General features: G+C 36.5%; 83 protein-coding genes, 1 tRNA gene and 1 pseudogene (1 of these 85 running past the window's edge). 42 read left to right on the top strand and 43 right to left on the bottom strand.

All coding sequences use genetic code 11. The annotated features are described in order from the left end of the window. Positions 1–579, top strand: partial view of a hypothetical protein gene (locus JF259_RS07440; protein ID WP_199114682.1) — the 3' end only. 888 nt of this gene lie to the left of the window's left edge; 579 of the gene's 1,467 nt are visible here — the last part of the coding sequence; its start codon lies beyond the left edge, outside the window; it ends in the stop codon at positions 577–579. Positions 580–764: 185 nt separating this feature from the next. Here the strand turns inward: JF259_RS07440 and JF259_RS07445 are convergent, their stop codons facing one another. Together JF259_RS07445 and JF259_RS07450 are read right to left on the bottom strand one after the other, a co-directional pair. Beyond that, on the bottom strand, positions 765–1,055 hold the full coding sequence (locus JF259_RS07445) for a hypothetical protein (RefSeq protein ID WP_199114683.1): 291 nt from the start codon (positions 1,053–1,055) through the stop codon (positions 765–767). A 118-nt stretch (positions 1,056–1,173) separates the two neighbouring features. Further along, positions 1,174–2,436: a 3-deoxy-D-manno-octulosonic acid transferase gene (locus tag JF259_RS07450; protein WP_233164152.1), complete on the bottom strand. Its 1,263-nt coding sequence runs from the start codon at positions 2,434–2,436 to the stop codon at positions 1,174–1,176. A 223-nt stretch (positions 2,437–2,659) separates the two neighbouring features. On the opposite strand from JF259_RS07450, the gene JF259_RS07455 reads away from it, so the two are divergent. Together JF259_RS07455 and galE are read left to right on the top strand one after the other, a co-directional pair. Then, complete coding sequence (locus JF259_RS07455; RefSeq protein WP_199114684.1) at positions 2,660–3,814, top strand: DegT/DnrJ/EryC1/StrS family aminotransferase; 1,155 nt, start codon at positions 2,660–2,662, stop codon at positions 3,812–3,814. Next, positions 3,807–4,826, top strand: coding sequence for a UDP-glucose 4-epimerase GalE (galE, locus tag JF259_RS07460; RefSeq protein WP_199114685.1), 1,020 nt, complete (start codon positions 3,807–3,809; stop codon positions 4,824–4,826). The genes JF259_RS07455 and galE overlap by 8 nt, the downstream gene beginning before the upstream one ends. Positions 4,827–4,922: 96 nt before the next feature. On the opposite strand, the gene lspA is transcribed toward galE, so the two are convergent. The 13 genes from lspA to JF259_RS07525 form a co-directional block, all read right to left on the bottom strand. Further along, positions 4,923–5,420 (bottom strand): signal peptidase II, encoded by a 498-nt coding sequence (gene lspA, locus JF259_RS07465; protein ID WP_199114686.1) that lies wholly within the window; start codon positions 5,418–5,420, stop codon positions 4,923–4,925. Next, positions 5,421–6,314 carry an ACP S-malonyltransferase gene (gene fabD, locus JF259_RS07470; RefSeq protein WP_199114687.1) on the bottom strand — a complete coding sequence of 298 codons (894 nt, stop codon included), beginning with the start codon at positions 6,312–6,314 and terminating at the stop codon, positions 5,421–5,423. 379 nt (positions 6,315–6,693) lie between these two features. Further along, complete coding sequence (locus tag JF259_RS07475) at positions 6,694–8,250, bottom strand: NAD(P)/FAD-dependent oxidoreductase (RefSeq protein ID WP_199114688.1); 1,557 nt, start codon at positions 8,248–8,250, stop codon at positions 6,694–6,696. A 90-nt stretch (positions 8,251–8,340) separates the two neighbouring features. After that, a complete protein-coding gene (locus tag JF259_RS07480; protein WP_199114689.1) occupies positions 8,341–8,820 on the bottom strand; it encodes a YdeI/OmpD-associated family protein in 480 nt (159 codons plus the stop codon). A 1-nt stretch (position 8,821) separates the two neighbouring features. Continuing rightward, positions 8,822–9,454 carry a hypothetical protein gene (locus JF259_RS07485; RefSeq protein ID WP_199114690.1) on the bottom strand — a complete coding sequence of 211 codons (633 nt, stop codon included), beginning with the start codon at positions 9,452–9,454 and terminating at the stop codon, positions 8,822–8,824. 659 nt (positions 9,455–10,113) lie between these two features. Next, positions 10,114–10,632: an SRPBCC family protein gene (locus tag JF259_RS07490; protein WP_199114691.1), complete on the bottom strand. Its 519-nt coding sequence runs from the start codon at positions 10,630–10,632 to the stop codon at positions 10,114–10,116. Continuing rightward, complete coding sequence (locus JF259_RS07495) at positions 10,622–10,954, bottom strand: metalloregulator ArsR/SmtB family transcription factor (protein WP_199114692.1); 333 nt, start codon at positions 10,952–10,954, stop codon at positions 10,622–10,624. Before JF259_RS07495 ends, JF259_RS07490 begins: the two co-directional genes overlap by 11 nt. A gap of 341 nt (positions 10,955–11,295) precedes the next feature. Next, positions 11,296–11,580, bottom strand: coding sequence for an addiction module antidote protein (locus tag JF259_RS07500; RefSeq protein ID WP_199114693.1), 285 nt, complete (start codon positions 11,578–11,580; stop codon positions 11,296–11,298). A gap of 3 nt (positions 11,581–11,583) precedes the next feature. Beyond that, positions 11,584–11,883, bottom strand: a complete 300-nt coding sequence (locus JF259_RS07505; protein WP_199114694.1) for a type II toxin-antitoxin system RelE/ParE family toxin — start codon at positions 11,881–11,883, stop codon at positions 11,584–11,586. A 617-nt stretch (positions 11,884–12,500) separates the two neighbouring features. Then, a complete protein-coding gene (locus tag JF259_RS07510; protein ID WP_199114695.1) occupies positions 12,501–12,812 on the bottom strand; it encodes an HpaII family restriction endonuclease in 312 nt (103 codons plus the stop codon). Positions 12,813–12,847: 35 nt separating this feature from the next. Beyond that, entirely contained in the window at positions 12,848–13,195 is a 348-nt protein-coding gene (locus JF259_RS07515) for a hypothetical protein (RefSeq protein ID WP_199114696.1), read from the bottom strand. Between the two features lie 588 nt (positions 13,196–13,783). Continuing rightward, entirely contained in the window at positions 13,784–14,203 is a 420-nt protein-coding gene (locus JF259_RS07520; RefSeq protein WP_199114697.1) for a DUF3995 domain-containing protein, read from the bottom strand. Between the two features lie 173 nt (positions 14,204–14,376). Further along, on the bottom strand, positions 14,377–15,276 hold the full coding sequence (locus JF259_RS07525) for a dihydrofolate reductase (protein WP_199114698.1): 900 nt from the start codon (positions 15,274–15,276) through the stop codon (positions 14,377–14,379). 282 nt (positions 15,277–15,558) lie between these two features. On the opposite strand from JF259_RS07525, the gene JF259_RS07530 reads away from it, so the two are divergent. Next, entirely contained in the window at positions 15,559–15,855 is a 297-nt protein-coding gene (locus tag JF259_RS07530; protein WP_199114699.1) for an isoamylase early set domain-containing protein, read from the top strand. Positions 15,856–15,910: 55 nt separating this feature from the next. Here the strand turns inward: JF259_RS07530 and JF259_RS07535 are convergent, their stop codons facing one another. The 5 genes from JF259_RS07535 to JF259_RS07555 all read right to left on the bottom strand — a co-directional run bounded on the left by JF259_RS07535 (position 15,911) and on the right by JF259_RS07555 (position 21,163). After that, positions 15,911–16,735 carry a thymidylate synthase gene (locus tag JF259_RS07535; protein ID WP_199114700.1) on the bottom strand — a complete coding sequence of 275 codons (825 nt, stop codon included), beginning with the start codon at positions 16,733–16,735 and terminating at the stop codon, positions 15,911–15,913. A 130-nt stretch (positions 16,736–16,865) separates the two neighbouring features. Beyond that, on the bottom strand, positions 16,866–18,608 hold the full coding sequence (locus JF259_RS07540) for a NupC/NupG family nucleoside CNT transporter (RefSeq protein ID WP_199114701.1): 1,743 nt from the start codon (positions 18,606–18,608) through the stop codon (positions 16,866–16,868). A gap of 6 nt (positions 18,609–18,614) precedes the next feature. After that, positions 18,615–19,235 carry a bifunctional nuclease family protein gene (locus tag JF259_RS07545; RefSeq protein WP_199114702.1) on the bottom strand — a complete coding sequence of 207 codons (621 nt, stop codon included), beginning with the start codon at positions 19,233–19,235 and terminating at the stop codon, positions 18,615–18,617. Between the two features lie 121 nt (positions 19,236–19,356). Beyond that, on the bottom strand, positions 19,357–20,316 hold the full coding sequence (locus JF259_RS07550; RefSeq protein WP_199114703.1) for an electron transfer flavoprotein subunit alpha/FixB family protein: 960 nt from the start codon (positions 20,314–20,316) through the stop codon (positions 19,357–19,359). Positions 20,317–20,416: 100 nt separating this feature from the next. Further along, positions 20,417–21,163 (bottom strand): electron transfer flavoprotein subunit beta/FixA family protein, encoded by a 747-nt coding sequence (locus JF259_RS07555; protein WP_199114704.1) that lies wholly within the window; start codon positions 21,161–21,163, stop codon positions 20,417–20,419. A 205-nt stretch (positions 21,164–21,368) separates the two neighbouring features. Here JF259_RS07555 and JF259_RS07560 point away from each other — a divergent pair, with 205 nt between their 5' ends. Both JF259_RS07560 and JF259_RS07565 read left to right on the top strand, forming a co-directional pair. After that, positions 21,369–22,346, top strand: coding sequence for a pyruvate dehydrogenase complex E1 component subunit beta (locus JF259_RS07560; RefSeq protein ID WP_199114705.1), 978 nt, complete (start codon positions 21,369–21,371; stop codon positions 22,344–22,346). A gap of 62 nt (positions 22,347–22,408) precedes the next feature. Beyond that, on the top strand, positions 22,409–24,913 hold the full coding sequence (locus tag JF259_RS07565; RefSeq protein ID WP_199114706.1) for a DUF5686 and carboxypeptidase-like regulatory domain-containing protein: 2,505 nt from the start codon (positions 22,409–22,411) through the stop codon (positions 24,911–24,913). A gap of 123 nt (positions 24,914–25,036) precedes the next feature. Here the strand turns inward: JF259_RS07565 and JF259_RS07570 are convergent, their stop codons facing one another. From JF259_RS07570 to JF259_RS07580, 3 genes are read right to left on the bottom strand one after another with little or no spacing between them, the layout of a single operon-like run. Continuing rightward, positions 25,037–25,528 (bottom strand): YdcF family protein, encoded by a 492-nt coding sequence (locus tag JF259_RS07570; RefSeq protein ID WP_199114707.1) that lies wholly within the window; start codon positions 25,526–25,528, stop codon positions 25,037–25,039. A 5-nt stretch (positions 25,529–25,533) separates the two neighbouring features. After that, on the bottom strand, positions 25,534–26,733 hold the full coding sequence (locus tag JF259_RS07575; RefSeq protein WP_233164153.1) for a cytochrome-c peroxidase: 1,200 nt from the start codon (positions 26,731–26,733) through the stop codon (positions 25,534–25,536). A gap of 19 nt (positions 26,734–26,752) precedes the next feature. Beyond that, on the bottom strand, positions 26,753–27,544 hold the full coding sequence (locus JF259_RS07580; RefSeq protein ID WP_199114708.1) for a 3-keto-disaccharide hydrolase: 792 nt from the start codon (positions 27,542–27,544) through the stop codon (positions 26,753–26,755). Positions 27,545–28,021: 477 nt separating this feature from the next. Between JF259_RS07580 and JF259_RS07585 the strand changes: the two genes are divergently transcribed. Together JF259_RS07585 and JF259_RS07590 are read left to right on the top strand one after the other, a co-directional pair. Beyond that, entirely contained in the window at positions 28,022–28,549 is a 528-nt protein-coding gene (locus tag JF259_RS07585) for an inorganic diphosphatase (protein ID WP_199114709.1), read from the top strand. A gap of 130 nt (positions 28,550–28,679) precedes the next feature. Then, positions 28,680–31,019: a sodium-translocating pyrophosphatase gene (locus JF259_RS07590; RefSeq protein ID WP_199114710.1), complete on the top strand. Its 2,340-nt coding sequence runs from the start codon at positions 28,680–28,682 to the stop codon at positions 31,017–31,019. Positions 31,020–31,103: 84 nt separating this feature from the next. Here the strand turns inward: JF259_RS07590 and JF259_RS07595 are convergent, their stop codons facing one another. The 3 genes from JF259_RS07595 to JF259_RS07605 form a co-directional block, all read right to left on the bottom strand. After that, positions 31,104–33,617, bottom strand: a complete 2,514-nt coding sequence (locus JF259_RS07595; protein ID WP_199114711.1) for a S9 family peptidase — start codon at positions 33,615–33,617, stop codon at positions 31,104–31,106. Between the two features lie 253 nt (positions 33,618–33,870). Next, the gene (locus JF259_RS07600; protein WP_199114712.1) at positions 33,871–34,485 is read right to left on the bottom strand and encodes a deoxynucleoside kinase; all 615 of its coding nucleotides are present in this window, start codon (positions 34,483–34,485) and stop codon (positions 33,871–33,873) included. A gap of 4 nt (positions 34,486–34,489) precedes the next feature. Next, positions 34,490–35,242 (bottom strand): hypothetical protein, encoded by a 753-nt coding sequence (locus tag JF259_RS07605; protein ID WP_233164154.1) that lies wholly within the window; start codon positions 35,240–35,242, stop codon positions 34,490–34,492. 246 nt (positions 35,243–35,488) lie between these two features. On the opposite strand from JF259_RS07605, the gene JF259_RS07610 reads away from it, so the two are divergent. The 3 genes from JF259_RS07610 to JF259_RS07620 all read left to right on the top strand — a co-directional run bounded on the left by JF259_RS07610 (position 35,489) and on the right by JF259_RS07620 (position 37,498). Beyond that, on the top strand, positions 35,489–36,325 hold the full coding sequence (locus tag JF259_RS07610; protein WP_199114714.1) for a GLPGLI family protein: 837 nt from the start codon (positions 35,489–35,491) through the stop codon (positions 36,323–36,325). A 102-nt stretch (positions 36,326–36,427) separates the two neighbouring features. Next, positions 36,428–36,509: transfer RNA gene (locus JF259_RS07615), tRNA-Tyr, on the top strand. 218 nt (positions 36,510–36,727) lie between these two features. Continuing rightward, entirely contained in the window at positions 36,728–37,498 is a 771-nt protein-coding gene (locus tag JF259_RS07620) for a LuxR C-terminal-related transcriptional regulator (RefSeq protein WP_199114715.1), read from the top strand. 371 nt (positions 37,499–37,869) lie between these two features. Here the strand turns inward: JF259_RS07620 and JF259_RS07625 are convergent, their stop codons facing one another. Together JF259_RS07625 and JF259_RS07630 are read right to left on the bottom strand one after the other, a co-directional pair. After that, positions 37,870–38,112, bottom strand: a complete 243-nt coding sequence (locus JF259_RS07625; RefSeq protein WP_199114716.1) for a hypothetical protein — start codon at positions 38,110–38,112, stop codon at positions 37,870–37,872. Between the two features lie 77 nt (positions 38,113–38,189). Next, positions 38,190–38,468, bottom strand: coding sequence for a hypothetical protein (locus tag JF259_RS07630; RefSeq protein ID WP_199114717.1), 279 nt, complete (start codon positions 38,466–38,468; stop codon positions 38,190–38,192). A 113-nt stretch (positions 38,469–38,581) separates the two neighbouring features. Here JF259_RS07630 and JF259_RS07635 point away from each other — a divergent pair, with 113 nt between their 5' ends. Continuing rightward, positions 38,582–38,884, top strand: coding sequence for a helix-turn-helix domain-containing protein (locus JF259_RS07635; RefSeq protein ID WP_199114718.1), 303 nt, complete (start codon positions 38,582–38,584; stop codon positions 38,882–38,884). Positions 38,885–38,906: 22 nt separating this feature from the next. Here JF259_RS07635 and JF259_RS07640 read toward each other — a convergent pair whose 3' ends face one another. After that, the gene (locus tag JF259_RS07640; protein WP_199114719.1) at positions 38,907–40,196 is read right to left on the bottom strand and encodes a UDP-N-acetylmuramoyl-tripeptide--D-alanyl-D-alanine ligase; all 1,290 of its coding nucleotides are present in this window, start codon (positions 40,194–40,196) and stop codon (positions 38,907–38,909) included. Between the two features lie 92 nt (positions 40,197–40,288). After that, entirely contained in the window at positions 40,289–41,977 is a 1,689-nt protein-coding gene (gene gldJ, locus JF259_RS07645) for a gliding motility lipoprotein GldJ (protein ID WP_199114720.1), read from the bottom strand. Between the two features lie 263 nt (positions 41,978–42,240). Here gldJ and porU point away from each other — a divergent pair, with 263 nt between their 5' ends. From porU to JF259_RS07665, 4 genes are all read left to right on the top strand, one after another. Then, positions 42,241–46,122: a type IX secretion system sortase PorU gene (gene porU, locus JF259_RS07650; protein ID WP_199114721.1), complete on the top strand. Its 3,882-nt coding sequence runs from the start codon at positions 42,241–42,243 to the stop codon at positions 46,120–46,122. Positions 46,123–46,225: 103 nt separating this feature from the next. Continuing rightward, a complete protein-coding gene (gene porV / locus JF259_RS07655) occupies positions 46,226–47,434 on the top strand; it encodes a type IX secretion system outer membrane channel protein PorV (protein ID WP_199114722.1) in 1,209 nt (402 codons plus the stop codon). A 293-nt stretch (positions 47,435–47,727) separates the two neighbouring features. Then, positions 47,728–48,726 (top strand): pyruvate dehydrogenase (acetyl-transferring) E1 component subunit alpha, encoded by a 999-nt coding sequence (gene pdhA, locus JF259_RS07660; RefSeq protein ID WP_199114723.1) that lies wholly within the window; start codon positions 47,728–47,730, stop codon positions 48,724–48,726. A gap of 3 nt (positions 48,727–48,729) precedes the next feature. After that, on the top strand, positions 48,730–50,352 hold the full coding sequence (locus JF259_RS07665; protein WP_199114724.1) for a pyruvate dehydrogenase complex dihydrolipoamide acetyltransferase: 1,623 nt from the start codon (positions 48,730–48,732) through the stop codon (positions 50,350–50,352). Positions 50,353–50,423: 71 nt separating this feature from the next. Here the strand turns inward: JF259_RS07665 and JF259_RS07670 are convergent, their stop codons facing one another. Beyond that, positions 50,424–50,699, bottom strand: a complete 276-nt coding sequence (locus JF259_RS07670; RefSeq protein WP_199114725.1) for a DUF4242 domain-containing protein — start codon at positions 50,697–50,699, stop codon at positions 50,424–50,426. Between the two features lie 28 nt (positions 50,700–50,727). After that, on the bottom strand, positions 50,728–51,102 hold the full coding sequence (locus JF259_RS07675; protein ID WP_199114726.1) for a group I truncated hemoglobin: 375 nt from the start codon (positions 51,100–51,102) through the stop codon (positions 50,728–50,730). A 465-nt stretch (positions 51,103–51,567) separates the two neighbouring features. Between JF259_RS07675 and JF259_RS07680 the strand changes: the two genes are divergently transcribed. Together JF259_RS07680 and JF259_RS07685 are read left to right on the top strand one after the other, a co-directional pair. Further along, positions 51,568–52,518, top strand: a complete 951-nt coding sequence (locus JF259_RS07680; protein WP_199114727.1) for a M28 family metallopeptidase — start codon at positions 51,568–51,570, stop codon at positions 52,516–52,518. Further along, complete coding sequence (locus tag JF259_RS07685; RefSeq protein WP_199114728.1) at positions 52,518–53,201, top strand: SDR family NAD(P)-dependent oxidoreductase; 684 nt, start codon at positions 52,518–52,520, stop codon at positions 53,199–53,201. Before JF259_RS07680 ends, JF259_RS07685 begins: the two co-directional genes overlap by 1 nt. Before the next feature lie 76 nt (positions 53,202–53,277). Here JF259_RS07685 and JF259_RS07690 read toward each other — a convergent pair whose 3' ends face one another. Continuing rightward, positions 53,278–53,562 carry a hypothetical protein gene (locus JF259_RS07690; RefSeq protein WP_199114729.1) on the bottom strand — a complete coding sequence of 95 codons (285 nt, stop codon included), beginning with the start codon at positions 53,560–53,562 and terminating at the stop codon, positions 53,278–53,280. Positions 53,563–53,669: 107 nt separating this feature from the next. Beyond that, entirely contained in the window at positions 53,670–53,951 is a 282-nt protein-coding gene (locus JF259_RS07695; protein ID WP_199114730.1) for a hypothetical protein, read from the bottom strand. A 91-nt stretch (positions 53,952–54,042) separates the two neighbouring features. On the opposite strand from JF259_RS07695, the gene JF259_RS07700 reads away from it, so the two are divergent. The 8 genes from JF259_RS07700 to JF259_RS07735 all read left to right on the top strand — a co-directional run bounded on the left by JF259_RS07700 (position 54,043) and on the right by JF259_RS07735 (position 66,166). Continuing rightward, the gene (locus JF259_RS07700) at positions 54,043–57,309 is read left to right on the top strand and encodes a T9SS type B sorting domain-containing protein (RefSeq protein ID WP_233164155.1); all 3,267 of its coding nucleotides are present in this window, start codon (positions 54,043–54,045) and stop codon (positions 57,307–57,309) included. Between the two features lie 201 nt (positions 57,310–57,510). Further along, positions 57,511–60,294 (top strand): gliding motility-associated C-terminal domain-containing protein, encoded by a 2,784-nt coding sequence (locus JF259_RS07705; RefSeq protein WP_199114731.1) that lies wholly within the window; start codon positions 57,511–57,513, stop codon positions 60,292–60,294. 10 nt (positions 60,295–60,304) lie between these two features. Further along, a complete protein-coding gene (locus tag JF259_RS07710) occupies positions 60,305–61,222 on the top strand; it encodes a PorP/SprF family type IX secretion system membrane protein (protein ID WP_233164157.1) in 918 nt (305 codons plus the stop codon). A 1-nt stretch (position 61,223) separates the two neighbouring features. Beyond that, positions 61,224–63,257, top strand: coding sequence for an OmpA family protein (locus JF259_RS07715; RefSeq protein WP_199114732.1), 2,034 nt, complete (start codon positions 61,224–61,226; stop codon positions 63,255–63,257). A 241-nt stretch (positions 63,258–63,498) separates the two neighbouring features. Beyond that, positions 63,499–63,816, top strand: a complete 318-nt coding sequence (locus tag JF259_RS07720; RefSeq protein ID WP_199114733.1) for a hypothetical protein — start codon at positions 63,499–63,501, stop codon at positions 63,814–63,816. A 920-nt stretch (positions 63,817–64,736) separates the two neighbouring features. Beyond that, positions 64,737–64,973 (top strand): hypothetical protein, encoded by a 237-nt coding sequence (locus tag JF259_RS07725; protein ID WP_096193801.1) that lies wholly within the window; start codon positions 64,737–64,739, stop codon positions 64,971–64,973. Between the two features lie 38 nt (positions 64,974–65,011). Further along, positions 65,012–65,302, top strand: a complete 291-nt coding sequence (locus tag JF259_RS07730) for a helix-turn-helix domain-containing protein (RefSeq protein WP_096193802.1) — start codon at positions 65,012–65,014, stop codon at positions 65,300–65,302. Positions 65,303–65,311: 9 nt separating this feature from the next. Then, complete coding sequence (locus JF259_RS07735) at positions 65,312–66,166, top strand: reverse transcriptase family protein (RefSeq protein ID WP_199114734.1); 855 nt, start codon at positions 65,312–65,314, stop codon at positions 66,164–66,166. 261 nt (positions 66,167–66,427) lie between these two features. Here the strand turns inward: JF259_RS07735 and JF259_RS07740 are convergent, their stop codons facing one another. Both JF259_RS07740 and JF259_RS07745 read right to left on the bottom strand, forming a co-directional pair. After that, positions 66,428–67,564 carry an IS91 family transposase gene (locus JF259_RS07740; protein ID WP_199114735.1) on the bottom strand — a complete coding sequence of 379 codons (1,137 nt, stop codon included), beginning with the start codon at positions 67,562–67,564 and terminating at the stop codon, positions 66,428–66,430. A gap of 2 nt (positions 67,565–67,566) precedes the next feature. Beyond that, the gene (locus JF259_RS07745; protein ID WP_317192071.1) at positions 67,567–68,160 is read right to left on the bottom strand and encodes a tyrosine-type recombinase/integrase; all 594 of its coding nucleotides are present in this window, start codon (positions 68,158–68,160) and stop codon (positions 67,567–67,569) included. Positions 68,161–68,748: 588 nt separating this feature from the next. On the opposite strand from JF259_RS07745, the gene JF259_RS07750 reads away from it, so the two are divergent. Then, the gene (locus JF259_RS07750; protein ID WP_199114736.1) at positions 68,749–69,264 is read left to right on the top strand and encodes a hypothetical protein; all 516 of its coding nucleotides are present in this window, start codon (positions 68,749–68,751) and stop codon (positions 69,262–69,264) included. A gap of 497 nt (positions 69,265–69,761) precedes the next feature. Here the strand turns inward: JF259_RS07750 and ltrA are convergent, their stop codons facing one another. Next, positions 69,762–71,036 (bottom strand): group II intron reverse transcriptase/maturase, encoded by a 1,275-nt coding sequence (gene ltrA / locus JF259_RS07755; protein WP_199114737.1) that lies wholly within the window; start codon positions 71,034–71,036, stop codon positions 69,762–69,764. Between the two features lie 29 nt (positions 71,037–71,065). Here ltrA and JF259_RS07760 point away from each other — a divergent pair, with 29 nt between their 5' ends. From JF259_RS07760 to JF259_RS07775, 4 genes are all read left to right on the top strand, one after another. Continuing rightward, the gene (locus tag JF259_RS07760; RefSeq protein ID WP_199114738.1) at positions 71,066–71,233 is read left to right on the top strand and encodes a hypothetical protein; all 168 of its coding nucleotides are present in this window, start codon (positions 71,066–71,068) and stop codon (positions 71,231–71,233) included. A gap of 572 nt (positions 71,234–71,805) precedes the next feature. After that, positions 71,806–72,135 carry a helix-turn-helix domain-containing protein gene (locus JF259_RS07765; RefSeq protein WP_199114739.1) on the top strand — a complete coding sequence of 110 codons (330 nt, stop codon included), beginning with the start codon at positions 71,806–71,808 and terminating at the stop codon, positions 72,133–72,135. Then, on the top strand, positions 72,132–73,178 hold the full coding sequence (locus JF259_RS07770; protein ID WP_199114740.1) for a DNA cytosine methyltransferase: 1,047 nt from the start codon (positions 72,132–72,134) through the stop codon (positions 73,176–73,178). Before JF259_RS07765 ends, JF259_RS07770 begins: the two co-directional genes overlap by 4 nt. Before the next feature lie 6 nt (positions 73,179–73,184). Beyond that, positions 73,185–74,144 (top strand): HaeIII family restriction endonuclease, encoded by a 960-nt coding sequence (locus tag JF259_RS07775; protein WP_199114741.1) that lies wholly within the window; start codon positions 73,185–73,187, stop codon positions 74,142–74,144. A gap of 68 nt (positions 74,145–74,212) precedes the next feature. On the opposite strand, the pseudogene JF259_RS17820 reads toward JF259_RS07775, so the two are convergent. Then, positions 74,213–74,446 (bottom strand): annotated as a pseudogene (locus JF259_RS17820) (transposase); the annotation flags it as partial. Positions 74,447–74,590: 144 nt separating this feature from the next. Between JF259_RS17820 and JF259_RS07780 the strand changes: the two are divergent. From JF259_RS07780 to JF259_RS07805, 6 genes are all read left to right on the top strand, one after another. Next, positions 74,591–75,292: a hypothetical protein gene (locus JF259_RS07780; RefSeq protein ID WP_199114742.1), complete on the top strand. Its 702-nt coding sequence runs from the start codon at positions 74,591–74,593 to the stop codon at positions 75,290–75,292. An 812-nt stretch (positions 75,293–76,104) separates the two neighbouring features. Then, positions 76,105–76,260 (top strand): putative signal transducing protein, encoded by a 156-nt coding sequence (locus tag JF259_RS17800; RefSeq protein ID WP_199114743.1) that lies wholly within the window; start codon positions 76,105–76,107, stop codon positions 76,258–76,260. A 376-nt stretch (positions 76,261–76,636) separates the two neighbouring features. Then, a complete protein-coding gene (locus JF259_RS07790) occupies positions 76,637–77,128 on the top strand; it encodes an RNA polymerase sigma factor (RefSeq protein ID WP_199114744.1) in 492 nt (163 codons plus the stop codon). Next, entirely contained in the window at positions 77,112–77,768 is a 657-nt protein-coding gene (locus JF259_RS07795; RefSeq protein ID WP_199114745.1) for a hypothetical protein, read from the top strand. Before JF259_RS07790 ends, JF259_RS07795 begins: the two co-directional genes overlap by 17 nt. Positions 77,769–77,879: 111 nt before the next feature. After that, positions 77,880–78,332, top strand: coding sequence for a hypothetical protein (locus JF259_RS07800; protein WP_199114746.1), 453 nt, complete (start codon positions 77,880–77,882; stop codon positions 78,330–78,332). Between the two features lie 505 nt (positions 78,333–78,837). After that, on the top strand, positions 78,838–79,050 hold the full coding sequence (locus JF259_RS07805) for a putative signal transducing protein (protein ID WP_199114747.1): 213 nt from the start codon (positions 78,838–78,840) through the stop codon (positions 79,048–79,050). A gap of 285 nt (positions 79,051–79,335) precedes the next feature. On the opposite strand, the gene JF259_RS07810 is transcribed toward JF259_RS07805, so the two are convergent. Genes JF259_RS07810 through JF259_RS07830 form a run of 5 tightly spaced genes read right to left on the bottom strand, consistent with a single transcriptional unit; the run spans position 79,336 to position 84,939 of the window. Then, entirely contained in the window at positions 79,336–80,826 is a 1,491-nt protein-coding gene (locus tag JF259_RS07810; RefSeq protein WP_199114748.1) for a cellulose synthase family protein, read from the bottom strand. Then, positions 80,823–81,515: a glycosyltransferase family 2 protein gene (locus tag JF259_RS07815; protein ID WP_199114749.1), complete on the bottom strand. Its 693-nt coding sequence runs from the start codon at positions 81,513–81,515 to the stop codon at positions 80,823–80,825. Before JF259_RS07815 ends, JF259_RS07810 begins: the two co-directional genes overlap by 4 nt. Further along, positions 81,512–81,967, bottom strand: a complete 456-nt coding sequence (locus JF259_RS07820; protein ID WP_199114750.1) for a toxin-antitoxin system YwqK family antitoxin — start codon at positions 81,965–81,967, stop codon at positions 81,512–81,514. The genes JF259_RS07815 and JF259_RS07820 overlap by 4 nt, the downstream gene beginning before the upstream one ends. A 30-nt stretch (positions 81,968–81,997) precedes the next feature. Next, positions 81,998–83,578, bottom strand: coding sequence for a 4Fe-4S binding protein (locus JF259_RS07825; protein WP_199114751.1), 1,581 nt, complete (start codon positions 83,576–83,578; stop codon positions 81,998–82,000). Positions 83,579–83,598: 20 nt separating this feature from the next. Beyond that, the gene (locus JF259_RS07830) at positions 83,599–84,939 is read right to left on the bottom strand and encodes an NAD(P)/FAD-dependent oxidoreductase (protein WP_199114752.1); all 1,341 of its coding nucleotides are present in this window, start codon (positions 84,937–84,939) and stop codon (positions 83,599–83,601) included. A 205-nt stretch (positions 84,940–85,144) separates the two neighbouring features. Between JF259_RS07830 and JF259_RS07835 the strand changes: the two genes are divergently transcribed. The 5 genes from JF259_RS07835 to JF259_RS07855 all read left to right on the top strand — a co-directional run bounded on the left by JF259_RS07835 (position 85,145) and on the right by JF259_RS07855 (position 93,234). Beyond that, positions 85,145–85,855, top strand: a complete 711-nt coding sequence (locus JF259_RS07835) for a DUF547 domain-containing protein (RefSeq protein WP_233164160.1) — start codon at positions 85,145–85,147, stop codon at positions 85,853–85,855. Between the two features lie 54 nt (positions 85,856–85,909). Beyond that, complete coding sequence (locus JF259_RS07840) at positions 85,910–86,776, top strand: transporter family protein (protein WP_199114753.1); 867 nt, start codon at positions 85,910–85,912, stop codon at positions 86,774–86,776. Between the two features lie 232 nt (positions 86,777–87,008). Next, positions 87,009–88,013 carry a glycoside hydrolase family 113 gene (locus tag JF259_RS07845; RefSeq protein WP_199114754.1) on the top strand — a complete coding sequence of 335 codons (1,005 nt, stop codon included), beginning with the start codon at positions 87,009–87,011 and terminating at the stop codon, positions 88,011–88,013. Continuing rightward, positions 88,010–89,272: a BamA/TamA family outer membrane protein gene (locus JF259_RS07850; RefSeq protein ID WP_233164161.1), complete on the top strand. Its 1,263-nt coding sequence runs from the start codon at positions 88,010–88,012 to the stop codon at positions 89,270–89,272. Before JF259_RS07845 ends, JF259_RS07850 begins: the two co-directional genes overlap by 4 nt. A 3,110-nt stretch (positions 89,273–92,382) precedes the next feature. After that, positions 92,383–93,234 (top strand): alpha/beta hydrolase family protein, encoded by an 852-nt coding sequence (locus JF259_RS07855; RefSeq protein ID WP_199114755.1) that lies wholly within the window; start codon positions 92,383–92,385, stop codon positions 93,232–93,234. The last annotated feature ends 132 nt before the right edge of the window (positions 93,235–93,366 follow it).

Genomic DNA, 93,366 nt, shown 5'->3' on the forward strand with positions numbered 1-93,366 from the left:
GTGAAGAAAACCATTGTTATTAAAATGCCTAAAAATACAAAGCTAAAGGTAAATGTAAGACATGGTGAGCTTCAATTTGCAGCAAGTATTGATAACCTAAAAGCTAATTTATCCCATACTAAATTTACAGCACATAGCATTAATGGAAGTGGAACTTCCATTAATGCTTCGTATTCTCCTGTTCATGTATCACAATGGAACTTAGGTAATTTGAATTTAAACTATGTAGATAAAGCCCAAATAGATAATGTAAAGCACTTAGTGCTAACATCCAATGTGTCTAATGTTACGATTGGTAATATTACAGGCAGTACAACAATTAATGAGAATATTGGGGATTTAAAGATTTTGAATGTAGATGGAGCCTTTACCAGTTTAAATGTCATGCTTCAAAATACAGATGCATTTATTGTGCTTCCTAAATCAGAACACGGTTTGCAATATAGTGGTGAGCGTTCTAGATTTAGCCACCCCCAAAGGAATGAAAAAGAAAATACGACTACATTTTCGACAGGTAATATAGCGTCTGGTAAAAGTATTGTTGTAAATGCTAAATTTAGTAACGTAATCATGGAGTAATACTACCAAAAAAGTCAAACACTTGATAAATTTCATTTAACACTTTACGGGACAGTGTTGTTAAAAACGAAAAAAGCGACCAAGGAAATTTCTTTACTTAATCGCTTTTAAAGTTAATTTAGAAAAAGAGCTACTTTTTCAGTGGCCTCCCATTTAGGTAGCTTCTTTTAATGGATATTACTTAATTAATGTTCCTCTTTTACTTCTTCTAGTTTGTCTTTTACAGCATCAGCAGCTGCATCAACAGCTTCGCCTGCTTCTTCAACGACTTCTTCTACAGCTTCACTAGCAGCATCGGCAGCCTCCTCAACGGCTTCTTCAGCAGCATTTGTAGCTTCTTCAACAGCTTCGCCAGCAGCTTCAGCGGCATTTTCAACAGCAGCTTCTACAGAATCTGTTTTTTTTGTCTCTCTACAAGAAGTGAAAGAAAGTCCTAAGGCAACTAAAAGTGCGGTACTCAATACTAATTTTTTCATTTGTTTAAGTTTTAGTGTTAATTGTTTAGTTTTATAATATTGCTATCGAATATAATAGTTATTATCTAAAAAAATCTCAGATTGTGTTTGTTTTTTTACACCAACTATTATGTTCAGCCTATATACGTAGATAGTCTAGTATTTGGATGACAGCACCTTTATTTTTTTTTATATAATTAAGATTGTTGTCTCCAGCCTGCGTACGTTTGTTTGAGTTTTTAATTAAATCGTGAAGGATAGTATCAAAAGATAATTGATCGGAAATAGAAAACATACCACCATTATCGATCATCTCTTGCGCTTCGGGGAATTTTTTGTGGTTGCTACCAATAATTATGGGAACGCCGAATACAGCAGGTTCTAACGTATTATGTAAGCCAGTGTGTCCTATTGCCCCACCCACATAGGCAATGTCGGCATAACTATAAATTTTAGAAAGGATGCCAATGGTATCGATAATGAATACTTGTGCTTGAGAAAGTGTACAAATGTCTTTTTCAGAAAACAAGCATGTTTTTACCCGTAAGGTTTCTTGAATATGTTTTATTTGGTTAGGTTTAATATTATGGGGAGCAATAATAAATTTAATGTCCTTCGGAGCTTTTTTGTTAATATAGTTGATAAGCAACGCTTCGCCTTCTGGCCAGGTGCTACCAGCAACAACACATAATTTATCTTGCTTAAAGGTTTCTATAAAGTCTAGGTTGTTATTTTGTGTCAACTGACTAGAAACACGGTCAAACCGGGTGTCTCCAGAAACGGTTGCCTTTTTGTAACCTATGCTTTCTAGCAATATTTTAGAACGTTCGTTTTGTGTAAAAATATGTTCAAAAGTAAATAAGGCTTGTTTAAGTGATTTTCCATACCATTTAAAATAGGACTGCGATTTTCTGAAAGCTGCCGAAATGAGTATGGCACGTCCTTGTCTCTTTTTTAGCGCCTTTAAAAAGTTGGGCCAGATATCGTATTTAACAAAAACAGTAAGTTCTGGGTTCACAAGATCTAAAAACCGTTTTGCATTGCTTACCGTGTCAAGTGGCATATATACAACAATATCTGCAATGGGGCTGTTCTTTCGAATTTCATAGCCCGATGGAGAAAAAAAGCTCAGTACTATTTTATGCTGTTTATAGTGTGCGCGTAATGCTTTAAAAACAGGAAGCCCTTGTTCGTATTCGCCCAACGATGCGCAATGAAACCAAAGCACCTTGTCTCCTGTTTTTAAATGCTGTTTTAGCAAGTCAAAAGTACAGGCACGCCCATTTACGCCACGTTTTATTTTAGTGTTAAACGGGCTTAGAATATTAAGTCCTAAGTTAGCCAGATAGATACTGGTATTATATATAAAACCCAATGTTTTTTCTTTACGGCTAAAATACATTTCTTTAGAATAATTCCCTTGAAAATATATAATTGTTTTAAAAAAACAGTTTGATATAACAATCCATTAAAACTTAATTTAATTATAATATTATTCGTAAATCTTCCATTGGTAACGTGTCTTAATTTTGTAATTTCGTAACCTGATAGCCTTAGGGCTATGCATTAAGAATAAGTCCGCATTATTTTCTCAAAATATAAGCTAGGACTGCAATTTTTTTTAGATGAAGAAAATTCAAATGGTCGACCTTAAAGGTCAATATGAAGCGATTAAGCACGATGTTAATCCTTCTATCCAGGAAGTTATTGAAAACACAACGTTTATTAATGGCCCTAAAGTTCACGAATTTCAACATAATTTAGAACGTTATCTTGGTGTTAAACATGTTATTCCATGTGCTAATGGAACAGATGCTTTACAAATAGCTATGATGGGCTTGGGTTTAAAGCCGGGCGACGAGGTTATTACGGCCGACTTTACCTTTGCTGCAACAGTTGAGGTAATAGCTTTGCTTAACCTAGCACCGGTTTTGGTAGATGTTAATGAAGATGATTTTAATATTAACATCGAAGCAATTAAAAGGGCTATTACACCAAAGACCAAAGCGATTGTTCCCGTACATTTGTTTGGACAGTGTGCCAATATGGAAGCCATTATGGAGCTTGCTAATGAACATAATTTATATGTTATTGAAGATAATGCCCAAGCAATTGGAGCGCATTACACTTATAAGGATGGCACTAAGGCAAAAGCAGGTACTATAGGACATGTTGCATCTACGTCGTTCTTTCCTTCAAAGAATTTAGGTTGTTATGGCGATGGCGGTGCTATTTTCACCAACGATGATGCTTTGGCTCATACCATTCGTGGTATCGTAAATCATGGGATGTATGAGCGTTACCATCACGATGTAGTAGGCGTAAATTCAAGATTAGATAGTATACAGGCCGCAGTATTAGATGCTAAGTTACCTCACTTAGATAACTATAATAGGGCAAGGCAAGAAGCCGCAAGAAAATACAATAAGGCTTTCGAAGCCTATGAAAATATAATAACCCCTAAAGTGTCTAATGGTTGTATGGAAATTTGCGATACTTGCGATTGCCATGTATTCCATCAATACACATTACGTGTTATTGGAATCGATAGGGATGCATTGGCTAAGCATTTAAATGAACAGGGCATTCCTTGTGGGGTGTATTACCCAATTCCGTTACACAGGCAGAAAGCCTATGCTGATGTACGTTATAATGAAAACGATTTTAAAGTTACCAATCAGTTAGTGCAGGATGTTATTTCATTACCAATGCACACCGAATTGGATGATGAACAAATAGAATATATTACCGAAACAGTTATAAAATTTACAAATGGATAAAATATTAGTTACCGGAGGTTTGGGCTTTATAGGATCCCATACCGTTGTTGAGTTACAGAATGAAGGTTATGAAGTTGTTATTATTGACGATTTATCGAATTCGACCGAAAAGGTTTTAGATGGCATTACTGCGATAACAGGTAAGAAACCAATTTTTGAAAAATTGGACTTAAAAGATAAGGCAGGTGTAGAGGCGTTTTTTAAGACCCATAACGATGTTAAAGGAGTCATCCATTTTGCAGCGAGTAAAGCGGTTGGTGAGAGTGTAGAAAAGCCTTTACTGTATTATGAAAACAATATTAATACACTGGTATATATCTTAAAAGAGTTGCAAAAGTTGCCTTCGGCTTCGTTTATCTTTAGTTCTTCTTGTACCGTTTACGGACAGGCCGATGAATTGCCAATTACAGAGAATGCACCAGTTAAGCAAGCCGAATCGCCTTATGGGAATACAAAACAAATAGGCGAGGAGATTATTAAAGATACTTGTAAAGTATCGTCGTCCATCAAAGCCATTGCCCTACGCTATTTTAATCCGGTAGGAGCACACGAATCTGTTGAAATAGGGGAATTGCCAATAGGGGTGCCACAAAATTTAGTGCCGTTTATCACCCAAACTGGTATTGGAATTCGTAAAGAACTTTCGGTATTTGGAGATGATTACCCAACGCCAGATGGTACTTGTATTAGAGATTATATCCATGTAGTCGATTTGGCAAAAGCCCATGTAGTGGCTCTTAAGCGTCTTTTGGGAGATAAGAATAAGGAGAACTACGAAACTTTTAATTTAGGGACAGGAAAAGGGAGCTCTGTATTGGAAGTAGTACAAGCTTTTGAACGTGTTTCAGGGAAAAAACTGAACTATAAAATAGTAGGTAGAAGAGAAGGTGATATCATTTCGGCTTATGCTGATACCACAAAAGCGAATGAAGAGTTAGGTTGGAAAACTAAGTTAACTTTAGATGATGCTTTGCGTTCTGCCTGGAAATGGGAACAAAAAGTTAGAGGGTAGGTGTAATTTCCTAAGTTTAATATAATACGTAAAAAGCTGCTAATTATTAGCAGCTTTTTACGTATTATATTATATCGTTGCGGTATAAGTATATGACTATGTTGTTGCCTCTTCTTTCTTCTTAAAACTAGCAAATACCAAAATAATCATACCTGTTGTAACCGAAAGATCGGCCATGTTAAAAATACCGGTTCTAAAAACACCTCCTAGATCAATATGAAAAAAATCGGTTACCGAACCATAAACAATACGGTCGTATACATTGGCAATACCGCCACCAATAATACTGGCAAAAGCAAAAAGTGATAGTTTGTCCAGAGACTTGTCCTTAAGGATATGGCGTAGTACAAGGGCAAGCACAATTATAGGTAATATAAGTAATAATATAAGTCTAAGTGTTGGGTTAAAATCACTACCCATACCTAAAAAAGCACCTGTGTTTTCTACGTTATGTAGTGTAAAATAATCACCAATAATTTGAGACCTTTGCGATGAAGGTACATATACCCTAACAATAACTTTAGAAATTTGATCTACAGCTATGGTAATTAAAATAACTAGGGCAATGTATGCTGTACGTTTAGACAACTTCATCTATAATGAGCTTTCAAAGGTTGCAGAAGTAACTTCTGATGCTCTGTCTATCTTTTTTACCAAACCTTGAAGCACTTTGCCTGGGCCCACTTCGGTAAATAAAGAAGCGCCATCGGCTAGCATTTGCTGAACAGATTGTGTCCAACGTACTGGTGCTGTTAACTGTGAAATTAAATTGGATTTAATCGCAGTTTCATTAGTTACTGCGTTAGCTGTTACATTTTGATAGATCGGACAATTGGGTTTATTAAATGCAGTACCCTCTATTGCAGCCGCTAATTCTTCACGGGCAGGCTCCATTAGTGGTGAATGAAATGCACCACCAACAGGTAGCACCAATGCGCGACGGGCGCCAGCTTCTTTTAATGCCTCACAAGCCGCATTAACAGCATTGATTTCTCCAGATATAACGAGCTGTCCAGGGCAGTTGTAATTGGCTGCAACTACAACCCCTTCAGTAGCTTTACAGATAGCTTCAACCGCAGCATCTTCTAAACCTAGAACGGCAGCCATGGTACTTGGCTGTAATTCACAAGCCTTTTGCATGGCTAAAGCACGTTGCGATACCAGTTTCAAACCATCTTCAAAGTTTAAGGAACCATTAGCTACCAATGCAGAAAATTCACCTAGTGAATGTCCGGCAACCATATCTGGTTTAAAGGAATCACCCAGTGTTTTCGCTAAAATAACCGAATGCAAAAAGATGGCAGGTTGGGTTACTTTGGTTTCTTTAAGTGCCTCGGCTGAGCCTTCAAACATAATATCTGTGATATTGAATCCAAGAATATCATTTGCTTGTTCAAATAATTCTTGTGCTAAAGGTGATTGCTCGTAAAGGTCTAAGCCCATTCCAGTGAATTGAGCTCCTTGACCGGGAAATATATATGCGTTCATAGTTGTTTATTTTATGCGGTGCAAAAATAGGAATATTTTTAAAGATGTTGGGCTACTTTGTTACTAGATATTAGAATTAACCTGAGCTCGACGTGATCCAACCAATATTCAAAAACTTATTTTCGATACTATTTTTCTTCGAAAAATCACTCAAATTGACAGTTTTTGAATGAAAGTCATATCAGATTACATGGAATTATGAAGGGACTTTATGTTGAAATTAAATGATTTTTTTATATCGACTCACGTTAGATTATGTAATGTAACGTGAATAATGGATAAGGGATTTATGTCAGTACTAAATTCTTCCAGAATTTCGAAGAGACATTTGGGACTCTTAAACATTATTCACGTTAATGTAAACTGTTTGCGTCGAGGTTTACAGGCCCACAATAGCAGCTTCTGCACAACGTTCGCCATCCATAGCGGCCGATACTATGCCGCCAGCATAACCACCGCCTTCGCCACAGGGAAACAACCCCTTTACTTCTGGGTGCTCTAATTGTTCATTTCTTGGGATACAAACAGGTGATGAGGTTCTGGATTCTACACCAACAATATTGGCTTCTTCAGTATAATATCCTTTCATTTTTTGACCGAAAGCTTGAAATCCTTTACGTAATCGGCTTCCTATTAGTTTGGGAAGTAAAGAATGTAGGGGCGCCGATTTTAAACCAGGCTGATAGGAGCATGGATTTAATTGGGGGGATAAACGGCCTTCAACAAAATCGGTGAGGCGTTGTGCAGGTGCTACCTGACTGCGTCCTCCGGCGGTAAAGGCTAGTTTTTCTAAGTTCTTCTGATATTCTAACCCCTTTAGGGCTCCAAATCGTTCGTATTTATGTAAGTCGGTATCAGCATTAATTTCAACAACAATACCCGAATTTGCAAATAGGTTGTTGCGTTTGGAAGGTGACATGCCGTTAACAACAACTTCACCGTTGTTAGTAGCAGCTGGAACAATAAAACCGCCCGGACACATACAAAACGAGTAAACCCCTCTGTTGTTTACTTGTTGAACCAAACTGTACGAAGCAGCTGGGAGCAATGGATCACGTTCGCCATTACAATGGTATTGAATACCGTCTATGATATGTTGGGGGTGTTCCACCCGAACGCCCATGGCAAAGGATTTAGCTTCTAGGGCTATTTGTTTTTTTGCCAGTAAATAAAAAATATCACGAGCCGAATGACCGGTAGCTAGGATCACACGGCTAACAGCCATCTCATCTCCATTTTGTAGATGTACGGATTGAATACTGTTATTTTTTATGGTAAAATCAACGACACGGGTTTCAAAATGGATTTCACCGCCATACTTTAAAATGGTCTCTCTTATGTTCTGTACCACTTTGGGTAGCTTGTTAGTGCCTATGTGTGGGTGGGCATCAATTAATATTTGTTCGGTCGCGCCATGAAACACGAGATTTTCAAAAATACGTCTTACATCACCACGTTTTAAACTTCTGGTATATAGCTTGCCGTCACTATAAGTACCGGCACCACCTTCGCCAAAGCAGTAATTGGAATCTTCGTTTACAAAATGCTCTTGATTGATGGCTCTTAAATCGCGTCGTCGGTCCCGAACATTCTTACCGCGTTCTAAAACAATAGGTTTAAAACCGAGTTCTATACAGCGCAGGGCTGCATACATGCCAGCTGGGCCAAAGCCAATGATGTGAATGGGTTTGCTTTTGGAAACGTCTTTGTAATTAAATTGGTATTGTGATGATTGTGGAAGGGGTTCTTTAATATAAACCGCTACTTTATAATTGATTATAATTTTAGGTTTTCTCGCATCAATAGATTTACGAAGTACTTTTACCCCGCTAATGTCGTTTTTGTCGATACCTAAAAAGCTTGCCGATTTTATTAGCAATATATCGCTAAGCGCTTCTTCTTTAAGCGTTACACGAAGCTGAAGTTCTTTTACCATGATGCAAAATTAGGGAAAATAGCAACAGGCATTAAAAAAGATTTTTTGAGGTGATAAGTATACTCTAATAATTCATTTAAAGAATGGGGCTTACGAATCAAATTTTTTGTTATGATTCATGTCGTCCAAGAGTTTTACAATTCTTTTGGCTTTTGTTTCTTCAGTTTTGGCCGAATAAATCCAATCTAAATATCGCTTTTTGTTTATTTCTGAAAGGAGGGTAAAGTTTTTAAATGCTTTTTGGGGTTCATTTTCAAAGCAAAGGATTAATTCTTTTGGTATTTGCAAAGGGGTTTGGTCTAAGTATAATTTTAAATGTACCTTATCGTCCACTTTTTTTTTGATATGTTTTCTTATTGCCAATTTAATCGGTAAGAATAATTGTCCGTTTCCTAGTGGTAATAATTTATATTTTGAAATTTTATAGGTATCAATGTGCCCGCTTACAATTACCCAACCGAATGGCATATTTTTATTGGGAGATATTTCAGGGAGGTGGACGTAATGCCATCCACCTTTCCCTGGGAATTTCTGTATCTTACATGCTTTGTTTATAATAAATTTGGTCATTTTATGCTATTAAATACCAAAAATCTAATTCCATAGTTGTGTCGTCGGCCATTTCCAGCATTGGTTTGCAATATTCATTTTCTGTGTAGCCGAAACATATTTCTTTGGTTTTGCCTAAAGTATTGCCCAATGTTACTTCAGAAAAGCGATTTTCAGCAATTTTACCGATAAAATGAGCTTGGGTATTACTTGCTTTAAAAAGGTATTCGGTTTCAATGGTATTGGAGGTGTTTAGTAAGGCTTGGTAATTGCTTTTATCCTTTAGTGAAAAGCTACCATATTCTATACAGGAAAAGTACTTTGGAATTGAAAAGTTTTCTTTTTCAATAGTCTGAAAGTTCATTTGGACAGAATCTGTTTTAATCAGGTCGAAAAAATCCTGAGCAGATGTGTTATTTTGTATGGTTTTTTCCATTTCCTTTAAGACTTCCATATCTTCTACAAACAATACATTTGCGTAGTTGTTATTTAAATTTCTAACGAGACAATGAAACACAATGCCTTTTTGGTTAGACAAAAAAGCATTTTCAAACTGCATAACCGTTCTAATTAGTTCGTCGTCTGAGACATGGTCTTTTTTTGTAAAAGAGGTAAACTCCATTGCTTTTGCATTTTTGTTAAGTTGTTTTATCATTTTATATATTTTTCTGTTAACAAAGCAAAAATAGAATGGGGGTGAGACAACCCTATGTCAACAGGTTTTTTGTTTTTTAAAAAATTGACCGTTCTATAATATGGGTGAGCCTACACCGAAACTATGAGGTCGGGTGAGTTGGCACATAGCTGTGATGTCCAAAATACCGTAAGGTAAGTGCCAAAGTAACAGATATGGCACGATTGGAAGTAACCCGAGCGTAAAAGGAAAAACGATTTAAGAATTAGAAATTACGATTAACAATTAATGAAAGATTCATTTCACGAACTACCAGAACACTGTCCAGATTCTTTGAAAAAGGTGATTTAAGCACAGTGCTATACTACAAAGATTAATGTCATTTTTGAACTGCCTTATACACAATCCGCTGGGTTTACCCTGAGGAGCATCTATAGACCCAGCCGAAGGTTGCGGTGGTGTGAGAGATTAACCCAGCTAGTTAGTAGCGAAGCCGTCTACTTGTCTTACAAAAGTATATTCAACCAACTTACTTTCTATACTATCTTTCCATTCCAAGGATTATACAGAAAGTTTTTAATCCGTATGCAAATGTTCAGCTACCACCTATGGGGTTTCGGGTGTTTTTGTTTTCGCATGGAATAATCCATCATGCGTAAATTCCGTTAGCAAAGAATATCTTACTCAAATCTTGTTTGTTGGTTTAGTTTTAATAACAATTCATCTAGTTTCTCAAGTGTTGCGATCATACCTTCTTCCATTCCCATATTGATTACTGCTTCAAGGTCATTTAACGAATCATAAGTTACAACGGTAGTTACAGTAGAATTTTCGCCTTTATCTTTAAAAGTCACGAGCCATTTCGCTTTGGGCAGGTCTTCATTAATTGTCCCTTCACTATCACAAAATACATCGATTGTACGGTAGAAGTCAATAGGGTTTATATCGTGGTATTTTGTGTAGCCCCAATATTCTGTGCCTTCTGGGTCAACCATTGCGTAGTGCCAATGTCCGTCATTACTAAAATCCATCGATTTTGTTTTAGTGGTAAAAGGTTTTGGTGCAAACCATTGGTCCAAAAATTCTTGTTTGGTGTAGCAGTCCCAAACTAATTGTCTTTCGGCATTGAACTCACGTACAATAGTTAGTGTGTTATTTTCCTTATTTACAAGGAAGTCAAATTGCAGATTACTTTTCATTTTTTTTGTTTTTAAGTGTTGTTAATAAATTGTCAAGTTGATCAAAACGGGTTTCCCAAATTTTTCTGAATTGTTCCAACCATTTATCAATTTCTTTCATTTTTTCGATTTTCAGCTCGTAGTAAATTTCCCGACCCTGTTGATTTGATTCAACGAGGTCACATTCGCTCAAAATTTGAATGTGCTTTGAAATAGTAGGTCGTGCTGCATCAAAATTGTTGGCTATTGCTCCTGCTGTCATAGCCTGTGAAGTTAGTAATACTAAAATCGCTCGTCTAGTTGGGTCTGAAATTGCTTGAAATATATCTCTTCTTAATTTCATTATGAAGTTATTTGACTACAAATATAAATGAAGTTATTTGGCTACGCAAATAATTTTGCAAAATTTTAATCACTTCATGTTCATAGCCTATAACCTTAATAAGTATATGAAGTTCATAGAAAGACACAGTAAAAGTGGGGCGGGCAGACCTGTCTAATGTCCGTTTTGCCTTTAAAACTATCCTAAAGTGCGTTTTACGTCTTTTTAAGCCCCATGGTTTTAGGGTGCAAGATATTTATACGGCAAAATAAAAGCCCTAAAAAGGGCTTATTTGTATCTTGTTTATAGAAAATTAAGGGCTTGTGCAACGGTTACTATCTTTGTTGTGGTGCGTAATTTTTTTAAGCTGAAGTTGGATTCACTTGAATTTGTCCTCCGATTGCTTTTAATACTTTCATAATTGTCGCAAATTGAGGTTTTGCTCCATCAGATAATGCTTTGTATAAACTTGGTCTACTTAACCCAGTTTCCTCTGCAATTTTTGTCATTCCAATTGCTTTTGCAATATGTCCAATTGCATTAATTATATCTGCATTATTTCCTTCTTCTAAAACAGTATTAAGGTATTCTGCAATCATCTCTTTGTTGTCTAAATAATCGGCTATTTCAAATCTTGAAGTTCCCATTTTTTATTTATTTAATTTTTTCCAAATTTCTTTTGCTTTAGCAATGTCTTTCTGTTGAGTAGATTTATCTCCACCAATAAGTAAAACAATGATTTTTCCGTCTTTTTCTTTAAAGTAAACTCTGTAGCCTTTTGCAAAATTTATTCGCATTTCTCGAATTCCATCACCAATTGTTTTACAATCGCCAAAATGTTTGTAAGTTTCTAATTTTTGAATTCTGAACAAAATTTTTGCTTTTGCTTTAAAGTCTTTAAGCTTTCTCAGCCATTTGTCAAATTCATTTGTTTTCTCAATAAAAAACATAAATTATGTATCTACTTGGATACAAAATTAAGAAAAATATTTGAATAAATTCAGTCCAGGTTGGTTTTTCAGTAGAGTGAGTTTTTATGAACCACAGCGTTCTCGGTTATGATTTCGTTGCGGAAAAATCCGCAGTATTCTTTCCGCTGTATCCGAAAGATAGCAAATTTGCGTTGAATTCCGATTAGGAATTCAACCGCAATGAATGATAGTCATTGTGGGTATCCTTTCGTGTCAATGTGCGATTTTTCTAGAGGGTGCAAGTCCCTTATGGGTAGGGGTATCGCCTTTAACCATTAGTAAGTCGCAAGGTGGGCGGCATGTCCGATGTCCGTTTTGCCTTTAAAACTATCCTAAAGTGCGTTTTACGTCTTTTTAAGCCCCATGGTTTTAGGGTGCAAAATATTTATACGGCAAAAGAAGAGGCTGCCTTTTTGGACAGCCTCTATTTGTGTCTTGTTTTTAGAAAATTAATGGCTTGTGCAACTATTACTGGTATTGTAAGGTGGCTTTTTTTATTTTTGATCGTTGGCAAAGGCATACTCTTTTACAGTTTGGGTTTAGCTTGGATGGCGCGACTGTGAAAGTGTATGGCTCGTAGCGTTGGGATTTCAGGACTATGCTTTAATCTGAAAGTTTAATTTAATGAATGAACCATCTTCATTTTTGTAAACTGTTCCATATTCCATTTTAGAGCCAGACGGATTGTCAAGTCTTGCAGAATTTTTTAAATATTGTTTGAACTTATTGAAGTCAATTAAATGATAGCAAAGCATTTCTGCATTTGGTTTAATAATGATAATTCCACCGACTATATCATATTTTCCAGACCATACTGCTTTTGAAGTCATTCCTAAAGCAGCCTCAACCAAAAAGTTCACTAACCTATATTCGTAAAATTTATGTCCTTGGGTAAGGTCATAATTCATTGGATTGTCTTTCCTGATTTTTTCAATTACTTCGTTTATTCCTCGAAGTCAATCCAATTATAACACTCAATTGCGTACTCGTCAGGAAATGTCAGATGAAAATATTCGTAGGGTTTGTTCTTTTTTAAAAATCCGAGTAATTTTTCTTTTCGTAATACTTTTGCTTTTCTCAAGTCGAATTGTATAGTCTTGCTTTCTTTGAGGATTTTCAATGCTTTTTCATTGAGTATATATTCATTTATAGAGTGCAAAATATCATTGAGTTTGTTAAATTCAACATCGTCATACATTTTACAGACTGCAATATATTGTCCATTGATTTTTTTATAATCAACGTCCTCAATTGCCCCAGAATCGTCGACGTGAAATGTAAAGTACTTCATTTTCTTCAAATGGTAGGTAACTAGTTATATGCGGAATTATTATACGTATTTATCATCTTTAGTTTCCGGATAAGAGGAACTTTTGTTCCCCATTATAACTTACAGGCTATAAATATAAATAAAAGCTTACAATAGTTGTACAGAGCATTCCTTCTTTCTGTAAAATGCTCTCAGACAATTTTTTAAAAGCCCATACCATCAAATTGAGTAAAAAAATGCTTTAATGAATACTTTTCAAATCGATAGCTATTAACGTGAATAATGCTTAAGACTTCTAATGTCTCCTCCAGTGAAATTTTGGAAGAATTTAGTACTTCGACAAAGCCCGTATCGAGTTTATCGAGATGCTCAGTAGAGCTATCTATAAACACTTTTAGCTGGGAATTTATTTGTTTTCGATACACCAAATCACAGATTTGGCTCTCAAACTGACATAAATTCCTTATCCATTATTCACGTTATTATATATCGTTGTCATCGGTATTGTACCTTCTCTATTTGGCTAATCGACTAAGGGGCGTGTCAGTCAGTATGGCATTCTTGTAGGGCTTACAGACCAGATGAACGCTTAGTTACTAGCTCTATTTTTTATTCCAGAAGTTGCATTAGTATTCCAAATATTCCAATTATCAAACATAAGGGCGAAAAGAATTTGGTGTCCAATTTACCAAAATCAGTTTTCTTTACGCTTTTAAAAAATCCGACATATTTAAATTCGCCAATTGCACGTAAAATAAATATGATTGGAATTATCCAACTTCCGTATTTCATAATCCATTCGGGTAAATTGTGTTCAATAAGTTCAGATTTAAGAATATAAAAAAATCCGAATGCAGTTAATCCAATTCCAACTATCGCACTATCAATTTTTTTCGGATTTAATACTCTATCTCCGTTTTCCTTGGTAGGTAAGGATGCCGAAAAACCAAATGTTCCTCCGATAACCCAATTAAAATGAAGTAATCCAAGTCCAATTAGTATTAAGCTTAATATTATCGAGATAATCATAGTTTTCAGTTGATTGCTCTTAAATTGGTACTATCGTTCAAAAAGTGTGTTGCAAACGAATGCCTTAAAGTGTGTACTGTGACAGGAACATAAATCCTCACTTTCTTTTGAGGTATTATAACAATTCATCTCATATTTTTAAGAGGCTGTGAATTTAAAAAGCGCTATGTCGCTTACTTCCGTTCATAGGTTAAGAACGAGTAATTATGTTCGTTCTTTTCATCTTTCTCGTAAAAAGTTTTAGTAGTTTCTTTCCATACCGTTGTATCTATTTCTGGGAAGAACGTATCGGCTTCGAAGTTGGCATGAACACGTGTTAGCTCAATCTTATCGGCGATGTGCATGGCTTGTTTGTAAATTTCGCCGCCACCTATTATAAATGGCTGGTTGTCGTCTTTAGAGGCATCAATAGCGTCCTCCAGGTTATTAACCACAATCACACCATCTGGAACCGTGTAATTACTTTGTCTTGTAATGACCACATGGGTGCGGTTTGGAAGTGGCTTGGGAAAACTCTCAAAGGTTTTGCGCCCCATAATAATATGATGACCGTTTGTTAGGTTTTTAAAGTGTTTTAGGTCGTCGCTTAAATGCCAAATTAATTTATTGTCTTTGCCTATCGCGTTATTTTCGGCAGCAGCAACAATAATAGTGAGTTCCATGTCTTTCTTGGGAGGTATTTTTTTTGTCACTTCTTTATTGGGCATATCGTTTTCAACTTTAGCCTTAAGTTTGGCTATGCGTTCTTGTTGTAAGCTTACTAGTTTTGCTAATTGCGCCTGTTCCCAGGCTTTGCCCATAAATTTATGAGTGATAAACACATTAAATGTGTGATACAGTAAAACAAATAACCAGATAACAATGGCATGTACAAACCATTCTTTTTCAAAAAAAGTGATGTCCTTACCAATGCCCAGTACGGTATTGGCACCAATTAAAAAGAGCGACCCAATTAAAAATAGGACAAAATGAATATATAGGCGCTTTTTTTGTTTAATGCGGCGTTGCGCCGTTTCAATAAGTGCCAATTGTTCTTTATCTATTTGTGGTGTTGATTTCTTTTTTCCAAACATATCAATAAAATAATGTGGTAAAGTTAATGCTTTTTAATGATATGGTTGTATTAAAAATCGTTCTTAAGAACAATGGAAAGGTATATATATGAACAAGTTAGTGAAAGAAAATTAGTTCAATTGATTTGTTGATCCCATAATTTTTATATAGGAATATTATGTACTTTAAATTAATGTTAAGCCTTATTATTAAATTGATAATTCTTTTATTCAAAGCGAATTAAATGCTGAGTTTTAGGCTATTGTTCTTTAATTTTGTGCCAAACAACACACTTATTTATTATGGCAATAACAAAACAATACTTAAAAAGTAAACCCGTATGTAAAGTCACTTTCTCTATCCTTGCTAAGGAAGCAAGTGATGTATCTGTAGTTGGAAGTTTTAACGAATGGGATACGAAAGCGGCGCCGCTTAAAAAGTTAAAAAATGGCACGTTTAAAGGCACAATAAACTTAGATAAGGATGCTTCCTATGAGTTTAAATACGTTGTAGATGGTAACTATGTTAACGACGAAGCTGCCGATGCTTACGCATGGAACGATTACGCTGCAGCTGAAAACAGTGTAGTGAACGTATAATTTTAGGATTAATAAAAAAAGATAAGCGCTTTCTTGAACTAAGAAAGCGCTTTTTTTATATTGCTACCGAACCTTTAATATGGGGGTGCGGATCGTAATCGACTAAAGTGAAATCCTCGAAGGTAAAATCAAAAATATCTTTAATATCGGGGTTTAATACCATTTTTGGTAAAGGGCGAAGGTCTCTGGACAATTGTAACTCTAATTGTTCGAAATGGTTGCTGTAAATATGGGCATCGCCAAAGGTGTGTATAAAGTCACCGGCCTCGTAACCACAAACCTGTGCCACCATCATGGTAAGCAATGCATAAGAAGCGATGTTAAACGGTACACCCAAAAAGATATCGGCACTACGTTGGTAAAGCTGACATGATAGTTTGCCATTGGCCACGTAAAACTGGAAAAAAGCATGGCATGGAGGTAAAGCAGCTTTGCCTTTAGCAACATTTTCACTAAAGGATATGGAAGTGTCGGGTAAAACCGAGGGATTCCAAGCCGATACGAGCATACGTCTACTATCGGGGTTGTTTTTTAGTGTTTGGATAACGTCTTTAATCTGATCGATCTCATCACTGTTCCAGTTACGCCATTGGTGTCCATAAACAGGTCCCAAATTCCCATTTTCGTCGGCCCATTCGTTCCAGATACGTACGCCGTTTTCGGTTAAATATTTTATGTTTGTATCCCCCTTTAAAAACCAAAGCAATTCATATATAATCGATTTTAAATGTAATTTTTTTGTGGTTACCATGGGAAACCCTTCGCTTAAATCGAAACGCATCTGGTAACCAAAAACACTTTTGGTACCGGTTCCCGTACGATCTTCTTTTAAATTGCCGTTCTCTAAAACATGCTTTACAAGGTCGTGATATTGCTTCATGTTATCTGCTTTTCTTCAATGTTACAAATATATAAAAGCTTGCACCCAATTACATTTGGAAGTTGCTTTTCTGTAAAAAAGTTATTAACTGTCTCGAATAGCTTTTGGCTTTTGGGTATTAGGTGTTGTGCTAACCTATTATCATGCCTGCTATGGTAGCAGAAATCAAGGAAGCAATAGAGCCTCCAATGAGTGCTTTCATGCCAAATTGGGATAAGGTTTTACGCTGACCGGGAGCCAGCGAGCCTATACCACCTATTTGAATACCTATAGAAGCAAAGTTGGCAAATCCGCACAGCATATAAGTAGCCATGATAATCGATTTTTCGTAATTTAAATGAATGCTGTTGGCAACATTTTTTAAATCGCTTAGTTGTATGTATCCTATAAATTCACTAGCGGCTAGTTTAATGCCAAGCAATTGTCCCATTAAGGTCATGTCTTCTTTGGCAACCCCTATAAGCCACATTAAAGGCGCAAAGCAGTAGCCTAATATAAATTCCAAAGACAAACTATTGTATGTTGTATGATTGGCTATAACTTGGTTAAGCGACATGAAATGCCAATCGATATTGAGTGCAGTAATGGTAATGCCATTAAAGTCTGCAACAGTTGCCAAAATGCCATTAAGCATTGCTATAAAGGCAATAAAGACCAAAAGCATGGCACCAACATTAACAGCCAATCGTAACCCCTCGGTGGTGCCGTTCGCAATTGCATCTAATATATTAGTTCCTATTTTATCTTGGGAAATAGTAACATCCGTATTTATGGGATTTGTTTGCGGGTATAGTATTTTTGAAATAACAATAGCTCCCGGAGCAGCCATAACCGATGCCGCTAAAAGGTGCTTCGCATAAAATAAGCGTAAGGCATCATCTTCACCTCCTAAGAAGCCAATGTAAGCAGCTAATACTGCTCCGGCTACTGTTGCCATACCGCCAATCATGACAAGTAGCATTCCAGACTTATTCATTTTCTCTAAGTAAGCCTTAATTAATAGTGGCGCTTCAGTTTGTCCCAAAAAAATATTCCCTACAACGCTTAAACTTTCAGCTCCTGATATTTTAAGTGCTTTGCTTAATAACCAAGCAAGGCCTTTTACCACTTTTTGTATGATGCCTAAATAGAAAAGGACTGAGGTGAGCGCCGAAAAGAAAATAATGGTAGGCAAAACCTGAAAGGCAAAAATAAAACCAAACGTATCCATATCTACCACGAGGCCTTCAAAAAGAAATTTACTGCCTGCCTGTGTGAAATCCAAGACCTTTACAAACAGTTTGCCAACCAGTTCAAACATAGATTTTATAGCCTCAACCTTAAGCACACCAATAGCAATTGATAGTTGAAAGAGTAAACCAATACCAACAAGTTTCCAGTTAATGGCTTTTCGGTTACTACTAAAGGAAAAAGCAATTAAAATTAAAACGGCCATACCTAATACACCTCGCCAGATACTATGAAATGAAAGGCCTTGACTGGCTATCATCGCTGTTGTTGTAAGGGAAGGAGTTGTTGGGGGAGGAGCGGCTTTAAAGTGATATGACGTGTACTTTTCTGTTAAGGTAAACGTTGTATCGGTTAGCTTAGAAATGCGAAAGTTGCGAACGGTATCATAAGGTGTTGTTACATATAATAGGAGCAGCTTGTTTTGATGTATATAATGGCCCGACGTGTTTGCGTTTTCTAAGGCTATAGAGAAATGGAATGCGCCTTGGTCTAGTTTTAAGCGGTCTCCAACTGCTGCATTAAAAAAGCTTGTGTGCCCTTGGTTCGCAATACGATCCAGTAACCATGTTTTTTCTATATCCTGAGCTAAACAAAAAGTAAATCCAAATAAAACAGTTAGTATTAGCAATAAAAACTGTTTCATGAGCTATTATTTACGTTTGGATATTTCGTCGCGAATATGGGCAGCCGTTTCATAATCTTCATTGGCTACAGCCTCGTTTAGAAGTTTATGAAGTTCGTCAAGTGATTTCGATTGATAGTTTTCGCGGGGTGTGGTGGATTCAAGTTCGCCAGCTAGGGTATCATCCATTAAAACGGTATCTTCACCTTCATTTTCCTCATCTTTTTTCGGGCTTACTTTTAAATAAATACCAGCTTTATCCAAAATGTTTTTGTAGGTGAAAATAGGCGCTTGAAAACGAAGTGCCAAAGCAATGGCATCACTGGTTCTGGCATCAATGATTTCTTCAATTTTATCGCGTTCACATATTAGACTGGAATAAAAAACGCCATCGACCAATTTGTGAATAATAACTTGTTTGACTACAATATCAAATCGATCTGCAAAATTTTTAAATAAATCGTGAGTTAAGGGCCTTGGAGGGCGAATTTCTTTTTCAAGCGCAATGGCAATAGATTGTGCTTCGAATGCACCAATTACAATAGGTAATTTGCGCTCGCCATCAACCTCATTTAGTATTAGTGCATAAGCCCCGTTTTGGGTTTGACTATAGGATATTCCCTTTATATTTAATCTTACTAAGCTCATAATTTATAAAAACGCAAAGAACTGTTTAAATTAGGACTTTACCAAATACCAGCAAATAGTTTGTAGGGAAAAGCGCTAATTTAAACAGCCTTATTGTTACTACAATGTAGCAAAAAATAATTTATTGTTGGGCTTTAAATGCTTTTAATTTTTCGATTAATTGTGGTACGACCTCAAAGGCATCACCCACAACACCATAGTCGGCCGCCTTAAAGAATGGTGCATCTGCGTCATTATTAATAACCACTTTTACTTTTGAGGCATTAATACCTGCTAGGTGCTGAATGGCTCCTGAAATACCAATGGCAATATATAAGTTAGAAGCAACAGGTTTACCAGTTTGGCCAACGTGCTCGGCATGAGGTCTCCATCCTAAATCGGAAACAGGTTTCGAACATGCTGTTGCAGCTCCCAAAACATCGGCAAGTTCCTCTATCATACCCCAGTTTTCAGGCCCTTTAAGACCACGACCACCAGATACTACAATTTCGGCATCAGCAATGCTTACTTTGTCGGTAGCCTTATCAACCGATTCCACCGTAACGGTTAAATCGGGAATTGAAGGTGAAAAGTCTTCGGCAGTAGCTTGTGCATTATTCTCAACCAGACCAAATGAATTATTTGAAATACTCACAATTTTAATGTCTGTGTTTATTTGTGTTAATTCAAAAGCTTTATTGGTAAACGCATTACGTTTTACGGTAAATGGGCTTGTGCTTTCTGGTGCTTCAATAACATTGGTTACGTAGCCCGCATTTAGGTCAATGGCTAAAAGTGGTGCTAAATATTTACTGTTGGCACTAGAACTAACTATAATGACTTTAGCAGCTTCCTTTTCGGCAGCTTGTTTAATAACAGCTGCGTAGCCTTTGGCATTAAAATTGGATAATTGATCATGCGATACTTTTAAAACCTTATCTACGCCATAATTGGCTAAAGCCGAAGTGTCTTCAGTATTTATGGTTACGGCCGTTACTGTTGTTCCCAATTGGTTTGCAACTGCTTTGGCATACGAAGCAACTTCTAAAGCTATTTTTTTAAAGGATCCTTGCTCTGATTCTGTATATACTAAAACTGACATATTGTTCTTTTTTGTAATCCTGAACTTGTTTCAGGAACTTATTAAACTTTCCTTATAATTTCATAAGATTCCGAAACCCGTTCCGGAATGATTTAGATGCTTAAATTACTTTGGCTTCGTTGTGAAGTAAATTTATTAATTCGTCTAAGTTATCTGGCGATACTAATTTAACAGCGCCTTTTGCTGCTGGTTTTTCAAATTTAATAGAGGTTGTTTCTGGTGTAGTCTCGGTAGCTTCTACTACGGTTAAAGGTTTTTTACGAGCCATCATAATCCCACGCATGTTAGGGATACGTAAATCACTTTCTTCTACCAAACCTTTTTGTCCGCCAATAACCACTGGTAGCGTTGTTGAAACGGTCTCTTTTCCGCCATCTATTTCTCTTAAGGCAGTAACGGATGAGCCTTCCACTGTAAGGCCAATACATTTGTTTACAAAATTAGCATTGGTTAAACCAGCAACCATGCCCGGAACCATACTCCCGTTATAGTCTATAGACTCGCGGCCCGCAATTACCAGATCGTAGCCTCCTTCTTTAACGACATTGGCTAATTGTTTGGCTACAGAAAAACCATCGGTAGCCTGCATGTTTACACGTATCGCTGCATCGGCACCAATGGCCAAAGCTTTACGTAATGTAGGTTCGGTTTCTTGCCCGCCAACATTTACAACGGTTACATTAGCTCCTTGTTGCTCTTTAAACCACATGGCTCGGGTCAATCCAAATTCATCATTCGGATTAATTACAAATTGCACGCCATTGGTGTCGAACTTCGAATTATCATCGGTGAAATTAATCTTGGATGTCGTATCAGGAACATGGCTAATGCACACTAATATTTTCATAATATTCTGGTATTAATTTGGTATAAGATTATTGAAGCCACGAAGTTAATTATTTTATTTCAAAAATTTATTATGCATGCATAATAAATTTTAAATAATTCATGTAAAAGGATAATTCATTTATTGTTATTTTTGCAGTTCGAGTGAAAAATAGATTCAATATAAACTTAAAAAGTTCTTTCTTTGTGGAAGACAGAAGATAATAATGAAGACAATTCAATTTAGAGAGGCTGTTTGTGAAGCCATGAGCGAAGAAATGCGTCGTGATGAAAGCATTTATTTAATGGGAGAGGAAGTAGCTGAATATAATGGAGCTTATAAGGCCTCAAAAGGAATGTTAGACGAATTTGGACCTAAACGTGTTATCGATACACCTATTGCAGAGCTAGGATTTGCTGGTATTGCAGTAGGATCGACTATGACAGGTAACCGTCCTATTGTTGAGTATATGACGTTTAACTTTTCTCTGGTTGGAATTGATCAAATTATAAATAATGCTGCCAAAATAAGACAAATGTCTGGAGGGCAATTTAAATGCCCAATCGTTTTTCGTGGGCCTACGGCATCTGCAGGACAGTTAGGAGCAACGCATTCACAGGCTTTTGAAAATTGGTTTGCAAACACTCCGGGACTAAAAGTGGTTGTGCCGTCAACACCTTACGATGCTAAAGGTTTGTTAAAGGCTGCGATTCGTGATGACGATCCGGTAATTTTTATGGAGAGTGAGCAAATGTACGGCGATAAAGGGGAAGTGCCAGAGGGCGAGTATGTTATCCCTTTAGGTGTGGCCGATATTAAGCGTGAAGGTAGTGATGTTACTATTGTGTCGTTTGGGAAAATCATTAAAGAAGCTCATAAGGCTGCAGATGAATTGGCTAAAGAAGGTATTTCTTGTGAAATTATCGATTTGCGTACTGTTAGACCAATGGACAAAAAAGCCATTTTAGACTCTGTTAAGAAAACCAATAGGCTGGTTGTTTTGGAAGAAGCTTGGCCATTTGCCAACGTTGCTTCAGAGATAACATATGTAGTACAAAATGAGGCGTTCGATTATTTGGATGCACCTGTTATAAAAATTAATACAGCAGATACGCCCGCACCATATTCGCCTGTTTTGTTGGAAGAATGGTTGCCAAATAGTAACGATGTTATTAAAGCTGTAAAAAAAGTTTTGTATAAATAAAAGTCAATTTTTTACGTTATATAGACTTCATCAACAGTTATGTTGATGAAGTTTTTTGTATTATGAACATAAGACTACTTAGTATATTTTTTTTCTTAGGAACCCTTTTTATAGTAGCCCAGACGAAGGTGAGTGGACGGGTGTTTGACGACAATGATGTCCCCATTTCGTTTGCCAATGTTATTTTTAAAGGCTCAACACAAGGTACCATTACTGATGAAAATGGCACGTTTTATTTGGAATCCGAAGAAACTTGGTCGGCAATAACCGTTTCGTTTTTGGGCTATGAGACTTTAGATGTTTTGTTGGATAAAAAGGTAACTTATAAAATGAAGGTCGTACTTTCCGAAACGGCCTCCGAACTCGATGCAGTCGTGATTATTTCGGGGAAGCAATCCAAAAAGAACAACCCTGCAATCGATTTGTTACGTAAAATATGGGAACATAAACGTAAAAATGGATTAAACCTCTATAAGCAATACGAGTACGATAAATACGAAAAAGTAGAGTTCGATATCAATACCATAGATAGTGCACTTATAAACAGTAAGTTGTTTCGAGGTATGGAGTTTGTGTTTGATAAGGTCGATACTTCAAGAGTAACAGGGAAAACGTATTTACCTATTTTCATAAACGAATCCGTTTCCAAGGTTTATGGAGACAACATTATCAATAAAAGAAAGGAAGTACTAAAAGGGAATAAAAATTCTGGGTTTAGCGATAATCAAGTGATTATTGACTTTGTAGACGACTTGTATTCCGACTTTAATGTCTACGATAATTATTTGAAATTTTTTGATAAGAGTTTTGTAAGCCCTTTGTCTAGAACCGGGATTAACACCTATAATTATGTGCTTACCGATAGTGCTTATATAGATAACAAATGGTGCTATAACATTATTTACTACCCAAGGCGTAAAAACGAATTGACTTTTAAAGGGGATTTTTGGGTAGCCGACTCAACTTATGCCATTAAAGAAATTAGCTTAAGAGCTTCTAAAAGTGCTAATATCAACTGGGTAAAGGATATTTATATTGAACAAGAATTTGAGGTTTTGGACGATTCCTTGTTTTTGGTCAAACGCGATTATATGATGTCGGATTTTGCTTTTAAAAAGAAGGAAGAGTCGCGTGGTGTTTATGGTAAGCGAACCACCTTATACCATAATTACGAATTCGATAGGGTAAAAGATAAGAAGTTTTATGATGCTGAGGTGTATAACTATAGTGAAGATGCATTTGATAGGGATGATGCCTTTTGGAATGAAAACCGTTTAGAAGCGTTAAACAAAGACGAATTGGGTATCTATAAAATGCTAGATACCTTAAAAACAGTTAAAAAGTTTAAACGGCTTTATAACTTGGGAAGCATTCTGGCTTCGGGATATGTAGAGTTCAATACCTTGCCTTTAGATTATGGTCCCATCTTTTCGACTTTCGGATTCAATGAGGTTGAAGGTTTACGCTTGCGTACTGGTGGACGTACTTATTTTGGTCGTAATGATTTGTGGCGTTTGGAAGGTTTTTTGGCTTATGGACTCAGGGACGATAAATTTAAGTATGGTATTTCGGGGAAATGGTTACTGGATAAAAAGAGCCGCCTTATAGTTTCGGGAGGTAACCGACGGGATGTAGAACAAATAGGAGCTAGCTTAACAACTAGTACAGATGTTTTAGGGCGCAGTTTAGCTTCTTCATCGGTTGTAGGAACTGGTGCTAACGATAAGTTAACGTCTATTAGTCTTACTAGTCTCGCACTTGAAGTAGAACCTGTGCGCAATGTAGTTATTAGATTAGGTGGAACGTATCGAACTTTAGAGTCGGCATCGCCAACTTTTAGCTTAGATTACAATACTGATACGGGTGTAGATTCAGAGATAAAACAGTATGAATCCACATTGTCCTTGTTCTATTTCCCAAAGCGAAAGATGACTGGTTTTGGAGTTGAGCGTTACGAGGCAAACGACGATTTTGCACGTCTTTTTGCACAAGTTGGCCGAGGTGATAAAGATTTGTTTAATAGTGATTTTAGCTATACAAAGCTCCAGTTTTCGTATACGCAACCTTGGCAGATTGGAGGTTTTGGACGTTTATATACTACAGTAGAGGCCGGTAAGACCTTTGGTGAAGTGCCTTTGGGCTTATTAAGCGTTATTCCCGGAAACCAGACCTACTTTTCTATTTATAATACCTTTTCGCAGTTAGACTTCTATGAGTTTGTAAGCGATACCTATGCCTCGTTTCATTTAGAACATAATTTTAATGGACGATTATTTTCCAGAATACCTTTCTTGAGAAAGTTCAACCTTAGGGAAATAGTTAGTGTAAGAGGTGTTTGGGGCGATATTTCGCAGAAGAATATCGATTTAAATAAAACGGACAATCCGAATACAATTCCTTTAATCGCACCAAACGATAAACCTTATTACGAATACAGTTTAGGGATTGGTAATATTTTTAAGGTATTTCGTTTGGACTTTAATTTTAGGGGGAACTATAAAGATGAGGTTTTAAATCCTGATGCTAGAAAATTTGGTATTACGGGAAGCTTTGGATTTTATTTTTAACGTGATGAAAGAAACTCATTTGGTTTCGATACAAAATTCTCTTGGAATTTCAATCTGACATGAATTTCATTCAAATGGATAGTTTTTGAATATCGGTTGAATTACATCGTACACATGATAATTTTAGTAATATAGTCCATTTTTTGTGATGGATCGTATTGCTTTTTCTTCATGAGCTATAAGAAAATCGTATGCTTTTTTATCCAGATTGCTTTTAGCTCCTATAAATTTCATAGAGTAGCTCGCCAAAATTGTTTCAAAAATTAGTTTCACCCTTTTTAAATGGTAATCTGATGTTATTACGGTCAAGCGAATGTTTTTCAATTTAGAAATAATAGCTAATGTTTTTACAGCGTCGTCTACGGTATGTTGTGATAGGGCAAAATCGAGAAAAGCACTTTCTGGAATGCCTTGTGTTATGAGATATTGTTTAGCGCAGAAGGCATGTGCTTGCTCAGTTATATTAAAATGTGCCCCCCAACCACCAGTGCAAAGCACTAACATGTCCTTTTCATAGTGTTTTACACAACAATTTAGTCTGCTTATAGCAGTGTCGCTTAACACGCCTTCGGAGTTGTTAGGAGATCCTAAAACGATTAATACATCGGTTAGCATAACAATTAATTAATATTGCCTCCAACCATAAGGCCGCTAGGGACTTTATCTGGAATTGTTTTATCGAAGCTATCATCATTCAGTGTGTTTAAAAAGGATATTATGGGCGCCATGTCCTTAACTTTAAGCGTGAGTTTTTTAGCTAGGCTATCAACGTTACTAGTAGCTACTTTAGGGTTTCTGGATTTATTAAACGAGAGGTCTTCATAAAATTCCAATACACGTTCTAATGTTGGGAGGGTTCCGTTATGCATGTAAGGAGCTGTAAACCTTAAATTGCGAAGGGTGGGTGTGCGAAATCCAAATTGTTGTTCGAAACCGTCATCGGCTTTTGTAAGCTTTGTGTTTTCGGGAACACTTAGGGTGTGAATTTTATAATCGGAAAGCATCGGGCCGTTATGACAATTTATACAGCCTACCTTTTTAAAGGTATCAAAGCCTTCTTTTTCAGAGAGGGATAAAGCATCATTATCACCACGCATGTACTTGTCGAAACGGGAATTATTGGTTACTAAAGTGCGTTCGTATGCAGCAATGGCTTTTCCTATGTTATCAATAGTTATAGGCGTATCTTCCTTAAATACATCTTTAAACAATTTTTGATATTCTGGAATAGCTTTTAATCGGGAAACAACTTCTTTTAAAATGTCTTCTTCCGAATACTTTAATCCGCGCATTTCTTCCAGTGCTTTTATGGGTTCTATGGCTTGGGTTTCTAAACTGTTTACTCTAGAATCCCAAAACATGGGAGCGTTTTGGGGTGCGTATTGATTTGATGGGGTTATGCCGTTATAAGCAGTGTTTAAAACAGTATGGGCGTTGCGTTTTACAAACGGAATATGGTTTGGGGTTTTAAAAAAGCGTTTGCTGCCAAAACCCTTACCATTAGCTCCAATGGAGAGATCCCTAAATTCTGCATAACCATTTTTAGGGTGATGGCATGTTGCACAGGCCACATCTTTATCGCCCGATAAAATAGGGTCGAAAAAAAGAAGCCTCCCTAGATGTGTTTTTTCCTCAGAATGAGGGTTGTCTACAGGTGTTTTTATTTTTAAAGGCAGTGCGTTAATACGTGTATCAATACGAGCAACAGGTTTAAGAGGTGTGCTAGTTTTGGAGGTTTTTTTGTTGCAGCTTAATAATACCATTAAAATCAAAATAGGTAAGTTTTTATATAGCATGTTTCTGTTGCGCACTTCCTTCATTATTGTAATAGCAATTTTGTTAATCTAATTCTTTAATAAATATATCTTTAAAGGCAACACCTTGTCCTTCGGCTTGTAGTCCTATGTAGCCTTCTTTAAGTGGTGTTCCATCTATTTTTATAGCAGGATTAAATCGGTTGGCAACACCACCACCAATAGTTGGTTTGCTGTACTGTAATACAGTGTCTTTATTTACAATATGGACAATAAGGGAATCTTTATAAACAATTAATTCACCGTTTACCCATACGTCCCATTTATAGGTTTTAGAAGAGGAATTGATGCAATGTCGTGGGTCGAGCTCGTTATTGTAAATTACATCTGTCCCGGGAGAACACATATTACCTGTAGGACGCGGGTTGCCATCACCAGCATCTGCCAGCATCTGGTATTCAACAGAAATGGGCCAATCCTGTTCTTTTAAAATTGTTTTTGGATCTTGAGAATGGAACATAATACCACTATTTCTATAAGTATAAGAAGGTGCATCTTCAAGCCATTGATTGGTAAATCGGTATTTGAACTTTAAGTGGTATGATGAAAATGATTTTTTATAGAATAGGTGGCCATAACGTTCGTTAAATGTATCGTAATCGTCATAGCTAACCTGAATAGCACCATCTTTTACCCTAAATGTGTTAGCGTAATTATCTCCTACTTCATGATGGTGGATTTTGGGAATCCAGCCATCTAAATCCTTACCGTTAAATAGAACTTGCCAGTCATTGGTACTTTTTTTGGAGTTGTTGTTGCCACATGAAAAAATTAGTAAGGCACCAGTAAATAAAAGGAAACGTTTTAATGGGATCATTTTAAGCTATTTTTAGTATTATCGATTATTATTTTATAAGTGGTTTGTATTATTGTTTGGCTTTAAAAGTGTCGAATTCTGAAGCGGATTCTGTTTTAAGAAATGTATTATTTGTTGTGTTTGTATCGGCAAATTCAAAATTGGGGTCTAAGTTAACTTTCGTTACTTCTTTTTCTTTTACGAACGTTTTTTTGATTTCGTATTCATTTCAATATGCTTTACTTGGAGCACTGCTAGTTGTCCTATTAAGTATTAGGTGGTGTTATTAGGTTGTCGATAGGTTCAAATTTTCCTTGCCAGGGAAGATTTTGCCCGTAAGTATTGCAAATAAGTAACAAGGCTAATAGCCTAAATGAATGATGTCGCATGCTGTTATGGGTTAGTAAGGCAATATAACAAAATAATAATATAAAACGATGCTATTTTTGTTGTTTAAAGTCTAAGTGTTCAGTACATTTGCAAGCCTAAAATTAAACTATGAGTAAGAAAGCATCCTTAACATTCGATGTGTTAATTGAAATACCAAAAGGTAGTAGAAATAAGTACGAATACGATTTTACATTGCATAAGATACGTTTCGATCGCACGTTGTTTTCATCTATGATGTATCCAGGTGATTATGGGTTTGTTCCAGAAACACTAGCGTTAGACCAAGATCCGTTGGATGTTTTGGTTTTAGGGACCGAACCAACTTATCCAATGGTCGTTATGGAGGTAAGGCCGATAGGAGTATTTCATATGGCTGATGAAAAAGGACCAGATGAGAAAATAATCTGTGTGCCGGTTTCTGACCCTGTATGGAGTAAAAGAAAAGATATTTCTGATTTGAATCCCCATAGATTGAAAGAAATAGAACATTTTTTTCAGGTGTATAAGGATTTAGAGAAAAAGAAAGTAGATGTAGGAGGTTGGGGAAATGCCGACGAAGCTGTTAAGATTTACCTAGAGTGTGTAAAGCGTTACGATGAAAGTGCACACAAGAAAAAAAGAACATTTACAATCTAATTAAGGGATTAATAATTTTACTGTAAAAAAAATGAACCATCTTAAATTTAAGGTGGTTTTTTTTATCACTTATATTTTCCTATTTTTAGCCGAATTAAAAAATAAATAATTTTTAAACCAACTAATTAATATGGAATTAATAGTAAAATTTTTACCGCTTTTTGGTGTTTTGGCACTAGCGTTTGTATTTATTAAAAGTTCTTGGGTATCGAAACAAGACCAAGGCAATGAACGGATGATTAAAATAGCAAAGAACATTGCTGATGGGGCCATGTCCTTTTTAAAGGCTGAATATAAGATCTTATCAATTTTTGTCATTGCTGTTGCCATTTTGTTATACTTTAAGGGAAATTCGGAAACAGGATCAAATGGTATGGTTGCAGTATCTTTTATTGTAGGTGCTATATGTTCTGCACTTGCCGGATTTATAGGAATGAAAGTCGCTACCAAAGCAAATGTTAGAACTACCAGTGCAGCTAGAAACTCTTTAGGTAAAGCTTTAGAAGTAGCTTTTGCAGGTGGTGCGGTAATGGGATTAGGTGTTGTTGGTTTAGGTGTTTTAGGATTGAGTGGTTTGTTTATGGTTTATCAGAATTTATGGCCTGGACCAGAAAACTTAACTATGGTGCTTAACGTACTTTCAGGATTTTCATTGGGAGCTTCCTCAATTGCCTTATTTGCGCGTGTTGGTGGGGGTATTTATACTAAGGCAGCCGATGTAGGAGCCGATTTGGTTGGAAAGGTCGAAGCGGGTATCCCAGAAGATCATCCTTTAAATCCTGCTACCATTGCCGATAATGTAGGTGATAATGTGGGTGATGTCGCAGGAATGGGTGCCGATCTATTCGAATCGTACGTAGGTTCTATAATTGGTACTATGGTATTGGGAGCATTAATAACCACTACGGATTTTGGTGGTTTAGGGGCTGTATATTTGCCTTTGGTATTGGCAGCAATCGGTATTATTATGTCTATTATAGGTACCTTTTTTGTAAAAGTAAAAGATGGCGGTTCACCCCATAGAGCATTGAATATAGGTGAGTTTGGATCAGCTGGGTTAATGGTTGTTGCTTCCTATTTTATTATTGAGGCTTTTATTCCTGAGTCATATGTCTTTAAAGGTGTAGAATATACATCTATGGGCGTGTTTTGGGCAACAATTGCCGGATTGGTAGCAGGGTTGCTTGTAGGTAAGGTAACCGAGTATTATACTGGTACAGGAACTAAGCCTGTAAATGCTATTGTTAGACAATCGGAAACGGGTGCTGCTACCAACATTATTGCAGGGCTAGGAACCGGAATGATGTCTACTATGATACCAATTCTTTTAATAGCATGTGCTATTTTAGTGTCACATCATTTTGCAGGTCTGTACGGTATAGCAATCGCTGCTGTGGGTATGTTAGCGAATACAGGCATTCAGTTGGCGGTTGATGCATATGGACCAATATCAGATAACGCTGGAGGTATAGCAGAAATGGCTGAGTTACCAAGTGAGGTGCGCGAGCGTACCGATAAATTGGATGCTGTTGGTAATACTACGGCAGCCATTGGAAAAGGTTTTGCCATTGCTTCGGCTGCTTTAACCGCTTTGGCTTTGTTTGCTGCATTTATGGAAACAGCAAATGTTACGGCTATTGATGTGTCTCGACCAGATATTATGGCTGGTTTGTTAGTAGGAGGTATGCTGCCATTTGTATTTTCGGCTTTGTCGATGAATGCGGTGGGGCGTGCTGCAATGGCAATGATTGAAGAAGTACGTCGTCAATTTAATGATATACCTCAGTTAAAAGCAGCTTTAGGGATTATGAGAAAGTATGATTCCGATATGAGTAAGGCTTCAAAAGAAGATCGTGCCATATTTGATGCTGCCGATGGTTATGCTGAATACGAAAAATGTGTAGCTATTTCTACGCAAGCTTCTATAAAAGAAATGGTATTGCCAGGTTTATTAGCTATTGCTGTTCCTGTAGCAGTGGGCTTTATTGGAGGTGCCGAAATGTTAGGAGGCCTTTTAGCGGGTGTTACTACTTGTGGTGTGTTAATGGCTATTTTCCAGTCGAATGCTGGAGGAGCATGGGATAATGCAAAGAAAACTATTGAAGAGCAAGGCAGAAAAGGTACCGATGCACATAAAGCGGCTGTTGTGGGCGATACTGTAGGAGATCCTTTTAAGGATACATCGGGGCCATCATTGAATATTTTGTTAAAGTTGATGTCGGTAGTGGCCCTGGTAATTGCCCCTAGTATTGCTTTGTCTCCAGATGCAGTAACAGCTTATGTAACTAATAGTAATGATACAGCTACTGAAATTGTTGAGGTTTCAAAAGACGTAACGACAGATGTGAATGTAAACGAAAGTGGTACTGAAACGGTTGTTTATAGATCGTTGGAAGTGAAAGTACAAGAGGGTGATGCTTTAAAAGTTTCTGAAACTGTTCAAGCAGTAGAAACTGGAGGAGAGTTGTAAGATAAGTAAGAGATTGCTTAATAAAACAAAAACACGCCTCTTGGGCGTGTTTTTGTTTTATTGGATATTTGTGTTTTTTATCCTTTATCCTTTTTTAGGGGTATCCCTATTCATTTCTGTAATGTCGGTGCTGGTAGCTTCAATACCCAGCAAATGCTTACTAAAATAATCGGCTTTTAGCCAAAAGAAATATTCTGTCATCTTACCAAAGCCATGACGTTGTCCAGGCATAAGCATAAAATCAAAACGTTTATTGGCTTTGATTAAGGCATCCGCCACCCTAATGGTCGAGCCCGGGTGTACATTGTTGTCTATATCGCCTGTAACTAGCATAAGTTTGCCTTTTAGGTTTTTAGCCAGCGATTGATTTTTGTCAATGGCGTATTTATAAGAGATTTTACCTTCTGCATCTTTTTCTTCTTTTATGCCGTGATGGGTTTCACTCCACCAACTATTATAAATGGTATTGTCGTGATTGCCAGCAGAAGACACAGCTACTTTAAAGAAATCAGGATAAACCAGCATGGCAGCAGTAGACATGAAGCCCCCTCCTGAGTGTCCGAAAATACCAACTTTATCAATATCAATAAAATCGTATTTATCAGCCAATTGCTCGGCTACATATTTTTTATCGGCTAATCCGTAATCTCTTAAATTACCATAGCCATAAGTGTGGTACCATTTCGATCTATCTGGGTGTCCGCCCCTGTTGCCTAGGGTGACAACAATAAAACCAACTTGGGCCATTCTGTCTGTTCTGTTCATGCTTACGGAAAACGATTTACTAACAGCTTCAGTTTGTGGTCCTGGATATACATATTCTATTAATGGGTATTTTTTTGTTTCATCGAAATCAAAAGGTTTGTACATGACACCATATATATCGGTAATGCCATCATCGGCTTTCATTTTAAAAGGTTCAGGAAATTTGTAACCTGTAGCCATAAGTTGTGAAAGGTCGGCTGTTTCCAAATTCAAAATGATCTGTCCATTATTATCTCTTAATTCTGATTTGGGAATTGTGTTTACGCGAGAATAATTGCTAACAAAGAAGCTATTGGAATCGGACACACTAATGCTGGTATTATAATCGCCTTTGTTTAAGTTTTTAAATCCAGAACCATTTAAATTGATCTTGTATAAATGCGCATAATAAGGATCTATATCTTTATTAACACCATTTGCGGTAAAGTAAAGCGTTCGTGTTTTTTCATCGATGCCTTCAAAGTTATCCACGTGAAACTCGCCGTTTGTTATCTGATTTTTTAAGTTTCCGTTGGCATCGTATAAGTAAAAGTGCGCCCAGCCATCACGTTCGGACCAATGTAATATTTCGGTTTCGTTATTAAATAAAACGATGTCTCTTTTCTCAATGTAGGTGTTAAAGTGTTCGCTGATAAGTGTTTTTACTTCACCTGAGCTAATATCTGCTACATGAATGTCTAATTTTTTACGATCACGGCTAACGGTATTGAAGTAAATCTTATTCTTTTTAGATAGTAACAATCTTGGTTTATGTTTGCTTGTGTTCGATTTTTTATACCGGTGTGCATAAACCGATATGCTTTGTTGAACAGCCGTGTCTATTTTAACTGTTGTAACTTCTTTAGAGGGCATATCAAAAACCAAAAGATTGGTTTTGTAAAACTCCTGTTCTCCTGCCATATGGTATTTATAGGTTTCTAACGAAGGACGGCTGGAGGTAACGGAATTGATTACCCATAGGTCTTTAATGTGCCTGGAGTCTGATTTTTGAAATACAAATTTTTTAGAATCGTGGGACCAAAAGCCGTAAATGGATTCTCTTTTGTCTTCTTCTTTCTTTTCTTCTTTATCGCTAAAGGTTCTATGATTGCCACCATAGCCAAAATGTTTTACACCATCGGTTGTCCATTGGTGCTCTACAATGGTTGAGTCTTTAGGATCCTTTACAGCTTTTAAAAAATTGGCTTTGTCCATCCAAAATAGGTTGTAGTTTTTAGAGAACAGAACGATAGTGCTATCTGGGGCTACGTTGGCCCATTTTTCCCATTCTTTTTTGGGTTCTTTTTTGTTATTCAATACAGTTAAGGAATTACTGCCTAATTTGTATTGAAGGTAGTATTCCTTTTTTTCCATTTTAGGTTTTTCCTTTTTTTCTTTTTTTGTTGAAGTGGAGTCTTTTTGAGTGTCTTCTTTTTCCTCTTTAGCGATTTCTACTTCTTCGGTGGATGTAACCCTAAAACGAATGGCAGTTTCGTTATTTACAAATTCAAAATCAAAGCGGGGTAAATGTTTTGCGGTATATGGGTCTTTGGTTATTTCGGTTAACCATTTGGCCATTTTAGCGTTATCAAACAATTTTGTTTTGGATTTTTTATCGGCATCTACCAAGTAGTAATTAGAACCTTCGGTGGTTTTATATTGGTACCAAAAGCGGTTGCCGTTTTTTAGCCAATGTGGTGTAACCGTAGTGGAGTGTACCAGTTTTGCTAGGTTTTTGGGAGAAAACTTAGCGGCTAATCTATAATTAGGCGATGGGGTTTGTTGTGTTTCTTCTTGAGAAAATAATACATTGCAGCTTATAAATAAAGCGATAATAAGAGAAGTTTGTTTCACACGTTTAAATTTTAGTAATTAATTGATTTTATTGTAATTATAAAATTAAGAACGTGTGCAACCACTCCTTACACTCGTTCTCTCATTAAAAATTTTAAACATTTCCTTTTGTGAAGTAATTTTTAAAATTTCTTAATGCTCGTTTCATGACTTTAATATAAAAGATAAGGTCACGAAAATAATAATTATCTCATGGGAGGTTTATAATTAAATGTTAAAGTAAATGCTTTGTGTGGTTTGAGGATATAAACAATTAAAATAAACCGTTGATTTCGGCATCTATGGTATTGATAACGTTACCCAAATCTTCCGGATTGTCAACAAAGTTTAATTTATCCACATCTACTATTAATAATTTGCCTTTAGTGTATCCGTGTATCCAAGCTTCGTAACGTTCATTTAATCGGCTTAGGTAATCTATGCTAATGGAGTTTTCGTATTCACGACCTCGCTTATGGATTTGAGATACTAAATTAGGTATTGAACTCCTTAGATATATTAATACGTCGGGGCCTTGAATTAAGGATTCCATTAAGTCGAAAAGTGATTTGTAGTTTTCGTAATCGCGATTGGTCATTAACCCCATAGCATGTAGGTTAGGAGCAAAAATGTGTGCGTCTTCGTAAATAGTTCGGTCTTGAATAATATCTTTTCCGCTTTTGCGAATTTGTAATATTTGTCTAAAGCGGCTATTTAAAAAATATACTTGCAGGTTAAAACTCCAGCGCTCCATTTGATTGTAAAAATCGTCCAGGTAGGGGTTATCTACCACATCTTCTAGTTGTGACTCCCAACCATAGTGTTTAGAAAGTAATTTTGTAAGCGTTGTTTTTCCGGAACCAATATTTCCTGCAATCGCAATATGCATAGTGTTAGTTAATTAATATTTGGTATTCACTTAGGGTTTTGTCATTGTAAATATACAAGGTTTCATTCGTTACAAAAAACTGTTTTATTAATAATTTTGGAGTTATGATCGGACGGAATACCTCAGTATTTTTCTTTAAAAAATAGAGCGAATTGTCTTTTTTTAAAACAAGGTTGCCATTAGTTTCGACCATTGAAGTAAAGCCGTTGTTTTTAATCTTTTGTACGAGGCTACCAAAATAATTGTATACATATAAATGGGTATTGGTAAGTGCCCAGCAATAGTTGTAATTACTTTTTAAGTCAATAACAGTACTTGCTATAGGTACGGTTTTGGTTCGTGTGGTGTTGGTTTTGTAATCGTACAGTTCAAGTTGTTGGTTGTCCTGATTAAAAACCCAGAGCGTATTGTCATATCCGGTAGAAACATGCGAAATACTTTTATAGGATGTTATGTTATTGAAGTCTATTTTAAATATTTCAGCGAGGCGGTTGTCAAGAATTACAACGGTGTTAAAGGCTCTATAGAATATATTTATTTTTAATGGGTTATAGGCGTTTACGGAGGTAACATCTCCTAATTGAATATTGCTGTAAGTAATTGTTTTGTTGGAATCTTTTTTTTCTAGAACAGATGTGTTTAAAAGGTAAAACGTTTTAAAATTATCTATGCCTACAAGGGTTTCAGCTTGTAAGTGCGTTGTTTTTATAAACTTAGTATCAATTGGTTGTTGGGCACTTATGGTAAGTGTCAACATTAATAATAAAAGGTTAAAGTGTCTCATGCGACTTGAAAAATACAAAATTCAAATCATATTTGGAATGCATAACTTTTTGGTAATCTTATTTATTATACTATTATGTTGAAATGCTTAGGGCATAGCAAAATTAGTTTAAGGAAGATTTTAACAGGTCTTAATTAAACCAATTCAAGATGGTAATGTCTAAATAAGAGTAAAAAACTGTAGTTTTAGACACTATTTAAAAATCAAATCCTTTTTCCTATGCACCTTAAATATATAAAACAGCTAACGGTATACACTTTATTTTCAATAAGCTTTATTTCTTTTGCCCAAAAAGATTTCCAAGGAAAAGCATATTACGAAACCAAAGTGACTTTAGATATGGATAATTTTGGAGGGGGCAACTTGTCTGAAGAACGTAAAAAAATGATAGCAGATAGAATGCGAAGTAGGCTAGAGAAAACTTATGTTCTTACCTTTAATCAGTTCGAATCTTTGTATAAGGAAGAAGGGCGTGCAGATGACAATGCACCAAGTTGGGGTCGTTTTGGTATGGCTGGGAATGTAACACAAGGGCCTGAATATAAAAATATAAAAGCATCCAGATTACTACAGGAAAACGATCTTTTTGGAAAGCAATTTTTAATTGATGATGTATTACCTGAGTTTGAATGGAAGCTGGAATCAGAAACCAAGACAATAGGGGAGTATCTTTGCTTTAAGGCAACGACCGTAAAAAAAGTACCAGAAAGTATGTTTGGTTTTGGTAGGAGAAGCAGGGAGGGGAACCGTTCCCAAGAGAATGAAGGCCAAGAAAGAGAAATAACCGTTACAGCTTGGTATACACTGCAGGTGCCATTGCGTCAAGGTCCTGGGGATTATTGGGGCTTGCCTGGTTTGATTTTGGAAATAAATGAAGGAAGGAATACTGTCTATTGTTCAAAACTAGTATTGAATACCAATGAAATATCAGAGATAGAAAAACCCTCTAAAGGGAAAAAGGTAACCAAACAAGAATACGATGCTATTGTAAAAAAGAAAATGACAGAAATGCGTGAAATGTATAGACGTGATGGAGGAGGAGACAGAAGGCGCTAAGTTGTTTTGAGGTAAGTTTTGTAGAAATTAAGTGTGATCGTAATTTTTGTTGATTTTTATTTTGTACAGTTCAATAACAATGATATATTTGCGCTCGGTTTTGGGGAGATACTCAAGCGGCCAACGAGGGCAGACTGTAAATCTGCTGACTATGTCTTCGCAGGTTCGAATCCTGCTCTCCCCACAAGAAACAAAAAAGCAAGCCTAAAGAGCTTGCTTTTTACTTTTAAGATAATGCTCTTCTTGATTGTAGTCTAACATAAGGTGTGTTTTCCATACATCAAATTGTTGATTCGATTTCTTAACAGTATTTTGCTTGTTCATTGTTCGCGTTAATTTATATCTTTAGGTTTCTTTTGTGTAAAGAAAATCTGAGGAGACTTTATTATTAAATAATAAATTATGATTGTAAGTGATATAAGGAACAAGTATAAGGATATTTTTAAGTCGTACGATAGTCCTTCGTTAGAAGAGCACATTCAAAAAATTATTGAGCTGGATGTATATTTACCGTATAGTTCTACTTTTTTCTGTATTACCAATACCCAAGACCTTAGCTTTGAATATGTAAGTAAGAACATGAGTGCTTGCTTAGGTTTGGATAAAGATATGCTACTAACAAGGGGAATGCGCTACTTTTGGAGTCGAATGCACCCTGATGATGTTGAGCAATGGCTGCAGGCTCTCAATGAATTGATGGCGTTTACATTAGAACATATTACAATTCAAGAAAGGAACGCAATGAGTTATACATGGAATTATAGGGTGAAGAACGGTAGGGACGAGTATGTTAATGTAATTCAAAATACAACACCGTTGGAGTTTGATGCTAGTGGTAAGCCCATTATAGGATTGGCCCATTATACTGTGTTAGACCCTAAAATAAAGTTACAAGTTTGTGCTACTGCTAAAAAGTTAAATGATAAAAACGAATACGAGACCGTTTATTTCAATAACTTTTCACAAAAGTTGTTGTCCGAAGGAATAAGCAATCGAGAGCGGGACATTATAAGGTTATTAGTTTTAAATTACTCCAGTAAGATCATTGCCGAAAAGCTTAATATTAGTTCGAACACGGTAGATACCCATCGTAGGAACATTCTAAAGAAATTAAACATTTCTTCAACAGGCGAGCTTATAGGCTTACTTAAAATGAATAACCTTATCATATAGGTTTTTTATAGAGAATGTAGAATCTTTATTATAACTATTGTAAAGCGTAACGCCTTCCTTTAGTGAGGTAACCTAAAAATACTCAAATTGAGTATTGTACTTCACGTATAAGAATTGGAAATTTACTAAGCTATTAATTAATTCTTAAGGAGAATTTGTTACGAAAGGAGTGCCTTTATAATTGTTTTTAAAATACTATTGTAAATGGTGCTTCTTTTCTTTGTAATATGAAGTCCTGTTTAAGATAAGGGCAGTAATTTGTATATCCACTTGATAAAGATAAGTCTCCATTACGGAGACTTACTTTTGGTTATCTACACTTTTTAAAATATATAGTAGTAACCGGGTGACTAACTAAAATAATTGCTTTGTTACCAAAACTCAATTGCTATATTATTGTTGCCTTGTGCCTTTAGGCTTACGTTACTAGGTACCTCTTGACAGAGTTTCGCTAATTGAATAATTTGGTGTTTCACCAATGGTTCGTTAACTTGTGTAACGAGACCATTTTCAAAACCGAGAAGTTGAGCTGGTGTGTCTTTTTGAATTTCGGTTTTAAAGATGTGTCTAAAACCGTCTTCAATCTTTTTGTGATGCTTCTTTTTGATTGCCATTTTGTTGATATTAAGTAGGTTATGTTTAGATTATCGAAATGTCGAAAAGTAATAGTATGAGGCTAATGAAAAAACACCTATTCCATACGTAAATTATCTTTTAAGCGATTTGAAACCGTTTTGTATTCATTTGCTATTTCTACAATAGCATTAAATACCAAAATATTTTTGCTAATGCCCCCTTTTATGTTTCTAACAGATTGCGAGTCGGTATATATACCTTGTCTTTTAAGTTTTTGAATAACAAGCGAAGTATACTCTTTTGGAAGATGATTTGTAAGTAAATCGCTTAAAGTATCGCGCTCTTTTTGGGAGCGAACATCATATAATGCATATAATTTGTTTAAATTTGTCATTATTTGTATAATTTTATGTGATGTGTTGAATGAAATTACATACAAATATATATAAATAATTAAATAAAATGTAAAAAAATTAATCATTTTTATAATTTATAATTGTTCCAAATATGCAATTCGACGAAAAACTGAAACAATTAATTAAAAGCAAGTATGATAGACTGGGCGATTTGGCCGAAAAGTTTGAGATGAACTATAGTCAGCTTTCACAATATGTTAATGGTAAAAAGGTGTCTATTGAATTTTTGAATAAAATCATTCAGGAATTTCCAGAAGTAGACCTTAATTGGTTGCTAAGGGACGATGAAGATATGGTGCAAGAACATTCGGAAGCCTATAAAGTTATATTAACCAACGAGCAAATTGTTAATAGAATTGAAATGTTGCTAAAAGATTTAAAAAAACAAATGTAAACTCTTTAGTATGTATTCACGTTTAAGCCACATTAAAAAGAGCTATAATTCGTTCCAAAGCCATGCCTCTTGATCCTTTAACCAAAAAGGTTGTATCATTCATTAGAGAGGGGTCAAAGTACTTTTTAAAATCTATAAACGATTTGAATTTCATAGCTTTTTTCGAATCGATTTTAGATCGATTAAAGTTTTCCCCAATAAAAATAAGCCTATCAATATTTAATGAAGTAGCCAGGTCTATAATTCTTTGGTGTTCTGTTGCTGCACCAGCACCAAGTTCGAACATGTCTCCTAAAATAGCTGTTTTGCTTCCAGATTGCTTTTCCAAATTAAGCAGGGCAGCTTGCATACTGGTAGGATTGGCATTGTAGGCATCGAGAATTATTTGGTTGGTGCCCTTAAGGATAATTTGTGACCTATTGTTGGTAGGGGTGTAGTTTTCTATAGCCGTTTTAATGGATGTATCATCTACTTTAAAATAATTCCCAATTGCTATAGCAGCAGCTATGTTGTTAAAATTGTAATCGCCAATGAGCTGACTGTGGATTTCCTTATTGTTATAAAGACACTTAACATACGGCAGAGCACTTATAAAGTCAATTTTAATATTAGAGGACGAATGAGTATTCCCAAACGAAAAGGTATTTGCTTTTATGGTTCTTTTAATTTGAATAGAATCATTGGCATTTATAAATATGGTCTTGTTGTTTTTAATTAAGTGGCTATACATTTCACTTTTTCCTAAAATAACACCCTCAACACTTCCGAAACCTTCTAAATGGGCTTTTCCAAAATTGGTAATATAACCATAATCCGGTTTTGCGATAGTGCATAAAAATGCAATTTCCTTTAAATGGTTGGCGCCCATTTCTACAATACCTATTTCTGTGTTTTTGTCCATCGATAAGAGTGTTAAAGGGACACCAATATGGTTGTTTAAATTTCCAAGGGTTGCAGAAGTATTATATTTTCTGGATAAAACGGCATTTATCAATTCTTTGGTCGTGGTTTTTCCATTGCTTCCAGTAAGTGCTATAATGGGAATATTTAAATACGTTCTGTGAAAAGTAGCTAAGGCTTGTAGTGTTTCAAGAACGTCTTTAACTAAGATTGTTTGGGGAGAGGTATTATACGTCTTGTCATCTATAATAGCATAAGCAGCACCATTTTTAATGGCTGATTCTGCATAAGCATTACCATTAAAATTAGGGCCTTTAAGAGCAAAGAACATAGCATTTTTAACAATCGTCCTTGTGTCTGTACATGCCGAATGGCATTGAAGAAAAAGCTGGTGTATCTTATCTATTTTCAAGTCTGAATAATCTAAATATTTGAAAAATAAAAATATTAAAAAAGTCCCAACTTGTGTCAGGACTTTTTTTATGTTATAAACAAAACTGTTATTTAGTTTTTAGTTTTGTGCTTTCTTTTGGTTTTGGAGCCTACTCTAGACATAGCACATCTAAAACCAATATAATCTGTAGCCATATCTTCAGGGTAGTAACGTCTTTGTGCAGGATCTAACCAGTACTCTCGGTCTTTCCATGAACCTCCTTTGTATACTCTTACTTTATCGTTAATTAAAGAAGTTCTGGAGCTGCTTTTATCGTATTCCCGTATTAAGTTTCCTAATGAATCCCTTTCAACGCGATGTTGTGGAGAGTTATACATTTTTCTGGTTTCAGTTTCTGTATTACGTTCTTCTTCCTCATTAAAGCTTTCAAAATACCTAGAAGATCTTTTGTCTCCATCTCTAAAGTTTATTTCGTTGCTTCTGTCGAAATTGGTTCTCAAGTATGTTTCGTTTTCATCTACAGGAACTTGTAAAATTTCTCCCGGTAGATTTCTTGCTACTAATCTACCAGTAGATAAAGTGTCATAAACAATATCTTCTGTAGTAACCACTTTAACAGTACCATCTTCATCAATGGCGTTTTTAGTGTAAATGTTACCACGGTAGTAGTTAAAATCGTTAAATTCATCATCAACAATGGGTCTGTAAACATCGGCAACCCATTCAGCCACATTACCGGCCATATCGTATAAACCATAATCGTTAGGATCGTACGATTTTACTTCGTTAGTAATGTCGGCGCCATCGTCGGACCATCCAGCTATTCCGCCGTAATCTCCTTTTCCTTGTTTAAAGTTAGCTAATTGGTCGCCACGAACACGTCGTTTTCCAGCACGTGTATATTTACCGTCCCAGGGGTATTTTTTACGTCCGCGATACACATTGTAGCTTCGTATTTCACTCAAACCTAAGGCGGCATATTCCCATTCTGCTTCAGTGGGAAGCCTATATTTTAGAGGAATGACTCCAGTTTCTCTTTTTGCGTAAATGTTAACAGGGTTGCCATCTGCATCTACTTGGGCATTTCTATTTCTACCTCCCTCTGGATTAATAACCTCTTCGTTTCCTCCATAGGTTAGTGTTGGGGCATTAATGTAAGTATCGATATTAAAAGTAGCATCGGCAGATACATCGGTAAGATGAGATCCTCTTTTAGTGTAACCTTCCTTTTGTAAGGCCATTTCCCCTACACGGTCTGAGCGCCAGTTGGCGAACTCAACAGCTTGTATCCAACTTACCCCTACAACAGGATATTCGGCATAACCCGGATGGCGTAAGTAGTTTTCGGTCATGATTTCATTAAACCCTAAACGGTTTCTCCAAACTAAAGTGTCGGGAAGGGCACCGTTATAGATTGCTCTAAAATTCTCATCCGTTGGAGGGTAAACACGTTTAATCCAATCTAGATACTCAAGGTACATAACATTGGTAACCTCAGTTTCGTCCATATAGAATGACTGTACGTGTTGTTGGTTGGGAGTGTTGTTCCAATCGTGCATCACATCGTCATTAACACGCCCCATTGTAAAGGTTCCACCTTCTATAAAAACAAGACCCGGAGCAGTTTCCTGCTCTGAAAAACTTGTGTTGTATTGAAAGCCGCCTTCTCTGTCATTTATTTGCCATCCTGTAGCTCTTGAACTGTTTTTAGAGCTTGTTGATTTTTTACAGCTTAGAGCCGCTAAAAACAACATTAGGACCAACAGCGTCTTGATTGTTAATACTTTTTTCATATCCATACGTTTAAGTAAGCTAAATATTTTTGGTGCTGCAATATAAGAATTAAACCCAAGATAGCAAGCGAATTTTTGCATTTTGACTAAAAAAACGTGTATTTCATCCTGTTTTTGCAGCATTACGTCGATGATTTTATCGATTTTAAAGATGATTTAGTGTTCTATAAACGTACTTTTTACTAAATTATTATTGTATTTTTGATACATATTTTAAAATTGTTGCTTTTTGTTTATACAAATATGGCCTCAGAGACGTTATTTCACTAATGAAGCAAAAAATATCACTTTTACTTTTTATTATTTCTTTTTCGTTGTTTTCGCAACAAAAACGGTTTGACATTGTTTGGGATGGCGTTCAAGTGATTTCTGGAGGAACCTATAAAATTAAGATCCCTGCTTTTAATCACGAAAATTTTAGTTATAGTTTTGAAGAAGGATTGCAATTTATTGCACAATGGGAAACATTACGAACTGTTAGTGAAAGTTCGGTAACATTGAGCAATGTTGCGTACGAATATATTTCTAAACAGGATTTAAGGGATTTGGATTTGAGTAAGATTCCTAATGCGTTGAATTTTAGTTTAAAGAATTCGAACGCTAGAGATCAGCTATATGCATTTTTAGAATTGTCGCCTATTATAAAAGAGGCCAATGGCGTTTATAAAAAGGTAGTATCCTTTCAAGTAAATTATAAAGAAGGGAATGATACGAGTCGTAATGCCTTAAGTAAGATGGCTAATTCAAAAGGAATAACGAATTCCGTTTTACGTTCGGGATCATGGTATCGATTTTATGTCGACACAACTGGCGTTTTTAAATTATCTAAGAACTTTTTGCAGGAATTGGGGGTAAATGTTAATGCAGTTGACCCAAGAACTATTAAGATATATGGTAATGGCGGACAGATGATTCCCTATGCCAATTCAGAACCTTATCCGTTGGATATAGTCGAAAACGCTATTAAGGTCGTTGGAGAAAGTGATGGTGAATTTAACAATGCCGATTATATATTGTTTTATGCTCAAGGACCGAAAGCGTTTAATGAAGAAAGCAATACCCATATTAATTGTTATACCGATAAAACGTATTATTACCTTAATATAAGCTCTGGTTTTGGAAAGCGTATTCAGCCACTTGTTCAACCAGCAGGTGCCATTGATATGGCAATAACAACCTTTGAAGATTATAAGTTTCATGAGGTTGATGAACATAACATTGCTTTTATGGGAAGACGTTGGTTTGGTGAACGTTTTGATATAGATAACAACAGAATATTTACGTTCGATTTTCCAGATTTAGTCGTTTCCGAACCCATACAGCTTAAAGTTTATGCCGCTTCAGCTTCTTCCACACAAAGTGCCATGCAAATTAATGTTAACGGTGTTTCAGTAGCAAACTTAACAGCGCCAGGAGCTAATCAACCTAATTTAGCAAGAGACATTTCGTTTATTGGAGATGTTAATGTAAATACATCTAAAATAGATATAAATATTAGTTTTGATAACCTTGGAAATCCAAGTGGCTTGGGATATTTAGACTATGTGTCCATTCAGGCCAAAAGGTTATTAAAGTTTTACAATAAGCAGTTTCAGTTTAAGAATAGTGCCGTAGCTTTAACTTCGGGTATTGGACAATATACCATAAATAATACAGCACAACTTTCAGAGATTTGGGATGTAACAGATTTATATAACGTGACTGGTCTTGAAAATACCGATGCGACTTCTAACCTTAGCTTTACAGTTCCGTTAGGAATGTTAAGAACCTATGTTGCAGTAACACCTTTAGATTATTTTGAGCCTAAAATAGATGATAATAGATCAATTTCTAATCAAGATATAAAAGGTGCCATCTTTTTAAGTGATCAAGGCGTATTTCAAGATATAGACTACATTATTGTATCTCCCAATAACATGCTTAATGAAGCCGAGCGTCTGGCTCAGATAAACCGAGATCAGTACGGCTTAAATGTTAAGGTTTTGGGGCTAGATGAAATTTATAATGAGTTTAGTTCTGGAAACCAAGATATTGGAGCTATAAGAAATATGGTGAAATATGTATACGATAATGCAAGCGTACCTGAAAAACGCATAAAATACCTGTGCTTATTTGGGGACGGGTCGTTCGATTATAAGGACAGGATTCAAAACAACACAAACATAGTGCCTTCTTGGTATGCTTACAATAGTTTCAATTTAACCAGTTCGTATGTGTCTGACGATTTTTATGGTATGATGGATGCTAATGAAGGCACCATGGCAACAAGTGATAAACTAGATATAGCAGTAGGTAGGATATTGGTAGAAACACCACAACGCGCAAAAGAAATGGTAGATAAAGTAGCATTGTATTATGCAAAGGAAGCTTTTGGTAGTTGGCGTAATAATTTCGTGGTAGTTTCTGATGATGTTGACGAAGATTGGGAAGGTGTTTTGCAAAAAACAACAGATAGTATTGGTAATGTTGTTGCTCAGGAAAAACCATTCATAAATGTAACAAAAATTCATTCCGATGCCTTTAAGCAAGAGTCCAGTGCCGGGGGTGAAACCTATCCACAGGTCACAAAAGAATTTGTTGATGCAGTCGATAATGGTGCCTTGGTGCTAAATTATTTTGGTCATGGAGGAGAAGATGGCCTGGCCAGTGAACGTATTTTGTTAAAGCCAAATGTACAGGAGTTAAGGAATTTTTGTAAGCTTAATTGCTTTGTAACAGTAACTTGTGAATACACGAAGTTCGATAATCCATTTAGGCAAACAGCAGGAGAATTTACTTATTGGAACAAGCAAGCTGGGGCTATTGGTCTCATTACTACAACCCGGCAAGTATTTGTTAATTTTGGGATTAGATTCAATATTGTTTTAGAGGAGTATCTGTTTTCGTTTAGTAATAATGATTCGTTTAATGATGACGAATACCCTACCATGGCCGAGGCATTACGATTGACGAAAAATGATCCTCAGATTTCAAATTCCAGTCAGAAACGATTAGTCTTTTTTATAGGCGATCCAGCCATGAAGTTGGCATTTCCAAAGCCAAACATACGACTCACAAAAATTAATGATGTTCCCATAACGCAAACTACAGATACATTAAAGGCTTTAAGCTATGTAAAACTAGCGGGCGAAGTTACCGATGTATCCGGAAACGTATTAACAAATTATAATGGCGCACTTTCCACGACCATTTACGACAAATCGATAAGCAGGGAAACATTAGCGAATGATGGAACACGATTAAATGGAACATTGGTAAAGCTTGATTTTTCAACATTGGGAGAAATTATTTTTAGAGGTCAGGCATCAGTTACCAATGGACAATTTGAGTTTGATTTTGTTGTGCCTAAGGATATTGGAGTGCCTGTTGGATTCGGTAAGGTGAGCTTTTATGCTAAAAACGAGGCTTTATTGCAAGATCAGGCCGGCGCAAGTATTAATACGGTAAAGATAGGAGGGGTAAACCAAAATGCAGCAGAAGACAATATTGGCCCGGTAATTACATTGTATATGAACGATGAAAATTTCGTGTCGGGCGGTATTACCAGTGAATCACCAACTTTATTGGCCAAATTAGAAGATGCTAATGGTATTAATACAGCTAGTGGTATTGGTCATGATATTGTAGCTATAATCGATGGCGATGAAACCAATCCCTTTGTATTAAACGATTATTATCAAACCGAATTAGACGATTATCAAAAGGGTGTGGTTAGCTATCCATTTAGGGATTTAGAACCCGGGCTACATACCTTAACCCTAAAAGCTTGGGACGTATATAACAATTCTTCGGTTGCTGAAATTCAGTTTGTTGTACACGATAAAGACCAAGAGTTAGTAATAAACAATGTGCTTAATTATCCTAATCCTTTTGTTAATTATACAGAATTTTGGTTTAACCACAATAGTTTAGATCCTTTAGACGTTTCTATACAAGTGTTCACCGTTTCGGGAAAGCTGGTTAGAACCCTAACCGGGCAAACAAATTCGGGACTTAAAGCAACAAGTTCCCTGTCTAGGGATGTTGTTTGGGACGGTAGGGACGATTTTGGAGATAAAATAGGAAAAGGTGTTTATATTTATAAACTTACAGTGTATTCCAAACTATTGAACAAAAAAGTGGAAAAGATAGAGAAACTTGTAATTCTTTAAAATAAGAAATGCTATTGTGCATATAATCGACAATTTTAGCAGGTTGAAGAAATAAAGAACAGGTTTTAAAATAAAAATTATATTTGTTAACTAAAATTGATTTATGAAGAATAAGATCCTACTGCTATTTGTGTTTGCTTTTGTTGTGAAAATTGATGCACAAGAAACAATCATTACATCAGGAGAAGATAAAAGAGTTATAACAACAGGGATGCCCTTTGGACTGATAGCTCCAGATGCTAGAGGAGCAGGCTTGGGAGATATGGGCGTAGCGACATCGGTAGATGCCTTTTCACAGCATTGGAATCCGTCTAAATATGTGTTTTCTGAGACAAAATCGGGCTTTTCAATAAGTTATACACCCTATTTGAAAAAATTGGTAAACGATATAGGGATTGGTTATTTGACTTATTTTAATCGTTTGGACGAACGTAGTGCATTTGCAGCTAGTTTAAAATATTTTGGATTAGGTGAGATAGAATTTATTTTAAATGAAACAGATCAGCCTAATATTCAAAAACCTAATGAATTTGCATTGGATTTATCGTATGCCCTGAGATTATCAGATCAGTTTGCTATGTCCGTAGCTATGCGGTATTTGCGATCCGATTTAAGGCTGAACTACGACAATAGCGATGCGAGTGCAGCAAATACATTTGGAGTAGATATTTCTGGGTATTACCAAAGTGAAGAAGAAGTATATAACGATTATAACGGTCGCTGGCGTATGGGGTTTGCCATTCAAAATGTAGGGCCAAAGTTTAAGTACGATGACGGAGGACAGGATAATTTTCAACCTACAAATTTGAGGTTGGGAGGCGGATTTGATTTTATTTTTGATGATTACAATACAATTGCAGTAACCCTTGAAGTTGCAAAATTATTGGTTCCTACACCGCCAGTTATAGGGTTCGATGATTTAAATGGTGATGGACAACAGGCTACCGATGGGAGTGAGCCTGAATATATTATCAAAGGTAAATCGCCAGATGTAAACTTTTTATCAGGTGTATTTCAGTCGTTTGGAGATGCTCCAGATGGTTTTAGTGAAGAGTTAAAAGAATTTACATGGGCACTAGGGGCAGAATATTTATACCAAGATGCCTTTGCATTTAGAGCAGGGTATTTTAATGAAAGTGAAGAAAAAGGTGCAAGAAAGTTCTTGGCTTTGGGAGCGGGATTTAAATACAATGTTGTTAATGTTGATATGTCATATTTGTTTTCAACTTCTAAAGTGCAAAGCCCTTTGGAAGGGACTTTGCGTTTCTCTTTAACCTTTAACATTGGAGCAGGAGAATATATGGAATACTAGTATGGTTAAAATAAAAGTATAACAAAAAGCCATTGCATTGCAATGGCTTTTTGTTTTTGTGACGATGGATTGGGCGAAAAGACGCCTTTTAGGTTGTTATTTTTGAGTTGAAATGGCAATATGTGAAATTCTTATTTTTTAGGGTTTACTTTTTGTGAAAAGCAAAAATGAACTTTCTATAACGTTATAGTTTGTAATGTTAAAGTTATAGAAGCTAATTTTTATAATATTCAGTTTTTCATTAATATCTAAAGTATTACTTTTGTTGTTCGTTTATTTAATTAACGTTGAAAATGCAAAAAATTACAAAAGAGGTTTACCTTAAATGGTATGAAGACATGTTGTTCTGGAGAAAGTTTGAAGACAAACTTGCTGCAGTTTATATTCAACAAAAGGTTAGAGGATTTCTTCATTTATATAACGGTCAAGAAGCTATATTAGCAGGAGCGCTACACGCCATGGATTTGACCAAGGATAAAATGATAACAGCTTATAGAAACCATGTGCAACCCATAGGGATGGGAGTTGATCCCAGACGTGTTATGGCTGAGTTGTATGGTAAAGCTACCGGAACGTCTCAAGGTCTTGGAGGTTCGATGCATATTTTTTCAAAAGAACATCGTTTTTATGGTGGTCATGGTATTGTTGGTGGACAAATTCCTTTAGGAGCAGGTATTGCCTTTGGTGATAAGTACCATGGTAGTGATGCCGTAACCTTGTGTTGTTTTGGTGATGGTGCTGCACGTCAAGGTTCGCTACATGAAACCTTTAATTTGGCTATGCTATGGAAATTACCTGTTGTCTTTGTTTGTGAGAACAATGGTTATGCGATGGGAACCTCTGTAGAACGTACAGCAAATCATACCGAAGTTTGGAAATTAGGTAAAGGTTACGAAATGCCTTGCGGCCCTGTAGATGGTATGAACCCTATTAAAGTTGCAGAAGCGTTCGATGAAGCAATTCAACGTGCCCGTCGTGGTGAGGGGCCAACATTCCTTGAGTTGAAAACATACCGTTATAGAGGGCATTCTATGAGTGATGCACAACATTATAGAACAAAAGCAGAAGTAGAAGAATACAAGAAAATTGATCCGATAACGCAGGTTAAGGATATTATACTTGAAAAGAAATATGCTACTGAAGCCGATATTAAAGTAATTGACAAGCGCGTAAAGGAAAGAGTGGCTGAGTGTGAAAAGTTTGCTGAAGAATCGCCATTCCCAGACAAGAACGTGATGTACGATGTTGTTTACGAACAAGAAGATTATCCATTCATACAACATAAATTATAAGCTATGGCAGAGATTATTAATATGCCGCGTTTAAGCGACACCATGGAAGAAGGTACTGTTGCTACTTGGTTAAAAAAAGTTGGGGACAAAGTTGAAGAAGGCGATATTTTAGCCGAAATTGAAACAGATAAAGCAACTATGGAGTTTGAGTCGTTTTACGAAGGTACCTTGCTCCATATAGGTGTACAAGAAGGCGAAACAACAAAAGTGGATGCGCTTTTGGCTATTATAGGTGATGAAGGAGAAGATGTTTCGGCTTTGTTAAGTGGATCTGGAGAAGTGGCTTCAACGCCTGAAGCACCCAAAGAAGAACAACAAGTAGAGAATACTCAAGCAGAGACTGTAGATGTAGATATACCAGAAGGTGTTGTGGTGGTTACTATGCCACGTTTAAGCGACACGATGGAAGAAGGTACTGTTGCTACTTGGCTTAAGCATGTTGGGGATACGGTTGAAGAAGGTGATATTCTTGCTGAAATAGAAACCGATAAAGCAACTATGGAGTTTGAATCTTTCCAATCTGGAACATTGTTGCACGTTGGGCTGCAAGAAGGCGAATCTGCTAAAGTAGATGCCTTGTTGGCTATTATAGGGCCAGCGGGAACAGACGTGTCGGCTGTGGCGAGTAATTTTAAAGTAGCTGGAGCATCAGCAAAAGTAGAGGAAGCGCCTAAAAAAGAAGCGGCTCCTAAGGTTGAAACACCTGTTTCAAAACCCGCTGCTGTAGCTGTTGAAGCACCAAAGGCAGCAACTCAGACAACAGCTTCAAACGGTAGGGTATTTGTTTCGCCTTTAGCTAAAAAAATAGCAACAGAAAAGGGGATCGATCTAAATCAGGTACAAGGTTCTGGAGAACACGGGCGCATCATAAAACGCGATATAGAAAACTTTACACCAGTTACACAGTCAGCTGCTACTGTAGGTAAATTTGTGCCAGCTGGACAAGAAGATTTTGAGGACGTGCCAAATTCGCAAATGCGTAAAGCAATAGCGAAAGCATTAACAAACTCCAAATTTACGGCACCACACTACTACTTGAATGTAGAGTTCGATATGGAAAATGCCATTGCATTCCGTACCCAGTTCAACTCTATTCCAGATACTAAAATATCGTATAACGATATGGTGGTTAAGGCTTGTGCTTTAGCGTTAAAACAGCATCCACAGGTAAACTCACAGTGGTTTGCTGATAAAATGCGTTTGAACAACCATGTGCATATTGGGGTAGCTGTTGCAGTACCAGATGGTTTGGTTGTGCCTGTTGTAAGGTTTGCTAACGAGCAGTCTTTACCTCAAATAGGTGCAGCAGTTAAAGAACTAGCTGGTAAGGCTAGAAACAAGAAATTAACGCCAGCAGAAATGGAAGGTAGTACCTTTACCGTTTCTAATTTAGGAATGTTTGGCATTGATACCTTTACATCTATCATTAACCAGCCAAATTCAGCTATTCTTTCGGTTGGGAATATCGTAGAAAAACCAGTTGTAAAGAACGGACAGATTGTTGTGGGGCACACTATGAAATTATCGTTAGCTTGCGATCATAGAACCATTGATGGCGCTACAGGAGCACAATTCCTTCAAACATTAAAAGGATACATAGAAAACCCTGTAACCATGCTAGTGTAAAGCATGGATTAGGATAAAATTGCAATAATGAAAAAACCTGTTTCAATTATTTGAAACAGGTTTTTTCATCGTTATAATTCGGCAGTTACTGGATCTATTACTGTTGCAACTTCATTAATAGAACTAATAGGGAAATCACCCTGTTTTGCATGTTCTTCTATTAACGCTTTATTGGGTGATATGTATACACAGTAAATTTTATCACCTGTTACATAGCTGTGTAACCAGTTAATTTGTGGCCCTAGGTTTTCTAAAACCTTACACGAGGTTTGAGAAATACTTTTAAGCTGTTCTTGCGTTAGTTGCCCTGCTCCAGGCAATGCTCTTTCAATTACATACTTTGGCATGACATCAATTGTTTTAGTTAATACATATTTATTTCGCGATTATCATCCCTTTAAGGGACCATAAAATAGCTAATACATCCTTTTTTGTGTCCTCATCTATGGCGTTTTTGTCTAAAGCCATAAAAATATCGTCTATTACATGCATGTATTCTTCGGGGTTTATATTCATTCCGGTGTGGGCGGTTATCATGTCCCTGCCCGAATAAACAGCTGGGCCGCCACTACCAGCGTTGAAAAAGTCTATGCTATGCTGTTTAATGGAGGCAAGGTGTTCTGGGCGCTCTTTGTAAGGAAGAAAACGTGCATTGATTTTTGGGTTGTTCATATGGTTTTCAATAGCATCATCTACAATAGAAGCGATACCATCACTGCCTCCTAAGCGATCAAAAAGTGATTTGCTCATAATTTCGTGTTTGGTTGTACTTTAAAGTAGGCATCAGTTATGAAAAAGGAGCGTATACTTAATCTATTTATATTAAAGAAAACTTTAGTTTATTTGAGTTTAATAAGCGTTTGCAATACCATTTTCAAATAAAGTAGGATAGTATCCTAAGTCCTTGTTTCTGGATTTGTAATAGGATGTATACAAATTAGTGATTTTTAATTGGTTGTGCAATAATTGTGAGAGGTTTGTTAATAAAGTAACTTAAATTTTAACTTGTAGGTTGTAGTTTTTATCTTTAAGCGATAATAAAGAAGTGGTTTAACCTTTTTGGATTGAAGCGAAAATTGATTGGATTTGTGTCCAGATAAAGGTTTTTTGAGCCGCATAGCAGGGCTACGTGACGATAAAAAGACAAGATGCCGGTGCAAAGCGGCAATTTTTTAGCCAATTTGTAAAAGTTTAAATTATTTCAAAATAATAAACATGAGACATATTGTAATAATACTTATTTCAATCCTTATTTGTAGTTGCAAGGTAAGTAAGGGAAGCGACGTTGTAGACAATTCTAAAATTATAACAGATTCAAATGTAAGGAAGTTGTTGACATATTTGGCTTCAGACGAACTGGAGGGCAGGAAAACAGGAACAGAAGGCATTGAAAAGGCAGCCGTGTTTATAGAAAATGAGTTTAAAAAGTATGAAGTAAAACCGTATTTCAAAACCTATCGGGATAGTTTTAATTTAAATGGTCTTATAGGTTATAATATTGTTGGGTATATTGAAGGTGTAGATCCGAAATTAAAAAATGAATTTGTTATTTTGGGAGCACATTACGACCATATTGGTGTAATACATCCTGTTGCGGGAGATAGCATTGCAAATGGGGCTAATGACGATGCCTCGGGGACAGTGGCCGTTTTAGAGTGGGCTAGGTATTTTTCGAAATCGAAAAGCAATAAACGAAGTATCCTTTTTACCCTATATTCAGCAGAAGAAATGGGGCTTAAAGGATCGGGGCACCTTGCTAAGCGACTTAAATCAGAGAATATGAATTTGTACACCATGATAAATTTTGAAATGATAGGTGTAGCAAGAAATGCTAATGAACCAATGGCGTTTATTTCAGGTTATGATAAATCTAATATGGCAGAACGGTTAAACAATTATGCCGGTAATGAGATTATAGGGTTTCTTCCATTGGCCAAGCAACACGATTTGTTTATGCGTTCTGATAATTATCCGTTTTATGAAATTTTTAAAGTACCCGCACATGCAATTGCTACCTACGATTTTACGAACTTCGATTATTACCATCATGTAGACGATGAGGTGGAACAAATGGATTTGAAACATATGGCACGCTTTATAAAACAAATGATTCCTGGTTTGGAGGGAATGATAAATGCGGCAACAAAAGAAATAACATTGAATTAATGCAAAAAAATATAATTATTACGGGAACAAGTCGAGGTATCGGCTTTGAGTTGGTAAAACTATTGGCTAATGCCGGTCATAGGGTTTTGGCATTGTCTAGAAACGATAAGCCTGTTTCAGAGCTTAAGTTGGAAAATGTAACTGCGCTCACTTTCGATTTGAGTAAGCAGGTCGATTATACCAAGGTAACAGATTTTATTAAGGATAATTGGCAGCAAGTAGATGTTTTGGTTAATAATGCGGGATTGTTGATGAATAAACCTTTTTCAGAATTGAGCATGCAAGATTTTGAAGCGGTCTATAAAACCAATGTGTATGGGGTAGCCGAGTTAACGCGTACGGTTATACCGTTTATGGAAAAAGAAGGTCATGTGGTTACCATTAGTTCTATGGGAGGTGTGCAAGGAAGTATGAAATTCCCAGGATTGGCAGCATATAGCTCTAGTAAAGGAGCCGTTATTACTTTAACCGAACTGTTGGCCGAGGAATATAAGGAAACCGGGCCGTGTTTTAATGTTTTGGCATTAGGAGCCGTACAAACCGAAATGTTGCAAGAGGCTTTTCCAGGTTATCAGGCTTCAACCACAGCTTTAGAAATGGCCGAGTATATTCAAAATTTTGCCCTTACAGGAAGTAAATATTACAACGGAAAGCTTTTGCAAGTGTCTAATTCGACGCCTTAAACGAGGTGTTTTTTTAGTTTAACAGAAACGTTAAGCCCAAGGCAGTAGCACCGCTAAATTGTTCCATTGAGGCGTATTAATAGTATGTTAATTCAAATTCAACATTATTACTGCGGCCCAGTGCTAACCCCAAGGAAAAGGGAATGTGCATGAGCAGTCCCTTCTTTTGCTTGTTTATATTGGGTAAATAGGTTTTGAAAGAACCCAAGGAGGTGCCAATCCCTATTTCAAAATAATGAGCAACCCAGGGGATGGGCGCGCATATACGCACTTTACCGCCAAGTAACAAGGCTTTGGAAGTTGCTTCGTATTCAGTTAAGAGACTGTTTAAAATTCGTTTTTGAAATTTGTTATAGGTCATTTTTTTGCCAATTAAGGCTTTAAAACCGGAGTTTAGCAGCGCTAAATGAGGATTTTCATAACGAAAAGTGGTGAAAAAAGGGGTATAACAAAACCAAAAGGTGGAATTTAAACAGTCTCTAAATCCCTATCGGTTAAATCTTTATCGGGAGATGTTGAAATAAACCCGGTATAAGGTCGTACTCCAAACCATTTGGTTAGGTTGATTACATACTCACCTTGTAGATAAAATCCAGAGCCTACAACATCGATGTCTTCATAGGGAGCGCTCATACCATATCCTATAGAAGCATTAATAAATTTACCCTTTGAAATTTGGGCATTACCAATAATTGAAAGTGAAAAAGTTAAAAGTAAAGCAGCAAAAAGGTTGCGAAATGTATAGGGCATATCTTTAATAATTTGGATGGCAATATCGTTAATTTTTGTATAAAACCAGAAAACAGATAATAAATAAAATGCTTTTTTTATTTTAGCCTATATGAAGAATATTCTTTCGGTTTTATTCGTGTTAAGCATAAGCATTTTACAGGCACAAATAACCTTAACCCATAACGTTGGAACAACGCCTATAGAGACTGATATGTATTCCTGTGAAAGAGATGAAGGTTGGTCACGGGTATTTAGATTATTAGATTTCGGAATTGCAGTAAACGAGCAATTTGTTATTAAGTCGGGACAGGTGGCCTTGAGTAGGTCTAATAGTGGGGCTTTTTTACAGTTTAATGTTTACAGTATTGATAGCAATTTTCCTGTTTTTTTTCATTCATTATATCCAAGAACGTTACTTGGGTCTCGTGGAATTGGCCAAGCACCTAGTATTAGTGGTGCCCCGGAAATTATACAGGTTGATTTTGAGGAGCCTATTATTGTTCCAGCTGGGGTTGAGAGGATTTTAGTTTCCGTCAAAAAGATTGAAGATTTTTATAACCCCGAGTCGGCTCAGGTTTTTATAGCAGGAACAGGAGAAGATACAGGGGTCTCATGGTATGAGGGGTGTGAGGATAACTATAGTTTGACGCCTACTATTGATTTAACTATTCCAGTGCCAGAGGCAAATTTTTATATCAATGTTACAGGAGAAGTGTTTAGCGTGCAAACTTCTGGTGCAACAACGAGGTTATCTCATAACCTTTGTGATGATATAATAGAAACAAATATACATTCCTGTACTTCATCATACATATATTGGGCAAGATCATTTACATTGGAAGAATTTGGAATATCAACAAATGAAGAGTATGAGATTACTTCAGGTCAAGTAGGGGTTAATAAAACGGGCTGGCTACCAGAAATTAGATTTAATATTTATAAAATAGACGACAATTTTCCCGCTTCTTTTTCCGAAACGGATTTGATAGGTAGTAGTCAATATCAGCAACTGTCACCTAATATAGACCGTACTTCCCAAATTATACAGGTTGACTTCGAAGCGCCAATAGTTATTCCAGCAGATGTTGAGCGAATTTTGGTAGAAGTGCATAAAGGAATAGTGTATGGAGATGGTGTTGCTTTTATTGCTGGTTCAGTTCATGATAATGGTGTATCATGGCAAAGAGGGTGTACAAATGTTGCTGGAGGAACTACTTTTGATTATAATGAGTATGTTTCTACAGCTGACTTTGGAAGACCCGATGCCAACTTTTATATAAACGTAACAGGAAACGTAAACCATGTTACCAATAACTTCGAGATGAACATTTCGAACATTTGTTCGGAGTTTTTAAAAGAGTTTAGTGTGGAACAAAAAGCAAATGTTGCTTCGGTAGTTTGGGATTTTGGTGATCCAAATTCAGGAGTAAACAATATATCTACAGATGTGTCGCCCTTTCACGATTTTTCTGCTGACGGTACTTATACCATTACGGCCACTGTAACGGGCAATGATGCAAGTGTTGAGGTGTTAACAGAAACCATTGATGTTAAAGAGCCGCCTACAGCTTACGGGATTGATAATGTGTATGCCTGTGAAGATGTAGAGGGCACTGGTTTTTCATCGTCTTTTGATGTTTCCGGTATTTATGATCAGGTGTTGGGAGGTCAAACAGGTAAGATCGTAAAGTTTGTAGATGGTGTAGGGAATGAGTATAACGTATTGCCCAGTCCATTTATAAATAGTATAAAAGACAGGGAGACTATTACGGTTAGGGTGAGTCATCAGGATAATCCTTGTTGCTATTCCGAAGCCACTTTCGATTTGATTGTAAACCCAATGCCCGATCTAGATGATTTAGACGACCAGTATGAGTGCGACGATAATTATGACGGGGTAACTCAGTTTAATCTGTTAAAGATAAAAAATGATATTCTGAACGGAGCTACTAATTTACAGGTAACGTTTTTTCATGAAAACGGTCAAAGTATACCAGATTCAAATCTGGAAACTGTCGAAAATAAGGAGGTAGATATAGAAGAATTAAAGATAGTTGTTACTAATACCGATACGGGGTGCTCGGTGGAAAAGACCTTTACCATAATTGTCAATTTTAAACCCAGAGCCTTTGAGTTGACTGATTTGTTAGGTTGTGATGATAATAACGATGGTATTTCGGAGTATTTTAATACCTCGAATATTGAGACTGAAGTAATGGGAAATCAATCGGGGATGGAGATAAGTTATTTTGATGTAAATGGCAATCCATTACCCAGTCCTTTACCAAATCCGTTTAAAAATACAGAGCCCTTTCAGCAGGAAATAACCGTTCGTGTAAAAAGTCCAGTTACAGAATGCTATGCGGAAACAACTTTGGTTTTAAAAACATCCGACAAACCACAGATCGATACGCCCCAGGATATCTATGCATGCGATGAAGGCGAAGGTTTTGCAGGTTTTGATCTGTTTGGCATCGAAAGTACGATCACTGGAGGTCAAAGTGATATGAATGTCTCTTATTATGATGATTTGGGTAATGATATTACCAATGAGATCTCGGCTAATTATCAGAATACGGAACCTTGGGCACAAACCATACATGTAAAGGTAGAAAATGCCTTAAGTCCTTTGTGTGTTTCTGAAACGCACTTTAACTTGATTGTTAACGCCTTGCCAGAGGTAAATATGGAAAGCGATTATTTTTTGTGCAACCTGGAACCTTCGTTATATCTGGCGGTAGAGAATAGTTTTGGAACTTATGAATGGGAATTTCAAGATGGAAGCATTGTTTCTAATAGTTTTGAGGCTACCTTGGTTGAAGCTGGTAATTATAGTTTAATTGTAGGGAGGACTGAAAATGCATTGTATTGTGAAGACATATTTCATTTTGAGTTGGTAAGATCGGTATTACCTAAAATTACTGAAGTGACCTATCAGGAGCTTTCCGATAATAATTTCATAACGATTATTGCAGATGGCGATGGTGATTTTGAATATTCTATAGACGGAATTAATTATCAGGATTCCAATACTTTTGAAGGTGTCTTGGGAGGTGTCTATACTGTATATGTTAAAGATAAACTGGGGTGTGGGGACGATTCTCAAAATGTAACCCTAATTGATTATCCAAAATTTTTTACGCCTAATGGAGATGGGGTAAACGATTACTGGCAAGTGCGTGGTATTACGGACTATCCAGATGCAGAAATCTATATTTATGACAGGTATGGTAAGCTATTAAAACATTTAAGTCCTCAAGTAAAAGGCTGGGATGGTACTTATGGAGGTGAAAATATGGCTAATTCAGATTATTGGTTCGTTGTAAACCTAAATGAAGGGCCTAAATTCACAGGGCATTTTTCATTAAAACGCTGATTAATATAGGGCTAGTGTTAACAGTAAAATGTTAATATTTTTTTGTTTTTTTTATACGATGGGCTAATTGTAATAATTATCTTGCGCTTACCTAAAAATAAATGATATTTTGAAATGCCCATTAACAAAAAGTTGCAAACCCAACCGATATGATAATTTAGGCATCGCATCTGATCACTTAAAAACAATAAATATTAACAGATGAAAACTATTAACCTTATAGTTTTCGCATGCTTTCTCTCACTTTTTGCGAAAATTCAAGCGCAATGTAATCAGGTTGAAACGATTACAGTATGCGATATGACCATTGTTGATGGCGATGGTAATGGCTCTCCGGATGGGATTATTAATTTGTACGATGAATACAACGTACTAACTGGAGGCTCTATTTCTTTGGCAACCGGAACCTGGTTCGATCCGGGTTATAATTTTGCTCTTGATGAGTCGACAGGTGATTTACATTTATGGGATCTTGATAATGCGTCAGAAACCTTGACAGATTACCAATTCGAGCTAGTCGATTCCAGTTCTGGTTGCCCAGGAGGCGTTTTAATAAGTCTTAATGTAGTTGTAGGGCCGTTTTCAGGCGTTGCTGTACCAACTATTAATAATAGTGATGTTAATATTGAGATTTGCGATTTTGGTATTGATCCGTGTGGGTCTTCTTCCAACTTTGATTTATTCCATGCGTTTTTATCGGCACCAACAGCCCACGCCAATGGAACCTGGCGTTACGAGGGTAGTAGTCCGAATTTTATAGAAATAAATGCGAATAGATACTTAAGGGTAGATATTCCTTATCAGCCAGGGTCTCCTTTAGTGGACGACGAAACTTTTGAATTGATTTATTCTGTGCCTGGTATAGCATCGTGCCCCTCAGTAGAAACCCGTGTAAAAGTATCGGTAATACGCGAGGTGTTTTCAGGAGCAGCAAATCATTATAATATTTGTGAAACAGAATTGTTGGCAGGTAATTATGATTCCGATTTAAACTTGAGGGATGATGCTTTTTTGGTAAACGAAGATATTGAGGGCATATGGTTAAGTAATATTGACCCAACCGGACAGATTACAGGCCCGGCAGACGATGTTGTAAACTTGAGAACCATTTATAACGATCTGTATCAATCCAATCAGCGGTTTGGCTGTAGCACTTATGAGTTTTCGTATTTTGTGGAAAGCCGTTCGGCAATATGTACAGATAAGACCAGTACTGTTAGTTTTACATTTTTTGAGTATTTAAGGCCGTTTCAACAAGATGGATCGGCACCAGAGTTTTGTGTTGACGCCCCAAGTACGCCAAGTGGACTTGATTTAAATAGCTTGTTAGAGTTTACAACCGAAAATGGTGTGTTGTATAGGTATCCGCCAAAAAGCATTTTTGGAACGCAGGTAACAAGCTGGCAGTTGGTTTCTGGACCCTCCGATCTTAATTTGGATGATTATTGGGGGACAATAAACCTGTCGAATATTACAAACGCGCATGCTGGCACTTATGTTTTTAGGTATACAGTATCTGCCGGATATCACTGTCCAACGTTTGATCCTAATTTTAGACAAGAAACCATCCACGCTGTACCTGATGGTTGTATTGCGAATTATAATAACAATCATCCATGTCAGTCAAGAATGGCCGAGGTAAGTATTGTAATCCACCCTAAAAATTATGCAGGAGAAGATACCTCGGGATTAACCTTTTGTGAAGACAATCCGATAATAGCTAGTCCTTTGGATTTATTTACCTTGCTTGATACAAATGGTGTGGACGACCCTATTTATCAAGGACCAATGGGGACATGGACCGATAATGCTACGGGAAATGTTATTGCAGATCCAACGGCTTTTACTTTACCAACAATTAATGATCAGCACCTATTTGATTTCACCTATACAACCACCACGGTTAATGGCTGTGAGGATACAGCTAATTTAACGTTTACAGTATACGAAGCCTATCAAGCAGGTGTGGGGACGACTATAGATGTTTGTAATACCAATGCCACTATCGATCTTTTTGATAGTTTAACTGGGGCTCCTAATACTACAGGAACGTGGATAGGGGCTAACGGTTATACAACAACCGACCACCATGCCACGTTCAATCCGGCCACGTCGGAAGCAGGAACTTATACTTATACGGTTCCCGACAATGTGTTGTGTACGGGAAATCAAACAACTGTAACGGTTGTGCTACATCAAAGTCCGGATGCAGGTAGTGATATGCAAGGTGCTGTATGTCGATCGGATTTACAAATAGATTTAACCAACTATTTAGATGCTACAGCCGATTCGGGAGGCGTTTTTGTCGATCTAGATGCTACCAATGTCCTTTCAGGAAATAGTCTCGATGTATCGCAGTTGACAGCAGGTACTTATCGTTTTGAATACCAAATACAAGGGCATGCGTCTTGTGATTTGGCCACAGCTATAATTGCCATAACCGTCGAAGAGGTTGCTATGCCAGTAACTGCCAATCAGACCTTCTGTACCAGTGATGGTGCAACGGTTGCAGACCTAGAGGCATCGGGTGCCCAAGATTATAATTGGTATGCAACGGTGGATGCTTTGGAGACTTTGCCTTTTGGGGAGGTATTGGTTGACGGTGAAGATTATTATGTGGCTGCTGTTGATAGTAATGGTTGTGAATCGCAACGCGTGTCAATGCTTGTAACGCTATTACCATTGGATCATGTAGATTGCGATGATTGTATTAAAGATGGTATTTCGGTTAACGGCGATAACCAAAATGATGCGTTCGATCTCTGTAACTTGCCTGTGGCATTTCCCAATTTTGAGATCAATATCTATAACCGCTATGGTAATATCGTTTATAAAGGTAATAAGAGTACAGAATACTTTAATGGTGTGTCGAATGTCTCTTTAACACTGGGTAAAGCATTGCCCTCGGGTGTATATTTTTATGTGTTTGATCCCAAGGATGGGAAGACATCACCGTTTCAAGGAAATTTTTATTTAAGCAGATAAGAGATATAGCATGACAATTAAAATTAGACTCATTATAGTGTTCGTTATTTGTGGAATATCTGCATACGCACAGCAAACACCACAGTACACCCAGTACATGTACAATATGAACATGGTGAATCCTGGGTATATGCTTAACGAACCCGGACTCGTACAAATAGGGAGCTTGTACCGCACCCAGTGGACGGGCATTAAGGGTGCGCCAAAAACGGCTAATGTTTTTGCCAACATACCCTTAAACGATAGGATAGAATTAAGTGTAAACTATCTTAACGATTTTATTGGGGATCCTGTTAATTTAAGTGAAAACTTGTTTAATATCGATGCAGCTTACAAAATAAGCCTCAATAATGATTTAAACGTGGCATTTGGGTTAAAAACCGGTTTTCAGCATATAAACTTTAGCACTCTTGGAAGTAATGTGGGTAACGATCCCTTATTTGAAAATACAAGTAAGACTGTTCTGAACATTGGAGCAGGGGTGTTTGTTTTTAAGGATCAGTATTATGTGGGGCTGTCATCTCCCAATTTAATTCCCGGTAACCTGGAAACTAACGACGATGTGTTCTATGCCAACAAACCGCATGTGTTTTTAATAGGGGGCTATGTGTTTAATGTGGGTAGCGACCTTAAATTAAAGCCGTCTACAGTGCTTAAATACGTAAACGGTACACCGCTGTCGTTCGATGTATCAGCTAATGCCCTATATCTGGATCGTTTTGAGTTGGGCGTGTCTTATAGGTATCAAGATGCGCTTTCGGGGTTGGCAGGGATTAACATTTCGCAAAATCTTAAAATAGGCTATGCCTACGATTTTAATACCAGTAAACTTAAAAGCTACAATAATGGTAGCCATGAGTTTGTATTACTTTATACGTTTGATGTATTGGGCTTAAGTAAAAAATATTCATCTCCAAGATTCTATTAATATGATAAAGAACATAACATTTATTATACTGACCTTGTTTGTTATGAAGGTGTCTTTCGGACAAGGGAAAACACGAGCTGATAGGTTTTTTGAAAAGGGGGATTATAGCAATGCGGCTAAGTACTACGAAGAAACCATAGCAAAAGAACGCCATAAAAGTGATGTAGAACGTATTGCTATTTGTTATTATAACACGTTTCAATACAAGAAAGCCGCCCGTTACTTAAAACTGCTGGTCAATGGTAGGTTTGGTGAAAAAGACAAAAGCTACGACAACATATATAATTTTAAATTGTATCAGGTATTATCGGCTTTAGGCGACTATGAAACGGGCTTGGATTATTTTAAGCGCTACAAAGAAAATATATCGGAAGTTCTAGATAAAAATGATGCTATTGATATTATAGAAACGTTTAAATTAAAGACACCCGATTATAAAGTAGAGAAAGTCCGGTTTAACTCCGAAGCATCCGATTTTGGAGCTGTAAAAGTGGGAGATAGTGTTTATTTTACGTCCGATAGGGATACCAAACAATTGTTTGGAAAAACGTATAAATGGACACACCAACCGTTTTTGGATATCTATGCGGTTAAGGTAGATGCCAAAATGGATACGGTTGGGGCTGTAAACGTTTTGCCTAAATCCATCAATTCTAAACTGCACGAAGGTAATTTTTGTTTTAGTAAGGATGGTAATACCCTGTATATTTCTAGAAGTAATTATACCAATGGGAAAAAGGAATTTAACGTGCAATCCAATAACAATATCCATTTGTATAAAACAACCAGAGTTAATGGTAAATGGGGGGCTTTGGAAAAGTTGCCGTTTAATGTAAATGGCTTTTCCTATCAGCATCCAGCTTTAAGTCCAGATGGGAAGCGGCTTTATTTTTCATCCGATATGGAAGGTGGTTTTGGGAGTTTCGATCTGTATTATGTCAATATTAATGTGGATGATACTTATGGCGACCCGGTTAATTTGGGGGAGGCTATCAATACGTCCAATCGTGAACACTTTCCCTTTATATCCCAACAAGGGCATTTGTTTTTTGCATCTAACGGTCATCTAGGCTTGGGGATGTTGGATAATTTTGTCTCCGAATGGGTAGATAACACGTTTTCAGAACCAGTAAACTTGGGAGTGCCTGTCAATTCACCGTACGATGATTTTAACCTGAATTATTACAGTGAGACGCAAGGCTTTTTTAGTTCTAATAGAAAACGGGCCAATGACGATATCTACAGCTTTACGCAAAATGGGGAAATCTTTTTAAGGGAGTATATCAACACCTTTGAGGTTCGGGATTTTGAAACCAAAGCTTACGTTCCGAATGCACAGGTAAGATTTTTAGATAGAAGGGATAGTGTTTTATATACTAACACCCTAGATTCTATTGCTGCTTTTAATATGAATTTGTTGGCAGGTAATTATCAGCTTAAAGCAAAGGCCGAAAATTATTTTCCGGGGAATTTACAGGTAGCGGTTTTAGAAGAACAAGACCAAAAACATGTACTGTACTTAAAGAAAGTGCCACCGCCACCACCAGTGGAAGTAGATCCTGTAGAAGCCGTTATTGCAGAAAAGAAGATTGATAAAAAATTAGAAAAGGAAGATCCCAAGCGTTTTGAAATGTTAACGGATGTGGAGGGACCACCGATTGTTGAAAAAGAAGGTAAGTTATTCTTTGAGTTGGAACCTATTTATTTTGATTTTGATATGTGGAACATTCGAGCCGATTCTAAGAAAGTGCTTGATGCCCTAGCAGCTAAGTTAGAGCGTTATCCTAATATCCACTTAAAGATTAGCGCACATACCGATAGTCGCGGTACGGTACGTTATAACCAGATCCTGTCTGAGCGTCGTGCCGAAGCCACGCGCAACTATCTGGCTTTAGAGGGGTATGTTAATGCCCGACGTATGAAGTTTCAGGGATATGGTGAGCTACAGCCTATTGTACCATGTCCTATGTTAGACTGTACTGACGAGGAGCACCAGCTAAACCGCAGGAGTGAGTTTGAGATCATAGCATATTAGGTTTAAAGTAGGATTACCATACCTTTAATATGAAGTAAAGGTGAAGGAGATATGAAGGAAAGGTGAAGGAGTAGCTTTTTTTGACCCGTCCTAAAATAACTATATAAGACAAGACAGTTATTTAAATCACGATAATATATTACATATTTGTAGGGTTTTGTATAAACTTTTATCATGCAAGTTATAATGAGGAACAAAAGTTCCTCTTATCCGGAAAATGAAGATGATAAACAGGATAATAATGCCACATATAACGAGTTACCTTGCATTAAGACTTATCATGGGAAAAATAGAGCATATAATTTTTATTGACAATAAATTAGAGCTTGAATTAGAGTCGGCTGGCTTATACGATACACTTTCTCCTTACAGATGGGTAGCTAATTCTTTTTTTAATTTTAATCAAAGAATTAAAAACGGTAGTTCTATTCGAATAATTAGTTATGGTAAGGAATATGAAATTAAAACCGAGCAAGAATTTAGGGATTGGATAAAAAAGAAATTCAATTCTGTCAGTAACGGTGGATTTCAAGAATATTTGAACAAAAAAATCGATTAGTTATATCCAATTAAACCAAACAGAATATAAAATGTTAGAAAAAGCTAGAAAATTACCAATACTGACAAAAATTATTTTGACAATAATACTCTCCTTGATTTGGATTTTCATTGCATCAAGTTTTGACTTAGATATAAAATCGAATTGGATATTATCTGTCTTTGTGATTGCTGGAATATCAAGTATCTTCTTCCCTTTCAGTACGAAAAATAAATCGGCTGACAAATAAAAGATTGTGTTCTCAATTTGACTGACCAAAAATTCCGAATGAAAAATTATATAGAAGTTGATGAAAAAATAACGCAAGGTAACAAAGTATAAAAATAATGCTAAATTAGGTGCTTAATCAAAGGTTAGTGCACTTTTGGTCACTCTGATTTTCCTGCGGAAAATCCTCGGACACAAAACCGCACTATTCTTATACGTAAACGTTAGGGTGCATTTTAAAAAACCTCTCGCTTGACCTTCAAAATCCTAATAAAACAGACTGATTTTATTCCTCACAGAAAATAAATTAAACTTATTTAGCTTTTTTATTGCTCACAGAAATAATTTGTGTATATTTGCATTGTAGTTCTTTGAAATGTTTGTGTAGTGAACCCAAGAGTTTTTTATTAAACTATTGAAGAGGGATTTTCCCTCCACCCATAATGGGTATTTGTAACGGCAACAAGAGACCTAATGACCGAACGGACGTACAACTAAAAGAAGTACAGAAGCAGACTGATTTGGATTGATTCAACCCCTTGCAAAATTGCTTAAAGAGGAAACTAATTATTATTAGAGGTTTTTTTATTTAAGCAGGAACTTGAGAAGTGTTTAGGACTGTATCCTATATGGGTTCACGCAGCTAATTAAGCAGGTAGCATAGTGCTCCCCTAGTTTATTTTAAACTAGTTAATTAAATTATACGATATAGTATGAAACACAAACACAGAGTTGACCAACTCCAGAACGGAGTGAGGTCACTACTCGCAAAGAGCGGGTACGCGTTCTCGGAAGAGGATAAAGCTTTACTAGAAGCAATTTTAGTAGAGTTGGAAGAGATGTCAAACAACGAAAAGGACAACAGTCCGGACCAGATTTTGAAGGTTCTCTCCTTACTTTTAAGATTTCTGAAATTCTTCGGGATTGATGATATCACAGGTTTATTCTAATTCCACACTTCTCATTTTTTTTAAAATCAAATATTGATATGAATATAGGTAATGCCATAAAAGATTTAAGACAGCAAAAAGGTTTCAAACAAACTGATTTTGCTGTCGAATGTGGTTTGTCACAATCTTACCTTTCTTCAATTGAGAAAGGCAGAAAAGAACCGACCTTAAGTATTCTAAAGCAAATCGCTACTGCTCTTTCTATACCAATGCCAGTATTAGTCTTCTTTTCACTTGACCAAGAAGATATAGCCGAATCCAAGCAAGAGGCGTTTAAAATGTTAGAACCTTCAATCAAAGGTCTAATAAGTGATGTTTTCATTTCATAATTTTTTGAAATGAAGAAAAGAGTAAAAGATTTAGCTTATACCTTAAAAATAGATAAAGGATTACTTTTAAAACTATCTTCCTCTCTTGATTCAAACGAAAGTAGTTTTTACAAAAATTGGGATGAACCTAAAACTGACGAAAAAGGACAGCCAAGGTTTGAAAATGGCAAACCATTAACAAGACCAATAAACGCCCCCATCAACAAATTGAAATTTGTTCAATCTAGATTATTGAACAATGTCTTGTATAAATTAAAACTACCTGAATATTTTTTTGGAGGCTTAAAGAAAAAAGATGCCGTTTTAAACGCACGATATCATCAAGGAAACAAGTATTTTTTCCTTACCGATTTAAAAGATTTTTACCCATCCGTTCATTTTTCTAGTGTCGAAACAGCCTTGAGAAAAGAAGGCTTTTATCCAGATGTAGCAAAGTTAATAACTCGTATTTCTACTAAAGAAGGAGCTATTCCCCAAGGATGTCCAACTTCTTCATTTTTAGCCTCATTAGTTGTTTTTCACAGTTGTGGTGACCTATTTGAAAAATATAAGAATGACGGACTGAAAGTTTCTGTTTATGTAGATGATATAACAATTTCAAGTCCGATTGATTTCAAAGAAAGGACACCTCAAATATTAGAGGAACTGCGAAATCGTGGTTTGAAAATAAATTTTAAAAAGACTCATTATTGTACCCATAATCCGATAGTTACGGGAATTCAAGTTAAAAATAACGGAATTAGTCCATTGCCTCACACATTTGAAAGGTCAGTTGATTTGACTAGAAGTGTAGCTTCTAGAAATGGACATATTGAACGAATAAAATATGTAAAAAGAATAGCGGACAAAAAAAACGCACCCTAATAACTAAGTGTTCATGTGGTCTGTAAGACCAAACAAGAACACCGTGTTGACTGAACCGGTTTTGGTCGGTTAGCCTACTATGGGGATTGCCTTGTTTTTTGTGAAGGCTTCTTCGGGACTCTCTGGCCACATGGTGTTTTGCCCTGCATATAAAATAACAAGCATTAAGCTAAATACGATCTCGCCTTTCCGGCCTGTTGCATTTGCTGGGCTTTTCCCTGCCTTTATTTACATTTTGACCAATAGCTGCCTGTTACGTGCTTAGCAACGTTGCTTTTTTGGGGGCATATTTAGTTTTTCCAACCAATAGTTTGGTGGCCCCCGAGCCGTAAAAGTCGTGACCGTCATTAAGTTCCCTATGTTGCATATTGGACATTTACGGTGTCGTAAAGGCTCTTTTTTTTTAAAAGTTACCGGGGGCAGCATTCTTTGTATTTCTTTGAGGCCTATCCTTTTGTGGTATGAGCTTAGCATCCCATAATGGCGTATCCGAACAAACCCCTTGGGCAACACGTGCAATGCAAACCGTCTGATGAACTCGGCATCTGATAAGCGCATAGTTCTACGTTTTCCTCCATGACGGTAATCTTTAATAGAAAAGGTAACCTGCCCATGGTCTATTGCCCGTATACGATGATTACTAATGGCTATTTTATGGGTGTAACGCCCTAAGTATTCTATCACCTGCTGCGGCCCTAAAAAGGGGCGCTTACAGTACACCACCCAATGCTTTTTAAATAAGCTATCGTAAAAACCTGATGCGACCTTAACATTTGGTTCTTTTCGTAATTGCACCACAAAGCGCGCCCTGAACACCTTGCTCATGGCTTTTACCGGGAACAGGTACTTCCCTTTATGCTTTACGGGTTTCCATCGCCCAGAAGGAGTTAGCCCGCCCCCGGGAACGATACAATGTAGATGTGGATGCAACGATAAATTTTGACCCCAGGTATGCAGTACAGCAATCATGCCCGGTCGGGCCCCCAGAAATTTTGGATTGTTCCCAAAGCCATAAATAACCTGCCAGGCGACTTTAAAGAGCATGCTATAAAGTGTTTTTGGCCTGTAAAGGCACAAGCGGTTGAGCTCTTGTGGCAGGGTAAACACCACATGAAAATAAGGTACCGGTAGCAGTTCGGCCTCACGGGCCCGTACCCATTGTTCTTTCTGGTGCCCCTGGCACTTGGGACAATGACGGTTTCGGCAACTGTTGTAGCTCAGGTGCAAGGTTTGGCACTTCGGGTTGTTACAGCGGTCTATATGGCCGCCCATGGCCAGGGTCCTGCACTTTCGTATGGCATGTAAGGTCCTTAACTGCCAACCGGTATTGCAATATTCTGATAATTGCCCCTGATTCCTCTCTAACACCTGAGCTACCTCGTAGGTAGCGCGATGCACAACTACTCCGTATATAGCCGGTCCAGCGGACTAAAGGGCCTTTGCCTACCCAATTGTGCCACATGAAGGTAGACAAGCGTGGTCTGGATATCAGCGTGCCCCAAAAGTTCTTTGATACTGATAATATCTAATCCCATCTCCAGTAAATGAGTGGCATAACTATGCCGAAAACTGTGTGTGGTAACCTGTTTTTTGATCCCGCTATGCTTTCGGGCCTCCCGGATGACCCACTGTATCCCCCGGGTGGACAGGGGCACTGCTTTTCCTTCCGCATGATTGCCATTAAAACACCAAATGTTAGGATGTTCTGCGGCCATATACTTTTTAAGGCCACGGATCTGCATGGCCGACAATGGAACGTAACGGTCCTTATGGCCTTTTCCCTGGCGGACATGGAGCATCTTGCGATCGAAATCCAAATCCTTCAATTGAAGGTTACGGAGTTCAAAACAGCGCAATCCACATCCATATAACATGGCAAGTACCAAACGGTGCTTTAATAACTTTGGCGTTTTAAGGAGTAACCTGACCTCTCGGCGGCTTAGCACCACAGGCAGTTTGTTTGGGCGTTTAATCGATGGGAGCACCACCCGCATCTCACTAAGTCCATAGACGCGATAGAGGTACCTTAGCCCATAAACCGTATGCTTAAAGAAACTGTCTGAGGGGGTCTTGGACCGGGACTTTAAAACGTGCAGGTAGTCCAATACCTGTTCTTCGTCCAGAACCAGTGGACTACAATTAAAATGTAACGTAATGTGTGCCAGGCAACGGGCATAATTGGTAAGGGTGCTTTGGCTTTTTCCTGAAAGTTCGACAGAGCGCCTTAACTTTCGGTACAATTCTTTAAACCCAGGAACAGAATTGCACGCCTTTTCAATCAGAGTAAGACTTTTTTTTCATAATTTTAAGCTTAAGATATTTACGAATACTTAAAGGTAGCCAAAAGTGAGAGTATTTCACCCGAAAGCTACCTTTAGGTTTAGTTCAACACGGTATATAGCAAATAGGGCGTTCTGAGGTTCACGAAAGTCTAGTGCTATTAACCAACAACGCCAAAACAAAGTTTTGACGTTTAACAAAAGAAAATTAAAAGCAAAACACAATGATTTGGCTCAGTGCAAACACGAAAGTTTACCGCTTTCTACTGCCCTACTTGCCATATACTAAACGTTGTACACCATTTGAGAAAAGCATTTGTAATCATATTAACCTTTATCGGATTTTTGTCATTTGGACAAGAAACGGAACTGAATTCGATTGAAAAAAGCGAGTTGGACAGTATTTATGTCAGAGCGTTAAATAATAGGTTTGACCTTTTACTTTCGAGCGGTTGGAAATATATTGAACTCAATGAAAATGGACAACGGATTTCCAAACTGAACGTATCTGACCGATATAAATTTTTGACCAATGAGGAACTAATTAATTTGTCAATTAAAGAAAAAAAGACAATTCGGGTTTTGCGTCTGACTCACAAAATAATTGGAATTGACACAGTTGACGTGAATTTTGGAATTGTAAATGTTACTGGAAAGCGGAAAATACATTTCAACAATGGTCTGAAATTTAAAAAGGCAGATTTTGCATTAGATTGTGGCGGAACAAATGGCTATTTTCCTGATATGAGATTTGTGTTTGACCGAAAAAAAAATAATTGGGAATTAATCGATGGAAAGTATAAAATACCAGCTAAATAATATATGAGATATGTTATCAAAATTTGGTTATTTACAATAATCGTTTCGCCTCTTTTATTAGCATTAATATTAGGTGCTATTATAAATGATTCGAGTTTTAAGAGTATATTAAATTCTTACGAAATAATATTTGTAATGATTATTGTCGGCTTTCTTTCGTCAATTCCTGCAATGGTAATATTTTGGTTAATTAAAAGGTTTTTGAAAAATAAATACTCAACCCTAACCGCGAAGATTATATTATCAATTTATGGCTTTCTATCGGTTTGGATTACATTTTTCATCGTAGATAGCGGATTTATTACAAGATGGTCTGAACAAACAATTTGGGTTTTGATATATTCGCTAACAATAGTGATAGGAGTTTGGATTTTTAAAAACAATAATAAAGAAATAACTGAATAAAAAACGGTGTACAATCGAGTAGGCGGCCGTGAACGATAAGTCCACGGTGCACCTCTCACACCACCGTACGTACGGGTCGCGTATACGGCGGTTCAAAAATGATATTGACCTTTGTAGTATGTTAGCATACTTAGGTAGCCTCTTTTATGAAGTTTTGATTGCGTTATCGTGGTTCGCAAAATAGGACTTTGAGCTACTGCCCATCCTCCCATATTTGTTCTACTCCATGCATAGGCTTGCCCTTGGGGCACGCCCAACCGAATTAGGTTTTTCCGCTTTCGTTCGAGCTTCTTCCAGTCATGCCAAATGCAGTACCGTATGCGATTTCGCAACCATTCGTCCAACTTTTTGAGTTTCCCTTGTATGGAAGCTGGTTTAAAATAATTAACCCAGCCCCGTATTAGTAGATTTAGTTTACCTATGCGCTCATCAAAGCTCATGGGCAGCGTTTTCTTGGTCAAGTATTTCAGCGAACGCTTAAAACTTTCCCATTTGTCCTTAGCTACCACGGCTTGATATTTCCCTTTTTCGTTTTTCTTGTAGGTCGGCACAAATCCAAAGCCTAACATTGTAAACGATTGGGGGCGACACACCTTACTTTTGCTGCGGTTGATCGGTAATTTTAATTCGTCCCGTAGGTATTTGTAAACACTATTCCCTACTCGTTTTGCACTTGCCCTGCTCTTAACGTAGATGCTAAAATCATCTGCATAACGTACATAACGCAGTCCTCGTTGCTCTAAGACCTTATCCAACTCGTTGAGCAGGATGTTGGACAGCAATGGACTTAACGGTGAGCCCTGTGGCACACCTTTCTTGCGCTTATGTAGCTTTCCGTTAATTTGGATGGGCGCTCGCAAGAATTGACGGATTAATTTTAGCAAGTAAACACACTTTACCTGTTTGTATATCAGTTCCAAAAGGATATAGTGTTCCACATTATCGAAAAACGACTCTAGGTCAATATCGACAATATACTGATAGCCTTGGTTGATATATTCGAGGGATTGACGCAAGGCTTGGTGTGCATTGCGTTTAGGTCGAAAACCATAACTGTGATTTTGGAAATCTTGCTCGAATATGGGCTGCAATACTTGTTGTATCGCTTGCTGAAAGACCCTATCGACAACCGTAGGAACCCCCAAAAGGCGCACCTTTCCGTTGGCTTTAGGAATTTCAATACCCAGTATTGGCGATGGCTGGTAATTTCCTTCTCGAATACCCTTGAGGTATGCCCGTTGGTGCAACTTTAAGTGTGGCAGTAAATCTTTTACGGATTTACCATCAACTCCTGATGCACCCTTATTGGCATATACCCGTCGGTACGCTAGTTGTAGGTTTTCTTTCTCTAATACGCTTTCTATCATACTAACTTGTTAACTGTTCCGCTTGTACCATGGCTACAAGTGCCCAGACCCCTGTCCGTAACGACACCTTGCTCCGTAGTCCATTAAGAACCATTTTTGTTTGGTCCTTCGTACTATTCCAGCTTCCTAGTACTACTATGACCGCTGCTGACTTCTCCCATAGACCAACCCGTGGTTTGGGAGACCTCCCCAGGTAAGAGCATCCTCTTTCTTTCGATCCCTGCCATATCTACTATTTCGGCGCTTATCCCTTAAAGATATTTAGGACTTCACAGTTATGTGCCTGCTCATCCGACCTCATAGCCTCGGTATATGGTTCGTGTTCCTCAGTACCGAAATTTGCAGTCTCGCTTCCTTCAGTCCCAGCTTCACAACTAGCGACCTTGCGACTTGCTAATGGTTCAAGGCGTTACCCCTGCCCATAAGGGACTTGCACCCTCTAGAAAAATTCGTACATTAGCACGAATGGATGCCCATGCTGGGCACACACAATGTATAAAAATAATAGCTATTTAATCGCTAAAACGATAGAAAGTAAATTTAATAAAGGTCTGTGTTTAACTGAAAAGTTAGTGTGTGTAAATCCGCTACTATTCTTATACTAGACCGTTAGCCACAAGCTGAAAAAAAAATCAGCCGCACATTTTGCACATTTGGTTTTTGCCGACAAAAAAGCCAAACCTCAAAACGAAAAGAGCTGAAATTTTTCCAATGCACAACTTGAATATTGATAAAATTATTTTAGATTTGTCAAAAAATGACAAGTCTTATGAAAACCACATTTGGCGAATACATCCGACTTTTAAGAACCAAAAAGGAACTAACATTAACTCAACTCGCGGCTAAACTGAATTTGGACTCTGCAAATTTGAGCAAAATAGAAAATGGAATACGAGACTTTGACGAAAAAAGACTTCCGAAATTGGCGAAAATATTTGGACTCAATTTAAAAGAGTTACGAAACGAATATATTACAGACCAGCTCGGTAAAAAAATTTACGAAACAAATTGCACAAAGCAACTTTTGAAAGTAGCCGAAGAAAAAGCAGAATATCGTAGAAACCTAAATAAAAACCTTCAAACAGAAAAAGCAGTATGAAAATAGTATCATTTTTTGCAGGAGCAGGCGGACTTGACCTTGGATTTCAAAAAGCAGGTTTTGATGTGATTTGGGCTAATGAGTATGATAAAGAAATTTGGGAAACCTATGAGAAAAACCACCCAAGCACAACTTTAGACAGAAGAAGCATTGTAGATGTTCCAGCTGACGAAGTGCCAGAATGTGATGGAATTATCGGAGGTCCACCTTGCCAAAGTTGGAGTGAAGCGGGTTCATTACGTGGAATTAATGATAAACGTGGGCAGTTATTTTTCGACTTTATTAGAATTTTGGAAGCTAAACAACCTAAATTTTTCCTTGCAGAAAATGTAAGTGGAATGCTTTTAGACAGGCATAGTGAGGCTTTAAAAAACATTAAAGAACTGTTTAAAAATGCAGGAATTGGGTATGAGCTGTCATTTAAATTGCTCAATGCATCTGACTTTGATGTCCCTCAAGACAGAAAAAGAGTGTTTTTTGTGGGTATAAGAAAAGATCTTGGATTTAAGTTTCAATTTCCAAAACCTTTAAAAGAAAAAATTACGCTTAAACAAACAATATCAGATTTAAAAGATAGTGTTATCCCTGCTAAAGAAGGTAATAAAACCAACAAAAAAAAATGTGAAATTTCCAATCATGAATATATGATTGGTGGTTTTTCTTCTATGTTTATGTCAAGAAACCGTGTAAGAAATTGGGATGAACAATCATTTACAATTCAAGCAGGTGGAAGACACGCACCATTGCATCCGCAAGCACCTAAAATGAAATTTATTGAGCAAAATGTTCGTGAATTTGTCAAAGGAAAAGAGCATTTATATAGACGTTTAAGTGTAAGAGAGTGTGCAAGAATACAGACATTTCCAGACAATTTTGAATTTCATTACGATAATATTTCAGCGGGTTATAAAATGATTGGAAATGCGGTTCCAGTAAATCTTGCAAAACATATGGCGTTGAGCATTAAATCTCAAATTGAAAATGTAAAAAAACCAACCATAAAAACAAAAAAAGAACTTTTAGAATTAGAAAACACATTATAGCAAAGTATGGCAAGTCAGACTATTAATGGGAAAGCGTTTGAGTATGCTTTACTTTTAGAATTTCATGAACGCTTAAAGAATATAACGAGCGTATCAATAACCAAAAATGAACCTTATCAAAACGCTAAAGGTTGTTTTGACATTTTTGTTGAAGATGAACAAGATACTTTTAGAATCACGGCAAGTGCAGCAATTAACTTTCTAATTGATATTGAACCACGATTGTCAAACGACATCAATGAAAATGACATCTTGGTTTTGGAAATCGTTAGCGACCAAGCTGGACAAACAGGAGATGTTCGTGATGTTTTAATGATTCGCTCACTTCAAAAATGGGAGATTGGAATTTCTGCAAAAAATAATCACAGAGCCGTAAAGCATTCAAGATTATCATTAAATATTGACTTTGGAGAAAAGTGGTTGGATGTTCCTTGCTCACAAAATTATTTCAATGAAATCAAGCCAATTTTTGATATGTTGACCGATTTAAAAGCAAAAGATAAATCTACGAAATGGACTTCGATAGAAAATATGCACGAAGTAGTTTATGTTCCCATTTTAAATGCTTTTCGCAAAGAGCTTTTAAGACTTGATAAGGAAAACCCAAATATTGTTGCCGAAAATTTAGTTCAGTATTTAATTGGTAATGAAGACTTTTATAAAGTAATCAAAGGCAAGAAAAAAGTTGAAATACAGGCATACAATCTTAACGGTTCGCTGAATTTACCTTTCGAATCCATAAAACCTAAAGCTAAAATTCCAAAACTGAAACTTCCAACAAGACTAATTGAAATTGTTTACCAAGATAATTCAACTACAACATTATTGGTTTCATTAAACGAAGGTTGGCAAATATCTTTTAGGATTCATAATGCGAGTTCGAGGGTTGAGGCATCGTTGAAATTTGATATTAATCTAGTGAGTGCACCTCACACATTATTTACAAATCATATATTTATAGCATAATGCCAACCTTAAAGTCATATACATTTGCAATTCGCACAAGCCAACGCACAAGCCAAAAATTCGCAAAAGAGCTTGCGGTCGCTAATTATGTTTTCTAAATACCCTACCAGACACAGTTTAAAGAACACGACGGGATCGATACTCTTTTGGACATTGCTGTCATAAAAACCCTTGGTCTCTTCATATAGAAAATCTAAGTTTAAAACACCTTTCAACCGACGATAGAAATTGTGCTCCGGTACACGGGCACTCAACTGGAACTGATTGAACAACTTCTCCTGATAATTCTTTTTGCCTTGCATCCTTAAAAATAAGAAGTTTCGTGCAATAATTGAAATTTTAAACTATATTTGAGGGGTTGTGCAACAGGCACAAGGTGTATAGTACATGCCCTGCGGAACACGCACCATACACTAAACGTTACAAACAATTAAACAAAATAAAAAATGAGAAAAATAAAACAACTATTAGTATTATTAATTTTAACAAGCATTGGATTAGGTTGCAACAGTGATGATTCTGAATCTAGCCAAAATATGATGAATATAGATAGTTCTGAATATCTATACTTTATTTCTGGAAAAATTAATGGAGAAAGTTTTCTATATGGGCAACGCTTTGATGACACTTCACTCAATTATCAAATTGTATCAAGCATACCTTTAGAGAGTGCAACTTGCGCATATAGTCTTGATCAAGGATTAGATTATAAAATTAGTTATGGCTCCTCACTATATCCAAATTTTGACAATGAAGATTCTCAACCACAAATTGGAATTAATCTCATAAGATTCTACAGATGTTCTGACTCGCAAAGTTCTACTGAGGTTTTTAATGATATGTTCTCTGTTGGTAATTATGAATATTCTATAAATGATGATAGCTCAGGAATAATGAGACAAATAGGAATAGATTATTCGCCTATTGCTAGTGGTGATGAATATTATGAATCGTATGGAACAATTGAATCAAGTAATTCATTTATTATTACAGATTCTCAAGAAAACAATAGTTATCTATTGGGAAATCTAGTTTCTCAAAGTCAACTAATTGAGGGTGAATTTTCAGTAAAATTATATAATGTGAATGACAGTTCTGATTTTGTAGAAATTACAGATGGAAAGTTTAAAATTATAATATCAAAATAACTGTTTGTAACTATGGTAGCCGTTGCACAAGCCCTTGATGTTCTAAAAATAAGATATAAATAAGCTACTAATAATGGGATAGGCTACAGGAAGTGCTATTTGTAAAAAAGAATATGACTTTCATTTGAGCGGACCGACAAGCTTATCAAGAATACAATTCGATTCAACTAAACCGTTTGGAGTTTTAAGAAGTGGAATGGGGTGTGGAAAATTATGTGGAAGTGGTATTAGAGTTTTTATAAGAAAGGAAAACGACAAATGGATAATTGACAAAATTAGCGTGATTGAAATATCTTAAAAAAATACTAAGCACAATAACTAAGTGTTCGTCTGGTCGGTACGGCCACACATGGATGCTGTGTTGACTGAGTCGGGTTTGGTCGGTTTGTCTACTATGGGAAGGTTACAGTTGGCACGACAAAGGCAATGTAATGTTTTACTTTTTTCCATCGCCGAAAAAAGTAAACAAAAAAGTCTAGGCTTACGATAAAAATCTAATAAAATACTACGGTATCCCCACCCACGGATGAAAATGCCTCCCCCTCATTACTTCGGGGTCAATCAAGATTTTCATCCTTATGTCCGCCCTGCTACCTTGATTTTTAAGATTTTTACCAGTAGGCCACTGCACTTAGCAAGTTATTAGAAATGCTGAACCAAAGAGAGTTATATTTGAAAGAAAATAAGGGCAATAAAGTGTGTTTGCTAAGTGTTTGTCAACCATTAGAGCATATATCTAATAAAAAGAAATCATAAACAAAGACAATATGAGTTTAGTTACGATATAAAGTTCTCGCATAGAATCGGAGCTTTTGGCTCTAAAGGGCCGGTTAGAAGCAGAGGGTATAACATGCTATTTGAAAAATGAATTCACAACGCAATTAATGAACTACTTGCCAACGTTTGAAGTAGAGTTGCAAGTGTACGAATCAGATTTAGATTGTGTTAAAGAAGTAATGAGGTTTTAAGTCCAAAACTTTATTGTACGATTATTCTTTGTTGATCTTGACTTTTTAATCTATTTTTAAACTTTCATTGGTAGTTTTGAGACAGATTGTTATTTTACCATTTAAATTCCTTTAAACGGCGATAGAAATTTTGTTCTGTGACACGGGCACTTAGCTGGAACTGGTTGAACAGTTTCTCCTGGTATTGTTTTTTGCCCTGCATTCTTAAAAATAAGAAGTTTCGTGCAAAAATTAAAATTTTAAGCTATATTTGAAAAGTTGTGCAACAGGAACAACCGTTGTGCTTAATATCTCTCAAAGGAGATCCATTCTACAATTTTGCCATTTGCCTGTAATAATTCAAAATTTAAGACACTAACCAATAAAAAGAACACTATTGAGTAGCGATTTTTATAAAACATCCATTTTGCCATTTGCAGGAATAATCATCAAATTATGTCGAGCGTATACCAACTCGGAAGAAGATTTTGAAGATTATTACCAAGAAGTGTGTTTACAAATTTGGAGGAGTAAAGACAACTTTCGTGAAGAATCTCAATGGAGTACTTGGGTGTATCGAATTTCATTAAACGTTTGTTTAACCTTACTTAAGAAAAAGAAAAATAATGTTCAATATTTTGTGTCAGATTCTATAACCGTTGAAGAAACCAAAGACAACTACGCTTTTTCAAACGAATCTCTAAATTTATTATACGATGCTATTCGAAAACTATCGGAAATAGATAGAGCAATCATTATGTTGTATTTAGAAGAAAAACCACAAAAGGAAATTGCTGAAATTATTGGGACAAATCCTAATAATATTGGTGTGCGTGTTAAAAGAATTAAAATTAGATTAAAAAAAATATTAGATGGAAAAATCAATTGAAGATATATGGAAAGAAGGTTTTCTAGAAAGTGACGCATTAGTAGCTCCAAAAATAAACAAGCTATACAACAAAAAATCAATTCATGTCATTGATAAATTTAAAAGAATGTTTAAAATAAATTTGATTGCAATTATTGCCTTCTCATTTATCTTTTTAATTATCTCGTTCTTTATAGGAATACCAATAACAGGTGTCATTTTTTTTGTTACCCTTTCAGTACTCGTTTTTATTAATAAGGAGTTATTAAATAATTTAGAGAAAGTAGATTTAGGTGCAAGTAGTTATCAATACTTAAAGGCATTTAACCAATGGAAAAATAAACAGATAGCTATCAATAAAAAAATATCAAAATTTTTGTACCCAATTATATTTCTATCTATGATTTTGGGATTTTGGTTTAAAGATGCAGAGGGTATGCCTTTAGGAGAAAGATTAGTAAATGAAGTTCTCAAAGGTTTTCCAGATATCTATTTAATATATGGAATCCCAGTTGTAGGAATCGTTATCGCATTATTAATTTTAGTTTTACTCGCGTTTTTTGGAGATCGAATTTATAAATGGGATTTAAACATTATTTATGGAAGGGTATTCAAAAAATTAGAAGAATTGATAGCTGATATAGAAAATTTAAGGAGCTAAATACTTCTTAATAGCACGTGATTATACCACTTTTTAAAATTTTTCAAAAAAATAAGCTTTAAGTGTAATATTTTTAGTTGTCAGCCACTAACCAAGAAAACACTAAAAATTATGACACTAAAAAATGCAATTAACTTTTTTGAAAGTTTAGTAACTGAGACGAGTAGGAAATCTGAGATAAAGGTTTACCAAGAATTTATTCAAATTATGACGAGTTTAGAAATGAAAGATTTGTCTAAAAATGAAATTCAATCTATAGAAACGGAATTGGATAATTTAAACTTAAAATCAAACTTTGTGAACCGAAAAAAATATTTTAAGAAAGCTCTTAGTAATTTTAAAAATTATTTAAAAGACACTTTTCTCTTAACTCCCAAAGGGTATTACACAACTTTTTATGGTGGGTTAGGATTAATATTTGGTTTGCTATTTGGGGTTGCAATTTTATCTAACCTAGAACGCTCGTTGGGTATTTCTCTAGGTTTGATTGGTGGAATGGTAGTTGGTTCAATTATAGGTCGTAGCAAAGATGCTCAAGCTAAAACTACAGGGAAGATGCTCTAATTAATGTACGAATTAAACTAAAAAAGATCAGCCTAAAAAAATACTAAGCACAATAACTAAGCGTTCGTCTGGTCGGTACGGCCACACATGGATGCTGTGTTGACTGAGTCGGTTTTGGTCGGTTTGTCTACTATGGGAAGGTTACAGTTGGCACGACAAAGGCAATGTAGTGTTTTACTTTTTTCCATCGCCGAAAAAAGTAAACAAAAAAGTCTAGGCTTACGATAAAAATCTAATAAAATACTACGGTATCCCCACCCACGGATGAAAATACCTCCCCCTCATTACTTCGGGGTCAAACAAGATTTTCATCCTTATGTCCGCCCTGCTACCTTGATTTTTAAGATTTTTACCAGTAGGCCACTGCACTTAGCAAGTTATTAGAAATACTGAACCAAAGAGAGTTATATTTGAAAGAAAATAAGGGTAATAAAATGTGTTTGCTAAGTGTTTGTCAACCATTAGAGCATATATCTAATAAAAAGAAATCATAAACAAAGACAATATGAGTTTAGTTACGATAAAAAGTTCTCGCATGGAATCGGAGCTTCTGGCTCTAAAGGGTCGGTTAGAGGCAGAGGGTATAACATGCTATTTGAAAAATGAATTCACAACGCAATTAATGAACTACTTGCCAACGTTTGAAGTAGAGTTGCAAGTGTACGAATCAGATTTAGATCGTGTTAAAGAAGTAATGAGTGCATTAGAAACCGACTAACCTGAGAGTTGTATCTATTGTTATTTGAGCGATTAAAGCTGTTTAAGTGTTTAAATTGTGTGAGTTGTATGTGAAAAAGGCGGTTTTATTTCTATGCATAATTCCGTCGAAACACTACTCATCCTGACATGATTCTCATTCAAAAACTGTCAATTTGAGTGATTTTTAGAAGAAAAATAGTATCGAAAATAAGTTTTTGAATATCGATTGGATTACGTAGAACTTATGTTAATATTCATTGTTTTAAACCTTAAAATTTAACATTCAATAATCGCACTCAGGTTATTATTGCATTTTAGCTGTTATCGATTTGAAAAAGACATAACCAAAGCCTAGAAATAACATTAAATGAAAGGGAAACAAACCAAAATCCCCTTCGTTGCCTACAATAAAGGCACTATACATACCAAATCCAAAATAGAGCATGAGCAGTCCTTCAAAAATGACATTAGCAGATAGGTTTTTATTGAGGTATTTGTTTTGCTTCCAACTGTCTTTTATCGAGTTGATATTGAATTTTGGGGTTCGGATAAACTCACTTTTCTTACCTAAATGACCTTCTAAAACAGCCACGGAATTGTGTAATGAAAAGCCCATGGCAATAGAGAAAAAGACAAAGAACATTCCAATATAGTTGATAAAATTCTTTATACCGCCCCCATAGATGTTTTTATACATGATCCAGTAACAAACAAAAAAGATTATGGTGCTTACTACAAAAAAGCTCATCACATAAAAATAGACTTTTAGGTGTACGTGTGCATTTTTTATATACAGCATGGGAATGCTTAGAACTGCTACTATAAGAATGTTTAAAAACATAGTGCTGTTTAATAAATGCAAGAGGCCGTGTACTTTTGTTTTGACAGGCATATGCTTGTTTTTTAAAATACGCCAGAGCATTTTTCTAAAGTTTTCGGCACCTCCCTTGTTCCATCTAAATTGTTGGGATCGGGCAGCACTGATAACTACCGGGAGTTCGGCAGGTGTTTCTACATCCTCTAAGTATTTAAATTTCCAGTTCTTGAGCTGGGCACGATAACTTAAATCCAAATCTTCGGTAAGGGTATCACCTTCCCAGTTACCAGCATCAATAATACAGTCTTTTCGCCATACGCCGGCTGTTCCGTTAAAATTAATAAAATGCCCCTTACTGTTTCTGCCTACTTGTTCCAACGTAAAATGGGCATCCAAGGCAAAGGCTTGTATTTTGGTAAGTAGGGAGTAGTCCCTATTAAGATGTCCCCAACGAGTTTGCACAACTCCAATTTTCGGATTCTTAAAATATGGGATGGTACGTTTTAACCAGTTTTTTTTAGGAAGGAAATCGGCATCAAAAATAGCGATAAATTCACCTTTTGCCGTTACCAAACCCGCTTTAAGGGCACCAGCTTTAAAACCACTGCGGTCTGTTCTGGTAACATGTTTAATATCCAGTCCGGTTTTTTGCAGGTTTTCAACATGCATCCGTGTGGTTTCTAGGGTCTCGTCGGTAGAGTCGTCCAGCACCTGAATTTCTAATTTGTCTTTAGGATAGTCTATTTGAGCAATGTTGTCCAACAGGCGTTCCATAACGTACATTTCGTTATAAACAGGTAGTTGGATGGTTACATGAGGGGTTTCATCTGGATTGGATAGGTCGTATAGATCGGAAACGTTTTTCTCTTTTTTAGCGGCAAGATAGTTGAACAATAAGTTAAGCTGTGCTAAGGCATAAATAAAAATTAGCAAAAGCGCTATGGTATAAATTACAATGGTAATAGTTTCAAAAATCATCGTTTAACACTGTATTTAAAAATCCAACCTAAAATTTTAAAACCGGCTAAAACAGCTCCTTTTACAGTTCCCGAAACTTTTGAAACGCCTATACGGTTTCTATAGTTTACGGGTATTTCGGTATATGTTAATTTTTGTCGCAAAACTTTGAGTTGCATTTCAACCGTCCAGCCATAAGTTTTGTCTTCCATGTTCAGTTGAAGTAGTTTTTCGTACTTGATGGCTCTAAAAGGACCCAAATCTGTAAAATGAGCCCCAAAAAATAGTTTCATCAATTTGGTTGCGAGCCAATTACCAAAAATCTGGGGTAATGTCATGGCTCCTTTTTCTCTTAAAGGCTTAACGCGTGCACCAACAACAAAGTCGATGTTATCATTAATGATAGGGGCAACTATTTTGTTTAACTCCTGGGGGTAGTCGCTATAATCGCCATCCAGAAACACAACAATGTCTGGTTTTTCTTCTTGGTTCGCTATATATTCCATGCCCTTTAGGCAAGCATAACCATACCCTTTTTGCGGTTCGGTTAATACGGTGGCGCCCATTTTTTTTGCATTGATAGCCGTATTATCTGTTGAGTTGTTATTTACCACAATAACTTCATTAGCTATATCGGGAATGTCATTGATGACGTGTGGTATAGAGTCGGCTTCATTATAAGCAGGAATGATAACTTTTATGTGAGTCATTTCAGGTTTAGTAAATTGTTTTCTTTTTTAAAAGCTTTTAAATCTGTCCACTCTTTAATTTTTTTTCCGGCAGTATATTTATGGGCCTTTATAAGTTTGTCATTTTTGTAAAAAAAGCAGTAACCTTCTTTTTTGTCATTTTTAAATTGGCATTTGCAATCTATTGTTCCTGAGGTTTTATAAAATATCCACCAATCCGATTTTTTGCCTTTAGCATAATGTCCCTCACTTTCTTTTTCCCCAGTTTGGGTGTAAAAGTACCAATATTTTACAGGTTTGTCTGAACGAAAGTGCCCTTCTTTTTTTAAGTTTCCATTTGGATAATAAAATTTCCAGTAGTTTGATTTTAGCCCTTTTTCTACCCAACCTTCAGATTCTAAAGAACCGTTTTTAAAATAATTCTTTTTATAGTGTTTTTGGGCATTGACTTGTAGGCTAATGCATAAAAACATGAAAATGATTAGGGAGATGGATTTCAAATTCTATTTCTTTTTTAAAAGCTCGATAAGATCAACATTATTGCCTAATAGAATTTCTGTTGGATTGATGCGCCCTTTTTCGGGTGCATTTTCCAGTTTTAAAACGCCTCTAGGGCAAACGGCACTACAAATACCACAGCCAACACAACTGGCTCTAATAATATTTTCACCCTTTTGCGCATAGGCGCGTACATCGATACCCTGTTCGCAATAGGTTGAACAATTACCACAAGAAATGCATTGTCCGCCATTGGTCGTAATACGGAATCTGGATTTGAAGCGCTGTACGATTCCTATATAGGCAGCTAAGGGGCATCCGAAACGGCACCAAACACGGTTTCCAAAAATAGGATAGAAGCCTGTACCGATTACCCCGGCAAATATAGAACCGATTAAAAAGCCGTATATGTCCTGAATGGTTTGTGTTTGTATGCCAAGAACAGCTGCAGTTCCAGAAAAATAAGTATATAATGTAAAACCGGTCATTACTAAAGCAAAAACCAAAACACCGTGTACTAACCAGCGTTCCAGTTGCCAAGCTTTAAGCGATTTGTCCGATAGTTGTCTGTAAGGATCACCCAAGGTTTCGGCTAAGCCTCCACAGCCACATACCCAAGAGCAGTACCAGCGTTTACCAAAGAAATAAGTCATTATGGGAACAATGACCAAGCTTAAAACAACACCCCAAACCAAAATGAATAAACCGAGTCCGCCACTCGCTATTAATTCGTTTAAATTCCAACTAAAAAAGAAATCGTAGTCTAATGGAAAGGCGTTTTTAAAGTCGTACCAAGGCTTTTCAAAGCGTACCAGTATTTCAGGGATTAAAAAGGCAAATACAACTTGAAAAAATAAAACGGATGTCGTACGCAATAACTGATAGTTGTTGTGTCTGTATTTTATATACATTCTAACAGCCATAACCAGCATAACCACACAATATATAAAACCGTATAAGAACCATTGGCTTGCGAGATTGCCATTTAGGCTTTTGCTTATGGGATCGACTACATAAGTCCAGTTTACAATATAATCTGGCCTGAAATAGAGGAGTACGTAAAAAGCAACTAAAAAGGTGAATACGCACCACCCAATCCACCCACGATTGGTGGCAGGTTTATGGTAAATACCGTCGTTTTTAATTCCAGGTGCTCCCAAGGTTATAAGTTGTGGTATTATAAACAATAAGGCTCCAATAATACCTAAACCAAAGGTGAGCCACCAAAATAACCATTTGTGTTCTTTAACAATACCTATTCCAGCTTCTTTAGCAATGGCATAGGAGAAACTATGGGGCTTGTCCCATATAACCTTATCCCATTCGCTATTTTGTTTGTGCGATGCATTAGCCGATTTAATGGCTGAGGTTACAGCTCTGGAAAATTTAAAGGGCGAAGTGAAGGTTTTTTCCAGTACATTATTTTTGATATCGTTGATAAAGAGCTCACTTTTAATGCCTTTATTGGTAACGACAGTATTAAATAATTCGGGCGATACTTTGTATTCCCCTAAAAAGATAAGCGCAATAAACACGGTTAATCCCGTTAGAAAAATGCCTAGCCCTGTATGTTGAATGGTTTTCATTATAAACGAATGTTTTTAACTCATATACTGAGAATGCGTTTCCAGCTTTTCTTTTTTAACTGGATATTGGTTTGGTTCTCTTTATTGAAAGCTGCAACAATTTCTTTTTCATGAAGCTTATAAAATTCTGGGTCAAAGTTTGCATCTGCAAGATGTTCTATAACATAATCAACCGATTTCTTTTCATTTAAAACCTTTTCAAAAAAGTTGTGGCGCATTCTTATTCCTAATGTATTAATGCCGATAAACTGTCTTGTGTCTTTATCGAAATTAATGTGTATGCATATTTTGCCATTAGGATGTTCCCAATAAAAGCGGGCTTCATTATTTTTAGGTTGTGCCCAGACCCAACCATAGGTTTGGTATTCGATGTTAAAGAATTTAGCGGAGTTAAACCAATGGCTTGGTTTATATGCCATTTTGTTGCCACAAATGGTTTGTGCTACGGTTTCACCCATCATACGTCCTGTGTACCAAACGGCTTCTATAGGTTTTCTTTCATCTATAGCTATTTGTTGTTCGGCACAATCGCCTATGGCATAGATGTCTTTGAAATTGGTTTCTAAAAAGCGGTTTACAATAACGCCTCGGCCTGTTTCAATTTTGGAACCCTTTAAAAAACTAATATTAGGGGATACGCCTGCTGTAAGACCAACAAGGTTACATTGTATTTCTTCGCCAGTCTCGGCAATTACAATAGATGTTGCATTGCCATTTTCATCCGATTTAATTTCTTTTAAGTTAACTCCTAAGCGCAGATCAATATGATGCGCTTTAATTTCCCGGTTAACCATATTGCTTTCTCCTTTTGGTAAGACACCGTTCCAAAAGCTGGATTCACGTACCAAAAAGGTAACAGGAATATGTCTGGAATGAAGCATTTCGGCCAACTCAATACCTATTAATCCGCCACCAACAATTACTGCACGTTTGCAAACCTTATTATTGGGTGCGTATTTTTCTAAGTTATCCAGATCTTGTTTATGGTATAGGCCCATAACGCCATTTAAATCCTGACCGGGCCACCCGAATTTGTTAGGTTTGCTACCAGTTGCTATTATTAGTTTGTCGTAGTTAAAAGTATTTCCGTCAGAAAGGTGTAGTGTTTTTGAGGGAGCTTCAATAGCGGTTACACGCCCTTTTTTTAAGTCGATATTATTTTTTTTCCAAAACCAGTTTTCGTAAGGTTGGGTATGCTCAAATGTCATATGGCCCATGTAAACATACATAATTGCTGTACGGGAGAAGAAATAATCCGTTTCGTCAGAAATGATCGTTATTTTTTTGTTGGAAAGTTTTCTTATATGTCTTGCGGCAGTGACGCCCGAAATGCCATTTCCTATAATTACAATGTGCTCCATCTTTTTGGTAGTTACGTTGTACTAGGTCGAAGTTAAAGATAAAAACTTAACTTGACTACTTAATTTAGAACAACTATAAATTGAAATCTATTTGTAAGGTAAATCAAATTATTCAGACACTGAAAAATAATGCCAAAAGTGTAAGTTAGCTTACATTTAATTAGATTTAGGCGTCTTTATTTTGTAAAAAGAATGAATAGAACTTATGGAAAAACAACTAATGTTTATACTTATATTTTTGATGACACTTTCTGGGGTTTCTCAAAACACGAATGTCTTTTTTACTGAAGCCGATGCCTTTTTTGAAGCTAATGTGGTGAATGGAAAAGTTGCTTATGCTTCTATAAAGGATAATCAAGGGCAATTAAATAAGCTATTGCGTTTGGCAGAGGCCTTTACGGTTTCTGGTGATGATGAGAGCATCAATAAAGCGTTTTGGATCAATGCTTATAATATATGTGTTATAAAAGGGATTGTAGATAACTACCCGATAAAATCACCTTTGGATAAGGCTGGGTTCTTTGATAAGGATACTTATAAATTGGCAGGTGAGACACTTACTTTAAATGCTATAGAACATGAAAAATTAATAGCAGGATATAAGGATGCGCGTTTTCATTTTGTGTTGGTGTGCGGTGCCTTGGGCTGTCCACCATTAATTAATGAGGTTTATATGCCTGCTACGGTAGAAACGCAATTGGATATACAGACCAAAAAAGCATTGAATGGTTCATTTTTAAAAGTTAATAGCAAAAAGAAACGCGTGGAAGTATCTCAAATAATGGAATGGTATAAAGACGATTTTACTATTGATGATAGGACTGAAATTGATTTTATTAACAGCTATAGAACAGAAAAGATACCGGATAATTACAGGTTGACATATTTTCCATATGACTGGAGTTTAAACGAATAATAATACCAGACAATAAAAATTAATGTATTCAAATTATTACTAAAATTTAAACGTGTGAAAAAGAAATTACTACTACTTGTTTTTATTGGTGTTACATATTTTGGGTTTTCTCAAGAAAACACGAAAGCATCCCAAAGAAGTAATATCCAGACCTATACGCCCTCAAAGTTGTTGAGTAAAGGCCAATGGGATATAAAATGGTTTAACAATCTGTATACGGAAACTAAAGCCATTAATAATGGGGTTAAAAGTGATAAGGCAAGAGAAACCTATTTTACATCGTCTTTTGATGTGTTTACTGGGGTTTCGCAATCTAAAACGATAAACATAGGGCTCTTGTTCGATATAAGGTCGAACGTAGTTGACGATAGAAAAGCCCTTGACGTTTTTAAGTTTGACAGTGATGTGATGACGGCACGTTCGGGGTTAACATCGGTGGCACCAGCGATTAAATTTAATCCGTTAAAAGATGTGCGTAACTTTACGGTTCAAACAGCTTTTCATATCCCTTTGATAGCTAATGAAAGTGAAAATGGCGTGTATTTGGATCAAACAGCTTACACGTTTCAGAATAGGTTTTTCTATGACTATACGTTTGCCAGTGGTGATTGGCAATTGTTTACGGAATTGAATACAGAGTATAATTTTGGTGATGATGCTAGTTTTGCCAATAATACTGTTGTATTGGTGTCCGGGGTATTTGTTAGTTATTTTCCTTCCAATGTTTTTACGGTATTGGGCTTTGTTCAGCATCAGCAACGTTTTGGCGATTTTACCCAAGACTATACCGCTTTAGGATTTGGAGGAAAATACCAGTTAACACAGATTTTAAATTTAGAGTTATTGTACAGTAATTTTATAAGAGGTGCCAATACAGGTTTAGGCCAGTCATTTAATTTAGGCTTACGCGCATTGTTTTAAAGGGTATACATTGAACCCATCTTGACTTTTTCTAATTGGTTAAAAAGAGCCTGCTTTTCGTCATTTTCTCATTCCGTAGCCCTGCTATGCAACTTAAAAATGCCTTCCATCAAGCTCAAAATAGCTAATTTTCACTTCAATCAAAAAAGTCAAGATGAGTTCATTATTTTATTTGAGCAAATTTAGAATCGAATAGGTATTAATAGTAAATTAGAAGTTTAAAAGAGATACTATGAATGCTTTTAAGTGCCTGATTTTTTTATTATTGCTCTTTTTTCAGTCCTGTAGTAGTCAAATCGAAAAGATTAAAGGTGTTAGTTTTGTAGCTTCACGGGAGTCTATAACCAATGACCATACTAGTCCGCTTGTAGACATTAATGCTAATTATGCGGCTGTTATGCCCTTTGGATTTATACGTGATCTGTCGCATCCAGAAATTGTTTTTAATACGAATCGGCAGTGGTTTGGAGAAACAGAAGCAGGGGTGAAACAATATAGTAAGGCTTTATCGGTGCAACATATTAAGATCATGCTAAAACCGCAAATTTGGGTATGGCATGGTTTGTTTACGGGCCATATAGCAATGAAGGATGAAAAGAGCTGGAAACAATTGGAAGATTCGTATTCTAAATTCATTTTGAGTTATGCTGAATTGGCAAAGCAGATAAACGCTGATATTTTTTGTATTGGTACAGAATTGGAACAGTTTATAATGAACCGACCGGATTATTGGAAACGTTTAATATTAGAAATTAAGAAACGTTATGATGGTAAGTTAACTTATGCTGCTAATTGGGATGAATTTAAGCGTGTGCCTTTTTGGGGTGATATGGATTATATAGGTGTTGATGCTTACTTTCCTGTAAGTGATAGTAGAACGCCAACATTGGAAGCTTGTTTAGTTGGTTGGAAAAAGCACAAGAGTGAGATAAGTACACTTTCTAGTCAATACGATAAGCCTGTTTTATTTACAGAATTTGGTTATAGAAGTGTTGACTATGCGGCAAAAGAGCCCTGGAAGAGTGACAGGGGAATGACCCAGGTTAACTTAGCCGGGCAGCGCAATGCAACGCAAGCTTTGTTTGAAGCGTTTTGGCAAGAGGACTGGTTTGCTGGTGGTTTCGTTTGGAAATGGCATCATAATCACGAAACAGCGGGTGGAAACGAAAACACACAATTTACACCTCAAAACAAGCCAGTCGAGGCCTTAATAAAATCTTATTTTTCCAAGTCATGAGAATCGCATTGATCCTACTTTTTACAGGTCTGTTTTTGGGAAGTATGAATGCCCAAAATAAGATGGTTTCAGAATTTCAAATTCAGGGTAATAAAAGATTAAAGACCGTATTTATAAAGAATATATCAGATGTTAAGGCTGGAGTGGTTTTAGATTCAGCCCTTATTGCAAAGGATATAAAACGTCTTAAATTTTTACCGGCAGTTTCGCATGCTTACTTTGAGGTGGTTAAGGAAACTGAAAGTATGTACAAGGTTGTTTATCATATAATCGAGCATTTTACATTGATCCCCTCTTTAAATGTGTATACGACTAATGATGATGAGTTTGCTTATCGGATTGGTCTTCACGAATTTAATTTGTTAGGTAGAAATATAGGTTTTGGCGGTTTTTACCAAAAGGATATCTACAGTTCGTATGCTGTGAACTTAAGGGCGCCCTATCTGTTTTCAAATACCTTTGGGTTGGCTGTTAACTATCAGGATCTAACAACTTTGGAACCTGTTTTTTTTGATGGTTCTACGGCCGATTACAGATACAATAACGAATCGTTGGAAGTATTGGGTTTGTATACGGTTAATTTAAAGAATAGGATAGAAGGCGGTATTAATTACTTTATGGAGGATTACAAGTATGTGTCGGGTGCTACCAGCGATCAAGTGCCTCAAGCCTTAAATGTTCATAAGTGGTTGCTAAAATTAATCTATGATTATAATGGGTTGGATTATTATTACCATAGTATTTCAGGGTTTAGAAGTTTGTTTACGTTTCAGTATGTAACGTCAACGAATGATATGCTTCCTGATTTTTTTATAGCCTGGAACGACCTTTTTTACTTTAAGCGATTGGGAAAACATGGTAATTGGGCCAATAGGTTGCGCATGGGACTGTCCAGTAATGATAAGACGCCTTTTGCACCATTTTCGGTTGACAATAACGTAAATATAAGAGGGGTAGGGAATACTATCGACAGGGGGACGGGTTCTATTGTATTCAATACCGAATACAGACATACCTTATACGAAAAAGGATGGTTTGTAATGCAAGGTAATGCTTTTATAGATTCAGGTACTTGGCGTAATCCGGGAGGGAAGCTCAGCGATTTTACCGACCCAGATAATATTAAAGTCTATTCAGGTTTGGGGCTTCGCTTCATTCACAAAAAAATATACAATGCCATTTTTAGAATTGACTATGGGCATGGACTGACTAAAGGTGCTACTAATGGATTGGTGTTTGGTATTGGGCAGTATTTTTAGGAGTAATAAAAAGAATATCCATCATTAATAATAGTTTTGTGTTCTTTCAGAACGTGGCGTAGTGAAGTGAAGAATCTTTCGGTTATTGAAGAGATTCGTCCAAAGCCTGTGTTGAGTTTTATAGGAATGGTACGTTTAATCAAGTTGATTTATATTGAGGAGGGATCAAACAAGATTTTCATCCTCATCCCGCCCTGCTACCTTGATTTTTAAGATTTGTATCGGTATGTCACGGTTCATCTTCTCTATGATTTTCTTTGTCATGCCTGCCTTTCGTCTGAGACTGTATCGAGCTTGTCGAGATGCTCAAGATAAACTGTGGCAGGCATCCACTTTTGGATGAGAGATGCTTCGCTTCACTGCATTTCGCTCTGCATTACAGTTCTTTACTTTTTTGTATCGCCCAAAAAAGTAAGCAAAAAAGTCTAGGCTTACGATAAAAACCTAAAAAAATGCTACGGTATCCGCACTCACGGATGAAAATACCTCCCCCTCATTACTTCGGGGTCAAACAAGATTTTCATCCTCATCCCGCCCTGCTACCTTGATTTTTAAGATTTGTATCGGTAGGCCACGGTTCATCTTCTCTATGGTTTTCTTTGTCATACCTGCCTTTCGTCTGAGCCTGTATCGAGCTTGTCGAGATGCTAAAGATAAATAGTGGCAGGCATCCACTTTTGGGTGTATTTATAAGAAACCGCGTTTATTCCCTTGTTTGGAATAGTATGGTAAGAACTGTAATGTAGCCTCTTACTTTTTTCCATTGCCGAAAAAAGTAAACAAAAAAGTCTAGGCTTACGATAAAAACCTAAAAAATGCTACGGTATCCGCACCCACGGATGGAAATACCTCCCCCTCATTGCTTCGGGGTCAAACAAGATTTTCATCCTTATACCGCCCTGCTACCTTGATTTTTAAGATTTTTATAAGTATGCCGGGATCCATCTTCTCTTTATTTTTCCTTATCACGTTTGCTTTTCGTCTGAGCCTGTATCGAGCTTGTCGAGATGCTCAAGATAAACTGTGGCAGGCATCCACTTTTGGATGAGAGATGCTTCGCTTCATTGCATTTCGCTCTGCATGACAGTTCTTTACTTTTTTGCATCGCCCAAAAAAGTAAGCAAAAAAGTCTAGGCTTACGATAAAAACCTAAAAAAATGCTACGGTATCCCCACCCACGGATGGAAATACCTCCCCCTCATTGCTTCGGGGTCAAACAAGATTTTCATCCTTATGCCCACCCTGCAACCTTGATTTTTAAGATTTGTATCGGTAGGCCACGGTTCATCTTCTCTATGCTTTTCTTTGTCATACCTGCCTTTCGTCTGAGCCTGTATCGAGCTTGTCGAGATGCTCAAGATAAACTGTGGCAGGCATCCACTTTTGGATGAGAGATGCTTCGCTTCATTGCATTTCGCTCTGCATGACAGTTCTTTACTTTTTTGCATCGCCCAAAAAAGTAAGCAAAAAAGTCTAGGCTTACGATAAAAACCTAAAAAAATGCTACGGTATCCGCACCGACGGATGAAAATACCTCCCCCTCATTACTTCGGGGTCAAACAGGATTTTCATCCTCATCCCGCCCTGCTACCTTGATTTTTAAGATTTGTATCGGTAGGCCATGGTTCATTTTCTCTATGGTTTTCTTTGTCATGCCTGCCTTTCGTCTGAGCCTGTGTTGAGCTTTACAGGAATGGTACGTTTACGCAGGTTGATTCATATTGGAGTGCGGCCAAAGGAATATGATTTCTTACTTTTTTGCATCGCCCAAAAAAGTAAGCAAAAAAGTCTAGGCTTACGATAAAAACCTAAAAAAATGCTACGGTATCCGCACCCACGGATGAAAATACCTCCCCCTCATTGCTTCGGGGTCAAACAAGATTTTCATCCTCATCCCACCCTGCTACCTTGATTTTTAAGATTTTTATAGGTAGGCCACGGTTCATTTTCTCAATGCTTTTCTTTGTTATGGCTGCCTTTCGTCTGAGCCTGTATCGAGCTTGTCGAGATGCTCAAGATAAACTGTGGCAGGCATTCACTTTTGGATGAGGGATGCTGCGCTTCACTGCATTTCGCTCTGCATGACAGTTCTTTACTTTTTTGCATCGCCCAAAAAAGTAAGCAAAAAAGTCTAGGCTTACGATAAAAACCTAAAAAAATGCTACGGTATCCGCACCCACGGATGAAAATACCTCCCCCTCATTGCTTCGGGGTCAAACAAGATTTTCATCCTTATGCCGCCCTGCTACCTTGGTTTTTAAGATTTTTATCGGTAGGCCACGGTTCATTTTCTCTATGCTTTTCTTTGTCATACCTGCCTTTCGTCTGAGCCTGTGTTGAGCTTTACAGGAATAGTACGTTTACGCAGGTTGATTTATATTGGGGTGCGGCCAAAGGAATATGATTTCTTACTTTTTTCCATTGCCGAAAAAAGTAAGCAAAAAAGTCTAGGCTTACGATAAAAATCTAAGAAATGCTACGGTATCCCCTCCACGGATAAAAATACCTCCCCCTCATTACTTCGGGGTCAAACAGGATTTTCATCCTCATCCCGCCCTGCTACCTTGATTTTTAAGATTTGTATCGGTAGGCCGGGAGGATAGAAATGCTATAAATTATGCAGGGGTATTAAGTCGTAAAACTGCAGTCTAGGCTCTAGGCCTCTCAATAAAAGGCACTGAAAGTTGTTATTATGGCGTGGTTGATAAGCATGCTTTTAAGAAAGTCGGGAAACTCAAGATATCTACATAGCGTTTACGGATAATAGATATATACCCATTATATGGAGTTGACAGGGCTTTGACAGGGCTTTGATAGGGAGGAGCTATACATAGTTGCACTTTTTGTTTTCTGCTGTTTTTGGAAGCATATGTTGTTTTTGTTACTTTCTGTTGAAATACCTTTCCCATACACTAGCTATACTGAAAAATAGGGATTGACCCATCCTAAATGTGTTGTTTGTTTAAGTTGGTATAATATATTACATATTTGTAGGTTTTTGTATATATTTATGTCCTGTAAGTTATGCTGAGGAACAAAAGTTCTTTTATCTGGAATTAGATAACCGATAAACAGTATAATATATAAAGATATAACGAGTTGGCAATAATATGGAAACGATAGATATTGTTTGCAAAGATAGTTTTGTCATTAAAGGCAACCTTTTTCTAGCCAATGCTAAATGTAAAAAGGATAAAGTCGTAATTATAAATTCAGCTACAGGTATAAGTAGGAACTTATATAAAAATTATGCAACATATTTAGCTGAAAATGGATTTGATTCTTTAACATACGATTACAGAGGAATCGCAGAATCAAGACCAAAAAAGTTAAGAGGATTTAAAGCTACTTTTACAACTTGGGGACAAAATGATTTTACTTCTGTGTTAAAGTATGTAAAAGAAAAATTTCCTCAACATAAAATTTTGGTTTTGGGACATAGCATTGGAGGAACTATAATTGGAATGTCAGAAAATTGTAATTCAATTAGTGGAATACTAAATATTGGAGCTCAAACATCTTACTATAAAGATTGGAGCAAACAGAAATACAAATTATATTTTCTATGGCATATTGTTTTTCCTCTCGTTACAAATCTCTACGGCTATTTTCCGGGAAAAAAACTTAAACTTCTAGAAGATATTCCAAAAGGTGTTATAAAACAATGGGATTCTAGAAAAAAGAACCCTGATATGGTAAATCAGTTGGAAAAACAAGGGCATAAATTATTTTACAATCAATACAAGGGTAAATTATTAACCTTAGCTATTGAAGATGATGTTATAGGGACAAAAAAGGCCTTAAAAAGAGTTTATACTTTATTTACATCTGCTAATAAAGAAATTGAAAATATTAAACCTAATGATGTGGGAGTTAGTGCAATTGGACATTTTGGTTTTTTTAGCAGAAAATATGAAACAACCCTTTGGAGAAAATCTATTGAATGGTATAAGAAAATATAAAATACTATTGCCAATAACTAAGTGTTCATGTGGTCTGTAAGACCAAACAAGAACACCGTGTTGACTGAACCGGTTTTGGTCGGTTAGCCTACTATGGGGATTGCCTTGTTTTTTGTGAAGGCTTCTTCGGGA

It is taken from the genome of Snuella sedimenti (assembly GCF_016428595.1).
Taxonomy (GTDB): Bacteria; Bacteroidota; Bacteroidia; order Flavobacteriales; family Flavobacteriaceae; genus Snuella; species Snuella sedimenti.

Bases quoted from the DNA above. Each gene is read 5' to 3' on its own strand.
- JF259_RS07700 (WP_233164155.1), top strand. From the start codon at position 54,043: ATGAAGAATATTCTTTCGGTTTTATTCGTGTTAAGCATAAGCATTTTA.
- JF259_RS07450 (WP_233164152.1), bottom strand. From the start codon at position 2,436: ATGTATTTTAGCCGTAAAGAAAAAACATTGGGTTTTATATATAATACC.
- JF259_RS07795 (WP_199114745.1), top strand. From the start codon at position 77,112: ATGGAAAAATCAATTGAAGATATATGGAAAGAAGGTTTTCTAGAAAGT.
- lspA (WP_199114686.1), bottom strand. From the start codon at position 5,420: ATGAAGTTGTCTAAACGTACAGCATACATTGCCCTAGTTATTTTAATT.
- JF259_RS07850 (WP_233164161.1), top strand. From the start codon at position 88,010: ATGAGAATCGCATTGATCCTACTTTTTACAGGTCTGTTTTTGGGAAGT.
- JF259_RS07825 (WP_199114751.1), bottom strand. From the start codon at position 83,578: ATGAAAACCATTCAACATACAGGGCTAGGCATTTTTCTAACGGGATTA.
- JF259_RS07665 (WP_199114724.1), top strand. From the start codon at position 48,730: ATGGCAGAGATTATTAATATGCCGCGTTTAAGCGACACCATGGAAGAA.
- JF259_RS07815 (WP_199114749.1), bottom strand. From the start codon at position 81,515: ATGACTCACATAAAAGTTATCATTCCTGCTTATAATGAAGCCGACTCT.
- porV (WP_199114722.1), top strand. From the start codon at position 46,226: ATGAAGAATAAGATCCTACTGCTATTTGTGTTTGCTTTTGTTGTGAAA.
- JF259_RS07585 (WP_199114709.1), top strand. From the start codon at position 28,022: ATGAGTAAGAAAGCATCCTTAACATTCGATGTGTTAATTGAAATACCA.
- JF259_RS07445 (WP_199114683.1), bottom strand. From the start codon at position 1,055: ATGAAAAAATTAGTATTGAGTACCGCACTTTTAGTTGCCTTAGGACTT.
- fabD (WP_199114687.1), bottom strand. From the start codon at position 6,314: ATGAACGCATATATATTTCCCGGTCAAGGAGCTCAATTCACTGGAATG.
- JF259_RS07830 (WP_199114752.1), bottom strand. From the start codon at position 84,939: ATGGAGCACATTGTAATTATAGGAAATGGCATTTCGGGCGTCACTGCC.
- JF259_RS07565 (WP_199114706.1), top strand. From the start codon at position 22,409: ATGAACATAAGACTACTTAGTATATTTTTTTTCTTAGGAACCCTTTTT.
- JF259_RS07500 (WP_199114693.1), bottom strand. From the start codon at position 11,580: ATGGGAACTTCAAGATTTGAAATAGCCGATTATTTAGACAACAAAGAG.
- JF259_RS07775 (WP_199114741.1), top strand. From the start codon at position 73,185: ATGGCAAGTCAGACTATTAATGGGAAAGCGTTTGAGTATGCTTTACTT.
- porU (WP_199114721.1), top strand. From the start codon at position 42,241: ATGAAGCAAAAAATATCACTTTTACTTTTTATTATTTCTTTTTCGTTG.
- JF259_RS07610 (WP_199114714.1), top strand. From the start codon at position 35,489: ATGCACCTTAAATATATAAAACAGCTAACGGTATACACTTTATTTTCA.
- JF259_RS07810 (WP_199114748.1), bottom strand. From the start codon at position 80,826: ATGATTTTTGAAACTATTACCATTGTAATTTATACCATAGCGCTTTTG.
- JF259_RS07680 (WP_199114727.1), top strand. From the start codon at position 51,568: ATGAGACATATTGTAATAATACTTATTTCAATCCTTATTTGTAGTTGC.
- JF259_RS07510 (WP_199114695.1), bottom strand. From the start codon at position 12,812: ATGAATTATGACCTTACCCAAGGACATAAATTTTACGAATATAGGTTA.
- JF259_RS07530 (WP_199114699.1), top strand. From the start codon at position 15,559: ATGGCAATAACAAAACAATACTTAAAAAGTAAACCCGTATGTAAAGTC.
- gldJ (WP_199114720.1), bottom strand. From the start codon at position 41,977: ATGGATATGAAAAAAGTATTAACAATCAAGACGCTGTTGGTCCTAATG.
- JF259_RS07540 (WP_199114701.1), bottom strand. From the start codon at position 18,608: ATGAAACAGTTTTTATTGCTAATACTAACTGTTTTATTTGGATTTACT.
- JF259_RS07485 (WP_199114690.1), bottom strand. From the start codon at position 9,454: ATGATAAAACAACTTAACAAAAATGCAAAAGCAATGGAGTTTACCTCT.
- JF259_RS07505 (WP_199114694.1), bottom strand. From the start codon at position 11,883: ATGTTTTTTATTGAGAAAACAAATGAATTTGACAAATGGCTGAGAAAG.
- JF259_RS07845 (WP_199114754.1), top strand. From the start codon at position 87,009: ATGAATGCTTTTAAGTGCCTGATTTTTTTATTATTGCTCTTTTTTCAG.
- pdhA (WP_199114723.1), top strand. From the start codon at position 47,728: ATGCAAAAAATTACAAAAGAGGTTTACCTTAAATGGTATGAAGACATG.
- JF259_RS07730 (WP_096193802.1), top strand. From the start codon at position 65,012: ATGAATATAGGTAATGCCATAAAAGATTTAAGACAGCAAAAAGGTTTC.
- JF259_RS07805 (WP_199114747.1), top strand. From the start codon at position 78,838: ATGAGTTTAGTTACGATAAAAAGTTCTCGCATGGAATCGGAGCTTCTG.
- JF259_RS07725 (WP_096193801.1), top strand. From the start codon at position 64,737: ATGAAACACAAACACAGAGTTGACCAACTCCAGAACGGAGTGAGGTCA.
- JF259_RS07800 (WP_199114746.1), top strand. From the start codon at position 77,880: ATGACACTAAAAAATGCAATTAACTTTTTTGAAAGTTTAGTAACTGAG.
- JF259_RS07855 (WP_199114755.1), top strand. From the start codon at position 92,383: ATGGAAACGATAGATATTGTTTGCAAAGATAGTTTTGTCATTAAAGGC.
- JF259_RS07760 (WP_199114738.1), top strand. From the start codon at position 71,066: ATGGCTACAAGTGCCCAGACCCCTGTCCGTAACGACACCTTGCTCCGT.
- JF259_RS07720 (WP_199114733.1), top strand. From the start codon at position 63,499: ATGCCACATATAACGAGTTACCTTGCATTAAGACTTATCATGGGAAAA.
- JF259_RS07705 (WP_199114731.1), top strand. From the start codon at position 57,511: ATGAAAACTATTAACCTTATAGTTTTCGCATGCTTTCTCTCACTTTTT.
- JF259_RS07570 (WP_199114707.1), bottom strand. From the start codon at position 25,528: ATGCTAACCGATGTATTAATCGTTTTAGGATCTCCTAACAACTCCGAA.
- JF259_RS07520 (WP_199114697.1), bottom strand. From the start codon at position 14,203: ATGATTATCTCGATAATATTAAGCTTAATACTAATTGGACTTGGATTA.
- JF259_RS07455 (WP_199114684.1), top strand. From the start codon at position 2,660: ATGAAGAAAATTCAAATGGTCGACCTTAAAGGTCAATATGAAGCGATT.
- JF259_RS07575 (WP_233164153.1), bottom strand. From the start codon at position 26,733: ATGAAGGAAGTGCGCAACAGAAACATGCTATATAAAAACTTACCTATT.
- JF259_RS07620 (WP_199114715.1), top strand. From the start codon at position 36,728: ATGATTGTAAGTGATATAAGGAACAAGTATAAGGATATTTTTAAGTCG.
- JF259_RS07630 (WP_199114717.1), bottom strand. From the start codon at position 38,468: ATGACAAATTTAAACAAATTATATGCATTATATGATGTTCGCTCCCAA.
- JF259_RS07480 (WP_199114689.1), bottom strand. From the start codon at position 8,820: ATGACCAAATTTATTATAAACAAAGCATGTAAGATACAGAAATTCCCA.
- ltrA (WP_199114737.1), bottom strand. From the start codon at position 71,036: ATGATAGAAAGCGTATTAGAGAAAGAAAACCTACAACTAGCGTACCGA.
- JF259_RS07625 (WP_199114716.1), bottom strand. From the start codon at position 38,112: ATGGCAATCAAAAAGAAGCATCACAAAAAGATTGAAGACGGTTTTAGA.
- JF259_RS07765 (WP_199114739.1), top strand. From the start codon at position 71,806: ATGAAAACCACATTTGGCGAATACATCCGACTTTTAAGAACCAAAAAG.
- JF259_RS07590 (WP_199114710.1), top strand. From the start codon at position 28,680: ATGGAATTAATAGTAAAATTTTTACCGCTTTTTGGTGTTTTGGCACTA.
- JF259_RS07770 (WP_199114740.1), top strand. From the start codon at position 72,132: ATGAAAATAGTATCATTTTTTGCAGGAGCAGGCGGACTTGACCTTGGA.
- JF259_RS07635 (WP_199114718.1), top strand. From the start codon at position 38,582: ATGCAATTCGACGAAAAACTGAAACAATTAATTAAAAGCAAGTATGAT.
- JF259_RS07600 (WP_199114712.1), bottom strand. From the start codon at position 34,485: ATGCATATTGCGATTGCAGGAAATATTGGTTCCGGAAAAACAACGCTT.
- JF259_RS07690 (WP_199114729.1), bottom strand. From the start codon at position 53,562: ATGACCTATAACAAATTTCAAAAACGAATTTTAAACAGTCTCTTAACT.
- JF259_RS07835 (WP_233164160.1), top strand. From the start codon at position 85,145: ATGGAAAAACAACTAATGTTTATACTTATATTTTTGATGACACTTTCT.
- JF259_RS07515 (WP_199114696.1), bottom strand. From the start codon at position 13,195: ATGAAGTACTTTACATTTCACGTCGACGATTCTGGGGCAATTGAGGAC.
- JF259_RS07535 (WP_199114700.1), bottom strand. From the start codon at position 16,735: ATGAAGCAATATCACGACCTTGTAAAGCATGTTTTAGAGAACGGCAAT.
- JF259_RS07715 (WP_199114732.1), top strand. From the start codon at position 61,224: ATGATAAAGAACATAACATTTATTATACTGACCTTGTTTGTTATGAAG.
- JF259_RS07560 (WP_199114705.1), top strand. From the start codon at position 21,369: ATGAAGACAATTCAATTTAGAGAGGCTGTTTGTGAAGCCATGAGCGAA.
- JF259_RS07580 (WP_199114708.1), bottom strand. From the start codon at position 27,544: ATGATCCCATTAAAACGTTTCCTTTTATTTACTGGTGCCTTACTAATT.
- JF259_RS07550 (WP_199114703.1), bottom strand. From the start codon at position 20,316: ATGTCAGTTTTAGTATATACAGAATCAGAGCAAGGATCCTTTAAAAAA.
- JF259_RS07490 (WP_199114691.1), bottom strand. From the start codon at position 10,632: ATGAAAAGTAATCTGCAATTTGACTTCCTTGTAAATAAGGAAAATAAC.
- JF259_RS07780 (WP_199114742.1), top strand. From the start codon at position 74,591: ATGAGAAAAATAAAACAACTATTAGTATTATTAATTTTAACAAGCATT.
- JF259_RS07475 (WP_199114688.1), bottom strand. From the start codon at position 8,250: ATGGTAAAAGAACTTCAGCTTCGTGTAACGCTTAAAGAAGAAGCGCTT.
- JF259_RS07605 (WP_233164154.1), bottom strand. From the start codon at position 35,242: ATGTTGACACTTACCATAAGTGCCCAACAACCAATTGATACTAAGTTT.
- JF259_RS07710 (WP_233164157.1), top strand. From the start codon at position 60,305: ATGACAATTAAAATTAGACTCATTATAGTGTTCGTTATTTGTGGAATA.
- galE (WP_199114685.1), top strand. From the start codon at position 3,807: ATGGATAAAATATTAGTTACCGGAGGTTTGGGCTTTATAGGATCCCAT.
- JF259_RS07555 (WP_199114704.1), bottom strand. From the start codon at position 21,163: ATGAAAATATTAGTGTGCATTAGCCATGTTCCTGATACGACATCCAAG.
- JF259_RS07685 (WP_199114728.1), top strand. From the start codon at position 52,518: ATGCAAAAAAATATAATTATTACGGGAACAAGTCGAGGTATCGGCTTT.
- JF259_RS07545 (WP_199114702.1), bottom strand. From the start codon at position 19,235: ATGAGCTTAGTAAGATTAAATATAAAGGGAATATCCTATAGTCAAACC.
- JF259_RS07675 (WP_199114726.1), bottom strand. From the start codon at position 51,102: ATGAGCAAATCACTTTTTGATCGCTTAGGAGGCAGTGATGGTATCGCT.
- JF259_RS07525 (WP_199114698.1), bottom strand. From the start codon at position 15,276: ATGTTTGGAAAAAAGAAATCAACACCACAAATAGATAAAGAACAATTG.
- JF259_RS07670 (WP_199114725.1), bottom strand. From the start codon at position 50,699: ATGCCAAAGTATGTAATTGAAAGAGCATTGCCTGGAGCAGGGCAACTA.
- JF259_RS07745 (WP_317192071.1), bottom strand. From the start codon at position 68,160: ATGCGGGTGGTGCTCCCATCGATTAAACGCCCAAACAAACTGCCTGTG.
- JF259_RS07820 (WP_199114750.1), bottom strand. From the start codon at position 81,967: ATGTTTTTATGCATTAGCCTACAAGTCAATGCCCAAAAACACTATAAA.
- JF259_RS07495 (WP_199114692.1), bottom strand. From the start codon at position 10,954: ATGAAATTAAGAAGAGATATATTTCAAGCAATTTCAGACCCAACTAGA.
- JF259_RS07735 (WP_199114734.1), top strand. From the start codon at position 65,312: ATGAAGAAAAGAGTAAAAGATTTAGCTTATACCTTAAAAATAGATAAA.
- JF259_RS07695 (WP_199114730.1), bottom strand. From the start codon at position 53,951: ATGCCCTATACATTTCGCAACCTTTTTGCTGCTTTACTTTTAACTTTT.